Here is a 112,173-nt window from a genome sequence, read left to right on the forward strand (position 1 = left end):
TCTCGACCCCGCCAAAAGGCCGATCTTCCCGTTAGGAGATGCCTTCGGAGAGCGATAATGCGGAGGGTCTTGATTTCGGCGGGAGCCGCGGGAATCGGCAAGGAAATCGCCGCGGCTTTTCTGTTGGCGGGCGATAGCGTCTACACGTGCGACATCGACCGTGCCGCGCTCGATGCGACGGCGCGTGAACTGCCGGGACTGAAGACCGGCGTATGCGACGTCGGCGATCGAAAGCAGATCGAAGCGATGATGAAGGACGCGGCATCTCAGCTCGGGGGCGGCGTCGACATCCTGGTCAACAATGCAGGCATCTCGGGCCCGACCGCTCCCGTCCAGGACGTCGATCCCGATCAGTGGGAAGCCGTCCTCAAGATCGATCTCACGGGCACGTTCCTCATCACCAAGGCCGCTATACCGCACCTCATCGAATCGGGCTGTGGCGTCATCATCAACATGTCCTCGGCGGCGGGGCGCTTCGGCAACCCGAACCGCAGCCCTTATTCCACCGTGAAGTGGGGGTTGATCGGTTTCACGAAGACGCTTTCGATGGAGCTCGGCGCCCACAACATCAGGGCCAACGCGATCCTGCCGGGCGCCGTCGACGGTGACCGGATCCATAGGGTCTTCGAGGGACGGGCAAAGGCGAGCGGGAAGTCCGTCGAGGAGATCAAGGCCGAATCGATGTCCGATCAATCGCTGCCATATCTGGTCGATCCGAAGGATATCGCTGCGCTCGCCGTGTTTCTCGCTTCGGACGCCGCCAAGTCGATCTCAGGCCAGATCGTGCCGATCGACGGCGATATGCAGAGAAACTGAAAGGGTGCCGCACGGCGAGGACAGCGATCATGACCGAGAAGAGTCTGCGCGACCGGCTCATGGCCCTGGTGCCTGGTCTCCTACGAAAAACGGCCAGTCGACGGTTCGCCGTCCTTTTACCCCATGGGCACCAATCCAAAGGAGATTATCATGTGCACGCCCGACGGCTTCATGTCGGCGCGACTCTCCAAGCCGGGCCGCAAGCCGTTCGCCTCCGGCCACTGGATTGTCGCGACCGATGCCGAGTTCAAGGGCGAAGCCACCAGCTAAATCGCCTACACCGGCCCGTTCGACGTCGACGAGGCGAAGCAGCATCTTACGCACTCGATGTTCATCTCCCTGCTCCCGAACTGGATCGGTCCGACCCAGGCGCGCGACGTCCGGATCGACGGCGACCGCCTCTTCCTGGGCAGCGCCAGCCCGATCTCGTCGGCAGGCAAGACCGTCATGTCCTATCTGGAGTGGCGGCGAGCTGACGCATCCGCCATGACGCCAGGCAAATAATCCGCCGCTTAGTGGAGTTTCGAGGCAATGGGGCGTTCGACATGAAGATCCGGACGATCCTGCCGCCGAAAGGGCGCGACTATCGGCTCGACGTTCTGCGAGGTTTCGCGAACTGGGCGATCTATCTGGACCACATCCCGAACAACGCGGTCAATTGGCTCACGCAACGCAACTACGGCTTCAGCGATGCCGCCGACCTGTTCGTCTTCATCTCCGGATATACCGCCTCGTTCGTCTACGGGCGGATGATGCTCGATCGAGGCTTTACGATAGCGGGCACTCGTCTGATCAGGCGCGCATGGCAGATCTACGTGGCGCACATCATCCTTTTCGTGATGTACATCGCCGAGATCGGATATCTGGCGAAGCGCTATGCCGACCCCAATCTGCAGAACGAATTCAACGTCGCCGGCTTCATGGCGAACCCAGCGGAGACACTCTACCAGGGGCTGATACTGGCGTTCAAGCCCGTCAACATGGACGTACTTCCGCTGTACATCCTGCTGATGGTCGTGTTTCCGCCCGTCCTCTGGACCATGCTTCGACTGCCGAACCTGACGCTCGCGGCGTCCTTCCTACTGTATCTGGCTGCGCGGCATTTCGAGTGGAATCTAGCGGCCTTTCCGACGGGTTACTGGTATTTCAATCCCTTCTGCTGGCAATTCCTCTTCCTTTTCGGCGGATGGTTTGCGCTCGGAGGATCGATCGTAGCGAGGCCATTGATCCGGTCGCGCGCCATGTTGTGGCTTGGGCTCGCCTACCTGCTGTTCGCCTTCGTCATGACGATGGCGGAAAGGTTTCCGGAGATCGGTCGCGCGATGCCCGTCTGGCTGTTCGATGCGTTCAATCCGAACGACAAGACCAACCTGGCACCGTATCGCCTTCTGCACTTCATCGTCCTCGCCTTCTTCATCAACCGCTTCCTGCCACGTGACTGGCCCCCGCTCGAACGGCCGCTGTTTCAGCCGCTCGTCAAATGCGGCCAGCAATCGCTCGAGGTATTCTGTACCGGCGTGTTCCTAGCCGTCGGGGCGCACGTGGTTCTCGTCGAAGTATCCGACTCGATCTGGATGCAGATCGTGGTCAGCGTCGTCGGAATCGCGTTGATGACGGCCGTCGCGTACTACCGCTCCTGGTCGAAGGCCGCGGACAAGAAAAAAACGCCGCCCCCGGCTATGGCAAGGACGAACGGGTGAAATCGAACTTCAAGACTATCGCAAGCTACTGTTCAACATCGAAGGAGACGCCCATGAATACGACCAAACAGACTTCCTCCGATCCGGCGCTGCGCAATCTCGACGCTCTGCTTCCCGACCTGGCCGACCTCTACAAGGACGTTCATTCCCATCCGGAACTATCGATGCAGGAAACGCGCACGGCCGGAATCGCTGCGAAGCGGCTCACGGCGGCAGGCTTTGAAGTGACGTCGGGCGTCGGTAAGACCGGCGTGGTGGGCCTGCTTCGCAACGGCGACGGCCCGACCGTCATGCTCCGCGCTGACATGGACGCGCTGCCGGTTCAGGAGGCGACCGGTCTCCCGTACGCCAGCACGGCGACCGCTACCGACAGGGACGGCAACACGGTCCCCGTGTCCCACATGTGCGGCCACGACATGCATGTTACCTGGCTCGCCGGTGCAACGAAGCTGCTGGCGGAAGCGCGATCGTCCTGGCGCGGCACGCTGATGGCCGTGTTTCAGCCGGCGGAAGAGACCGGGGAAGGCGCGAAGGCGATGATCGACGACGGCCTGTTCAAGCGCTTCCCGAAACCGGACGTGATCCTCGGACAACACGTGATGGTGGGGCCGGCCGGCACGGTCGCCGGGCGCGCCGGTGCGATCACCTCGGCCGCGGACAGCCTGCAGATCAAGCTGTTCGGGCGGGGAGCCCACGGCTCGATGCCGCAGGCCAGCATCGACCCCGTCGTCATGGCGGCCTCGACCGTGCTGCGTCTGCAGACGATCGTCTCTCGTGAGGTGGCCGCGACCGAATCGGCCGTGCTGACCGTCGGCGTCCTCCAGGCCGGCACGAAGGAGAACGTCATCCCTGACGATGCCATCATCAAGCTCAACGTACGGACCTTCGATGCCGGAGTGCGCACGCGCGTGCTGGCGGCGATCGAACGGATCGTCAACGCCGAAGCGGCCGCATCGGGTGCGCCTCGGAAGCCAGAGATCACGACGATCGACCACTATCCGCTTAACGTGAACAATCAGGAGGCCACCCAACGCGTGGTGGAGGCGTTCCGCGGACACTTCGGCGCCGCGCGCGTCCGGCCTACCGGGCCCGCGCCCGCAAGCGAGGATTTCGGGTCTTTTGGTACGGAGTGGCACGTCCCGTCGGTCTTCTGGTTCGTCGGGGGCACCGATCCGGCCGTCTATGCGAAGGCGAGGGACGCGAACAAGCTCAACGAGCTCCCGGTGAACCATAGCCCGAAATTCGCGCCCGTACTCCATCCTACCCTGGAGACGGGCGTGGAATCCCTGGTCGTCGCGGCGCGAGCGTGGATGCCGGCGTAGGTCGGTTTAGGGGCCGTGGGGCGCGTCCTCGGCCCCTCGCGATAAGGAAGGTTGGAAAGTATGGAGAAGCTCTCGCTGGTGCTCGACCTGACGGGCACATTCGTCTTCGCTCTGAGCGGCGCGTTGGCGGGCGTCAAACGACGATTGGACATCTTCGGCGTCCTCGTCCTGTCCTTCGCGGCCGCGAATTCCGGAGGCATCACGCGCGATATCCTGATCGGGGCGGTCCCGCCGGCCGCGCTCGTCGACCTGCGGTATCTCGGCGTATCGCTGTTCGCCGGCCTCATCACGTTCTACTCCTCATCGCTCATCGCGCGGTTGTCGACCGCGATCTTGGTGTTCGATGCTGCGGGATTGGCGTTCTTCGCCGTCGCAGGCTCTTCAAAGGCGCTGGCCCACGGCCTGAACCCGGTGATGTCGGTCGTGCTCGGCATGGTGACCGGGATCGGTGGAGGTATGGTGCGGGACGTGCTTCTGGCCGAAATACCGACCGTTCTGCGCGCCGAGCTTTACGCCGTCGCTGCACTCGCCGCCGCCGGCGTAGTGGTGATCGGTCACCTGCTGCAGTTGCCGGTCACGCCGGTCGTCGTCGTGGCGTTGATGCTGTGCTTCGGACTTCGTGTGCTGGCGATCCGCTACAAGTGGCAGCTTCCCGTCGCGAAGTCGGAGATCGCGGAGGAGCCGCCGAAATTCCGGAAGTGACGCGTCGCAACCTCTTTGCCGAAAATCTGCGTTGAACCTCGACGGCCGATCACTTTCACAGATCGAAACGCAGCAGTGCGTCAGGTACGTCGTAGCCCCAAATCTGATACATGCGGGCGATGACGTCCGCCATCACTCCAAGTTCCGGCATCTTGTCGCCCTGGCGGTGGCTCATGATGATGGGAGACGTCGCAGGCTCGGCGAGCCGCTTATAGCGCACGCCTTCGACCCGCGATTTCTGCACCGAGACCGGCACGATGCAGGCGCCTTCCTCGGCGGCGACGAGGCCGACCGCAATCTGAAGTTCGCGCGCTTCATGTGCAACCCGAGGTTCGAGTCCTCGATCATGGAAGAGAGCGATGACCTGGTCGGCGTAGCCCGGGCGGGGCGCGCGAGGGTAGAGAATGAGGCGCTCTTCGGCGAGTTGCTCAAGGGACACGGGACCGCTCTGCTTTTCCAATGGGTGATCCATCGGCAAAGCGACCACCAGTTGCTCCTCGCGCAAGATGATGCGGCGAACCTCGTCGTCATCGAAGCGCACGCGTCCAAATCCAATATCGATCCGGCCTTCCTTGAGGGCGGCGATCTGCTCAAGAGTGACGAGCTCGACCAGATGGAGCTCGACCTCCGGTGCCGCGCGGCGGAACTCCCGGATGAGCTCGGGCAGGTGCCCGTACAGCACCGAACCCACGAACCCGATGACGAACCGTCTCTTCTCGATCTTGAGCGTGCGCTTCATCATCGTGCGCATCTCCTCGACACGCGCGAGCACCTGGATCGACTGTTCGTAGAAGAGCCGGCCCGGCTCGGTCAGCCGCAGCGGCCGCGACGAGCGGTCTATCAGCTCGGCACCGACTTCGGCTTCGAGCTGCTGGATCTGCCGGCTCAGCGGCGGCTGGGCGATGTGCAGCCGGTCCGCGGCGCGCGAGAAATTTCGCTCGTTCGCGACCGTCACGAAATAACGCAGCTGCCGGAGGTCCATGCCCTAATTATACCGTTTAGGTATAATATGTAAACCCAAACGATCTTTGCCGAACGCGCCGTCTACCCGTAGTTCTCAGGCAAGAACTGAGAAATCGAGGAAACGACGGTGATAGTGAAGCCCGCCCATATTGATACCTTTATCGTCGACGTGCCCACCATTCGGCCGCACGTCCTGGCGATGGCGACGATGCGTAGCCAGGCGGTGCTCCTGGTCCGGATCGATTGTTCGGACGGTGTCGTGGGGATCGGCGAGGGCACCACGATCGGTGGCCTCAGCTACGGTGATGAAAGCCCCGAAGGCATCAAGCTCGCAATCGACACCTACATCACGCCGGTCCTGAAGACCTGCGACGTCTCCCGCGTCGCCGAGACGATGGCGAAAATCGGCAAAAGCGTCGTCGGCAACCACATCGCGAAATGCGCGGTGGAGACGGCCTTGCTCGATGCTGCAGGCAAGCGGCTCGGCGTGCCCGTCTCCGAATTGATCGGCGGCGGCCGCGTCCGCGATCGTTTAGCCGTAGCCTGGACGCTCGCGAGCGGAGATACCGCGCGCGACATCGAGGAAGCCGAGGCGATGATCGAGACCAGGCGGCACTCGATCTTCAAGCTGAAGATCGGCAAGCGCAGCGTGGCCGACGACGTGGCGCACGTGGCGGCGATCAAGAAGGCCGTGGGACGCCGCGGCAGCGTCCGCGTGGATGTCAATCAGGGATGGGACGAGGCGCAGGCCGATCTCGGCATGAAGATGCTGGAGGACGCCGGTTGCGACCTAGTCGAGCAGCCGGTCGCGCGTGACGCGCTCGCGGCCATGGCGCGTCTCTCCGCACGCCACGGCATTCCGCTGATGGCAGACGAGGCGCTGCACGGTCCGCGCGATGCCTTCCGCGTCGCCGCAAGCGCGGGAGCCCGCGTCTTCGCAGTGAAAATCGCCCAGTCGGGCGGTCTTCATGCCGGGCGCGACGTCGCCGCCATCGCCGACGCTTCGGGCGTCGGGCTCTACGGCGGCACCATGCTTGAGGCCGGCGTCGGCACGGCAGCCTCCGCCCACCTCTTCTCGACCTTTCCGAAACTCGCGTGGGGCACCGAACTGTTCGGCCCGCTGCTGCTCACCGAGGAGATCCTCGCCGAGCCCCTCGACTACGCGGATTTCACCCTGGGCGTCCCGACCGGACCCGGCCTCGGCATCACGCTCGACGAGGACAAGATCGCTCGCTTCCGCCGCGACCGTACCGCGCCGACCCTGCACGTCGTCGCGAAGGGAGCTTGAGCCATGCTGACGATGGTCCAGATGAACGTGCGGATCCCGTTGGATTTCGACAAGCAGGAAGCCGAGCGCCTCAAGGCGCGCGAGAAGGAGCGCTTCCAGGAACTGCAACGCGCCGGCAAGTGGCGGCACATCTGGCGCGTCGTTGGCTGCTACGCGAACGTCAGCATCTTCGATGTCGAAAGCAATTCCGAGCTCCACGATATTCTGACGAGCCTGCCGCTCTATCCCTTCATGGAGATGGAGGTGACGCCGCTCTGCCGGCACCCGTCCTCGCTGCATGAGGACGACCGCTAACGTTTCGAAACACGAACGTCCGCGCCGCGGACACAAAACCAAGGGAGAGACGACATGGATGCGAGCTTCGTGAAGACCCCGGAAGTCCAGGCCTTGTTCGACAAGGCTGCCGGTCTCAATCAACCGAACGGCGATGCCCGTCTGAAAGCGATCGTGCGCGACATCGTCGAGGCCGGCGCCGAGATCATCGCCCGCCACGACGTCAGCGAGGATGAATTTTGGGGCGCGGTGAATTTCCTGCAGAAGGGTGCGCCGGAATACGGCTTGCTGGTGCCGGGCACTGGCCTGGAACATTTCCTCGATCTCTTCATGGACGCGAAGGACGCCGAAGCCGGATTGACTGGTGGCACACCGCGCACGATCGAGGGACCGCTCTATGTGGCGGGCGCGCCGCTGCAGGAAGGTGACGTCAATCTGACCAAGGATGCCGACGATACCGGCAGTCTCTACATGAGGGGTCGTGTGACTGGTCCCGACGGCGAACCGGTCAAGGATGCCGTGCTGCACGTCTGGCACGCCAATTCGCAAGGCTGGTACTCGCACTTCGACCCGACGCGTGAGCAGACTCCCTTCAACAATCGCGCACGTATCAAGCTCGGCCCGGACGGCAGGTACGCGTTCCATTCCAAGATGCCGAACGGCTACTCCGTACCGCCGGGCGGCGCCACGGACACGCTGATGAAGGCGATCGGGCGCCACGGCCATCGCCCTGCACACGTCCATTTCTTCATCGAGGCGCCCGGTTATCGCAAGCTGACCACGCAAATCAACTTCGGCGACGATCCGCATTCTGCCGACGACTTCGCCTTCGCCACCCGCGACGGCCTGCTGCCGGTCCCGCAGCGCCAGGGCGATAGTGCCTACATCAACTTCGACTTCCAGCTCCAACGTGCCTCCGACGGCGCCGACGAGCACTTCTCGTCACGACCGCGCGCCGAGGCTGCGTAGCCTTCGGCATACCGGCGCAAAAAGGAAATCATAGAGGAGAGGAACGATGACGACGGTACTGGAGCGCATTGACGGTGCGGTGGTCGAAGACAAGGAGCGCGGACTGTTCAGGTGCCGTCGCGACATCTTCACCGACGCCGAGATGTACGAGCTCGAAATGCAGCACATCTTCGAGGGCAACTGGGTGTTTCTGGCGCACGAAAGCCAGATCCCTGACAACAATGACTACTTCAGTGCCTGGATCGGCCGCAAGCCGATCATGATCACCCGCGACAAGGCCGGCGAGCTCCACGCCATGATCAACGCTTGCGCTCACCGTGGAGCTATGCTGTGCCGGCGCAAGCACGGCAACAAGGGCAGCTTCACCTGTCCCTTCCACGGTTGGACCTTCAGCAACACGGGCAGACTGTTGAAGGTGAAGGACGGCAAGGCTGGCGATTATCCGGCCTCGTTCAATACGCAGGGCTCGCACGACCTGGCGAGGGTGCCGAGGTTCGAGAGCTATCGGGGCTTTCTTTTCGGCAGCCTGAACGCGGACGTCCCGTCTCTCGAAGATCACCTCGGCGGCGCCAAGGCCGTGATTGATCAGATCGTCGACGGAGCTCCTGACGGCATCGAGGTGCTGCGCGGCAATTCCTCCTACGTCTACGACGGCAACTGGAAGCTCCAGATGGAGAACGGCGCCGATGGCTATCATGTGAGCTCGGTTCACTGGAACTACTCGGCGACGATGGGCCACCGCAATTACGAAAACGAGGGAACGAAGACGGTCGACGCCAACGGCTGGTCCAAGAGCGTGGGTGGTGTCTACAGCTTTGAGAATGGTCACATCCTGCTGTGGACCAACCTGCTCAATCCCGAGGTCCGTCCGGTGTTCAACCACAAGGAGGCGCTCGAAGCGCGCCTTGGCAAGGAACGCGCCGGCTTCATTGTCGGGCAGACGCGCAATCTCGGAATCTATCCGAACGTCTATCTGATGGACCAGTTCTCGACGCAGATCCGCGTCGTGCGCCCCATCGGCGTCGACAAGACCGAGGTCACGATCTACTGCTTCGCCCCGAAGGGTGAGGATGCCAAGGAGCGCGCAATCCGCATCCGGCAGTACGAAGACTTCTTCAACGTCTCTGGGATGGGCACGCCGGACGACCTGGAGGAGTTTCGCGCATGCCAGACGGCCTATGTCGGCGCCGGCGAGCTCTGGAACGATCTCAGCCGCGGTGCCGTGCACTGGATCGACGGTCCGGACGAGAACGCCAAGGCGATCGGTCTGAAGCCGCTCCTGAGCGGTGAGCGCAGCGAGGACGAAGGGCTATTCGTGCGCCAGCATGAATTCTGGGCGAAAGCGCTCCGCGAGGCGATCCTCCGGAATGGCGGCGAGACGGCTCGCTTCAAGCCGATGCAGGGAGAAGCAGCATGACCGTCGCAGCCAACGCCACTCTCTCGCCTTCAGTGAAGTTCGACCTCGAGCAGGTGAAGGCCTTCCTCTATCGCGAAGCGCGCCTCCTGGACGATCGGCAGTGGGACGAATGGATCAAGCTCTATTCACCAGACGTCAGTTTCTGGATGCCGTCCTGGGACGATGACGACCAATTGGTCGAGGATCCCCAGAAGGATATCTCGTTGATCTACTACCCCAACCGCGAGGGACTTGAGGACCGCGTCTTCCGGATCAAGACCGAGCGCTCCGGTGCGAGCACTCCGGAGCCGCGGACCAGCCACAACATCTCGAATATCGAGATTGTGAGGGAGCGCGACGGGGAGCTGGATCTGCGCTTCAACTGGCACACGTTGAGCCACCGCTACAAGAAAACGGACAGCTTCTTCGGCACTGCCTTCTACACGCTGGATACGAAAGGCGACGAGCCGCGCATCGTGGCGAAAAAGGTCGTCCTGAAGAGCGACTACATCCACCAGGTGATCGACGTCTATCACATCTGACGTAGCGCGTCCGGATGACTGGAGAAGGTGACATGACCTACCGCGTGGCACTCAATTTCGAAGACGGAGCGACCCGCTTCATCGACTGCAACGAGGGTGAGAAGGTCCTCGACGCGGCCTACCGCAACAAGATCAATCTGCCGATGGACTGCTCGGACGGTGTCTGCGGCACCTGCAAATGCCGTTGCGAGCAGGGCGAATACGATCTCGGCGACGAGTATCTCGAGGACGCGCTGAGCAAAGCGGAAGCCGAAGAAGGGATGGTGCTGACCTGCCAGATGGTGGCGTCCTCGGATTGCGTCATAGCCGTTCCGGTGCCGTCCGGAGCCTGCAAGGTGAAGCCAGCCGAGCATGGCGGGGAGGTGAGCTCGGTCGAACTCGTCTTGGATAGCACCATCATTCTCAAGCTCAAGCTCGACAAACCCGACGCGCTCGGATTCCTGCCGGGCCAGTATGTGAATCTCACGGTGCCGGGGACGAGCGAGCACCGCTCCTACTCCTTCAGTTCGAAGGTCGGAGCGACGGAAGCCAGCTTCCTCATCCGCAACGTGCCGGGCGGTCTGATGAGCGGCTGGCTCGCCAAAGATGCCAAGACCGGCGCCCGGATGACGTTTGTCGGTCCGCAAGGAAGCTTCTTCCTGCGGGCGGTAGAGCGCCCGGTCGTCATGCTCGCCGGCGGCACGGGACTGGCGCCGATACTGTCGATGCTGGAAGTCCTTGCGGATCGCGGCACCGATCAGCCGGTGCACCTGATCTACGGCGTCACAAACGACGGCGACCTGGTCGAGATCGAGAGGATAGAGGCACTTGCCAAGAAGCTTCCGACGCTGACCTGGGTGACCTGCGTCGCCAGCCAGGAGAGTTCGCATCCGTTGAAGGGCTACGTCACCGCACATCTCGCCGACGAGCATCTCAACGCCGGCGATTGCGACGTCTATCTGTGCGGTCCCCCGCCGATGGTCGAGGCGGTACGGGCATTCTTCACGGAGAAGGGCGTCAAGCCTTCGCACTTCTTCTACGAGAAGTTTTCTGCGACCGAAGCGGTGGCGGCATGATCTTCGCCGACCGCTTTGCCGGAAAGAGACTGGTTGTGACAGGCGCTGCGCAAGGTATCGGGCGGGCCGTGGCGCTGCGCGCCGCGGCCGAGGGCGGCGATGTCCTGTTCGTCGATCGGGCGGATTTCGTGAACGACGTCGCGACGGAAGCAGGCGCTCGAGGACACGGTTTCGTCTGCGATCTCGAGACTTACGATGGGGCTTCGGGCGCGATGGCCGAGGCGGTGAGCCGCTTCGGCGGCATAGATATCCTCATCAATAATGTCGGCGGCGCGATCCGGATGCGGCCATACGACCGTTTCGAGCCCGAGCAGATCGAGGCGGAGATCCAGCGTTCGCTGATGCCGACGCTGTGGTGTTGCCATGCCGTGCTGCCGCACTTCCTCAAGGGCGGCCGGGGCACCATCGTCAACGTGTCGTCGAATGCAACACGCGGAATTCACCGCGTGCCCTATTCCGCGGCGAAGGGTGGGATCAACGCCGTCACGCAAAGCTTGGCTATGGAATACGCTTCGCGCAACATCCGTGTCGTCGCGACCGCGCCGGGCGGTACCGAGGCCCCTCCGCGACGAGTGCCACGCAACGCTGAGGGCGACACTATCGAAGAGCAGGAGTGGATGGCCGAGACCGTCGAGCAGGTAAAGGATTCCAGTTTCCTCAAGCGCTACGCCGCGATTGACGAGCAGGTAGCGCCAATCTTGTTTCTCGCCTCGGACGAGGCGAGCTACATCACCGGCGACATTCTGCCCGTCGCGGGTGGCGACCTAGGGTGACTAATTAGGAGTGCACCGTGATCGTCTGTAGTTGCAATGTCCTTAGCGACAGTCAGGTAAAGTCGACGATTGCTGACGTAAAGCCTTCGAGTCCAAAGCATGTTTACGAATTCCTATGTTGTACGGCCAAGTGTGGCCGCTGCGCGCGTACGATCCAAGCGATACTGGAATCGAATATCGCGACAATGAGGACAGACAACACCGAGAATGGCGCCTTGGCTTTCTCGTCTTGATCTTGCCCGCGTCCGTTGGTCTTGAATCCGAGCCGCACTCAACCGGAGTTGGCGTACATTCGATCTCTTCCATCAGGGCGACGAGCACTCTGATCTCCGAACATAGGAAGCTCGGAGCGAGTCCCTAATTGAGGCGGCGAAGCTGCTTGATGATCTCGCGCAGATCGTTCGCATACCCCTCGATGACCCGGCGCGACTCGTCAACGCGAGATTGTTGCGGCTTTCGCGCATCCTCGCTGGGGCGTTCGTCCTGTGCACTCTTAGCACTCATAGGACTAATGCTCGGCCAAGAACCGGCGTGTCCCTTGAGGTAAATCAAGGAAATCGGCCCCTTTCGACACCAGCGGGGAACGGGGCGTTTGGCGTCCTAGGTGTGAATAGGCGTCCAACATTGACCCCTCCATGTCGAGATTAATCAACTACTTAGGACGCCGATCGGCGTTCGGACCCCATGCCGAACAACAGATACAGGGCCAACCTACCGGCCGTTTCGGTTGACGCTTCACTTTCCCATGACGAACGACAGGTTCATTGCCCTATTATATCTGTCGACTCCTTCCATCAAACGGCGCAGATTTTCTTTTGGAGGAGGGCGCCTTGCAAGAGGAGACGATCATGAAGACTGATCTGGAACTTCGCCAGGACGTCGAGAGACAACTCGCATGGAATCCGAAAGTCGATGCCACCAAGATCGCGGTGACTGCCAAGAATGGCGTGGTGACGCTCACGGGGGAGGTACGAAACTTTCTCGATAAGTGGGAAGCGGAGAAGGTTGTTAAAGGCGTTCTTGGCGTCACCGGTATCGCAGAAGATCTGAAGGTGAACTTGATCGGCGCAAAGCCGAGCGACACCGATCTGACTGAGAGGGTGGTCAACTCCCTCAGGTGGAACGTTTCCGTGCCGTCGGAAAAGGTCAAGCCGATGGTTCGCGACGGCTGGGTCACGCTTGAGGGTAAAGTGCAATGGTACTACCAGAAGACGGCGGCCGAAACCGCCGTTCGGCATTTGCACGGTGTGAAAGGTGTGACCAATTCCATCACCATCGACAACCCTGCTGAACCGCAGGACATCAGCAACAGGATCACCGAGGCGCTCACACGCAATGCCCGTCTCGATGCGCACCAGATCACGGTGCAAGCGCGTGGTCATACTGCGATCCTGAACGGGTCGGTCCGGTCCGTAGCGGAGCGCGACGAGGCCGAGATGGCCGCGTGGTCGGCACCGGGCGTGAACTCGGTCGAGGACCATATCTCGATCCACTATTGAGATCGAGAGGAGGCTGGCGCGGTGGGCACACCAGCCTCTATTGAAGATTGCCCTCGTGGGAAGTGGAGCGCCGAGATGGCTGCACTCACGCTCTTGGCAGGTCTCAAGCAGATCGGTGCTGCCAGCGTAGTGGTGGTGCTTTCCGTTGCGACGGGATCGTCGCCGGCATTCCCCGCGGGCGACGGCGTTTGGCGAGGCGGCGCTGATATTTACAGCAAGATTTGCACGTATTGTCATGATGTTGGTGTCGGGCCCGTCATCAAGGGGCGCCAGTTGCCGCCCGAGACTATTACGCAGGTCGTTCGTCGGGGTCTGATCGAAATGCCAGCGTTTCCGGTGTCTTTCATCGACGACAAATCCCTGCAGGATCTCGCCAAGTATATTTCCCAAAGTGCGGCGCCACGAAAATAGGAGGCTGAGATGGAGCTTGATCGTCGCCTCATATTGAATGGCATCGTAGCCACCGGCTTAGTCGGCTTACCAGCGAGCACATCGTTGGCGTCCCGAGCCTTGGCGTCTGATGATGGGGAAGCGGGGCTTCCGACGCAGCGCGCCATCGCGCTGGTTAATGATGCAGCCGAACAATCCACCTTCCTTCAAGGCATCGCCGCGACCCCGCAGGGCACGACTGTAGAAATCATTCGTGCCGATTTCAGCGTGGATTTCGTGCAGAAGCTGAATCGGCTGCTGCGTTCCCGCCCACCCGTCCACATCATCGGTCTGGTCGATGACGGCACCGGCGCGTTCGTCGTTCAGATGGCCAGGGCCACAGGAGCGCGTTTGCCGTGGCTCGCTCAGCATGCCGCGCGAGGCGGGAAACCAAGCCACTACGTCATGAACGCGGGGTCGCCCGACCTTGCCTCTCAAAGCTCTTTCGCTGACGCCCAATCGTGGCCGGCAGCGTTGGGATCGATGCTTGCCTTGTTTGGCGGCGGGCACGCCACGGCAGCCCTCTCAGGTGTACCGAGAACAGGAAGCCCACCTCTCACGGGGACTTTCGTTTCGTTCCTGATCGAGCCCTGAAGGAGTTCACGAAGATGGCAGAGCAGAACAGCGCCGTCCTTCCCCGCGGCGTGCCGCAACAGGCGTTTCAACAGGCGGTCGACAAGTTCCGAGCGTTGTTGGGGGAGGATAGCGTCCTGCTGAGGAACGAACAGCTGGTCTCCTACAGGAAAATCATGATGCCGAAACCGGAGGAGGAGTTTGCGCCGTCCGCGGCGTTGACCGCCACCACGGTCGAACAAATCCAAGGCATCGTGGCCATCTGCAACGAGTATAAGATTCCGATCTGGACGGTCTCGACGGGTCACAATTTCGGCTACGGTACAGCGGCACCGCACGACAGGGGACAAGTCATTCTCGACCTGAAGCGGATGAACAAGATCATCGAGGTCGATCCGGTGATGTGTACCGCACTGATCGAACCGGGCGTGACCTATCAGCAGCTCGTCGATTACATCGGGGAAAGGGCTATAAGCTATGGGTCGATCCGCCGGCGCCATCTGCGATCGTCGGACCCGTCGGCAACACGCTTGATCGGGGCGTCGGCTACACGCCCTACTCGGAGCATTTCCTGTTCTCCTGCGGCATGGAAGTCGTACTGGCCAACGGCGACGTACTTCGCACGGCGATGGGCGGCGTCAAGGGTGCCAATACCTGGCAGGTCTTCAAATGGGGTTACGGACCTTATCTCGAGGGCCTATTTACGCAGTCGAACTTCGGTGTCGTGACCAAGATGGGCTTGTGGCTGATGCCCGAGCCGCCCGTCTACAAGCCGTTTGCCATCAAGTACGAAAAGGACGAGGACATCGAGGCGTTGGTTGAGATGTTCCGGCCGCTCAGCATCAACGGAATCATCCCCAATGGGGTCGTGCTCGTCGGCACCCTCTACGAGGCCAGCGCCACGGTACGGCGTTCCGACTACACCACCGAGGCTGGCGCCACTCCCAAGGCAATTATCCAGCGCATTCGTGACGAGCATAAGATTGGCGCCTGGACGGCTTATGCGGCCCTGTACGGGACCAAGGAGCAGGTCGACGTCAACTGGAAGATCGTCACCGACCAGGTCAAGGCATCAGGCATCGGGGAAATCGTTACCGAAGAGCAGGCTGGTGAGGAGGTGGCGTTCAAATATCGCGCTGATCTCATGCGCGGCAACATGACCATGACCGAATTCGGCCTGTACAACTGGCGCGGCGGCGGTGGCTCGATGTGGTTCGCTCCGGTGGCCCAGGCGCGCGGCTCCGAAACCCTCAAGCAGGTCCAGCTTGCGACGGAGATCCTCAACCGATTTGGCCTCGACTATGTCGGGGAATTCATCGTTGGCCAACGCGCGATGCATCACATAATCGATGTGCTGTACGACCGGACCGATCTCGACGAGAGAAAGCGCGCCCATGATTGCTTCGCCACGTTGCTGGATGAGTTCGCGAAGCAGGGATACGCCGTGTACCGGGTCAATAACGTCTTTATGGACCGCGTGGCCGAGATCTACGGCCCGGAACAACGCAACATCAACCAGACGCTGAAACGCGCGCTGGATCCGAATGGCATCTTTGCTCCCGGCAAATCGGGAATCACTGTTTAGCACACGGAGAATTCTGAGTTTCTTCTCACTAAGTCCGTATACGCGGTCTTGAGGCTACCGGTTCAGGTGGACAGCCGTCCATGCAAATCGGATGCATAAACTGTTGCAGGCCTCAGTCGCTCTGAAACCGGGAGATTAGGCGATGACGAAGTACAAGGTCGGGTATCTGATCGGTAGCCTCGCGACCGGATCGATCAATCGCAAACTTGCGAGAGCCCTTACTCTTCTCGCCCCGGAGAGCCTCTCCTTCACGGAAATCGTTTTCAAGGACTTGCCGCTTTACAGTTATGATTACGATCCCGATTTTCCGCCCGTGGCACGAAAATTCAAGGATGCCATCAAGGCGGCCGATGCCGTGCTCTTCGTCACGCCCGAATACAACCGCTCGATCCCTGGCGGGCTGAAAAATGCAATCGATTGGGCGAGCCGCCCCTATGGCACCAATTCCTTTACGCACAAGCCCTCGGCGGTTATCGGGGCGTCTCCCGGCGCGATCGGCACCGCCGTAGCGCAGCAGAGCCTGCGAAGCGTCCTGAGCTTCTGCAATTCACCCCAGATGAATGCACCCGAGGCCTATATCCATTTCACTCCCGGTCTCATCACCGACGCCGGCGAAGTTACGGTGGAATCGACCGAACAGTTCCTGCGCCAGTACATGGTGGAGTTTCACGCCTTCATCGCCAGGGTGCTGTCGGTCTTGCCCCCGGAGGCTTAGCCGCGCGCTTGGCGAGCTTTATATGGTTCGATCAGCGGGAGTTCGCTCATGTCATCGCAGCCGGTTCCAACGAGAGAATGTCAAGCCGCTGTCGTCCGCAACAAGGGCGGCCCATTTGCGCTCGAGCAGGTCACCATAGGTCCGCTACGCCCCGACGAGATCTTGGTGCGCATCGTTGCGACCGGGATGTGCCATACCGATATGGTGGCGCGAGATCAGGTCTATCCGGTTCCGCAGCCGATCGTACTCGGCCACGAGGGCGCCGGGATCGTCGTGGTGGTCGGGCCCGGTGTCGAGAAAGTCGCGCCGGGCGATCATGTCGTTCTGACGTTTCTTTCGTGTGGTCATTGCCGGGCCTGTCTGGAGGGCGCACCGGCCAGTTGCGAGAATTTCAACGAGCTGAATTTCTCCGGCCACCGGCATGATGGCTCGCATGCGCTGTGCGATCATGAGGGGCACGAACTCCACGACCGCTTCTTCGGCCAATCATCGTTTGCCGGCTTCGCCATTTCGAATGTGCGCAATGCGGTGAAAGTCCGAACCGACGCGCCGCTGGAACTGCTCGGGCCGCTCGGTTGCGGCATCCAGACCGGCGCAGGCGCCGTCATCAATGCGCTCAAGGTGGGCGCGGGCGCGAGCTTTGCGGCGTTTGGCGGCGGCGCCGTCGGATTGAGCGCGGTCATGGCTGCGGCCGTCACCGGTGCGACGACGATCTTCGCCATCGATGTTGTGCCGTCGCGGCTCGAGCTTGCGAAAACGCTTGGCGCGACGCATGTCATCAATAGCCGGGAGCAGGACCCAGTCGAGGCGATCCGCAGGGTCACCGGAACAGGTGTCGATTTCTCGCTGGATTCCACCGGGCGCCCCGAGGTGACGCGCTCGGCGGTCGATGCGCTGCGCCCGCGCGGGCTGTGCGGCGTGATCGGCGCCTACAAGCCTGGCGCCAACCTCGCGATCGATGCCAACGATTTGATGCAGAGCTGCAAGCGTATCCGAGGCATCGTCGAAGGCGACAGCGTGCCGGACATCTTTATCCCGCATCTCGTCGATCTGTTCATGCAAGGCCGCTTTCCGTTCGATCGGCTCGTCAAATTTTACGACTTCGACGAAATCAACACTGCTGCGGCGGACAGCGAAAAGGGCGGCACGATCAAGCCGATCGTCCGCATCAACCCCAACCCGTGAACCCGAGAGAGCTGGAGGTTTGATATGCCGGCGTCGCAACCGATGGTGAACCTTCAGCCAACGCCTTATTCCAATCTAGACCGACTGGCTATTGCCGGAAAGTGGGTTCAGGGCCGCTCTGCACGGCGTAATATTGACCGCGATCCGTACACCGGCGATGCTCTCGTCGAAATCCCGCAGGCGAGCCGGGACGATGTCGACTCCGCCTATGAAGCGGCGGCAAACGCGCAGCGCGATTGGGCTGCCCAACTCCCGGACCAGCGCGCGCAAGTCATGTATCGCGCGGCGACCATCCTTGATACGCGGCACGAAGAAATCGCCTCATGGCTAATCCGGGAATCTGGCAGCACCCGGATCAAGGCCAACGTCGAGATCGCGAGCGCACGCGGGATCATCATCGAATCTGCCAGCTTTCCCGGCCGCGTCGAGGGGCGGATCCTTGCCGCCGCCACTGCCGGGCAGGAAAGCCGCGTGTACCGTGAGCCCCTGAGAGTGGTCACCGTCATCAGCCCCTGGAACTTTCCGCTTCATCTCAGCATGCGCTCGGTTGCGCCGGCGCTGGCGCTTGGAAACAGCGTCATACTGAAGCCCGCCAGCGACACGCCAGTGACGGGCGGATTGTTGCTCGCGAAGCTATTTGAGGAGGCTGGGCTTCCTCCAGGCGTCCTCAACGTCGTGATCGGGGCCGGCGGTGAGATCGGCGACTACATCGTTGAGCATCCAACGCCCCGGCTGATCTCCTTCACCGGATCGACCGCTGTTGGGCGCGGGATCGGGAGGATCGCGAGCAGCGGGACGCACATCAAGCGGGTGGCTCTCGAACTGGGCGGCAACTCGCCGCTCGTGGTGTTGGCCGACGCCGATATCGAGCAGGCGGCGCGTGCGGCGGTTGTGGGGCGCTTCCTCCATCAAGGCCAGATTTGCATGAGCACAAACCGGGTGATCGTCGATGCCGGGATCCATGACTCATTCGTCGACGCCGTGGCTGACAGGGTGCGCCGGCTCCGGGTTGGCAATCCCAACGATGCGGATACGGTGATTGGGCCGATCATCAACGAGCAGCAACTGAAAGGTCTGCTCGAGAAAATCGACCATGTGAAGCGTGATGGAGGGCGCGAGGTCATCGGCGCCAAACCAACCGGCAATCTCCTGCCGCCGCACCTTTTCACCGGGGTGGACCCCGATTGGTCAATCGCGCGCGACGAGAGTTTTGGGCCGCTTCTCCCTGTCATCAAGGCGCGGGACGAGAGCCATGCGCTCGAGCTCTCCAACGCCACAGAATATGGGCTATCGAGCGCGGTCTTCACCCGAGATTTCGAGCGCGGGGTCAGGTTCGCGCGGGGTATCATTGCGGGCATGACTCACATCAACAGCGTCACGGTGGATGATCAACCAAATGCTCCGTTCGGCGGTGAAAAGAATTCCGGGCTGGGCCGGTTCAATGGTGAGTGGGCAATGGATGAATTCACAACTGCTCACTGGATCACACTTCAGTACAAAGCTCCCTCCTATCCATTTTGACGTTTCGTAATTGCCTCTTTAAGGCGTCCCAAGGCTGGGACGACGATAAGGAGCTTAACGCGCAAATGAAGGCTGCGGCGTTGATGCATCAGGACGCCGAGTCCGAGGAGATGACCGGGATGGTATTGTTTCTCTGCTCGGAGGCTGCATCTTAGGCGACCAGTCAAGTCTATCTTGTTGACGGTGGCCAAACGGCGCGCGGTCTTTTGCCTATCGATTCCAATCTCATTTCAGCACATTTCAGCAAAGGCGTGAAAGCGGTGGGCAGACGCCTGATTGGCCGGCTCGCTCAAGGGGGGGATCGTGCCAACGGGCTACCCAGCGCAAAACTTGGTCACAGCGCCGCATCGTCCTTTCCATTGCGGTTTAGTGGAGTCGAACTCAAAAACGTTAACCCAAACCTGCGCTCGCCTACTTCTCCGGCAGCGGAATAAACTCGGTTTCGTCCGGCACCGGCTTAAACCGTCCAGTTTTCCAGTCCTCTTTCGCCTGCTCGATCCGCTCTCTGCGCGAGGAGACAAAATTCCACCAAATGTATCGCCGACCTTCCATGGCGTTGCCCCCAAGAAACATCAGACGTGCAGTCCGCGTTGCTCGTACCGTGATAGGGTCGTTCGGGCGAAAGATCAGGAGCCGGGGCCCCTCGAATGTCTCGCCTGCGATATCGATCTCGCCTTCGACCACGTAGATGTCGCGTTCTTCATGATCAGGATCGAGCGGCGCGCTCGCGCCTGGTTCGAGCATCACTTCAGCATAAAACCACTCCGAAAGCACTCCCACTGGAGATTTCTTGCCGAACGCTGATCCGGCAATGATCCTCGCGCGCGTGCCTCCCGCCTCAATGATCGGCAGGCTTGCGGCATCGAAGTGCTGAAATGACGGAGCGGTTTCTTCGTGCGCTTCGGGAAGCGCGATCCAGCTCTGAATCCCGAACATGCCCTCGTTGCCCCTGCGCGCGCTTTGTGGGGTGCGTTCGGAATGCGCAATTCCGCGTCCTGCCGTCATCAGGTTCAAGGCGCCAGGCTTGATTTCCATTATATTGCCTTCGCTATCCCGATGCATGACGCGGCCGTCGAACAAGTATGTCGCGGTGGCCAGTCCGATATGCGGATGCGGCCTCACGTCCATGCCCTGGCCAGCCATGAACTGAACCGGCCCCATTTGGTCGAAAAAGATGAAAGGACCAACCATCTGGCGCTTGCCGCTCGGCAATGCCCGGCGTACTTCAAAGCCGCCCAAGTCTCGCACGCGCGGAATAATGACCAGTTCGAGAGCATCGCAAGATCGTTTGTCGCCAGGCTCGGGATCATTCGATGGTAGCCAGCTCATGGAAGTAACTCCGTCTCTGACCTAAATAACGAGAGCAAACTCTTCACGCGTTGCCGCCTCCGGTTTATGAAAGCGTTTCATTTGTAGGTTTGCGTGGGAGCTCTGCAGCAATCAGATGCGTAACCTTTGGCTTGCAGTGAACATGACGATGCACCGTTTCCTGCAATATGCGATCGGCGTTTGTCACCCGCTTGTGCTGCCGCAGATGTTCGAGCCAGGATTCTACGAGAAAAGTTTCGAGGAAGCGGCCCTCCTCGGCGGTATCTTCGAAGATTCCCCACGCGTAGGCGCCGTCGCGACGGCGTTCATGCTCCAGTCTTTCCAGCGCGGCGAGGAACGCCTCGCGATCGTCGGGATTTATCCGGTACTCGACGGTGACGAGCACCGGACCCCGGTCATCTTCGACGTGCCGCGCGACGATAGGCATCGGCCAGTGCATGGATGGCGTGAGGTCGGGCCCGCGACCGGTGCGAAGCTTCCAACGCCACGTAGCCGGAATTGCGACGATGGCGCCGCCCGCCGCGATGAAATGAGCCAGGGGAAGTCCTACCATGCCGGCAACCTGCCCCCAGAGCACGCTTCCGATCGTCAACGTTCCAAAAAATACCGTGACATACATGGCAAGGCCGCGTCCGCGCACCCAATCAGGCAAGGCATACTGAGCCGAGATATTGAGGCTCGCCAGCACGGCGATCCACGAGACGCCTGCGATAAGACTTGCCGACAAGGCCAGGATCGGCTCCCGCGCGAACCCGAAAAACACGAGAGTCACAGCCGTCCCGACTTCCCCGGCAGCAACGAGCGCGTTGGCTCCGATTTTTGCTTTCAGCCATGGCAGTACAAAAGCACCGCCCACCGCACCGACGCCGATTGCACCTAGCAAGGCACCATAAAGTTCTGGTCCACCTACGAGCTGATTGCGGGCAAGCAGTGGAAGCAACGCCCAATACGCACTGGCAAACAGAAAGAACCCAACGGCTGGCGCCAACGTCGCGCGCAGAGACCGATTGTGACGCACGTAACGAAAACCCGTGCGAATAGCGCTGGTGAATCGTTCGGCTGGCATATTGTCCATATGCTTTTGCGGCGAGCGCCACCACAGCAGTACGCCGATAACTCCGAGATTGCTGATGGCGTTGAGCCAAAACGGCGCGGCGATGCCAAATCCAATAATGATCACGCCGCCGATCGCTGGACCGATCGCGCGGCTGATATTGATGCCGACACTGTTAGCCGCGATTGCGGGAGCCAGGTCCTGCTTGGACACTAGTTGCGGCACGATGGATTGCCAGGCTGGAGCCTCCAACGCCCCGAATAAGCTGATCAGAAATGTGAATAGCAACAGCGTAGCCGGACTCACGAGATCGGCCGAGACCAGTGCGGCGAAGATTGCGGAGACTACAGTGATCAAAATCTCGAGGACGATGATAAAGCGGCGCCTGTCGATGATGTCCGCCAGCGCCCCGGCCGGCACCGCCAACAGGAACATCGGGAGGGCGTTTGCAGCCTGGACCAGCGATACCATCAGGGGACTGGCGTCCAGATTCGTCATCAGCCAGCTAGAGGCAGCGCTGTACATCCAGCCGCCGACGTTGGAGACGACGGCCGCGACCCATAGCATGGCAAAGACACGATGCTGAAATGGCGCCCATGGCGATGCCTTGACGTTTGTCGACGCCCCCTGTTGTCCCGATAGCCTCTTATCCGCCGATGCCATGCAGGCTTTTCCCGATTAAACGTATAGCAGAATCTCCGAACGAAATTTCAACCGAGGCGCTGGGGCACGGCAAATTGTCTGGGCAGTGTTATATTGGTATCTCCTGCGGCTTCGACGATCCACGTCTTACGGGCCCAGTGAAAGTTGCTTGATTTAGATTAAGCGGTTGCCGGTGACCCCAATACCATAACGCGCCAATATGCTCGGCTCGTGTCTGAGTGGATCGGAAGTGTCGCGCTGGACCCGAGGCTATTTGGGACGCATTCACTGCAACGGACAAAAGCCACCTTGATCCATCGGCAGACTGGCAAGCTCAGGGCCGTCCAATTGTTGCTCGGGCATACCAAGATCGAAGCACTGTCCGATATCTCGACATAGAGGTCGATGACGCCCTCACAATAGCAGAGCGGACATGCGCTGCCCGCCTCCAACCGCCGTTTGTCACATCAGCGGACCCGCTCCACATTGATCGACCATTTGGCGGATGCCTTCGCCAATCTGATAGAATTGTGGTCCTACCAAAATCGCTCTCCGCGCTTCGCAGCCTTCTCCATGTTGAATTTGCTGTACCGTAAATCGCCCGTTATTTCCCTTCCAACCCAACCCGGCAATTCCAGCACGCGGTCCTCTCGATCCAATTCGACTTCGGCTATTACGACGCCGTTTAGAATGCCGTCATAAACGTCAATTTCCCAAGTCAGCCCTGCATACGGAACGTAATTTCGAACTTTCTCTATGACCCTATCATCGCACATTGTGCGCAAGATTTCTTCTGCATCGGAAGTGGGTATCGCATATTCGAACTCGGAGCGACCTACGCCCTCGCGCGCACCCTTGAGTGCAATTGTCGCTTGATCTTTTATAACTCGCACGCGCGCTTTACGACCATTGGTAAACGCGACGAGACCATCGCGTATTCGAGCGCATTTGACGACGGATGACTTCCATCCATCATGCGCTAGTAGAAATTTTCTTTCAATTTCTTGCGGCATGGTGTCTGTCCTGAGCCTTGCTGCCCCGGTAGGCGGATCACGGCTAATGGTGCCGCGATGTCGCCTACGGGGTCATTCTCGACCGTATTAGGTTATCCTCGGCATGTCAGGTGTGGCCCCGATAGCCGCCGGAGAGTGGCCACTCCGGTTCGGCAGCTACTGTCTTCCGCTCCTCACTACTGAAGTAGGTTCTCCGCGCGTAAGGGCTCTATGCCGTAACCATCGGCGCCGTGAAATTTGAGAGCCGGAAACCTCGCAGTAGTTTAGTGCAGCCCCAATAGTACAATTTTGCCGGTTACTTTGGCCGTAGGCCAAATCGGCGAAGTCATTCCGGCCGCGACGGCGATCTTCTGTCCAGCTCCGGTGTCATAGGTAATGACGCCGCCGGCAATGGCTCCTCCGAGGTTCTGGGACCAGAGCACCTTTCCCTGAGCGGCATCGAACACGTAGAAGTTTCCTCCCATGTCCCCCGCCAAGACAATGCGACCAGAGGTCGGCGTGACGCCGCTCATGATCGGATACGGAGACTTAAATTGCCACTTTTTTGTTCCAGTAGCTGCATCGGTTGCTATCAGCCAGCCGGCCCAATCCGATGTGTTATCCATCACGCCGAAGCCGTCTTTCGACCCGCTCCACGGCTGGGCTAGAGGCACGCTCCGGACCAAAGTCAGCGGGTCGGTGTGAATGGTGGTGCACCAATCGACTTCACCGGTGAGGATCAGGTCGGTAGTCGGATCGTAGGCGGGGCCATTCCATTCGGCACCACCTTGGCTACCCGGACAGAAACGTGTGCCGCTTGTCGTCAACGGAGCCTTGGCATTGGCGACCGTCGTAACCGGCCGCCGGTACAGGAGCCTGTCGGTCGCGATATCGAACGCGTATAGATGACCATCTTTAGGTGCAACCGCCATTAAATGCTTGCCGGATTTTGTAGTAAATAGGGCTGGCGCTGTCGAGGCATCCCAATCGTGGAAATCGTGCTTCACGATTTGGAAGTGGCGCTTGTACGTACCAGTCTTTGCATCGAGCACCACGATTGACGACGTCAACAGATTGGCGCCCTCCCTCTCTTCTCCGACAAAATCGGGTGCGGGGTTCCCCCCCGGAACATAGAGCAGTCCCTTGGTCGGATCGAGCGTGTACGACGTCCATACACCGCCCCCGGTGATTGGAGATCCCGATGCGTTTTTCCATGATGCGCGCATGTCCACCGGAGCGCCCTTCGCCTCAGGCCCGCGCAGGGTATCTTCCGGGCCACGTGGCACGAGATAAAACTCCCATACAATCTTCCCAGTGGCCGCATCGAGCGCGTAGATGCGCCCCTTTACACCCTTGTTGTCGCCGCCAGCGTTACCGATGAACACAAGGCCGTTCCAGGCGATCGGAGATGCCGGAATACTCTCGCCCTTTGCCGCATCGGCAATGGGGGTGGTCCACAAAATCTTTCCTGACTTGGCATCGAACGCCCGCACTTGTCCGTCGTTGAACCCGCGGAACACATGGCCATCCAGAACGGCGACGCCGCGGTTTACTTGGAGCATGCTGTGCGGAATCTCTTGGTGATCGCGCCACTTTTCTTGGCAGGTGTTGGGATCGATGGAAAATGTATCTTGCTCGGTACTCGCGAACAGAGCGCCGTCGACTTGTAAGAGACCAGTCTGAAAGCCCGTCATCTGCTTTGTGTCATAAGTGCAGAGGACCTTGAGCGACTGAGCATTCGTCGTGTCAATTTGATTTAGCGGAACGAATCGCTCCGACGTTAGCGTTCGGTTGTAACTTGGCCAGTCCACTTGAGCCGCTTGGGCATTCGACATCTCAGAGGCCAAGCCGGGTACAAGCATGAGCGCGATTCCGGCGCCGCGCACGTCTCTGATGCTTAATGCCATGGTATCCTCCTCTCGAGAATTAATGACCCGCATGTCACCCTTCTTGACGTCCGCTCCTTCGGTAAACAGACGCTCGTTCAGGAAGGCAGTAACGCGGGGCACAAGATCCACGCGCTGTATGGACTGGATGCGACTGTTGATCTCTGTGGTTTCCGCCGTCGGGGCGGGAGTCTGCCGCGACCACTCCAACGGCCGGCGGCCCCGCGGGATCAACTTGCGCAACTGCATTGACCGCAAATAGATCTGTTACCGCGAAAATCGTAACCGATAGCGAAGAACAAGCGCGCATGCATTCCCTCCTTGTCAACAAAGCAGACGAGGGCGGGCCTTGCGATCTAACCACGGAGTGTGCCGCAGCATCAATGAGCAGCGTGATCGGCCCCTCGATGCCCTTTAGCGCCTTGGGCGATCAAGCGCTGCCGCCCTGGCCTTCGTCTACGCAATGTTCCAGCCACATTGCACAAAGGGTCAATACACTTGACCTTCGGAGTGACATAGGAGTTGCGATTGAGGTATCGCCTTGATGAAGGCAACGAAGAGGTTGCAACGTTCCGGGGCGATTTTCGATCTCCCGCTTGTAGAGCAACCACTAGCCCTGCTTATCCATCTTCGTTCTCATCCGACGCAATATCTTTTTCGGGTACGTTGATTTTCGCTTGCGGCAAGTCATCATAGCCCCGCCGGCTACTATAGAATACGAGCGCCATAAGCCCACATCCAACCAGTAACGAAAAGAATACGCCAAGCCCCATCGCCATATAGCCGTGCGTGGAAATCTCAACATCGGAAGCGGCCGTCCAACCTTGATAGGCCAGCCAGCACGTCGCGGCCAAAATAGCCAACAAAATGGTGATGAGTGCAGCGGCTCCTTTCGTCATGACGTCCCTCCCTGACAGTGGCATGGATTCCGATAGCTTCAAGGATCTTATGTCATTTGCGCGTTCTTCGGCTATCAGGTGGGCGACCGCCGGTTTGGCACGCAGGAAACGGTGCGCTGCTCCTCAATCTACGATCCGCTTTCGTTCACAAGCCTATATCCATCGTGTATTGGGTGTCTGCGTCTACTTGATCGTGCGGATGTCAAATTCGGTGCTTCTTTTCGACGCGGCAGGTCTCGCGCTCTTCGCCGCTGCGGGCGCCGGAGGGGCTCAAGGCGCCGGTCACCATCGATTAGATCCTGGAGGCGCTTTGCGCGTTGGATGAAGGACCCCGGAATCCTCCGGGCTGAAAGCCCCGCGGCCGGTCGAACGAGCCGCGGCCTAGGAGACGGACGATGCAGACCATGGACCTATCGCAGGAGACCCCAAAAGCTTTGGTGATCCACAACACGCTGGCGACGAGCGATTACGGGCTCCTCGACCAGAAGACGTTCGAGCCCAGGCCCAATTACTGGGGCGCGCTGTTGTGGCGCAGGCTGATGGGAACGACGGTTCTGGATTCCGGCGTCGAGATCGCGGAGGAGCGGCATGTCTATGCCCATTGCCTGAGGGGCTCGTCCGGAGGCGTGACGCTCCTTGTCATCAATAACTCGCGGACCGAGACAGCGATCGAGGTGCCGCTGCGAAAGCAGGCGCTACACGTTGTCGGCTGTGCCGCTCCAGAACGGCGACGTCGAATTGAACGGGGCGGCGCTCAAGGTCGACGGCGGCGGCAATCTTCCGCCGATCGAGGGAGCGGCGACCGCTGCGGGATCCGTATCGTTTGCGCCAGGCACGATCACGTTTCTGACGGTCGAGCGGTCCGGAAATTCCGCTTGCGGAGGTTCGTAAACAGGCGTTGGATGATTTCGGGGACATCCGTAGGTCGGGCAGGCGCCGATTTCGTACCTCGGCCGACTGTAGATGGTACGGGGAATCGCTTCGCCAAGGTTAGCGATAGGGGTCGGATACGGGCTGGCTGCCTGAAGAACACGTCCACGGCATCGGAGGGCTGACCCATGACTTCCGAGAAGAGCAATGTTCGCGTCACTGTTTCCGAAAACGGTCCCTACATGGTCACGGGCGACATCCCTCTCGCCAAACAGACCATCACGACGAGTGCCGAGGGTGGGTCCGAGGCGTGGCAGGAAGGCTCGGCCGTCGCGCATCGAGAAACTTATGCGCTGTGCCGCTGCGGTGCGTCGCGCACCAAGCCGTTCTGCGACGGTTCACATCTCAAGATCGGTTTCGTCGGTACCGAGACGGCGAGTCGAGACACTTATCTCGATCAGGCGAAGCTGCTGGACGGCCCGATCCTTCAGCTCACAGACGCAGAAAGCCTCTGCGCGTTCGGGCGTTTCTGCGACCCGAATGGCAATGTTTGGAGTCAGGTCTCGCAGACCGACGATCGCGCAGTCCGGACCATGTTTATCCGGCAGGTGAACGAATGCCCCTCGGGGCGTCTGGTGGCCTGGGACAAAGCCTCCGGTAAACCCGTCGAACACGCGTTGCCGGTATCGATCGGCCTGATCGAGGACCCCGAGCAGCAGTGCAGCGGACCTCTGTGGCTGCGAGGTGGTATACCGGTCGTCGCTGCGGATGGGTTCGAATATGAGGTTCGCAATCGCGTCACTCTCTGCCGCTGCGGAGAATCGAAGAACAAGCCGTTCTGCGATGGGACGCACGCAGCAATCAAATTCTCGGATTCCTAACAGTGGAGTAGGCCATGGTTTCGAATCAGGCAAGTTCTCCCGATTCAGCATTGCGCGATCTCGAAAGACTCCTCCCAGACTTGGAAGCCCTTTACAAGGACGTGCACTCGCATCCCGAGTTGTCGATGCAGGAGACGCGCACGGCGGGACTGGCGGCGGATCGTCTTCGTGCGGCCGGCTACGAAGTCACGACAGGTGTCGGAAAAACTGGCGTGGTCGGCCTGCTACGGAACGGCGAGGGGCCGACCGTCATGCTGCGCGCCGACATGGACGCATTGCCCGTCGCCGAGGCGACGGGACTTTCCTATGCCAGCAAGATCACCGCGAGGGATCGTGACGGCAACACCGTCCCGGTCGGTCATATGTGCGGGCACGACATGCACGTGACCTGGCTCGTCGGCGCCACCAAATTGCTCGCCGAGGCCCGGACGACCTGGCGCGGGACCATAATGGCGGTCTTCCAGCCCGGCGAGGAGACGGCGGAAGGTGCCCAGGCCATGATCGACGACGGGTTGTTCAAGCGCTTCCCGAAACCGGATGTGGTCCTCGGCCAGCATGTCATGGTGGGGCCATCAGGCACCGTTGCAGGACGACCAGGCGCGATCACCTCGGCGGCGGACAGCTTGCAGATTCGCTTGTTCGGTCGTGGCGCGCACGGGTCCATGCCGCAGGCGAGCATCGATCCGGTGGTGATGGCGGCCGCGACGGTACTGAGGCTGCAAACCATCGTGTCGCGCGAGGTGGCCGCCGCGGAGGCAGCGGTCGTGACCGTCGGCGTGCTGCAGGCGGGGACGAAAGAAAACGTCATTCCGGACGAGGCCATCATCAAACTGAATGTGCGGACCTTCGACGTCGGCGTCCGGACGCGCGTACTGGCTGCGATCGAGCGGATCGTCAATGCCGAGGCGGCGGCCTCCGGAGCGCCTCGCAAACCGGAGATCACCTCGCTGGATCACTACCCTCTCAACGTGAACGACCGGGAGGCCAGCAAGCGTGTCGTCGAAGCGTTCCGAGGGCATTTCGGCGCCGAGCGCGTCAGGGAAACCGGGCCTGCCTCTGCGAGCGAAGACTTCGGATCGTTCGGGACCGAATGGCACGTACCCTCGGTTTTCTGGTTCGTCGGCGGCACCGATCCGGAAACTTACGCTAATGCGAAGGCGGCAAACAAGCTCACCGAGCTTCCGGTGAACCACAGCCCGAAATTCGCACCGGTTCTTCACCCCACCTTGCAAACCGGCGTGGAAACGCTGGTCGTCGCGACCCGCGCCTGGTTGCCGGCATGAGTATGATGACCGATCTCGCGGCGATCGCCTGATGCCGGAAAGGGTATCATGGATAGGCTTCCACTTGCGCTCGATCTGACGGGCACCTTCGTCTTCGCGCTCAGCGGCGCATTGGCCGGGGTCAAGCGAGAACTGGACTTGTTCGGCGTGCTGGTGCTGTCGTTCGCGGCGGCGAATTCGGGCGGCATTACCCGAGACCTGCTGATCGGTGTCGTTCCGCCCGGCGCGGTTGCCGACTGGCGCTATCTCGGCGTCTCGCTCTTCGCCGGCATTATCACTTTTTACTTCTCGTCCTTGATCGTGCGGATGTCGAACTCGGTCCTTCTTTTCGATGCGGCAGGTCTCGCGCTCTTCGCCGTCACCGGTGCATCGAAAGCGCTGGCCTACGGATTGAACCCGCTCATGGCGATAGTGCTCGGCATGGTCACCGGGATCGGCGGCGGGATGGTACGCGATGTCCTGCTCGCGGAAATTCCGACGGTACTCCGTGCTGAACTCTATGCCGTCGCGGCACTGGCGGCTGCGGCCATCGTGGTGGTCGGGCACATGCTGCAGTTGCCAGCGGCGCCGGTGACGGTGGTGGCGCTGATGTCATGCTTCTCGCTGCGCGTCATGGCGATGAAGCGCGGCTGGCGGCTTCCGGTTGCGAAGGTCGGGGATCGATACGATCCGAGCGCCGAAAAGATCAATTCCAAAGGCCCCGAGAAATCCTAGCGCCGGATGCATTCTGTGGAATGATGGCGGACGCCCAAAGGCCATCAGTCGGTACAGTTCCGGCAGAGGAAAATTCATATGGCGAAAACCGTCATCATCTGCGGAAAACTGTTCGACGGCCTGGGCGACAAGATGCTTGGCCCGACTGAAATCTTGATAGAAGGCGACAGCATTGTCGAGGTATCGGGCTCGGTCGGCCGGCCCGGCGGCGCGAATGTGCTTGATCTCAGCGACCGCACTGTTTCTCCCGGCTTTATCGACACCCATGTTCATCTCTGCATCGACGGGCTGAATCTGGCGCGGCAAACGCTGCAGTGCTCGCCTGCAAAAGCGCTGGCCGGACTGCATTACGCCCAGCAATACATGCGCTACGGCTTCACGACGCTTCGCGACATGGGGACGCTGGATCCCGAATGGCTCACCGTCAACCTGCGCGACGCCATTGATAGCGGCATGGCTCGCGGACCGCGTCTGATCGTTGCTCCACATATGATCAGCGCAACGGCGGGCCACGGCGACATGCAGGGCATGTTTCCGTGCCGGTGCAATATGGGGCTGTCCAGGGTTGCGGACTCGCCAGCGAAAATACGCGAGCTGGTCCGCATGGAGCATGCGTTCGGCGCCGACTGGATCAAGACTATGAACACCGGCGGCTATATGAGCGCCGGCGACGATCCGGCCAGAGTGGCATGGTTCGAAGACGAAATGCAGGCTCTCGGACAAACCGCGCACCAGCTTGGCCTGCCGTTGGCCGTCCATACCGGGGCAGCGGAGGGGTGCCAGCAGGCGCTGCGCGCGGGTGCCCGCAGTCTCGAGCACTGCTACCTCATCGAGGACGAGGGCGTCGCTATGGCGGAGAAGGCGGGAGCGTTTCTCGTTCCGACCATGCAAATGACGCGTGAAGACAAGAGGCTTCTGACGGCGGGTAGGCTTCCCGAGCACGCGGTCTGGAAATTCCGCCGCGACGTGGCGGCGATCGACGACGCAGAAGCGCATCGCACGAAGCAATGCGAAAATAGCCTTTGAGACGGATTGCGGCATGTTCCCGTTCAACGAAGGCGTTCTCGAGTTTCAGGCGATGGTGGCGGCTGGTATCACGCCCGGCCGCGCTCTGAAGGCTGGTACGAGCGCCGCAGCGGAATTGTTGCAGCGCGATGATCTCGGCGCGATTGCGCCGGAAGACCCCCTGGAGGATATTTCCGCGACGGCGAAGGTGGACTTTGTAATGAAGGGCGGCAGGGTCTACCGGCATGGAGCTCTAGATGTACTCCAGTGATGAGCCCTTCGGTGCGTGACGGCCCGGTTGCTCCCGATGTCAGTTCGCCTCTCGCCGTCTAGGAATTCACTTCGATAAAAGCGAAGGATGTCCAAATGACTAACGCGACCTTGAGCCTCGCCGCGGCACCCGCCTACGAAGGTACCAACCGGTTGATCCTGGGAATTGTCTTGGCGGTCGTTACCTTCTGGCTCTTTGCCCAGACCACGTTGAACGTTGCGCCGACCATGCGCGACGACCTGCACATCACCAACAGCGAGAGCAACATCGCGGTCAGCATCACCGCACTGTTTTCGGGGATTTTCATTGTCGTCGCCGGCGGACTGGCCGACCAATTCGGCCGGGTCAAGCTGACCAATATCGGCCTCGCCTTGAGCATCCTGGGCTCGCTTCTGATCGCGCTCTCGCCGCCCGGTACCGCGATGTTCCTGATGGCGGGGCGCATCATCCAGGGCATTTCCGCCGCCTGCATCATGCCCGCGACGTTGGCGTTGATCAAAGCCTATTTCACGGACAAGGAACGACAGCGGGCATTGAGTTTCTGGTCCATCGGTTCTTGGGGCGGCTCTGGTGTGTGCGCGCTTTTTGGCGGCCTCGTTGCGTCGACGATGGGTTGGCGCTGGATCTTCTGGATGTCGATCGCCGTGGCGGTCGCGAGCTTTCTCCTGATCAGGGGCACTCCAGAAAGTAAGGTCGAAACGGCGGAACGGAAGCCTTTCGACTGGTTCGGACTAATCACATTCATCGTCGCTATGGTTGCCGTCAACGTCGTGATCGGACAGGGCTCGGCGCTCGGTTGGGTGAGCGCGAAGGTACTCCTTCTGACGGTGCTCTTCATCGTCTCTGCGTTCTTGTTCCTCAGGACCGAAAGCCGCAGCGCTTCTGGCTTCGTGGACCTCACGCTTTTCGGAAACACGACCTATAGCGGCGCGACATTGTCGAACTTCCTGCTCAACGGCGCAGCCGGGACCTTGCTGGTGACATTGACCTTGGTTCAGCAAGAAGCGGGATTGTCCTCCCTGCAATCGGGTCTACTGACCGCTGGGTATCTGATCGCCATCCTGTCCACGATCCGGGTCGGCGAAAAACTCCTGCAGAAGATGGGGCCGCGAAAGCCGATGCTGATCGGCTGCTGGATCACCGCAATCGGAATTCTGCTGACGACCTGCACTTTCCTGCTGGCGCGCGAATATCTCGTCGCGGCCTCCGTCGGATTCACGCTGTTCGGGATCGGACTGGGTCTCTACGCCACGCCGTCCACCGACGCAGCTCTGTCCAACGTACCACAGGACAAGGCGGGATCAGCCTCCGGCATCTACAAGATGGCCTCATCGCTCGGCGCCGCCTTCGGGGTCGCGATTTCCGCTGCGATCTTTACGGGCTTGAGCCATTTGCAAGACCTCGGTCCCATTGCGGATATTGCGATGGGAAGAACCGACAATGTCAACGTCCGCTTCGCCGCCAGCATGGCGCTGATGTTCAACGTCGTGATGGTTGTCATCGCCATCGTCGCGATCGCGATGACCGTGCCGAAACGTCGTCAATCATCGGGATGAGATTCCACCCATAGCACGGGCTGGTCCAATCAACTGACGGAGTTTGCCGTGAAGGCTCGCTCACGCGGAGATCAACGGCGGCCGTCTTGGCGGGCGGCGCGCCTCTCTCGTCGCGACGGCGCGCGCGCAGTTTCCGAACCGTCCGGCAAAGCCGCTCTCGCCGTGCGCGCGCTGGTCGGAACGCTCGCGGGCGGATGGCTGCAACGGCTGGCGCTGGTTGCGCGGTGATGCACCGGCCTCCAATCCTGTTCATGGATGAACCGGAGTCCTGCGGCGACCATATCCCAATCGTCGCCATGAAGCGTGCGTAGGCGATCAAATTCAGCTTTTCACGCAGTATCAGGCCTCCACCCAACAGCACCCGACCTCGGTCGAAGCGGCGTTGAACGGCGTTCGCGCCGCCGTGGATGCGGTCTCGAAAGCCGTGGCCGAGGCGGGGACGGCTGCGGACGCGGAGATGTCGGCCAACTAGCACCGCAATCACCGAGTTTCTCGATCGGAGACTCTACGGTGTCCGACCGCGGCAACAGCCCAGCTCGCGGTCGACGGCCAGGCGCGCTCTCTATCTATCCTCCCCGATAGGCCTTGGGCACGGGCGACGCGACATCGCGATTGCCCGTGAACTGCGCAAGCTGCACCCCGACCTCGAGATCGACTTGCTGGCGCAAGACCCGGTAACCCGGCTCCTCACGGCAGTCGGTGAGCGCATTCATCCCCTGAGTTCTCGCCTTGCAAGCGAGTCCCGGCACATCGAGCTTGAGTCGGGAGAGCACGATCTGAACGCGTTCCAGGCGATTCGCCGAATGGATGAAGTGCTGGCCGCCAATTTCATGGTGTTCCAGGATGCGGTCGAGGATGGCGACTACGAGTTGGTCATTGCGAACGAAGCGTGGGACATAGACCATTTCTGGCACGAACATCCGGAATTGAAGAAGGCAAAGCTCGCATGGCTGACGGATTTTGTCGGCTTTCTTCCGATGGCCAGCGGTGGCGATCGCGAGGCGTTTCTAGCGCGCGACTATAATGCTGAGATGATCGAACATGTCGAGCGCAATCCGGGCGTTCGCGATCGGGCGATTTTCGTCGGCAATCCCGAAGACATTGTCCCCCGCCCCTTCGGCGACGACCTCCCGGATATGCGGGACTGGGTGCCGAAGCATTTCGATTTCTCCGGCTACATCATTGGCGAGCACCCCCAGGCCTTCGGGTCACGTGACGATCTGCGTCAAAGCCTCGGCTACCGGCAGGGCGAACGTGTGTGCATCGTCACCGTCGGAGGATCGGGTGTCGGCGCGCACCTGATCAAACGAATCCTGCAGAGCTATCCGCTGGCGCAGTCTCGAATACCGGAGCTGCGCATGATCGTGATCGGCGGTCCGCGTATCGAGCCGATGTCCATCAAGGCGCCAGTCGGCGTCGAAGTGCGCTCATTCGTGCCCGATCTCGACCGACATCTGGCGGTTTGCGACCTTGCCGTCGTCCAAGGTGGGCTCACCACGTGCATGGAACTGACGGCGGCCGGTACGCCGTTTCTGTATTTTCCGCTTCAAAACCATTTCGAGCAGAATTTTCATGTCGCGCATCGTCTCGATCGTTACCGCGCAGGCAGACGTATGGACTACGCGGCGTCAACACCGGACACGATTGCCGACGCAATGATCGGCGCTTTGACCGACCGCACATGCTTCGCGCCGGTCGAAAGCAACGGCGCAGCGCGCGCTGCGCGCATGTTGTCAGAACTGATCTAACGGGTTGAGAATGATTTGAAGAGGGGGCCATGGCCGCACTTGTCTACGGAGTATTTTGTTACGTTCTATTCTTGTTTGCTTTTCTCTATGCGATCGGGTTTGTTGGGAACATCGTCGTGCCAAAGTCGACCGACAGCGGCGGCCCCTCAGCGGTCACGATCGAAGCGCTGATTGTAGACGTCGTGCTGCTTGGCCTGTTCGCAGTCCAGCACAGTGTAATGGCACGACAGGACTTCAAGCGCTGGTGGACCGGCCTCGTCCCGAGATCGGTGGAGCGAAGCACATACGTGCTTCTTTCGGGCCTTGCGCTCATCCTCCTGTACTGGCAATGGCGGCCGCTGACGGATATCATTTGGTCAGTGAGCAGCCCAGCCGGCGCGACTATTCTCTATGCCTTCTTTTGGCTAGGATGGGGGATCGTCCTGCTCAGCACATTCATGATCAACCATTTCGACCTGTTCGGCCTTCAGCAGGTCTATGCGCATTGGCAAGGAAGGGTATCGGAATCACCGCGCTTCCGAACGCCATTGTTCTACAGGGTGGTTCGTCATCCGATCTATTTCGGTTTTCTGTTGGCCTTCTGGGCCACGCCGACCAAGACAGCAGGGCACCTGCTCTTTGCAATTTCGACGACCGGTTACATTTTGATCGGCTTCCTGCTGGAAGAGCGTGATCTCGTCAGCTTTCACGGCGAGGCTTACATTGAATACCGCAAACGGGTCTCGATGATCGCTCCGCTGCCGCGTAGAAAGGCCTGACGAGATCTCTCCAAGCAAGAGCGTTGCTGCGAATGATATGTGAGCCGGTGGTAGAACTTGCTGCCATTTTTCGTAGGTCGTATGCGGATCGGCCTTTGGATGCCGCGTTGACGATTTCGTACCATTCTCAGAACGTTCGTTGATAGGATCGATCGTGCGACTTCCGCTTCTGGCGCAAGGCGGCCGTTGGTTGAAACAGGTCGTTTCGTCATGGGTGGGGCCGAAAATCTCTCGTGGTTCGATAAGGTGAGACGGCTAAGACGGCGGTATACAAAATGGCTTTTACAAAGATCGGATACGTACGGAAGACGCCGACCGCTTTTTCTGCGAGCCGGCCGGTTTGAACACACTGTTCGTAGGTCCCTTTGATGCCAGCAAGAGGCAAAGTTCTGCTTTCGATAGCGATATCAGCCTGTGAGACCTGCCTTGCGTAACCCACTGAGGAAATGTTCGCGGTCAGCGGCATTGCGATATCTTTCGCCGCGGGCCCGGGCGAGGTCCAGGGAGTTCGCGGGCGCGGGTTCGCCATTTGCATTCAGTTCACGATACCGTTCGCTGACGAACGCCTCCGCTTCGGATCGCGCGTCGCCAAGCGCCCCCATTTGCGCATAGCAGGCCGCCAGGAGGCCGTGCGACCACCTATCGAGGGATCGCGCCTCCATCAACGCTTTGACCGCCTGTTCGTACTCGTGCCCCGAATAAAGGGCGAGCGCGTGATACCAATGGTACAGGTTGGGCGGAAAGGGATGGAGCCGCTTGGCCATCCCGATCCATGCGAGCGCCTCCTGCCACCGCCCCCAATAGACCAGAATATTCGCGAAAATGGCCGCGACGTCGGCGTCGTTTGGATTGAGCGCGAGCGCCCGGCTGAAATGGATTTCCGCCTTGTCGTCCTGGTTCCGCAGGAACAGCAGCTGCGCGAAGACACCATGAGACCAGGCGTCGCCGTCGTCGATGTCGAGCGCGCTCTCGATCTCGCGATGCGCCTCATCCAGAGTAGCTGCGGCAGGCGACTCGAGAAACACGTCGCAGACGATGGTCCAAGCGATGTTGGCGCGGGCGCGGGCATATTGCGGGTCAAGCGCGACGGCGCGTCGGAAATACTCCCTGGCCTCAGCCATCCCCTTCACGGTCAACTGTCGCCAGCGCTCGTTTCCCAGCAGAACCAGATCGTAAGCCGTAAAGCTCAAGGTCGGCTTGCGTCTGGCGATGTCGCGGCCGGCGTCCTCCAGCCGGCCAGGCAGCGCTGCGACGATCGTTTGGACGATGTCGTCCTGCAGGGCGAAGATGTCTTCGAGTTCGCGATCGTAACGCTCGGTCCAGAGGTTGTACCCGCTCGCGGCGTCGAGAAGCTGGACCGTCACCCGCACCCCGCTGCCGATCTTGCGCACGCTCCCTTCGGCCACGTACCCGACGCCGAGTTCGCGGCCGACCCGTTTGATCTCGGCCGTCTTGCCCCTGTAGGTGAAGCTGGAATGACGGGCGACAACGAACAGCGACCTGAACCGCGACAATTCGGCGATGATGTCTTCCGTGATCCCGTCGGAAAAATAATCCTGCGCGGGATCGCCGCTCAGATTCGAAAACGGAAGAACCGCGAGCGACGGCTTGTCAGATCCCGCAGACACCGGCGACGCGGGCGGGCCGACTTCGGATCCGGTCGTAACCGGCGGCCCGATATAGCGGTAGCCGCGGCGCGGCAACGTTTCGATCCAGGCCGCACCCCCGTCGATGTCAGCAAATGTGCGCCGCAAGGCGGCGATCTGCACCGTGAGGTTGCTCTCCTCGATTGCAAGCCCCGGCCAGGCTGCCTCCATCAATGCGTCCTTGGAAACTGGCATTCCTGCGCGCTCGACCAGCAGGCGAAGTAGTGTCACCGCGCGGCGGCCAAGCACGACCGGCTCGGATTCCCGAAACAACATCTCGGCGTCCGCGTCGAGGCGGTAGGGACCGAATTTATGGATCGTCGCCATGGCCCTAGAGATTACATTTTCTGGGGAATTTGCAACTATTTCGGAACAGATTCAGGACCGCCGGGGAAACGGGCGGTGATGCTGCGACGGCGCTGACAGCTTGAGGAGCTGCGCCAGATACGCGATCCCAACAATGCGGTGGAGGCCGATGATTATGGCGCAGTCTGATCTGATCACCCATCCCGTGCCGTCTATGGTTGCCGGTGCCTCCGATCCGGTTTGCAGGGCGCTGGAGGCCGTTCGGGCACTGGCCCCGATGATCGCCGCGCAGCGCAACGGGTTCGATGGCGGCCGGCGATTGCCCAATGAGGTTTTCGAGGCGCTGGCCGATGCAGGGTTGTTCCGCCTATGGCTACCCGAAGCGCTCGGCGGGCCCGAACTGTCTCCCGTCGAATTCATGCGCGTCGTCGAGGCTGCCTCGGCGCTAGACGGCTCGGTGGGCTGGCTCGTCGGCAACGGCGGCGGCATGAGCCGGATCGGCGGCTATCTTGGTGAAGCCGTCGCACGCGATTGGTTTGCCGACAGGCGTATCTTTGTCGCCAGCTCGACCGGTGCGGTCGGTACGGCGACCCCCGTCGACGGCGGCTATTGCGTTTCCGGGCGATGGCCATTTGGCAGCGGCGCGCATCACGCGATGCGCTTCATGGTGCTGGCCAGCCCCAAGCCCGAGGACCCCGATTCGCCTCTTATCTGCTGCTATCTCAGCCAGAGTGACGTGACGATCCTCGACAACTGGCATGTTTCCGGACTGCGCGGCACCGGAAGTTGCGATTTCGAGGCACGGGATATTTTCGTGCCAGCAGCTCATGCCCATCCCTTTCTTGGACTGCAGCCGACCCAACCCGGACTGCTTTATCGGATGCCCCCGTCATCAGTGTTCGCGTGGAGCATCTGCGGGGTTCCGCTTGGCATCGCGTCTGGCGCCATTGCCTCGTTCGCGGAGCTTGCCTGTCAGAAAAGCCGCCTCGGCACCCGGGCACTTCTGCGCGATCGCGAAATTGTTCAGGCGACGGTCGGTCGGACGCGAGCGATGCTTCGCGCCGCCCGCGCCTTCCTGATGGATACCATGTCGGAACTGATAGCCGCGACCGATACGGGCGGCGAACGACTCGTCGATGCGCGCGCGAACGTTCGGATCGCCAACGCCCATGCGGCGGAGGCTGCGATGACCGTCACCGACATGCTGGCCGCCAGCGCAGGCGCTGCGGCCATCTTCGAGACTTGCGCGCTCGAGCGCGCGGCTCGTGACGTGCGTGCCGCGGCGAAGCATATCGCGATGAGTCCGAACAACTACATTATTGCAGGCCGGTTGGCCCTCGGGCTCAATCCTGGTACGGCGAGGTTTTGAACCTTACTTCTGACGGAGTTGCCCGATGTCCGTGATTTGCCGACCGGCGCGCGCGCAGGATCTGGAACTCGCCGATGCCCTCGTCGTCTCCAGCATCAACGATCTTACGGAGCGGCATGGTTTCGGACCCATGGCCGTCTCCTCCTCACCGAAGTTTCAGTTGTTTTCCCTGAAGGACGACCCCGACGGCTTATGGGTGGCCGAAGACGACGACCGGATCCTTGCCTTCGCGTGGAGTTGGGTCTGCGGCGACATGTGGTTTTTGGCGCAGTTGTTCGTGTCGCCCGATCACCAGGGGCAGAACGTCGGCAGCGAGCTCATCAAGCGGACTCTGGAACATGCCGAGAAATCGGGCGCCTCCAACAGGGTGCTCATCACCTTCAGCTTCAATACCGTCTCGCAAGGGCTCTATATTCGCCACGGCTTGCTTCCGCGATTTCCAATCTACAGCGTCAGTACGTCGCGAGAGCAGTTGATCGGCAGCTTGAGCGGCCCGCAATTCGATGTCACGCCGCTCGAGGACGATGCTTTGACGCTCGATCGCCTCGCGCAAGCGGACGAGCGGGTGCTTGGCGTGTCGCGCATAAAGCATCACCGCTACCTCATCAACGATAGTGGGGCGAGAGGGATTAATCTCTACGATGGAAGCGATTGGGTTGGCTACGCTTACCTGGACGCGGGCGGACACATCGGACCGCTCGCGGTCATGGAACCTCACGCCGTCGCTCCCGCCTTCAGGACGGCGCTGCACTTGGCAACAGAGAGCGGCTCGCCGCGGGTATCGGCGTTCCTACCTGGCGCAAGCGCGGCGGCTCTCAACACCGCGTTGGAGCACGGAATGCGGATTAAGTTTCCGATGTTGCTGATGTCGTCGCGCGAATTCGGCAATTGGGCCCAGTATCTTCCGCGCAACCCGGGCTTCATGTAGGCGGTGCCGACCAACATCCTCATGCCGAGGCCGTGGTTAGCTCGCCGCAAGCTCACGTCTGCATGCTTGCGTCGTGCAACCTGGACGTCTCAGAACCTCGCAATAGCAAGGCCAACTCCCGGGTCCCACGACGCCAATTTTCTTGTGTCGACATGGCGGTAAGGCCACTTGGCGCGAAGCGGCCGCTCGTGGTCTGGGCCGCGCCCGAATGATTGCCATGGTCCCTCGATGCAACACATTTGCAACACGATGGACTTAAGCTATTGACATTATTGATCTGAAAAAGGTTTCCTAAACCGTAGGTCGCATGTTCGAGTCATGCCGGGATCGCCATTACGGCTTCAGGACGCTTGTGAGAAAGCGTGATGTCGCCTCGCGCACGTCAGGTCGATTGAGGATGGTGTGCACCTCCGCATCCACGACGAAGACCACCGCCTGAGGATTGCCCTTCAGCGCGCCGGCGCACGTGCCGGTGACCGAATAGTCCTTGTTCCAGGGATTGCTCGGCGAGAAATAGGGGTCACGCGCCGAAATCGCATTGAAAACCGGCTGCTCGGGGCCGAAGCCCGGGCGTGGACCATCGACGAAGTAGTTGGCCTCGCAGGACCATGAATAGATCAGGCGCGCCACGCTCTCCGAACCGGCATAACGGCTGACCGCGACCGCCCCCTCGCTGGTGCCGGCGATGACGATGCGGGCGCGATCCACCCAGGCCCATGTCTTCGAAGCCTCCAGTGCATGTGCAAGCTCGGCAAGGCGCAGCGCGTGGACGCGTTCATAAATCTCGACCGGAACCGGCGAGACGTAGGTCAGCCGGTCCGGAATCGCGAGGCTGTCAGGCGCGACCGAGGCGAGCCCCAGCGTGTCGGCGAGCCAGACCTGAAAATCCTTGATGGCCGGGGCGATCCCGCTCGATCCATGCAGCAGCACGACCAGCGGCGCCTTGCCGGTTACTTCGGGCACGGCAGAGGGAACGCCCTGCCAGCGTTCGCGGCCGGTGAGCGAGGCCGGCAGCACGAGATTGACCTTGCTCCAGGTCGCGGCGACGTTGTCCGCGGTCGGATCGAGCGTCGTGCCCTTGATGTCGCCGGGCTTGTCCTCGGCCAGAACCGGTGTCGCGACCGCTGCAAGCACACAGGCAAGGCCCGCGAGCCATGCCAGCCTTGCGGGTCGTTTCCAAATCCGGTTCATGGTGAGGTCTCCAAAATCTGCGGCAGTGCTGCCATTCGGCGGGACTGTCCGCGCAATTTGCCTGCCCGGCTCAAAAATTGCTACAGGCGGTCATTGCTACAGGCGGTGAGGAGCCTTCCTGGCTGACATTCACAAGCCTCACCGCGCAATCCGGAGATGACGATGCCGTTCGACTTGATCCTGCGCGGCGGACGGGTCGTTGACCCCTCCCAGAAGCTCGATGCCGTGACCGATGTCGCCTTTGCGGGCGGCAAGGTCGCCGCAATTGGCTCAGGGCTCAAGGCCGATCCGGGCACGGATGTGCGCGACGTCTCGCAGTTCATCGTGACGCCGGGGCTGATCGATCTGCACACCCACGTCTATTGGGGCGGTACTTCGCTCGGCATCGATGCCGAGGAATTCTGCCGGCTCTCCGGCGTCACCACCGCGGTCGATACCGGCAGCGCCGGTCCCGGCAATTTCGCCGGCTTCCGCAAGCACGTGATCGAGCCGAGCCAGGTCCGCATCCTCGCTTACCTGCACGGCTCGCATGCCGGCATCTTCGGCTTCTCGCACCGGATCATGGTCGGCGAGAGCGAGGAGCTGCGGCTGATGAATCCCGTTGAGGCGGCCAAGGTGGCCGACGCCAACCGCGATCTCATCGTCGGCATCAAGGTGCGCGTGGGCCTGCACTCCTCGGGCACCTCGGGGGCGGTGCCGCTCGACATCGCGCTCGAAGTCGCGAACGAGGTCGGCATGCCCCTGATGGCGCATATCGACCATCCGCCGCCGAGCTATGAAGAGGTGCTGGCGCGCCTGCGGCCCGGCGACGTGCTGACCCATGCGTTCCGCCCCTTCCCGAACACGCCGGCGACCGCGCAAGGCACGGTGAAGAGAGCAGTGCTGGACGCGCGCGAACGCGGCGTGCTGTTCGACATCGGCCACGGCAAGGGCTCGTTCGCCTTCAAGACCGCGCGCGCGATGCTCGCCAACGGCTTCTATCCGGACACCATCTCGTCCGACATCCACCAGCTCTGCATCGACGGTCCGGCCTTCGACCAGGTCACGACACTGTCGAAATTCCTGTGCATGGGCATGGAGCTGTCGGATGTGATCGCAACCTCGACGGTGAACGCCGCAATGGCGTTGCGGCGTCCCGAGCTCGGCAGCCTCAAGCCCGGCAGCGTCGGCGACGCCACGCTTGTTACGGTCAGGCAGGGCCAGTTCGACTATGTCGACGTCGTCGGCGAGCACCTGACCGGCGACCGCAAGATCGTCTCGGAAGGCGTCGTCATCGGCGGTCGCTGGTGGCATCCGAATTGAGCGGCGTCGTCCACGGCCACAGCGACTGATTCACAAGGATCTCGCGATCAGCAGCTTCATGATCTCGTTGGTGCCGCCGTAGATCTTCTGGATGCGGGAATCGATGAAGATGCGCGAGATCGGGTATTCCTGCATGTAGCCGTAGCCGCCGAACAGCTGGAGGCATTCGTCGGCGGTCTGCACCTGCTTGTCCGAGCACCAGTATTTCGCCATCGACGCGGTGACGGTGTCGAGATCCCCGGCGATCAGGCGCTCGATGCACCAGTCGACAAAGACGCGCGCGATCGTCGCTTCGGTCTTGCGTTCGGCGAGCGTGAAGGCGGTGTTCTGGAAGTCCATCAGCGGCTTGCCGAACGCCTTCCGTTCCTTGGTGTACTCGGTGGTGAGCCTGACCGCGCGCTCCATCGCGGCGACGGCGCCGACCGCGAGCGCGAGGCGCTCCTGCGGCAATTGCTGCATCAACTGGACGAAGCCCTTGCCTTCCTCATTGCCGAGCAGGTTTTCCGGCGGCACGGTGACGTTGTCGAAGAACAGCTCCGACGTGTCGGAGGCGTGCAGGCCGATCTTGTCGAGGTTGCGCCCGCGCTTGTAACCGTCCGCGCCCGCGGTCTCGACCACGATCAGGGAAATACCTTTTGCGCCGACATCGCCAGTGCGGGCGACGACGACGATGAGATCGGCGGCCTGGCCGTTGGTGATGAACGTCTTCTGACCGTTGATGACGTAGGAATTGGCCTGTTTCTTCGCGGTGGTCTTGACGGCCTGGAGGTCCGAGCCGGTGCCGGGTTCGGTCATGGCGATGGCGCCGACCATCTCGCCGGAGGCCATCTTCGGCAGCCAGCGCTTCTTCTGCTCCTCCGAGCCGTAGTTGAGGATGTAGTGTGCGACGATGGCGCTGTGCACGGAGACGCCGGTCGTCAGCTCCGGCACCGTGCTTTCGAGGTCCTCCAGCACCGCCGCGTCATAGGCGAAGGTCGCGCCCAGGCCGCCATATTCCTCCGGTACGCTGGCCAGCAGCGCGCCCATCTCGCCGAGCCCGCGCCAGGCGAAACGGTCGACCATCTTCTGCGCGCGCCATTTCTCGGCATGCGGCGCCAGGTCCTTGGCAAGATATTTCCGGAACTGGTCGCGGAAGACATCGAGCTCTTCGGTCATCCAGGAGGAGCGGTAGGACATGGTCACCTCGATTGGTTCGGATTGCCGGCTTGGTAGGCCAGTCGGCCGCGGCAATTATTGTGTTTTCAAGCTGCGCCGGTGACGCTACCAAGGCCGCCGGAAACGCGTCTGTCAGGATGGTTGATTGTGGCTGTCAAAACCCAAGCCGTCAAAACCAACGAGCTCAAGCTCGACGTCGAACGGATCGGCGCGGTCTCGGCGATCCTGACGCAGCCGGACGCAGCGCGCGCCTGTTACGCGCTGGCGCATGGTGCGGGCGCGGGGATGCGGCATGTGTCCATGGACAGGATTGCGGCGGGCCTTGCCGATCGCGGCATCGCCACGTTGCGCTTCAATTTTCCCTATATGGAGAACAAGCAGGGCCGTCCCGACCAGCCGGCCGTTGCGCAGGCCACCATCCGCGCGGCGGTCGCGGAGGCGGCGCGGCTGTGCCCGGGATTGAAGCTCGTCGCGGGTGGAAAATCGTTTGGCGGGCGCATGACCTCGCAGGCGCAGTCCAAGGCGCCGCTGCCTGGCGTCAAAGGGCTCGCCTTCCTCGGCTTTCCCCTGCATGCCGCCAAGAAGCCGTCGACGGAGCGCGCCGCGCATCTCGCCGACGTCGAGATCCCCATGCTGTTCCTGCAGGGCACGCGCGACGGACTTGCCGATCTCGGCCTCCTCAGGCCGGTGATCGCGGCGCTTGGTGCGAAGGCGACGCTGCATGAAGTCGAAGGCGGCGATCATTCCTTCGCGGTGCTGAAGAAGTCGGGCCGCAGCAATGACGAGGCGCTCACCGAGGTGCTCGACACGCTCACCGCCTGGATCGACCGACTCGGCTGAGCTTCACGCGGAATAAAGCCCCTTGTCGCGCGCCTTCTGGATCGCCAGCGCAGCGATCAGATCGAGCGTTGGCGTCGACAGGCCGGCGGCGCGGGCGAAGGCGGCGGGTGCCTTCACCAGAACGTCGATTTCCATGGCGCGGCCGAGCTCGTAATCCTGCAGCAGCGACGGCTTGTGGTTGGGGGCGGGGCCGCTGCGGGTGACGCGCTTGACCTCGGGGATGAAGTGCTGGGCGATGTCATTGGCCTCGTTCAGCATGCGCGGGATGACCTCGGTGAAGGCCGGGTCGTCGCGGACGCCCCGCGAGGTCTGGCCGGTGAGCAGGCACAGCACCGAGAGCGACATGTTGATCAGCAGTTTCGACCAGATCGCCTCGCGGATCTCGGCCACCGGCGGCGATTCCAGCCGCGCGTCGTTGAAGACGCCGCGTAGCCTGGTGATGCGCTCGCAATTGCGGTCGTCGCATTCGCCGATCAGGAGCCGGTTGCGGTCCGGCGAGAGGTTCTGCACCACGCCGGGCGCGACCACCTCGTTGGAGGAGAAAATGACGCCGCCGATGATCCGCTCCTTCGGAATGCAGGCGCGCAGGCGTCCGCCGGGGTCGAGGAACGAAATGTCAGGCGGGGTCGGGTGCCGCGGCGGCAGGCCGATCCCGTACCACCAGGGAATGCCGTTCTGCGCGAACACGATCGCGGTGTCGTCCTGCAGCAGCGGCTTGATGCTGGAAACCAGCCCCGGAAGCGCGGTCGCCTTCAACGTGCTGATCACCACGTCCTGCGGACCGAGCTGGGCCGGATCGCCGGAGGCGTTCACCTTGGCGGTGACCTCGGAATCGCCGACGCGCAGCTTGAGGCCGTTGGCACGGGCCGCCTCCAGATGCGCCCCGCGCATCACGCAGGAGACGTCATGACCGGCGCGTGCCAGCCGAACCGCGATGTGGCTGCCGACGGCGCCCGCGCCGAAAATGCAGATGCGCATAGATATGTCCCGTCCCTGATCCCATAGTGCAGCCCGGCGCCAGCATGACACAAGCTGCCATGCGATGGGCGCGGCCGCGCTACGCCGCAAAGATATGGATCAGGGCGCGCGGTCTCGGCCATAGTGCGGGCCAAACATACGACCGGAGGATCGCCGATGACTGCCAGCCCTGTCCTGTGGAGCCTCGACGCGCGCGGCGTCGCGACCGTCACGTTGAACCGGCCGGAGGTCAACAACGCCTATGACGGCGGGCTGATCGCCGGCGTGCTCGCGGCCATGGACGATCTCGGCCGGAAACCGGGCCTCCGGGTCGTCGTGCTCCGGGGCAACGGCAAGCATTTCCAGGCCGGCGCCGACCTCAAATGGATCAACGGCGTGCGGCCGCAATCGATCGAGGCCAACGAAGCGGCCTCGCGGGCGACCTTCGAGGCAGTGCAGCGGCTCAACACCTTGCCGATCCCGACCGTCGCGCTGGTGCAAGGCGGCTGTTTCGGCGGCGGCACCGGCGTGATCGCGGCCTGCGACGTCGTGATCGCGGCTGACAACGCGCTGTTCTCCATTACCGAGGTACGCTGGGGCCTGACGGCCGCGATCATCATCCCGCAGCTCTGTGACGCCATTGGCGTGCGGCAAGTCCGTCGCTATGCGCTGACCGGCGAACGCTTCGGCGCTGAAGACGCGCGCCGCATTGGCCTCGTGCATGACGTCGTGCCGCTCGCCGAGCTGGAGGCCGCCGGAGCCAAGGTGGTCGAGCAGCTGCTCGCCAACGGACCCGAGGCGATGGCCGAGACCAAGCGGCTCGCGCTGGAGAGCTCGTTCGGCGGAATGGCGGTTGACGATGCCGCCTACAAGCGGCTCGTGCACCTGCATTCGGTCAAGCGCCAGAGCGCGGAGGCGGCGGAGGGCCTGGCGTCGTTTGCGGAGAAGCGGGCGGCGAATTGGGGCGGTGGCCAGACTTGATTGCCAACTGATCATCAGGGAATCTCGATTTGTCCTCCAAAACCATCCACGAGCCCGCTCGCCAGATTCCGCTCTATGGCGAATATGAAGTCGTCGTGCTCGGCGGCGGCCCGGCCGGCATCGTCGCGGCGGCCTCGGCCGCGCGCGCCGGGCGCAAGACTCTGTTGATCGAGCGCTATGGCTTTCTCGGCGGCATGGGCACCGCGGCCGGCGTCACCAATTTTTGCGGCCTGCATGGCAATGTCTATGGTCAGGCGCATCGGCTGGTGCAGGGCATGGCGTCCGATCTGCTGGCGCGGATCGATCGTCTCAACGGCCTCAATGCGCCGCACCTGATCCTCGGCAAGGTCTTCGCGCAGGCCTATGACACCGCGGCCTACAAGATCGCGGCCGACGAACTGCTGGCCAGCCACAAGGTTCACATTCTCTTCCATGCGCTCGGTGCCGGCGTTGTGATGGGCGATAACAGCCGCATCGATGCGCTGCTGGTCGAGACCAAGGCCGGCCGGCAGGCGGTGCGATCGGAGATCTTCATCGATTGCTCCGGTGACGGCGATCTCGCCGTCTGGGCCGGCGCGCCGTTCGAGCTCGGCGATGAGCACGGCCATCCGATGTATCCGTCGATGATGCTGCGTCTCAACGGCATCGATCCCGACAAGGCGGGCGAGGCTTGGCGGACCATCCCGCAATTGATGGAAAAGGCGCTCGCCGCCGGCACCCACAGATTCCCGCGCAAGAGCGCCATCGTGCGGCCGCAAAAATCCGGCATCGAATGGCGGGTGAATTTTACCCAGGTGGCGCGCGAGGATGGCCACGCCATCAACGGCATCGAGCCTGACGATCTCACCCGCGGCGAGATCGAGGGCCGCAAGCAGGCGCTCGCCGCGTTCGAATTCCTCCGCACCGTGCCGGGCTTTGAAAAATCCTACATCGTCGACCTGCCGCCGCAGCTCGGCATTCGCGAGACCCGCCGCATCAAGGGCGGCTACCAGCTCAGCGGCGAGGACGTGCTTGGCTGTGCCTCGTTCGAGGACTCCATCGGCGTCAACGGCTGGCCGATCGAGGCCCATGTTCCCGGCGACGTCGTGTTCACCTTCCCGCCGATCCCGGAATCGCGCGGCTATAACGAGCTGCCTTATCGGATGCTGGTGCCCGAAGGCGTCGACAATCTCCTCGTCGCCGGCCGCTGTGCCTCGATGACCCATGAGGGCCAGTCGGCAGCGCGGGTGTCCGGTGCCTGTTTCGTGATGGGAGAGGCGGCCGGCTCCGCCGCCGCGCTCGCGCTCGCCGGAAACCGGATTCCACGCGAAATCCCGGTTGAAAAGTTGCAGGAAACGTTGAAACAACAGGGCGCCTTCATCGGGCGGGATCAGCCCGTGCCCGAAGGGCTCTAACGGGCCGACAAGACCACGAGAGGAAACGGGATGATCGGGATTGCGCGGCTCGCTTTTGCGGGTCTGTTGGCGATCATGGCGATGGGCACGGCCCGGGCCGAGGACGCGCTGAAGGCCAGGGTTGGCGTGCTTCGCCTGTCGTCGTCCGCGCCGGTCTTCATCGCGCAGGACAAGGGCTATTTCCGTGAGGCCGGCCTCGACGTCGAGCTGAAATTCTTCGATGCGGCCCAGCCGATCGCGGTTGCCGCCACCTCGGGCGACATCGATTTCGGCGTCACCGCTTTCACCGCCGGTCTCTACAATCTCGCCGGCAAGGGTGTGCTGAAGGTGATCGGCGGCATGAGCCGCGAGAAGGCCGGCTATCCCCTGATCGGCTATTTCGCCAGCAACAATGCCTTTGCGGCCGGGCTGAAGACCCCGAAGGATCTCGCGGGCAAGCGCGTCGCGGTCACGCAGGTCGGCTCGTCGTTCCACTATTCGCTCGGCCTGCTCGCCGACAAGTATGGCTTCAAGCTCGCCGAGGTGAAGATCATCCCGCTGCAATCGCTCTCGAACGCAGCCGCGGCGCTGAAGGGCGAGACCGTCGATGCGGCGCTGCTCCCGGTTTCGACGGCGCGCAAGCTGATGGACGAAGGCGGCGCGAAATTCTTGGGGTGGGTCGGGGACGAGACGCCCTGGCAATTGGGCGCGGTGTTCGCCGCGCCGAAGACGCTGACCAACAAGGTGCTGGTGACGAAGTTTCTCGGCGCGCTCGCAAGAGCCGACCGCGAATATTACGACGTCATCCTCGCCGCGATGAAGGACGGTGTCGCGCCGATCGACGAGCAGACCAAGCCGCTGCTCGAGATCATCGCCAAGTATACCAACCTTCCGGTCGAGCAGGTGGTCGGCAATTGCGCCTATATCGATCCGGACGGCAAGCTCGACGTGAAGAACGTCGACAACCAGATCAAATGGCTGCAGGAGCAAGGATTCGCGGACAAGGGCTTTGACGCGAATGCGATCATCGCCAGGGATTATGTGAAGGCGGATTGATGCTGCGTTCCCCCAAACATCCCCGTCATCCTGAGGTGCGAGCATTGCGATGCATAAGCATCGCGATGGGAGCCTCGAAGGATGAGCGGCCGAGCTGCATCTGGGCCGTGCATCCTTCGAGGCTCGCTTCGCGAGCGCCTCAGGATGACGGACCGACAGGAGGCGCTTCATGGACCTGATCGCCAACCACATCTCCCATCGCTTCGGCGACCTCGCCGTGCTCGATGACGTCTCCTTTACGGTCGGCGCTGGCGAGGTCGTGGCTGTCGTCGGCCCCAGCGGCTGCGGCAAGAGCACGCTGCTGTCGATCCTCGGCGGATTGCTGCAGCCGACCTCAGGCGCGGCCGAGCTGCGAGGTACGCCGCCGGCGGACAGCCTCAATCCGCTCACCTTCGTGTTCCAGGATTTTGCGTTGCTGCCTTGGGCGAGCGTCGAGGAGAACGTCGAATTCCCGCTTCTGCATGCCCAGCTCTCGGCCGCGCAGCGGCGTGCGCAGGTCGAGGACGCGCTGCGCCGCACGGGCCTCACCGGTTTTCGCAAGACCTATCCAAAGCAGCTGTCCGGCGGCATGCGCCAGCGTGTCGGCATTTCGCGGGCGCTGGCGGTGCGGCCCGCGATCCTGCTGATGGACGAACCGCTGTCGGCGCTGGACTCGCAGACCCGCGAGCTCTTGATGGAGGATTTCGTCCGCCTGCTCGCCGATGGCGGCATGGGCGCGGTCTATGTCACGCATAATCTCGAAGAAGCCGCGCGGCTGGCCGACCGTATCGTTGTGCTGTCGCGCCGGCCGGGCCGGATTCGCGAGGTCGTGACGGTGCCGATGACCCGCACTGAGCGCGGCGAGACGATGGCGCGTGAAAAGCTGCTCGCGCTGCAGGACCAGATCTGGTCGCTGATCCGCAACGAGGCGATCGACGCCGAGCGTGAGGTTCTGGATGCTTGAGCGCGCGGGCGCGCCTGCAAAGAACGACACGACGCGACGCGTTCGCTTCCGCGGCGCCGGCTTCGTGCCGGCGAGCAGCCGCTTCGGCGGCTGGATCGCGCTCGCGCTCGTGATCGCGCTCTGGCAGGTGGCCGGCAGCGCCGGTCTCGTCAATCCGCTGTTCCTGCCGGCGCCCTTGGCCATTGCGCGCGCGATCTACCAGCTCGCGATCTCAGGCGCGCTCTGGCAGCATCTGTCGGCCTCGCTGCTGCGCATCGGCGTCGGCTGGGTGCTCGGCACCGCGGCGGGCATTGCGGTCGGCTTCGCCATCGGCCTGTCGCGGCTCGCGCGCGGCGTCGGCATCACTTTCATCTCGGCGCTGTTTCCGATCCCGAAGATCGCGCTGCTGCCGCTCCTGATCCTCTGGCTCGGCATCGGCGAAGAGCCGAAGATCGCGACCATTGCGCTCGGCGTGTTCTTCTCGACCGCGATCTCGGTCTATAGCGGCGTCGACGCCGTGCCGCGCAATCTCATTCGCATGGCGCAGAGCTTCAACGTTCCATTCGCCACCATCGTGCGGAAGGTGATCTGGCCTGGCGCGCTGTCCGCGATCCTCGCCGGCTTCCGCATCACGGCCTCGGTCGCGCTGCTGCTCGTCGTCAGCGCCGAGATGATCGGCGCGCAATACGGCATCGGCGCCTTCGTGCTCCAGGCCGGCAACCTGATGCAGACCGATCAGCTGCTCGCGGGCGTGGTGATCCTGTCGGTGTTTGGGCTGGCGGTGGGGAAGGTGATCGGCTGGCTGGAGGTCAAATTATTGCACTGGCGGTAGCTTTCTGTCGTCCCTGCGAAAGCAGGGACCCATACCGCGTGATCTATCGAGGACGAACGGTCTTCATACCGGCGAAAGATAACTTCGAATCTTCGCCAAACATCTCCCCGGGGTTATGGGTCCCTGCTTTCGCAGGGACGACACCGAGGGTGAAGCTGATATCAGGGCTTCACGCATTCCCCCGGTCCTCGCGAAACAAATCCAGCTTCTGCTGCACCGGCCGATCCGAGAAGCTGAACAGCACCGCATCGTCGTCGGCCTCGTGCGTGACCCACTGCCAGCTCGGCACCACGAACAAATCACGCGGGCCCCATTCGAAGACGGCATCGCCAATGCGGCTGCGGCCGCGGCCCTCGATCGGGCAGAACACCGTCGCATCGGTCGAACGGTAGCGGGCGGTCTTGAAGCCCTTCGGCAGCAGCTGGATGAAGGTGCCGATGGTCGGCATCGCGAAATCGCCGGTCTCGGGATTGCTGAACTTCAGCTTCAGCCCGTGGCAGGCGTCCCATTCCTGGCTCGTCCTTGCCTTCTCCAGCGCCTCGCGGGTGTAGGCATAGGGATAGCTGAAGATCGGTGACGTCTTCGAGTTTCGCTTCACATCCACCGGCAGCAGATTGTGGCCGTAGCGCGCAAAGCTGTCGCCGGCGGGCTTCGTGATCTTCTGCTGGTCTTCTTTCGATCCCTCCGCAAAGGAACAGTCGAAGAACTGCACCAGCGGGATGTCGAGGCCGTCGAGCCAGAACATCGGCTGATCGGTCTCGTTGGAATGATCGTGCCAGGTCATCGACGGCGTGATGATGAAGTCGCCGGGCTCCATCGCGGTGCGCTCGCCGTCCACCGCCGTGTGGGCACCCTTGCCCTCGAGCACGAAGCGCAGCGCGGACTGGCTGTGGCGATGGGCAGGCGCGACATCGCCGGGCACCACCATCTGCACGCCGGCATAGAGCGAGGTCGTGATCCTTGATTGTCCGCGCAGGCCGGGGTTCTCCAGCACCAGCACACGCCGCTCGGCTTCCTTCGCGGTGATCAGCTTGCCGGCTTCCGTCATGTAGTCGCGGATGACGTCGAATTTCCATAGGTGAGGCCGGCACGCGCTCTTCGGCTCCGGCGTGATCAGGTCGCTCATGACAGTCCAGAGCGCGGTGAGATTCTCGCCGTCGATCTTCTTGTAGAACGCCTCGCGTTCCGGCGTCTTGGTCACGGCTTCCATGGCGCGGCTCCCGTCTGTTTTGTTGATTGACAGTATACTGACGGTCTAGGTAGCGTCAACGTCACAAGACCAAGAGGGAGGGTTCCGATGAAGCTGCACGGCTATTTCCGCTCCAGCGCCGCCTATCGCGTGCGGATTGCGCTCAACCTGAAGGGCCTCGGCGCCGAGCACCTGCCGCATCATCTGCGCAAGGGCGAACAATGCGCGCCAGCCTATCTCGCCATCAATCCGCAAGGCTTGGTGCCGGCACTGGAGGATGATGCGGGTGCGGTGCTGACCCAATCGGTTGCGATCATCGAATGGCTCGACGAGACCCATCCCAATCCGCCGCTGCTGCCCAAGGATCCGTTGCAGCGTGCCAAGGTACGCGCCTTCGCGCTGGCGATCGCCTGCGACACCCATCCGGTGCAGAATCTGAAGGTGCTGGCGCGGCTGCGCGAGCTGGGGCTTGCCGAGGAGAAAGTCCAGGAATGGGCGGCGTGGGTCAATCGCGAAGGGCTGTCGGCCTGCGAGACGCTGATCAGGGACGAACCGGGTCCGTTCTGCTTCGGCGATGCGCCGACGCTCGCCGACCTTTGCCTCGTGCCGCAACTCGCCAATGCGCGCCGCTTCGGCGTCGACGTCGCAGCCTATCCGCGCCTGCTGAAGGCGGAAGCCGCCGCCAAGGCGTTGACGGCGTTCGCCAGCGCCGCGCCGGAGAAGCAGCCCGATGCCGAGTAAGCCCGCCGCTCCGATCACGATCGACGCGGTTTATGCCGCGCCGGGCTATCTGTTCCGGCGGATGCAGCAGATCGCGGTCGCGATCTTCATGGAGGAGTGCAAGGCATTCGACCTCACGCCGGTGCAATACGCGGCGCTGATCGCGATCCACACCCATCCCGGCATCGACGCGACGCGGCTGTCGGCGGTGATCGCCTTCGACCGCTCCACGCTCGGCAGCGTGATCGAGCGGCTGCAAGCCAAGGACTATATCGAGCGCAAGCCGGCACCGGAGGACAAGCGCATCAAGCTGCTCTATCTGACGAAGCCGGGCGCCGCGGTCCTGCGCGAGATCATCCCCGCCGTCGAGCGCGCCCAGGCGCGCATGCTGGAGCCGCTGAAGCCCGCTGAACGCAAAGCGCTGACGGGGCTGCTGGTGCAGCTCGTCGATCTCAACAACGAGGCGTCACGGGTGCCGCTGCGCGCGGAGGATGCGCTTGAGCATCTAGGGAAGGCGGGGTGAGGGGGATGTGAGGCGATGCTCGTGCCTCATTCTCAACTGTCGTCCCGGACAAGCGAAGCGCAGATGCTGTCGCCTTTATCTCCGCCGTCATTCCCCGCGAAAGCGGGGAATCCAGTACGCCGCGGCCCCCCGGTTCTAGCCGCGCCGTCTCTGGAATGCTGGATCGCCCGCCTTCGCGGGCGATGACACCGAGAAATAGGCGGCCTCACATCCGCAACAACGCCTGCCGGTCGATCTTCCCCGTCCCCGTCTTCGGCAACTCGTCGATGAAGATCACCTCGCGCGGATATTTGTACGGCAGCAGCTTGCCTTTCACATAGTCCTGCAGCCGCCGCGTCGCCTGGCTCTCGTCGGCGGCGCGGTTGTTCATCACCACCACAGCCTTCAGCGTCATGCGCCGGTCCGGCAGCTCGGCCGCGAACACCGCGCATTCGCGGATGTCGGGATGGTCGGCGAGGCACAGTTCGACTTCGAGCGGATAGACCCACTGGCCGGAGATCTTGATGAGATCGTCGGCGCGGCCGCGGAAAAAGTGGAAGCCGTCGGCATCGCGGACGAAGCGGTCGCCGGTGTAGATCCAGCCGCCCTCGCGGATGGTCTCGGCGGATTTGTCCGGCCTGTTCCAGTACAGCGGCGTGTTGGAATCGCCGCGCACCCACAAGATGCCTTCCTCATCGTCGGCGACGTCGTTTCCGTCCTTGTCGCGCAGCGCGATCTCGTAGCCGGGTACGCGCAGGCCGGCGGCGCCCAGCTTCTTCTGCTCGGGACGATTTGAGAGGTAGATGTGCAGCACCTCGGTCGAGCCGAGGCCTTCGACGATCTCCAGGCCTGTGAGCGTCTTCCAGCCATTGAAGACGTCGGCCGAGAGCACTTCGGCGGCGGAGAGGGACATGCGCAGTGAGGAGAAGTTGGTCTTGTCGGCACCCTCGGCCTTGGTCAGCGAGATATAGAGCGTCGGCAGCCCGAAGAAGACCGTCGGCCTGTACTGCTCGATCGCCGCAAAGATCGACGCCGGCTTCGGTTGCCCCGGCAGCAGCAGCGTCGCCGCGCCCGCGGAGAACGGGAAGGTGACGGAGTTGCCGAAACCGTAGGCGAAGAAGATCTTCGGCACAGAGAAGCAGATGTCATCCGGCGTCAGCTTCAGCACGTTCTGTGCAAAGGCAGCGTCGCTATAGGCCATGTCGTGCTGGAGATGCACGATGCCCTTGGGCCGGCCGGTCGAGCCGGACGAATACATCCAGAACGCCATCTCGTTGCGATGTGTCGGGGCTTCCGCCAGCTCGTCAGGGAATTGCGCGAGCCAGCCTGCTGCGGCGATCGCCTGCGGCGCGGCGTGGTCGCCTATCGCGCCATTGACGACGATCAGCGTGCGCAGGCCCGTGTCCTTGCAGGCCTCGACGTTGAAGCGCACGCAGAACTCGGCGTCCGCCACGGCAACGCTCGCGCCGGAATCGGCGAGATAGAATTGCAGCAGGTCCGGCGGCGTCAGCGTGTTGATCAGCAGCGGCACGAATCCGGCGCGCACCGCGCCGAAGAAGGCGGCGGGATAGGCCGGCGTGTCGTCGAGGAACAGCAGCACGCGGTCGCCGCGCTTCAGGCCGAGCGAGACAAGGCCGTTGCCCCAGCGGCACGCGTCAGCGCAGAGCTCCCCGTAGGTGCGAGTGCCGGAAGGACCAATGAGGGCGAGCCTGTCGCCGCGGCCCTTGCCGATATTGTCGAACAGCACGCGGCTGGCGTTGTAGATATCAGGAACGGCAAAGCCGATCTCGCGGGCGCCCGCGCAGTCCGCGGGCACTTGGTCGCGAATCTCGTTGCTCATGCCGTCGCCTCGCCGTCCGCATCTCCGCCATCGCTCTTGGCGGCCTCGTAGCGCGCCATGAAGCCGGGCGACATATGGCGCAGGCGGGAATCATCGATGCGCCCGGAGCGGGTGATGTAGCTGTAGGCGAAATCCATCAGGCCGAGTTGCATGTGCTGGGCAAAGTGCTCGTACCAGAAGGCGCTGGTTCGCGCGGCGTTGACGAGTTTCTGCACCACCGGCTTTCGCGCGGCCTGATAGCGATGCAGCGCGGTCGACAGATGCGCATCCGATTCCAGCGCCTTGACCAGCGCGATCGCGTCCTCGATCGCGAGGCGTGTGCCCGAGCCGATCGAGAAATGCGCCGAATGCAGGGCGTCTCCGATCAGCACCATGTTCTTGAACGACCAGTGCTCGTTCCAGACCCAGGGAAAGTTGCGCCAGACCGATTTGTTGGAGACCAGGCAATGGCCGCCGAGCGTGTCGGCAAACACCTCCTCGCAGACGCCCTTGGATTGCTCGGCGTCCTTGTAGGCAAAGCCGTAGGCCTGCCACGTCGCGTGGTCGCATTCGACCAGGAAGGTGCTCATGGTCGGCGAGTAGCGGTAGTGATGGGCGTTGAAGGCGCCGCGATCGGTCTTCACGAAGGTCTGCGACAGCGTGTCGAAGCGCTTCGAGGTGCCGTACCAGACGAACTTGTTGGAGGAGTAGGACAGCGAGGTGCCGAAATCGCCCTCATAGGCGCGGCGCACCAGCGAGTTCAGCCCGTCGGCGGCGACGATCAGATCGTGGCCGCCCAGCTGGTCGATCGTCTGGATCTGCGTGTCGAACCGCGGCGTGACGCCGACATCGAGGGCGCGCTGCTGCAGGAACTGCAACAGCTCGAGCCGGCCGATCGAGGAGAAGCCGACGCCGTCGATGGCGACGTGGTCGCCATGCAGGTTCAGCGTGATGTTCTCCCAGCTCTCCATGTGCGGCGCGATCGCGTCGACCGTCTCGGGGTCGTCGGCGCGCAGGAATTCCAGCGCCTGGTCGGAGAACACCACGCCAAAGCCCCAGGTCGCGTCGGCCGGGTTCTGTTCGAACAGGTCGACTTGATCCTCGGGGTGACGCTTCTTCCAGAGATAGGCGAAGTAGAGCCCACCGGGCCCCCCGCCAATCACGGCGATCCGCAACGTCTGCCTCCCTAATTGACAGTATACTTACTATCTAGGGGTAGACTAATGGGCTCCGGCTTCCCGCGCCAGCGGAAATATGGGCAAGGCAAGGCGCGCCGAAACTCACCTCCGGACGCGCGTTGGGCGCGAGCCCGAAGCATTGACGTTGCGAAGCATAGCCAAACCGCGACGGCTTGGCTATCGGCGCATCAGACGCAGCGCTTCACGTAGACCCCGTTCACCAGCACCTTGGTGCAGCGGACCGCTGGAACCGGCTTGCGGACCACGACGGCCGCGTTCGGCCCGGCGCAGCCGGCACGATAGACGCCGCGGGCGCACACCACCGCATTGGCGTCGGTGGCCTCGAACGTCATGGTCGCCCCGAAGGCAAGGAGCGCGGAAGCGATGAGCAGCAATGCACGCATGTCTTTCTCCCGGTCTTGTCGCGATTGAAATCGGATATCGGCAAAAGGTTTGTCGCAGCCGGCGCGCGAAAATTCATTCACACGCGCCGCTTATCGCGCCGCGAAGGGCGCCAGCACGTCCTTGCAGGCAGGCGACAGCGAGGCCGCATTGCTGGCAACGCATTGGATGATCCGGCCGCCACCTGGCGGCACGCTGCCGCACAGCGTGCGGATATCCTCGCGACATGCGGACTGGACGATGAACAGCTCTTCGCGTGGCCGCAGCGGCCGTAACACGATCACGGCTGGTGCTGCCGGAGGGGCTGACGCCGCAGCGGGCGTGGCAGCCGCCGGCGCCGCCGGGGATGCACCACCCCCGGACGCAGCGGCCACGGCCTTCTCGCATGCCGGCGAAACCCTGGACTTGTTCTTCTCCAGGCATTCGAGCGCGGGGGCCCCGCCCGTCGGCACGCCGGCGCACACCTTGGGATAATCGGGACGGCATGCGCTCTTGATCGCAGCAACCTGCGCGCTGCTCGGCTGCTTGGCCGCTGCGGCCTTCGGCGCCGGTGCGGTTGCCGGCTTTGCCGCGGGAGCGGGTTCTGCCTTCGACGCTGCAGGCGTGGGCTCCGCCTTGGGAGCGGTTTCGGCTTTCGGCGCGACGGGAGCGGCTTCGGTCTTGGGTGTGGCTTCGGCCTTCGGGGCCGCGGCGGGCTCGACCGCGCGAACCGCGGTCTGGCATCCCGGTGACAGGCTGGACATGTTCTTCTGCAGACATTGATACGCTTCCACCCCGCCGGGCGTCACGCTCGAGCAGTGCGCCATGAAGTCCGAGCGGCATGCGGACCGGATCGCGCTCTTCTGAGCGTCGGTCGGCGCTTGCGCGAATGCGCTTGTTGCAGTTGCGAAGAATGCCGCCGCCAGCAACGCGTTGCGCGTCGAAACATGTTTCAACGTGTTGAACATCCGAGTAAATCCTGCCCTGCCGGTAAAGCCCGGCGCATTATCAATGTGATGCAATCGAAATCGTCGCGAGTGATGCCTCGCGAACGGTATCTTTGGCCGCTTTGGTCTCTACCGCAAGTAGATATTACCTCTGCGGTTGAGACGCTGACATCGTCAGAGCTTGACCATGCGCTTGCCGCGGTTCTCGCCCGCGAGCAATCCGATCAGCGCCTTCGGCGTGTTCTCCAGGCCGTCGATGATGTCCTCCTGCACCTTCAGCCTGCCGGATTTCACCCAGGCCTGGAGATCATCGAGCGCGCGCTGGCTTTCCTTCATGTAGTCCATCACGATGAAGCCCTGCATGATAAGACGCTTCACCACGATCAGGCCCGGCACGCCGCGCGGGCCGTGCGCGGAGGGCGCGCCGTCATATTGCGAGATCGCGCCGCAGCAGGCGATGCGGCCGTAATTGTTCATCTGCGGCAGGCAGGCTTCGAGAATGTCGCCGCCGACATTGTCGAAATAGACGTCGATGCCCTTGGGCGCCGCTGCGCGCAGCGCCTTGAACACGGCGCCGTCCTTGTAATCGACCGCGGCATCGAAGCCGAGTTCGGAGGTCAGCCAGTTGCATTTGTCGGCGCCGCCGGCGATGCCGACCACGCGGCATCCCTTGATCCTGGCGATCTGTCCGACGATCGAGCCGACCGAGCCCGCGGCAGCGGAAACCACGACCGTCTCACCCTCTTTGGGCTTGCCGATCTCGATCAAGCCGAAATAGGCGGTGAGGCCGGCGATGCCGAACACGCTAAGCAGATGCGTCATCGGTTCGAGTTTCGGCATTTTGGTGAGATGCTTGGCCGGCACCGCCGCATATTCCTGCCAGCCGGTGTCGCCGAACACGATGTCGCCGACGGCGAGCTCGGGCGCCTTCGAGCTGATGACCTCGGCGATGGCGCCGCCGGCCATCACGCTGTTGGCTTCGACCGCGGACCGATAAGTCGCGCCGTGCATCCAGGCACGGTTGGCCGCATCGAGCGAGATATAACGCACGCGGAGCAAAGCTTCGCCGTCCTTCGGCTCCGGCATCACGCCCTCGACCATCTTGAAATGTTCAGGGCCGAGCTTGCCGCTGGGCTTTTCCACCAGAAGAATCTGGCGATTGATGCTGCCGCTCATGGCGTTTCCTCTTCTCTTGTTTGGCGATTATTGATGCAGCCGCCGCAAACAAAACGTGCAAGCCGCATTCCTTGTGCGCTGCATGAAGGCTAGATCGGCGCCTCCAGTTTCACAATGGGAACATCAGGACGAAGCGACTGCACGCCAAGCGTGTTGCGCAGCTGTCATATCTGCGACACTATGAAGCGCCGGCGTATGTGGGGGTCATCGATGTCGAACAGGTTTACGCAATACATTCTGGCGGCGATGGTGCTCGGCATCATCATGGGCTCGGCGATCTACAACTTCCTGCCCGATACGCGCGCCGAATGGGCCTCCGCCATCAACCTGATCGCCATGATGTTCTTGCGCCTGATCAAGATGATCATCGCGCCGCTGGTATTCGCCACACTGGTTGGCGGCATCGCGCATATGGGCAGCGGTGCGAGGCTCGGACGCATCTTTGCGAAGACCATGGGCTGGTTCGTCTGCGCCTCCTTCATCTCGCTGATGCTGGGCCTCGTGATGGTCAATCTTCTGCAGCCGGGCGCCAACTTCCCCGGTACGCTGCCGGACAAGGCGCAGTCGACCGGCCTGCCGGTCTCCGCCTTCTCGATCGAGAAATTCCTGACCCATCTGATCCCGACCTCGATCGCGGATGCGATGGCGCAGAACGAGATCCTCCAGATCGTGATCTTCGCCGTGTTCTTCTCGGTGGCGATGGGGGCGATGCCCGAGGAAGGTATCGATGCCCATGATCATCAACAGTCCGGCCTCGGGGATGTTGAACTGCGACAGCGTCGAGGCGATCACGACCAGGGAGGCGCGCGGTACGCCGGCGACACCCTTCGACGTGATCATCAGCGTCGCGAGCATCGCGAGCTGGGTGCCGAGCGACATCTCGATGTGATAGGTCTGCGCGATGAAGATGCTCATTGGCAAGGTCAGTGATCGGCGGCTGCCTGTGGCTCGCGGCATCGTTGCTCGCGACCGCGGCTTCCGCCCAAACCGGCGGCGAAGGGCTCAGCCCGACGCTGGCGGCCATCAAGAAGGCGCATGTCGTGCGGCTCGGCTATCGCGAGAGCTCGCCGCCGTTCTCGTTCCTCGACCAATCAGGCCGCCCGATCGGCTACAGCCTCGAACTCTGCGAGGCCATCGTCGAGGAGATCGGCGTCGAGGTCGACGACCCCAATCTGAAGATTGACTATGTCAAGGTCACCTCGGACGACCGCATCGACGCGGTGCTCCAGAACAAGATCGACCTGGAGTGCGGCTCGACCACGGCCAATGCGGAGCGCGGCAAGCGTGTCGCCTTCTCGCCGCTGATGTTCGTCGCCGGCACCAAGCTGATGGTGCCGAAGGCGTCGAGCGTTCAGTCGCTGTCCGATCTGAAGGGCAAGACCATCGTGGTGACGAAGGGCACCACCAACGAGCAGGCGATCCAGGCGGCCGACAAGAAGTCGTCACTGGGGCTTATCATCGCCGTCGGTGCCGATCACGAGCAATCGTTCCAGATGCTTGCGGACGGAAAGGCGGATGCGTTCGCAACCGACGACATTCTGCTTTCCGGCCTGATCGCGCGCCACAAGTCGCAGGACAAGTTCCGCGTCACCGGCGATTATCTGTCCTACGACCCCTACGGCATCATGTTCCGCAAGGGTGAGCCGCAACTCTCGGCCGTGGTCGAGCGCAGTTTCCGCAAGCTCGGCTCCAACCGCGACCTCGTCCCGCTCTACAACAAATGGTTCACCGCGCGGCTTCCGACCGGCGAACGCCTGAACGTGCCGATCTCGCTGCAACTGGAGGAGGCGTTCAAGGCGATGGACGATTCAGCGGGCGCGAATAATTGAGGTCGCGAGCGGGTCCCTGAAGATGTGACCGGTGGGTTTTCGTCATCCTGAGGTGCGAGCCGCGCAGTGCATTTGCGCTGCGCGGCGAGCCTCGAAGGATGAGCGGCCTGGATGCAGCTGCAGCCGGGCCGTCGCCCTTCGAGGGCCGCTGAAGAAGCGGCCACCTCAGGGTGACGGTGATAAGTCGGCGCTAGCGGTGATCCCCAAACACCCGATCCAGCGCCGCGTCATACGTCGCCTGCACCAGCTCCGGATGCAGCTTGCCCAGCGCTTCCATCATCACGCCAGAATTGATTTCCAGCACCTGCCACGCGCCATGGACGCGAACGACGTCGATCGACGCGAAGGTGATGCCGATGGCGCGCGCGGCGTCGATCGCGAGCTTCACGCAGGCAGCGCGAACATCGCCGTCCTCCATCAGCACCGGCTGTGCCCCGGCATCGAGATTGTGCCGCCAGTCCGCGCCACGCTGCTTGCTGTAGACGACGAGGGGCTCCTCATCGAGCAGGATCACTCGGACCTCCTCCTCGATCGCGACATAGGGCGAGATCACGAGCCCCGCGCTCATCGAAAAGACCTCGCCAGACGCGTGGTCGAGTTCGGCCTCCGTCGTCGCCCTGAAGACGGATCGTCCCGACGTCCCCTCGTTCGGCTTGACCACCACGCCCTCCGGATGATCGTGAAGCAGCCCGAGCATGGCCTCTCGCCAGCCGGCGCCAACAATAGTCTCGCCCAGCTTCGGGTTGAGGAAGAGCTGATGCGGAATGCAGGGCACGCCTTCCAGCGTCAGCGCCTCGGCCGTCGCCGATTTGTCGTTGGCGAGGCGATGGGCGATGGCGCTGTTGAGGCCGATGTCATAGCCGAAGGCGAAATGGCGCCTTGCGCCCCGGTGCATCGCGATCAGCCAGCCACCGGCGCGAACATCGACCGCGATGCCGTGGTTCGCACAATAGTGCCTGATCGCCTGGAGGAAGATCCGCTCGCCGCTCGCCGCCATCTGCTTCAATCGTGTGCCTGATCATTCCTGTCGCCAAAGGCCGCAAAAATGCGGGAAACGGCGCCGGGCCGGGGTGAAAACCAGAGCTATTCTTAATGAAATTCTCGCGAGCGCGACGGAAATTAAGTGCTGCGATCGAGCCTTTCAGGGAAAAGAAATTACCCTTGATGCGGGCCCGACAGCAGATCCGTTAATGATCCGGCTAATTCCGTCGCAGATGCCGGTTTGATCGGCATCAATTGCACCCGAAACGAGGTTGATTATTGGTCTCAATGGCGTAGATCACGCCTGAGAAATCCTCCGCCATGGCAAGTGGTGCCCGCCTCGCTCGAAGAGGCCGCGCAACGCTGTTGTTCTAAAACCGCAAATATTCGGAATATCGAAAATCATGAGCGCGTTTTACCGAGAGAAGGTTCTTTCCGTCCAGCACTGGACCGACACGTTGTTCAGCTTCCGCGCCACGCGCGACACCGGCTTCCGCTTCCAGAACGGCCAGTTCGCGATGATCGGCCTCGAGATCGACGGCCGTCCGCTGCTGCGCGCCTACAGCATGGCAAGCGCCAACCACGAGGAAGAGCTCGAGTTCTTCTCGATCAAGGTTCAGGACGGCCCGCTCACCTCGCGCCTCCAGAAGATCAAGGAAGGCGACACCATCCTGGTCGGCCGCAAGGCGACCGGCACGCTGATCACCGACAATCTCATTCCCGGCAAGCGGCTGATGCTGCTCTCGACCGGCACGGGCCTCGCGCCGTTCGCCAGCCTGATCAAGGACCCCGATGTCTACGACCAGTTTGAGAGCATCGTGCTGGTGCATGGCTGCCGTCAGGTCTCCGAGCTCGCCTATGGCGAAAAGCTCGTTGCGACTTTGCGTGAGGACGAACTGTTCGGTGAACTGCTGGCGGACAAGCTCATCTATTATCCGACCGTGACCCGCGAGCCGTTCAAGAACCGCGGCCGCATCACCGACCTCATCAACTCCGAGCAGATCTTCAACGATATCGGCCAGGGCCCGCTCGACATCGCGACCGACCGCGTGATGATGTGCGGCAGTCCGGCGATGCTCGAAGAGTTGAAGGTGATGTTCGAAGGCCGCGATTTCATCGAGGGCTCGGGCAACAAGCCCGGCCACTTCGTGATCGAGAAGGCGTTCGTCGAGCGCTGATCGCCGTTCTCCAGGCTTGCATGTCCCGGGTCTGCATTCGTCGGCCCGGGAATGCCTGAAGTCCGCTCCCTTATTCCCTTGCCTCTGCTGCACTGCAAAAATCCGCCCATCGGGTTGATTGATTTGCTACGGCCGAATTCGCTAGCCTGAAACAAGGGCCGCGTCATATCCGTATGACTGGCGCAGGCGTATCGTACCGCCTCATGCTGGCGAGAGGATGGGAATCGTGGTCGAAGACAACAAACCGCAGGAAGCTCCCGAACCCTCATCTCCCAAGCGCCTGGCGCTCGCGGACGAGGGGATCATGGAAACCCTGCTTCTGCCATTCTCGCCGCGTTTCATCGTTCTGACGATCTGCGCGGTCGTTACCGCGCTCCTGATCGGCATCGGCATCGCCGACCGCAAGATCTTCGACATCCTGCTGGTCCCGATCCTGATCTTTGCTGCGCTCACCTTGCTCGGTGTGCGCGATCTCCTGCAAAAGAGCCACGCGGTGCTGCGCAACTATCCGATCTCGGCGCATATCCGCTTCCTGCTCGAAGAGATCCGGCCCGAGATGCGGCAGTATTTCTTCGAGAGCGAAAAGGACGGCATGCCGTTCTCGCGCGACACCCGCGCGGTGGTCTATCAGCGCGCCAAGATGGAGCTCGACAAGCGCCCCTTCGGCACCCAGGAGGACGTCTATCGCGAGGGTTACGAGTGGATGCATCACTCGGTCTCGCCGAAGACGCATGCCGAGGAGAAATTCCGTATCACCATCGGCGGGCCCGACTGCAAGCAGCCCTATTGGGCCTCGGTGTTCAACATCTCCGCCATGAGTTTCGGCGCGCTCAGCCCGAATGCCGTGCGTGCGCTGAATGCCGGCGCGAAAAAGGGCGGCTTCGCGCACGATACCGGGGAGGGCGGCTTCAGCCCCTATCATCGCGAGATGGGCGGCGACATCATCTGGGAGATCGGCTCGGGCTATTTCGGCTGCCGTCACCTCGACGGCTCTTTCGATCCGGAAGCGTTCGCGCGCGTCGCCGCCCAGGACCAGATCAAGATGGTCGAGCTCAAGATCAGCCAGGGCGCCAAGCCCGGTCATGGCGGCGTGCTGCCGGCCGCGAAAGTCTCGGAGGAGATTTCGAAGATCCGCGGCGTCGCGATGGGCGAGGACTGCATCTCGCCGGCTTCGCACCGCGCCTTCTCGACGCCCGTTGGCATGATGCAGTTCGTCGCCGAGATGCGAAAGCTCTCCGGTGGCAAGCCGGCCGGCTTCAAGCTGTGCATCGGCCATCCCTGGGAATTCCTGGCGATCTGCAAGGCGATGCTGCAGACCGGCATCTATCCGGACTTCATCGTCGTCGACGGCAATGAGGGCGGCACCGGCGCCGCGCCGCTGGAGTTCATGGACCATCTGGGCACGCCGATGCGCGAGGGCGTCAGCTTCGTGCACAACGCGCTGATCGGCATCAACGCACGCGACCGCATCAAGATCGGTGCCTCCGGCAAGATCGCCACCGCCTTCGACATGGCGCGCGCGATGGCGATCGGCGCCGACTATTGCAATTCGGCGCGCGGCTTCATGTTCTCGCTCGGCTGCATCCAGTCGCTGAGCTGCCACACCGACCGCTGCCCGACCGGGGTCGCGACGCAGGACCCGACCCGCGCCCGTGCGCTCTACGTGCCGCTCAAGATCGACCGCGTGCACAATTATCACCACGCCACGCTGCATTCGCTGACCGAGCTGATCGCCGCGGCCGGCCTCGAACATCCACAGCAGCTGCGCCCGATTCATTTCAGCCAGCGGACGTCGACGACCGACGTGAAGTCTTTCGCGCAGCTCTATCCGGCGTTGCGCCCGGGGGAATTGCTCGAGGGCACCGAGGATCCCAGGTTCCGCGACGCCTGGAGGATGGCGCAGGCGGAGACGTTCCAGCCGGCGCTCTGAGGCACCGATCTGCCGCATGATACCGCGCATTTTGCGGTGGCGAAAATTCGTCGGGGATCGGAGTTGTGTTTTAACGTCTATGTCAGCTTCGGGTGTAAATTGGCGTCATGGACGAGCGACGCGATAGAGCCAGGCATCGTGTGCTGAAAGCCGGAACCATCGAGTTCGGCGGCGGCGCGATCGACTGCACCGTCCGCAATTTTTCCGACACCGGCGCCGCCCTCGACGTCTCCAGCCCCGTCGGCATCCCCGAACACTTCACGCTCATCATCCAGGCGGATGGAACGCATCTCGCCTGCACCGTGGTCTGGCGCAAGGAAAGACGCATCGGGGTGAGGTTCGGGTGAAGGTCCGCGGCTGACGCGAGGCTGGAGCTCACCCCGTCTCGACTTCACCCGTCCGGCTCGCCAGAATCTTGTCGATCCGCCGCCCGTCGAGATCGATCACCTCGATGTGCCAGCCGCCGAAGTCGAAGGCATCGCCGATGTCAGGCAGCGCGTTGAACTGTTGCAGCACGAGGCCGGCGACCGTGTTGTAGCGGTGCGGCGGCAGCTCGATGCCGAGCAGCTCGCCGAACTCGTCGACCGGCATCCAGCCGGAGACCAGCAACGAGTCGTCGCTGCGCCTGACATAGGCCGGCTCCGGCGGTCCTTGCTCCGAATGGAAGGCGCCGACGATCGATTCGAGGATGTCGGCGGCGGTCACCATGCCCTCGAAGGCACCGTATTCGTCGTACACGAAACCGATGTGAACCGGCGCAGATCTCAGGATGGCCAGCACGTCGCGAGCGTCGGCCGACGCCGGAATGCCGGGCGCCTCGCGCACCAGTGCGCGCAGATCCGGCGCGCGTTCGTTCATATAGGCGATCAGCAGGTCCTTGGCCTGCAGCACGCCGATCGGCTTGTCGCGGTCGCCGTCGGAGACGGGAAAACGCGAATGCGGGCTCTTTGCGATGATCTCCTGGATGGCTTCCGGCGCATCATTCAGGTCAATCTCGTGGACCTCCGTGCGCGGCGTCATGACGGCGCCGACCGGCCTGTCGCCGAGCCGCATCACGCCGGCGATCATCTCCTTCTCGCCGGGCTCGAGCACGCCTGCATTCTCGGCCTCGGTGACGAGATGATGGATCTCATACTCCGACACCTTCTCCTCGGCCTTGCCGCCGCGGCCGAGCAGCGTGAGGATCAGCTTGCCGGAGAGATCGAGCAGGAAGACGAGCGGCAGCGATACCTTCGCAAGCACGTGCATCGCCGGCGCAACCTTCACCGCGACGCTTTCGGGATCGCGCAGCGCCACCTGTTTCGGCACCAGCTCGCCCACGATCAGCGTGGCGTAGGTGATGAGAGTGACCACGATGCCGACGCCGACGATGTCGGCAACGCCGGCGGAGAGACCAGCCTCGACCAGCCATTGCGTCAGCCGCTGGCCCAGCGTCGCGCCGGAGAACGCGCCCGAGAGCACGCCGACCAGGGTGATGCCGATCTGCACCGTCGAGAGGAACTTTCCGGGATCGGCCGCCAGCTTCAGAGCCCGTTCGGCGCCGCGCACACCCTTGGCGGCAAGCAGCGACAACCGGGCCGGGCGGGACGAGACCACGGCCAGCTCGGACATGGATAACAGGCCGTTGATGACGATCAGAACGACGACGATGATGAGTTCGACGGACAACATTGTGTGCAGGAAAGAGGGATGTCAGGCCCGGCGGACGCCGGACCGAGCCCCTTATATAAGAACTCCAGGCGGGATATGCCCGGTTCCAACCTAAATAGTCGGAGGTCAGGCGCGCGCTTTCGCTCGATTTTCGAGGCGCTGACCCCGTAGGGGAATTCTCGGCGAACCTGTTTAAGCGGCGTTAATGATGCTTTCTCAATGTGACACATCCCGCCCCGTCCGGGTCCGTGTTTATGGAACGCGCGTAAGCGTTGATTAAGGCGCGATATCCATATTTGCCCTCGTAAAGAGCGAGCGATCGGCTGCGAAAACCTGTGGTCTCCTCCGGTCGCAAGGCGCCAGGAAATGGTCTCGGCCGCAGCGACGGCAATCAGGGTGAAGGTCAAATGCTCCGCCGCGTAGTTCTTCGGTTCCAGCGAGACCGGAAGGCCAACGTCGCCATCATCTTCGCGCTGATGATGGTGCCCACCATATTTCTGCTCGGCATGGCGCTCGATTACACGCTGGCCCTGCGCAAGCGGGAGCAGTTGAACGCGGCCGCCGACGCAGCCGCGATCGCGGCCGTGAGACCGGCGATGTTGACGCAGACCGACAGCACCGTCGTCCAGGCCACCGCGACAGCCGTCTTTGCAGCGAAGGCCAACCTGGCGGGCCTCAAGACCACGCCGACACCGACGGTCAATGTCGTCGATTCCGGGCTGCAGCGGACCATCACGGTCTCCTATGCCGCGGAGTCCATCAACAATTTCCCGGGGGTTCTCGGCAAGCAGACCTGGCAGATCGCCGGTTCGGCGACCGCGCGCGCGTCGAGCGCGCCCAACATGAATTTCTATCTGCTGATGGACGACTCGCCGTCCATGGGGATTGGTGCGACCGCCACCGACATCGCCGCTCTCATCACATACACTGCCCCCGCGTACCAGTCGGCAGGGGCCTCGCAGAATTGCGGCTTCGCGTGCCATCAAACCAATATCGCTCACGACGGCGGCACCAAGGACAACCTCGCGATCGCACGGCAAAGAAACATCACCTTGCGGATCGATCTCGTAACGAGTGCCGTCAACCAGTTGCTGAATAGCTGGTCGAACTGCCCGCAGTCGGGCGTTTCGGGCGGCGTCATGCAGTGCATGGCGGCGCTGAACAACACCACCTACAAGGCGGCGCTCTATACGTTCGATTTGGCTTTGAACACACTGGCGACGCTGACAACCCCGAGCAGCGCCGGAACCCAAGTTTCCAATATCTCGCTGATGCCGGTCGCCTACCAGAACTGCGTCGTCGTGACGACCAACTGCAAGACCGACAATGGCACGAATATCGCCGGTGCGCTTACCAGCATCAACGCCATCATGCCTACCCCCGGGCTTGGGACCAACGCGACGGGAGACACGCCGCAGGAAGTGGTGTTCCTGGTCACCGACGGCGTCGAAGACAAGATCTCCGCGACCTGTCCAAACGCGAGCTTCGCCTCCAACAGTCGATGCCAGCAGCCGCTCGACACGGCGATGTGCACGACCATCAAGAACCGGGGTATCAAGATCGCCGTTCTGTACACGGAGTATCTGCAGCTCATCGCCAATCCCAGCACCGGTATCCAGAAGACGGACAGCTGGTACATGAGCTGGATAGACAAATACGATCAGCCTACTTCCTCAACCGGCCAGATCGCGCAAAACCTCCAGGCGTGCGCCTCGCCCGGCTTCTACAAGAGCGTTCAAAGCGGCGGCGACATATCCAAGGCGTTGACGGACCTGTTCATCAAGGTCGCGTCAAGCACAGCCAGCCTCATGCAATAGGGACGCGCCATGGTCCGACCGGACATCGTAACAAAAAGGAGATGCCGCGATCGCTGCGCCGCTTTTGCCGGGGACAGCAATGGAGCCACGGCGGTCGAGTTCGCGCTGGTTGGCGCGCCGTTCCTCGCGCTCATCATCGCAGTCATTCAAACGTTTCTTGTCTTCTTTGCCCAGCAGACGCTCGAAACCGTGACGCGTCAGGCGGCCCGCCTGGTTCTGACCGGGCAGGTGCAATCCCAGCAGATGACGCAGTCCGTGTTCAAGCAGGCGGTCTGCGATCAGGTCGTGATATTCTTCACCTGCAGCGGCTTGATGGTCGACATGCAGGTCGCCAATGCGTGGTCTTCGGCGAATACGGCCACGCCCACATTGACGTTCGACGCCAAGGGCGCCGTCTCGAATGTCTGGCAATACAATCCCGGAACTGCCGGCGATATCGTCGTGCTCCGCGTGATGTACGTATGGCCGGTCGTGCTGGGGCCGCTTGGTTTCAATCTCTCAAATCTTTCGAACGGTAACCGGCTCATCATGTCGTCGGCCGCTTTCCAGAATGAACCGGGTTCTTAAGAGGAGCTTGCCATGATCGCCCGCATGAGGTTTCGCGCGCGGCACCTGTGGACCGATGCCAGGGGCGTTGCCGCGACGGAATTCGCCATCATCAGCCCGTTCCTGCTGTTGCTCTATGTCGGCGGCGTCGAGCTCGGCAACGGCCTGTCCATGAACGTCAAGGTCAGCGCAACCGCGCACAGTGTTGCCGACATGGTGTCGCAGAACACGCAGGTTACGTCGTCCCAGATGGACAGCATTCTTGCAGCTTCGTCGGCCATCATGGCTCCGTATGCCACCACCAGCGGCGGCGCCTCCCTGATGACGATCACGGTGTCCGAGGTCTCGACCGACAGCACCGGCAAGGCGACGGTGCAATGGAGCAAGTCGACCAGCTCGTCGGGAGCCAGAGCAATCGGTCAGCAGATGACGTTGTCGGCGTATACGGCGCCGGACCCGAAGAATCCGAACAATGCCAACATCTCGCTGATCCTGAGCGAGGTGTCCTACGACTACACGCCCAATCTGGGCTTCGCGATCAGCGGCACCGTCAAGCTGACCGACAGCTATTACCTGTTTCCGCGCTGCTCGACCAACAGCCCGGCCTCGTCGAGTTTCCCGTATTACGACGTGAAGTACCCGGCAACGACGACGTGCACATGCGTCCAGCATCTGCAGCAGAAGTCCTGCTAGCCTCGTGAGGCGTCAGCGACCCGCTCGTTGGATCGTCCAATGGCGGGCTGCGGTCAGAATTCACCGTGCAGGCGCCCCGAGAACACCGAGACCGGTCCGCGGTCGGCGTTGTAGGCGGGATTGACGATGAGCTGATAGTCGGCCGTGAAGGTCAGCGCCTTGTTCAGCGCGTAGGCATAGTAGGTCTCCAGCACGCGTTCGCGGCGGTAGTTGAGCCGGCCGTCGCCGATCAACGGCCCGAGTCCGCCGGCGGCAAGGAAGTCGCGATGGTCCTGCGAGAGGCCGTTGACGGCGCCGGCGATGGCGACGACGTCGTCGGGTCGGCCCCATTTCGTTCCCTTCGCCGAGACGCCGCCGGACAGGCTGCGGTCGATGTCGGTGAAGGCCATGATCTCGTTGTGGCCGTCGTTCCAGCTCCAGCGTCCGAACACGCCGATGTCGTCGGTGACGGCCTGTTCGAGGTTGAGCGCGTAGCCGTATTTGAGGCGGCCGCGGCGGGTCTGGGTGATGTCCACGCCAAACGCGGGATTATCCAGCGTCTCGCGATAACTGCCCGCAAAGGCGCTGTTGACGAAGCCGAGCGTGCGCAGCTTGCCGGGTTGGCCGAACAGCGAATAGCGCATCTCGAGTTCTGCGACATACTCGCCGCGGCGCCCGACATTCATGTCGAAATTGTTCGAGTTGGATGTGGCGTCCATCAGGAAGTAGCCGGCCCGCAATGCCCATTGCTTCTGGTTCAATTCGGCGGTCGCGCCATAGCCCAGGCCGAGCTTGTCAGCCGCATAGTCGAACGCGCCGGAGGCCCAGATCGACCAGTTCATGAAATCCTTGCGCGGGTCGTGCGCATAGGAATTGCCGTCGAACACGTCGACCACGGCGAATTTGCCGACCTGCAGGGTCAAGCGCGAGACATCGACCTTGCTGGCAAGCTGAAGCTGCCCGCTGGCAAGCTCCTCCTGCTCGCCGCCGAAGCCGAAGGTGTGGCGCACGAACAGCCGCGAGGCGTCGAAGTGCGGATAGGGGAAACCGGATTTTTGCGCTTCGCCATTGGGGAAGCCGGCAGCGCCCGTCGTGTTGTTGAAGCCAAAGCCCTGCAGCAGCTCGGGATTGAAATAGACCTCGCCGCCGTCCCACAGCCGCGCATTCAGATAGAGCGAGTTGCTCCAGGTCTGCTGGAAATCCGGCGATGGGATCAGACTGTTCGGTCCAGTATAGGGCGCGCGGAACGCGGGGTAGCCCTGACCCAGCACGGTCGATTGGCCGTGGATCTCCCAGCGGCTGGACTCGGCGTCGGTGATGTCGGATTTCGGATTGGTGGTCGGCCCCCCCGGCCAGTCGATCTTGCGGTTGAGGCCGATGCGCAGGCTCTGGAAATCCATCGACGACGAATATTGCGCGCCCGAGGGGAAGGTGACGTTGGCGTTCTCGAACTTGCTGTAGAGATATTCGAGCCGCGCGCTCCAGTGCGGCGCGAAGGCGTATTCGACGCCGCCGCCGGCGGTCCAGCCGAACCGCGTGTTCAACACCTTCTCTTCACTGCCGCCTGTCGGCGTCGCGAGGAAGCGCTCGCCGGCAAACGCGGCGCCGCCGGTGGCGTAGACCAGCCAGTTGCCGGTGGTGTAACCGAGCCGCGCGCGCAGGCTCGCGACATAATCCCAGCGCTCCTCCGCGCTCGACAGCGCGGTCGCCGCCGACGACACGACGTGATTGGAGGGCAGATAGTTCGGAAACGAGATGTCGCCTTCGACGCCGAGCAGCAGCCCCGAATTCAGGCGCCAATTGTAGCCGGCCTGGACGCCGCCGGTCGCGCCGGTGAAGACATGGTTGTCGGTTGCGAGTGTGGGATCGGTCAGCGTCGCGGAGGATGTGCCGCGGGTGAAACCGGTGTGCGCGCCGATATAGAGGCCGGTCCAGTCATAGACCGCTTTCAGCGCGGGCGCCTTCAGCGGCAGATCGGCCGCGCGGCCGGCGGCGGGAAAAGCCAGCACGCCCGAGGCGATTGCAGCGGCCGTCCGCAAATACCGGTGTCGATGCCCTCTCAACGTCAAAACGCACGCCCCCAAAACACGAATATGCCCACGCCGCGCTATCCCTGCCGATTCGCCGCGGCCCTGTCACCATGTCTTGGGCGCTCACGTGGTCGGGCGAGACGATCCCGATTCGACGTGATTTCTTCCCAAGTACCTAGGCTCGCTACCAACTTTATTGCGATTAATTCGCAATAGCAACTGGTGCGGATTGCCGCAGTGGATGGTTGGCACTCCTGTGTGACGGGACGGCAACAAAATCCCGGTACCCAAATGAATGACCCCGCCCGGGGGACAGCCGGGCGGGGTCGGGGGCGCGACACGGGGTGGATGAGGCGCCCGTGTCGGACGCGGGATCCACGTGAGATCGGCCTCAGGTACTCAGATCAGTAGCAGGTGCGAACGCGGCCAACGTACTGGCCGAAGGCGTTGTACTGGGCGGCCCAGCCGCAGCGGCGGTAGCCGTAGTAATAGGGGTCGTTGCTGGCGGCGATCGCGGAGCCGACCACTGCGGCGGTGGCGATGCCGGCGCCGACACCCCAGACCCAGCCGGGCGGCTTGGCTTGAGCCTGCGAGGTGGTGGACACCATGGTGCCCGTGACGGCGAGGGCGGCGAGAGCGACGGCGGCAATCCTGGTCTTGATCGACATTTGAAACTCCATCCGGGTTGAGGCGGTCCGTTGTGGCCCGCGTGCCCAGTTGGACGGAGGCTCCCCGCGTCCGGTTCGAAGGCGCGCTTCGAGACCGCGGTGCGGAGCTCTTTCCTGAATAATTTCAGGAGGATGTGGCTTAGCCCAGGGGGCCTTTTGCGAGCCTGTTCACGTCGAAGTTATCGACCTCGGCCAGCAACTCGCAGAAGGTCGTCGCGCCCTGATCGATGAGCTGCTCGCCCTTCTCGGCCACGGCCAGCGTCGCGTTGCCGACCGCACCGCTGGCGTTGAGATCCTGCGTCTGCCAGGCGAACGGCGCCGGCCGCTGCGTCGACAGCCAGCGATACTGCTTCTCCAGCGCGATGCTGCTTGCGGGAAAATCCGCAATGGCATCGCTGCGCACCTGGTCGGGATAACGCGCCAGCATGATCGAGGTCTCGACCGCGCCGCCGTGAATGCCATGGCGGACTTCATCGGCCGGGAACAATGTGTCCGCCCCCGATAGTCGCGACCACGAGGTCGTGACCACGAACAGCTTCTGATGCGCGCGCAGGTCCTGCGCGATCAGCATCATTGCCGCGCTGTTGCCGCCATGGCTGGTGATGATGACGAGCTTCTTCACCCCGCGCCGCGCGATGTCCTCGCCGATCCCGGTCCATCGCTTCAGCGCGACGTCGGTCGGCAGCGTCTGCGTGCCTGGATAGTCGATATGCTCGGTGGAAATCCCGATGGGTTCAACGGGCAGGAAAATCGCCGGAACGCCCGCGGGCAAAAGCTCGCGCACGCGCGCCAGATAGGCGTCAGCGATCAGCACGTCGGTGGTCACAGGCAGATGCGGGCCGTGCTGCTCGGTCGCCGCCAGCGGCAGCACCGCGATCCAGCGCGAAACCTCGGCGGGCGGAGCGTCGGCCCAGCGAATCTCGGTCCAGTCGCGAGGAGGCGTCATCAAGGTTTCTTTGCCCGAATTTGTCGCGTAATTTGTGGTATCAGGGGACGCGGGCCAGGCCGGCTCGCGTCCCCTGATATCTTGCGGTTTTATCGCGTTGGCTTGGTGTCGGCTAGAAGCGATCGACGGAGTGCCTTTATGAGCCCCTCTCATCTGCGGCGAGCGTTAACGGCGGGCTTGATGGCCGCTTTGGTCTCGATGGTCCCGGCGCGTGCCGAGACGCTGGACAAGATCACCTTCGGCACCAACTGGGTCGCCGAGGCCGAGCATGGCGGTTTCTTCCAGGCGGTCGCCGACGGCACCTACAAGAAATACGGGCTCGACGTCACCATCATCCCCGGCGGTCCCAACGAAAACAACCGGATGCTCCTGGTCGCCGGCAAGATCGATTTCTTCATGGCCGCGAACACGCTGATGTCGTTCGACGCGGTCGCCAACAACGTTCCCGTCGTGACGATCGCCGCGATCTTCCAGAAAGACCCGCAGGTGATGCTGACGCAGCCGGACGCCAAGGTCGCCAGGATCGAGGACCTCAAGCCGCTGACGCTGTTCGTCTCCAAGGAGGGCATGACCAGCTACTTCCAGTGGCTGAAATCGGAATACGGCTTCAGCGAGAAGAACGTGCGGCCCTACAATTTCAACCCGCAGCCCTTCATCGCCAATCCCAAGAGCGCGATGCAGGGCTACGTCACCTCCGAGCCCTTCGCGGTCGAGAAGGCCGCCGGCTTCAAGCCCAACGTGCTGCTGCTCGCCGATTTCGGCTTCAATACCTATTCGACCCTGGTCGAGGCCCGCCGCGACACGGTCGAGAAGAAGCCGGATCTGGTGCAGCGTTTCGTCGATGCCTCCATGGTCGGCTGGTACAATTACATCTACGGCGACAATTCGGCCGGCAATGCCATGATCAAGAAGCTCAATCCGGAAATGACCGACGAGCTGCTGGCCTATTCGGTCGCCAAGATGAAGGAGTACGGCATTGTCGATTCCGGCGACAGCGTCAAAGACGGCATCGGCGCGATGAGCGACGATCGCTACACCTCCTTCTTCAACAAGATGGTGAAGGCCGGCGTCGTGAAGCCCGATCTCGACTTCCGCAAGTCCTACACGCTGCGCTTCGTCAACAAGGGCGTCGGCGTCGAGCTGCGCCCGAGCAAGCCGTAGTCGATGCTAAAGTTAGACCGATATGTCGCGGCGCGGTTCACCTCTCCCGAAGGGAGAGGTCGCATCGCATCGCCCGATGCGATGCGGGTGAGGGGTTACGCTCCCTCGTGGAACCTGAGCCCCCTCACCCGCGCCTTCGGCGCGACCGCTCCCCGTTGGGGAGAGGTGTGGAGCGCGGCTCGGTCCCTCCACATCACAATCAGCGACCAATGGTAGAGAGCAAAACTTCGTCCGGGGTCGAAGCCAGCCTGACGGCCCTCGCCGTCAGTCTGCGCGGCGTGACGAAGGCTTATGACAATGGCGTCATGGCGCTTGGGCCGCTCGATCTCAGCGTCCGCAAGGGCGAGTTCATCTCGCTGCTGGGGCCCTCCGGCTGTGGCAAGTCGACGGCACTGCGGCTGATTGCCGGGCTCGGCGCGCCGTCATCCGGCATCGTGCGTGTGTCGCGCCATGAGGGCGACGCGCAGCCGGGGCATGGCATCGGCTTCGTGTTCCAGGAGCCGACCCTGATGCCCTGGACCAGCGTGCGCGAGAACGTCAGGCTGCCCTTGAGGCTCGCGCGTGTGCCGAAGGCCGAAGCTGTCGCGCGCGCCGATGCGGCGCTGGAGCGCGTCGGGCTCGCCGATTTCGCCGAGGCCTTTCCGCGCGAACTCTCCGGCGGCATGAAGATGCGGGTGTCGCTGGCGCGCGCGCTCGTCACCGACCCCGATATCCTCCTGATGGACGAGCCTTTCGCCGCGCTCGACGAGATCACGCGCTTTCGCCTCAACAACGATTTGCTCGCGCTGTGGCGCAGCCTTGGCAAGACCATCGTCTTCGTCACCCATTCGGTGTTCGAATCCGTCTACCTGTCGCAGCGCGTGGTGGTCATGACGGCGCGGCCCGGCCGCATCCAGGCCGACATCCGCATCGAGACGATCGAGCCGCGCGGAGAGGAGTTTCGCACCTCGACTGCCTATTCCGACTATTGCCGCCGCGTGTCGGCCGCGCTGGCGCCGTCCTATGCGGGGCAGTCGACGCTATGAACGCGCAAGCCTCCGTCACCGCAAGATCCTCCGGCGCGCAGCGCGCGGCGCGCGTCGTGTTGCCCGTCATCGTGTTCGCGGCCGGCCTTCTCGCCTGGGAATTCGTGGTCCGCATCAGGGAGATTCCGCCCTACGTGCTGCCGGCGCCCTCCGTCATTGTCCTGACGCTGATCAAGGACTGGGCGGTGCTGTCACAATCGCTCGTCGCCACGCTGCTGACGACGCTCGAAGGTTTTGCGGCCGCCAGCATCGGCGGGATCGCACTGGCGCTGTTGTTCAACCAGTCGAAATGGGTGGAATATTCGCTGTTCCCCTATGCCGTGGTGCTGCAGGTGACGCCGGTGATCGCGATCGCGCCGCTGCTCCTGATCTATCTGGAGCAGCAGACCGCGGTGGTCGTCTGCGCTTTCATCGTCGCCTTTTTCCCGGTGCTGTCGAACACCACGCTCGGGCTGAACTCCGTCGATCGCAACCTTGCCGGGCTGTTCCAGCTCTATGGCGCCTCGCCACAGCAGACCCTGCGGTTCCTGAAGCTGCCGGCGGCGCTGCCCTATATCCTCGGCGGCTTGCGCATCGCCGGCGGCCTGTCGCTGATCGGCGCGGTCGTGGCCGAAATCGCGGCCGGCACCGCCGGCGCGGGCTCCGGGCTCGCCTACAGGATCGCCGAATCCGGCTATCGATTGAACATACCCCGCATGTTCGCGGCGCTGTTGTTGTTGTCGCTCGCCGGGATTGTCATCTATGGGGTGCTGGCGGTAGTTTCCCACCTCGTTTTACGGCGCTGGCATGAAAGCGCGCTTGGAAAGGACAACTGATGGCTGCCGGTTCGATTTCGTCCGAAAAGATCGACCTTCTGATCTATGGGCCGGCGCGGCCGATCCTCGAAAACGGGTTTTCCGATCATTTCGTCGTGCACACGGCCGAGACGCGAGGTGACCTCGAGAGGCTGACGCCCGCGATCCGCGAAAAGATCCGCGGCGTGGCGGTGACCGATCACACCGCCCGCGTCGACAAGGATTCGTTGTCGCAATTGCCCAAGCTCGAACTCGTGTCGAGCTTCGGTGTCGGCTACGACCACGTCGATGCCAAATACGCGGCCGAGCGCAACATCATCGTCACCAACACGCCTGATGTGCTGACCGAAGAGGTCGCCGACGTCGCGATGGGCCTTCTCATCTGCACGCTGCGCGAATTCATCAAGGCTGACCGTTATGTGCGTTCCGGTCTCTGGCAGACCCAGAACTATCCGCTCAGCGTCGGCTCGCTGCGCGACCGCAAGGTCGGCATCGTCGGCATGGGCCGGATCGGCCAGGCCATCGCGCGCCGGCTCGATGCCTCACTGGTGCCTGTTGTCTACCACACGCGCAATCCGTCCAAGAACGTCTCCTACAAGCACTATCCTGACTTGATCGAGATGGCGAAGGCGGTGGACACGCTGATGGTGATCGTGCCGGGCGGCGCCTCGACCAACAAGATGGTCAATGCCGAAGTGCTCAAGGCGCTCGGCCCGCGCGGCGTGCTGGTCAACGTCGCGCGCGGCTCCGTGGTCGACGAGGCTGCGCTGGTGCAGGCGCTGAAATCCGGCACCATCCTCGCCGCTGGTCTCGACGTGTTCGCGGCCGAGCCGAACGTGCCGGACGAGCTCAAGACCATGCAGAACGTCGTGCTGCTGCCGCATATCGGCTCGGCCTCGGTGGTGACGCGCAACGCGATGAACCAGCTCGTGATCGACAACCTCAAGGCCTGGTTCGCCGGCAAGGCGCCGTTGACGCCGGTTGCGGAAACGCCGGTGAAGGGCCGCTGATGCGCGTTCTTCGGGTCGTAGCATCGGTCATCGCGGCGTGTGTCGCCGCGATCGGCATGGCGCATGCGCAGGATGTATCGACCCTGAAGAAGGACATGCCCGGGCAGTGGGAGCTCTCCACCACCGAGCGCAGCAAGACCTGTGTCGTCACCCTCAAGGCCGACCCCGCGGGGCAGGGCTTCAAGCTGGAGCTGGAGCCGGCCTGCAAGACCGCGCTGCCCTTCACCAAAGACATCGTGGCCTGGAGCGTCAGGGGTCTCGACATCGTTCGTCTGCAGGATGCGACCGGTGAAGCCGTGATCGACTTCACCGAGGTCGAGGCCGGCATCTTCGAAGGCCTGCGGCAGGGCGAGGGCGTCTACATCCTGCAGGACCTCGCCGCCGCCCGTTCGATGGCCAAGTCGATGGACCAGATGATCGGCGACTGGTCGATGGTGCGTGGCAACGGCCAGCCCGTGTGCGGATTGACGCTGACCAACACGGAAGCCGGCCCAGACAATTTCCAGGTCTTCCTCAAGCCGAAATGCGATGCGGCCATTGCGCAGTTCAACCCGACGCAATGGCGTCTCGAGCGCGGCCAGATCATCCTGATGTCGAAATCCGGCGATGCCTGGCAGTTCGAGGCCGACGACAACGCGCAGTGGCGGCGCGTTCCCGACACCGCCGATCCCCTGATCATGCTGCGTCAGTAGCGGCATCGCGGACGGACCAGGCCTGCATGGTTCGAGACGCCCGCTTGCGCGGGCTCCTCACCATGAGGATCTGAGATCTCGCCGCGAAACGCGCCCTCATCCTTGTAACTCGCCAAAGACCGGTCGGCGATCTAGGCTTGGCCGTTCGGCTGCAGATGGGAGACCGTCTCATTCTAGGGCCGCAAAGCCCGTCCCTCAGCTCGGCTCCCCATCTGCAAGTCCGTTGAACCCGAACAGTCGCGTGGGCCGCCTGGCGAGCCCGGTTGCGCAAGGAGGGGTGCCGATGGAATTGTCATTCGTGGGAATCGATGTCTCCAAGGACCGCCTGGACGTTCACGTACGTCCGAGCGGAGAAATGTTCGCTGTCACGCGAGACGGCAAAGGGCTCGAGAGCCTCGTCGAACGGCTGTTAGAGCTGAAACCCACTTTGGTCGCGGTGGAGGCGACCGGAGGTTTCGAAACCATTGTGGCTGCGGCCGTTGCCGGCGCTTCAATCCCGCTGGCGGTGGTCAATCCTGCCCAAATCCGCAACTTCGCCCAGGCGGCCGGCAAACGGGCGAAGACCGATCCGATCGACGCTGCCGTGATTGCTCACTTCGCGGATGCGCTCCGGCCGGAGCCGCGCGAGCTGCCTGACCAGGAAGCGCGCCTGCTGGCCGAAATGGTCAGTCGCCGCCGGCAGATCATCGAGATGAAGACCGCGGAAGGCCAGCGTGAGAAACGGGCAAGCAATGTCCGGATCCGCAAAGGTCTGCAGCGTCACATCGCCATGCTGCAGAAGGAGCTCGATGCCATCGACCGAGACATCGAGACCATGGTTCGTGGCTCGCCGGTCTGGCGCGCCAAGGAGGATCTTCTCGCCTCGGTGCCTGGGATAGGAAACATCGTCGCCAGAACTCTGCTCGCCGAGCTGCCTGAACTTGGCCGGTTGAGCCGTCGGGAAATCGCCAGCCTCGCCGGCCTTGCGCCTTACACCCGGCAATCAGGCCGCTGGCGAGGCAAGAGCATGATCGGCGGCGGCCGAGCCAGCGTTCGCACAGTCCTCCACATGGCCGCCTTGGTGGCGAGCCGCTGCAACCTCGCCCTCAAGACTTTCTACCAGCGCCTCCTCAGCGCCGGAAAGCCGAAGATGGTTGCTCTGGTGGCAGTCGCCCGGAAGCTTCTCATCACCCTCAACGCCATCATCAGAGACAATAGACCATGGCAAAACGCTTGACTTCGAACACAGTCGCTGAGGGCCCGCCGTAGGCGGGCGTCTCGAAGGATGGCCGCAGATTACGTCGTCGGCTTGGGCGGCGGCGCGGTGCCTTGTGCCCACTTCTCCAGCTTGCCGAGCATGCCCCAGGCGGTGAGCGCCAGCGAGATCGGCATCGCGAACTGGCCGAGGCCCGGCACCGCCGACACGACCGTGCCGAGCAGCCCGGCGATGCCGCCTGCGTTGGGGCTCGCCGTGACCGACGAGAGCAGCGCGGTGAGCACCGAGCCGCCGAGGCCGAGCGCGGTCTTCTTGCCGTCGAGGAGCTTGCCGATGGTCTCGCCCAGCGCCCCGTTGACCTGGCCGAGCATGGGCTTGCTGTCCTTGTTGAGCAGGGTGCTGAGCAGGTCGACGACCTGCTTCAACTGATCGACGGGAGCAGGGTTGGTCGGGGTCACTGGTCCGGGCATGGGCGCTGTCTTGTTGATGAGGGAGAACAGCCGTTCGAACAGGTTGATCGGATCGCTGGTTGCCGGCGGCGTGGTCGCTGGCGGCGTGCCTGCCTGTGGCGTGCCGCCCCGCAGCAATTGCGCGACGTCCTCCAGCCGCTTCAGGACCTGGGACAGATCGCCGGTCTGCACGGCGCCACCGGCCTGCGCCGCACGCGTGATGGCGGCGACCGTGGCCGCGTCGAGAAGTCCGGTGTCCCGCAGGCCGTTCTGCTGTTGAAACTGCGAGACGGCGGCCTTGGTCTTCGGTCCGCTGATGCCGTCCTCCACCAGTGGTGGATTGGCGCCGAGCTTGTTGAGCGCCTGCTGCATGAGCGCAATCGTCGATGCCGCGTCATCCTCGGGTTCTGCGCGATTAGCAAATGCAATCTGCGGGCTGCCGTCCAGAGTGATCGAGGAATCGAGCGACATCATCGCACGCAGGATCACCGCCGTGCCGAGCTGGGAATCGACGTGGTTCGCGTCGAACACATGGTCGCGGACGAATTTTCCGGCCCGTGCCTCGGGCGGGCCATACAGCGTCGAACCGCCATAGAGATAGGGCGAATTGCAGCCCTTGGCGTGATAGCCAAAGCCGTTGAACGCCTCGAGCCGGAACAGAATCCGCGCAATGCTCCAGTCCTGCGCGCCGATGAAGTTCTCGATTCTGAATGCGTCCACGGCGCCGTCCACGAACGTCGCAAACGGGCCGCGTCCCTTCGGAACGATGGTCGTCACGCGATGAAGCGACTCGCCGTTGCCGAGATAGGTGTCGAAGTCGAAATTGGATTCGCGGTAGTGGCAGAGGGCGGTAAAATACCAGGGCACGCCGGTGAGCCGCTCGATCTGCTGATAGGTGGCCTTGCCGTTGATCGCCTTGCGCGCGACCCCGTTCGCGTCCGCGAGGCGTGAAGGCCGGATCTCGAGGTTTGCCCAATTCCGCTCGTATTCGGTCTTGAAACTTTCGAATGACACCATTTTCCGCTCCCGCAAATGATTGATGAACGATCGAAACCTCGTGCGTGACAGAGTGAACCGGGCGCCGTGATTGAGGCGTGACCCCAGCGTGATCCGCGCAAATGTCGCAGGTTGCCGGCCCGGCGCATGTGAAATGCCTTACAGCGGCAGCAGGAAAATGCGCGGCGGGCCCCGAAGGCCGAGACCTCCGCGCATGCAGCGCGGGATTGGTCGCCGGGATGAGATCGGCCGGCTTGTGCATCGCACGCGCTACGGCCTGCGGTGGCCGCGCCTGCAATTTGTCTGGCTCGGTTCCATCCCCGGCGCTATGACTGACTTCATCACAGGGGAGGGCGAACATGCTTCGAGGTCTTCGCATTGGGGGTTTTGGAATTATGGCGTGCCTGATGGTGGCGGCGGTGATGCCGGTGCATGAGGCTCTCGCGCAGGATGCCATCGGCGGCGCGATCATCGGTGGTGTCGGCGGGGCGATCGTCGGCGGCGCGATCGGCGGCGGCCGCGGAGCTGCAATCGGCGCCGTCGTCGGTGCCGGTACGGGCGCCGCGATCGCCTCCGAAGGCGAGCGACGCCGCTCCGGCTACTATGCCTATCAGCGCGGCTGCTACATGCAGCGCCCGGACGGATACTACGTGCGGGTCGATCCCAGGTACTGCTATTGAGCGATCGGCGTCACCGGGTCTGATGTTGGCATCATCGGTCGTGCGTTGACGGCGATGCGGTTCAGATCAACCGCATCCCGCGCAGGCTCGCGTGTCCGCTCTTGCCGACGATGATGTGGTCGTGCACGGCAATCCCCAGCGGTTTTGCGATATCGATGATCGCTTTCGTCATCTGGATGTCGGCCTGCGAGGGCGAGGGATCGCCCGAAGGGTGGTTATGGAGGAGTCTGCTATGATCGACTAACCTGCTGTAGTTGCGCTAGAAATTGGTGATGCGTAAGTTGGGTGAGGTCGGCAACTGAGATCGGCAAATCGTGCACCTGGGTGATCATCACACCTGATCCTGACCCCTCATGCCGAGGCGCGTTGATGCACGGCAGGTCACGCGGTTCTTCTCGTCCCAGGCATCGAGTTCGTCAACGGGATACAGCACGGCTTTGCCGATCTTGATGAAAGTCGGCCCGATTCTCATAGCCCGCCAGTTGCGTAGAGTGCCTATCGAGATGCTGCCACGGTAGCGCTCCGCGACTTCTTCGGCAGTGAGATATCTCCTAGGGTCCATGCTTAGCTCCACATCTCGCATTCGCGGCGCCCGCCGACGCACTTTTAGCCAAGGATCACACAAGGCGGTGCGAACACGTTCCGGCAGGTTTCCGCACGCTGGCGCATGCGGTTGCCCGCTACGAATGGGACTTTCACCTTCGGACGGGAAGGGCGGACAAGCGGTGGTAGTGGCCGCGGACACCCACGGATAAGAATCGGACGGGCCGCGCTCGTTCGGTCGGGTGGTCGACGATCGTCGCCCACGGTCCGCTTTTCAAGCAACTCCAGCACAGCGTGCAACGCGGCGCAGAAATGAGCCGAATGACCGCGCGGATCCAGTGATGAGATTGCCGATCAAGCGTGGTCAGGCCGTAAGGCCGATCTGATCTTTGCGTTTGAAGCATCTTCCCTTGTGGCTAGTCTGGGCGCTTCCTATATGACCGTCGCGGGCCGGGCCCCTCTGGCGACCATGATGGTCGTGATGTCGGACCGCATCGAGTGCGCTCGATGCCCGGGTCCGATCCTACGCTCCCGATCGAGCCGCACTCCATGACAGGGAGGCGGCATTTGGAATTCCTACTGCTCGATTGGCTCGGCAACCCCGCTTGGATGTGGCTGGGCTTTGTGTCGATCGTCGGTGTGCTGCTCGCGCTGGACCTCGGTGTCCTGCATCGCAAGCAGAAAGAGATTGGCGTGCGCGAAAGCCTCGTGCTCTCGGCAGGCTACATCGTGCTTGGAGTCTCCTTCGCCGGCCTCGTTTGGTTGCAGCTGGGCGAAACCGCGGGCATCCAGTATCTCACCGGCTTCGTCGTCGAAAAGAGCCTGGCGCTCGACAACGTCTTTGTGATCGCGTTGATCTTCGGCTACTTCGCGGTACCACGTCAGTATCAGCATCGCGTGCTGTTCTGGGGCATTCTCGGCGTCATCGTTCTACGCGCGATCATGATCGGCATCGGCGCCACGCTGGTCGCCGAGTTTGCGTGGGTTCTCTACGTCTTTGCGGCCTTCCTTATCCTGACCGGGATCAAGATGCTGGCGCTGGGTGACAAGGAGACCGATCTCTCAAAGAACCCGGTCCTCAAGCTGATCCGCCGCCGCTTCCGCGTGACCGAGGAGTTGCACGGTGAGCGCTTCCTGGTGAAGCTGCCGGACCCGAGGACGGGGCGGCCGGTGCGCTATATGACGCCGCTCTTCCTCGCGCTGATCCTGATCGAGATCGCGGACGTGATTTTCGCGGTGGACTCAGTGCCCGCGATCTTCGCGATCACCACCGATCCCTACATTGTGTACACGTCGAATATCTTCGCGATCCTGGGGCTTCGCGCGCTCTATTTTGCACTTGCTGCCGTTCTGCACCGCTTCGCTTACCTCAAGCAGGCGCTTGCCGTGCTGCTGATCTTCATCGGCTCGAAGATCTTCGTCGCCGATTTCCTCGGGCTCGACAAATTTCCCGCCATCTGGTCGCTCGGCGCCACTTTCGCGATCCTCGCCGCCGGCATCGTCTATTCGCTGTGGCGGACCCGCAATCCCGCCCCTGCCGTGAAAGGCAAGTTCTGATGCCGTGCCGCGGCGTCTGGCTCGACCGCGGCCAGCTCGCAGAGCTGCTGGGGGTCGCACGGAAGGATGATGCCGCTGATCCGGCCCGCAAACGGGAGCGGACGTCGGAAGCGGCCACGCCAACCGAGAGCCCGCTCGTCTCGAAGGTCGGCGCGTTTGGGACGATGGTCACGACAACTATCGGCGCAACGAGCGGCGATCGCGCATCTTCGACTGATCGGCCGGTTGGCGGCGCTTCATGCAACATCGAGGAAAAGGAGATTACATGCCGTATCGACACGCGCTTGGAGGTTTTGCGAAACGCTCCTGGGAAGACTTCGGCGACGAGGTTCATCGGGCGCAGAACGAACATCTGATGGAAGGCATCGTCGCGGGGTGTGCGCTGATCGCCTTCGCCGATGGCTGGGTAACGACGGAGGAGCATGACCGGATGCTCGGGTTGATCCGTGGATTTGAGCCGATCGCTGCGTTCGGGCTAGACGATGTCACCGCGACGTTCGAAACTCTGACCGAGCGGTTCGCCAAGGACCAGAAGGGTGGCGAGGCGGCCGCGTTCGAGGCGGTCGCACGCGTCAAGGGCGCGCAGCGGTATCCGGCACTGCTCGTCGAGGCCTGCTGCGCGATCGCCGCTGCCGATGGCGGGTTCGACTCCGAAGAACGGGCGACCGCTAGGCTCAGGACTCATTGATCAGAGCCAGAAGATCACGGTGGCGGCGAGGGCGATAGCGGAGAAGAAGACCGTAGGGCACCGATCGTAGCGGGTGGCGACGCGGCGCCAGTCCTTGAGGCGGCCGAACATGATCTCGATGCGGTTGCGGCGTTTGTACCGACGCTTGTCGTATTTGATGGGGTCGAGACGGGATTTCCGCCCAGGAATGCAGGGCTTGATCCCCTTCTGCTGAAGGGCATCCCTGAACCAGTCGGCGTCGTAGCCGCGGTCACCCAGCAGCCATTGCGCCTTGGGAAGGTCGTCGAGAAGCGCCGCAGCGCCGGTGTAATCGCTGATTTGGCCTGCGGTCATGAAGAAACTGAGCGGGCGGCCGTTGGCGTCGGTGACAGCATGAAGCTTGGTGTTCATCCCGCCTTTGGTGCGGCCGATCAGCCGCCCGAGATCCCCTTTTTAACCCGCAGGCTCGATGCCGTGCGGTGCGCCTTCAAGTAGGTCGCGTCGATCATAACCGTCTTCGGATCGGCACCCTCGGCGGCCAGCCCTTCCATCATGCGGAGGAAGACGCCCATCTCGCCCCAACGCTTCCATCGGTTGTAGAGCGTCTTGTGCGGACCGTACTCCTTGGGCGCATCACACCAGCGCGAACCGTTGCGATTGACGAAGATAATCCCGCTCAGCACCCGCCGATCATCGACCCGGGGCCTGCCGTGGCTCTTGGGAAAATATGGCCGGAGCCGAGCCATCTGCTCGTCCGTCAGCCAGTACAGGTCGCTCATCTTCAGTCTCCTCGCGGAGCCTGAATCAGATCATGCCTCTCAAATCAATGGGTCCAGAGCCTAGCCGGATCTGCGAAGTTCTCGGGCTCGAACCGGCGGACTTTGGGTTGGCCGACGCGCCTTGAAACGAGGTGGTCGCAAACTGACTTCGATCGGGATCCACACCGACGTTTGGAAGTGAGCGGCCTGGGTTGACCGTCAGTGTTTGCCCTGAATCCGGATCCCGGCAAGGTGTTGCTGTTGCGACGAAGGAATCGCTTCCGTCGCAGTGCGAGGAACGCCGGGCGCGCGTTGGTTTGGCGGTGCGGACGTGCTTGCGTCGCGCCGTTTAAGCTCGGTGGCGGGTTGTTATATAAAACAGAACAAAACCGTGAGTTATTTGAAGTAACTAAAAGCTCTCACTACCGCTACCGTACAGGGAGGACGGTTTCGAAACGGCAGAGCGGAGCGGCTGGTCCCATGCAAATCGCAGGACAGAAGATCGGGTTGCACGTCGCGGAGGCGCTTCGTGGATGACCGTGACGAATCCGCGCCGACGCAGTCTCGGGCTGTCCAATCGGACCCGGGCAAGTCGGGGCTGCCGAGCCGGCATACGACAGTAGGCCCCGAGCGCGCACCCCATCGCTCGTTCCTGTACGCGATGGGCTTGTCGGCCCGCGAGATCGCGCAACCTTTCGTCGGCGTCGTCACGACCTGGAATGAAGCGGCGCCCTGCAACATCTCGCTGTCTCGGCAGGCGCAGGTGGTGAAGAAGGGGGTGGCGGCCGCCGGCGGCACGCCGCGCGAGTTCACCACCATTACGGTCACCGACGGCATTGCGATGGGGCACGCCGGCATGAAGGCCTCGCTCGTCAGCCGCGAGGTGATCGCCGACTCGGTTGAACTCTCCGTGCGCGGTCATTGCTACGACGCGCTGGTGGGGCTGGCCGGGTGCGACAAGACTCTGCCGGGGCTGATGATGGCGATGCTGCGCCTCAACGTGCCCTCGGTATTCCTCTACGGCGGCTCGATCCTGCCGGGACGGTTCCGCGGCAAAGACGTCACGGTGCTCGACGTGTTCGAGGCGGTCGGCGCCAACGCCGCCGGAACGATGAGCGATGCGGACCTCGCCGAACTCGAAACGGTGGCATGCCCATCGGCGGGGTCATGCGGCGGCCAATATACCGCCAACAGCATGGCCTATGTGTCGGAGGCGATCGGTCTCGCTCTGCCGGGTTCGGCCAGCACACCGGCGCCTTACGAGTCCCGGGACCGGTTTGCCGACGCGTCGGGTCGCGCGGTGATGGCGCTGCTCAAACGGGGCTTGCGCCCGCGTGACATCGTCACGCGCCAGGCGCTCGAGAATGCGGCCGCGGTCGTCGCCGCGACAGGCGGATCGACCAACGCCGCGCTCCATCTGCCGGCGATGGCCCATGAGGCAGGCATCGCCTTCGACATCTTCGATGTCGCCGCGGTGTTTCGGCGCACGCCGTTGATCGCCGATCTGAAGCCCGGTGGACGCTATCTCGCCAAGGACGTGCACGAGATCGGCGGCGTGCCGGTGGTCCTGAAGGCGCTGCTCGACGGTGGCTTCCTGCACGGCGAATGCCTGACGGTCACGGGCCGCACCCTGGCCGAGAATCTGGAATCCGTGCTTTTGCCCGACCACCAGGACGTCGTCCATCCGACGACGCGGCCGCTGTCACCGACCGGCGGCCTCGTCGGCCTTTCCGGAAATCTCGCGCCTGAAGGGGCAATCGTGAAGGTGGCGGGCCTGCGCAGGCTCGCCTTCAGCGGTCCGGCGCGCGTGTTCGACCGGGAGGAGGATGCCTTCGCAGCGGTGATGCAGCGGCGCTACCATGCGGGCGAGGTGCTCGTCATCCGCTACGAGGGGCCGCGTGGCGGACCCGGCATGCGCGAGATGCTGTCCACCACCTCGGCGATCTATGGCCAGGGCATGGGGGAGGACGTGGCCTTGATTACCGACGGCCGCTTCTCGGGCGCGACGCGCGGCCTGTGCGTCGGTCATGTCGGACCGGAAGCCGCGGTCGGCGGCCCGATCGCATTGATCGAGGACGGCGATGTGATTGAGATCGATGCGGAGCGAGGGACGCTCTCGCTCCGCATCGATCCCGCCGAGTTGGCGGCGCGCCGCGAGCGGTGGCAGCCGCGCCGGCATGCCTTCCAGTCCGGAGCGCTGTGGCGCTACGCGCAGACCGTCGGTTCCGCCGGCAAGGGCGCGGTGACCCATCCAGGCGCTGCCGCCGAAGAGCACGTCTATGCTGATATCTGACCCAGGCGCCGCAGCCGAGAGAGTGGAGTCATCCAGCGCGCACCGCTTAGTCCTTCGCCAGCCCGATGATTGGCATGTGCATCTCCGTGACGGCGGGATGCTCGCCGCCGTCGTCAACGAGACCGCCCGTCAGTTCGCCAGGGCGATCGTCATGCCCAACCTCGATCCGCCGGTGACCACCGTGGCCGCGGCGGAAGCCTATCGTGCGCGGATCCAGGGGGCGCTCGCGCCTGGCCTTGCCTTCACACCGCTGATGACGGCCTATCTGACCGACGACATCGCCCCGGCGGAAATCGAGCGCGGCTTCAGGTCCGGCGTGTTCACCGCAGCCAAGCTCTATCCTGCGCATGCGACCACCAACGCCGCGCAGGGCGTGACGGACGTGGCTCACATCTTCGGCGTCCTTGACGTCATGCAGCGCCTGGGGATGCCGTTGCTGCTGCACGGGGAAGTCACGGACCACGACGTCGATGTTTTCGACCGCGAAGCCGTCTTCATCGACCGTGTGCTTGCGAATGTCGTCGCAGGATTTCCCGCTCTCAAGATTGTCTTCGAGCATATCACCACCGCCGAAGCCGTGGCCTTCGTCGAGGCCGCCGGGCCGAACGTCGGCGCCACGATCACGCCACACCATCTGATGATCAATCGCAACGCGATGTTCGCCGGCGGCATCAGACCGCATCTCTACTGCCTGCCGGTCGCAAAACGCGAGCGGCATCGTCTGGCGTTGCGACGCGCGGCGACCTCGGGAAATCCGAAGTTCTTCCTCGGCACCGATTCAGCGCCACACGCGGTCCGTGACAAGGAGTCCGCCTGCGGCTGCGCCGGCATCTTCAACGCGCCGGTCGCCCTGCAGAGTTACGCCACGGTGTTTGACGAGGAAGGTGCGCTGGACCGGTTCGAAGCCTTCGCGTCTGAGCATGGAGCGCGCTTCTACGACCTCCCGCTCAACGCCGGCTCGATCGTCCTTGAACGGACACCATGGCGGGCGCCATCGGTCTTCGCCGCTGCTGGCGACCAAGTCGTTCCGTTCCAGGCCGGTGCGTCCATGGCCTGGACGTATCGAGGACCGATCGATGCGCCGTCATGAGCGAACCGCGATCTATGAACCACGTCCTTACGCAGGTCGCAGCGCCGTGCTCGCCACCATGCATCGCAAGGAAGAAGCGATCGCGCCGGCCCTTAGCGCGACCCTTGGTCTTGTCGTCGTACCCGCGGCGGGTCTCGATACCGATCAGCTCGGGACGTTCTCGGGCGAAATCGCGCGGCAGGGGACGATGCTCGAGGTCGCGGTGCGCAAGGCGAGGCTGGGCATGCAGGGCGCCGGATTACCGCTCGGCCTCGCCAGCGAGGGCTCGTTCGGGCCCCATCCAGCGATCCCGTTCTTCGCGGCCGGCATGGAGCTCCTGGTGTTCGTCGATGACGAGAGGGGGATCGTCGTCAGTGAAAGCCTGATCGCCGACGCGACCAACTTCGGCCATCTCGTCGTTTCTCCAGGCGATGCGCTGGAGGCATTCCTCGAACGGGTGGGATTCCCGAGCCACGCCCTGATCGTGCGGGCGAATGAGGGTTCGGTGACAGCGGCTCTCGTTAAAGGCCTCACCGACCGGAAAGGCCTTGCGCTCGCGATCGCGGCCGCCGCTGCCGCATCCTCGGATGGCCGGGCGCGTCTCGAGACCGACATGCGCGCGCACCTCAATCCGACGCGGATGAAAAGCCTCGCCGCGCTCGCGGATCGCCTCGCTCGACGGCTCGCGACACCGTGCCCTGCGTGCGGCGCGCCCGGCTTCGGACGTACGGGATCGCGGATCGGGCTGAAATGCGAGGACTGCGGCGCGCCCACCGAAATGGTCCTCGCCGAGGAATATGGTTGCTCGGTGTGTGGGTGTCGTGAGGAACGGCCTCGGTCTGATGGGTTGCTCCGTGCGCCGGCGCAATATTGCCCGGAGTGCAATCCATGAGGAAGCGGGGCGCTCGCCCGGATTCGAGATCGTCGTCGCGGGGTGCTGCTGCTCGGAGGCGTGCGCGGCGCGAAGGGCGGACCCCGCCGGCTTCGGTGGGGCCCGCCGAATCGCCAATCGCACCGCCGCTCCCGGTGGACCGCCCCTCGTGATCCACGGTGTGCGAGCTCACGACGCCGCGCTGGAGCGGCTGCGCGCGCTGCATCCGCAGCTGATCGACTTCTCGCTCGTTCGCATGAAGCGTCTCTGCGCGAAACTGGGGCGCCCTGAGCGTCGGCTGCCGCCCGTAATCCATGTGGCGGGGACCAACGGCAAAGGGTCGACGATCGCCTTCCTGCGCGGCATCGCCGAGGCCGCCGGCTTACGCACGCATGTCTATACCTCACCGCACCTCGTACGTTTTGCGGAGCGCATCCGGCTGGCGGGCGAACTGATTTCCGAGGACGATCTGGCCGAGGTGGTGGCGCGGATTGAAACGGCGAACGAGGGTGAGCCGATCACATTCTTCGAGATCACGACGGCGGCGGCGTTGCTGGCGTTCGCGGAGACGCCCGCCGATCTCTGCCTTGTCGAGGTGGGTCTGGGCGGGCGTTATGACGCAACGAACGTCATAGAGCGTCCGGCGATCACGGCCATCGCGCCCGTCGCCCTTGACCACTGTGAGTTTCTTGGCGAAACGATCGCCGAGATCGCGGGGGAGAAGGCCGGCATCATAAAACCCGGCGTTCCCTGCGTTTCCACTCGCCAGGTCGAAAGCGCCTTGGTCGTGATCAGGAAAGCGGCCGAGCGCGCACGAGCGCCGCTGATGCTCGCTGGCCGCGACTTTAATGCATGGACGGAACAGGACCGCGTCCGCTACCAGGACTCTGCCGGCAATATGGACTTGCCCCACGGTCGTTTGATGGGCGCGCATCAGGTCGCCAACGCGGGGCTCGCGGTAGCCGTGGCCCGCAAGTTCGGCTTGTCGGATGCAGCCGTGAACGAGGGACTGAGACGCGCCTCGTGGCCTGCCCGGATGCAGCGCTTGACGGCGGGTCCGCTGGCCGCACGAGCGTCAGCGCGAGGCGCCGATCTCTGGCTCGACGGCGCCCACAATCCGCACGCGTTCGAATCGCTGGCGCGATCGTTGCGCGACCTCAGAGCGAGGGACGGGCGGCCATTGGCAGTCATCCTCGGCGTCCTCGCCAACAAGGACCTTGAAGGCATCTTCGCGGCGTTGTGTCCGATCCGTCCCCTAAAGCTGTTGCTCGTGGACTTTGATGCAAGCGGGGCGGCCGATCCCGCGGTCCTTTTGGACGTGGCTCGGCGTACAGGGCTTGGCGCGGAGGTTCGGCCGGATGTCTCATCGGCTCTCGATGCGGCGCTTTCTGGCGATGGGCCGCCGCCGCATGTGGTCATTTGCGGTTCGCTGTATCTCGCTGGCGAGGTCTTGGCGCTGGACTTAGAAACCTGGCCAAAATGAAAGGCTGACGTTGCCGCAGGGTGCATTCGAGCGGAAGCCACGGCATCCTTTCCGTTCGCCGCCCGGATGGGCAACTCCAAGCCAATAATTCGAAACGCGACGCTTCTCGGTGCCCGCGTAGAAGGTCTCGCTGAGGTTCGGGACCGGAAGAGGCCTTTGCGAGGGGGTCGGCGGGAGAGCTCGCGGTTGGCTGCGCAAGGCCGAAGGTCCAGCTCCGACCAGCGGGCTAGGGATTCACAACCGGGTTCAGTGGGACGGACACCGTCGATCTTACCCGACATCAATGGCAGCCGAGCCTGAGGTCTCCATAAACGGGGGGTAAGTCGTCGCGTAACGACCCCAATCCCCCTGCGCTCCCCTGCGCGAGAAGGAGAAACCCGGATGGCCAGTGTTTCAAATCCCATGACTCGTGATCTGTCAGCGGGAGTATCGGATCAACCCCAAGCGCCACCCTACCTCCCGGCAGCTGTGCTCCTGCTCGCCCAATTCATCTTGATGTGGGCCGCCTTCTTCATATTGATGCCGTCAATCAACTGGCCCGCGTCGCTCGGGGAGCCGCCATCGATCATCCTGCCGTTGATCCTTCAACAGGCCGGTCCGGTCTTTGCGGGCTATCTGAGCTACCTCCTGCACGCACTGATTCTGATTCCCTTGGCGATCTTACTCGGCCGCACATTGGCGATGGGGCGGGCGCTCGGAAACTTTGCGGTTGCGCTCGGAATTCTGGCCGGGGTCGCGAAAGCGTTTGGTATCGTCCGCTGGCTGTTCCTGATGCCGGGTCTCGCCGTTGCCTATGTCGATCCGGGCGCGAGCGGCGCCACCAAAGCCGCGATTGAGGTTGTTTACGTTTCCTTCAACGCCTTCGCTGGCGGGGTTGGTGAACTTTTAGGTGTCGGCCTTTTCGCCGGCGTCTGGACCATCCTGGTTTCGATCGCCCTGCTGAGGCTAGGCGGCGGCGCCCGCATCATCGGCTGTGCCGGTTTTATTGCGGCGGCAGGTCTGCTCTCCACGCTACCCTCGGTGATCGGGGTGGAATCATCGATCCTGCTGACGCTTTCGGGGATCTTCTGGCAGCTCTGGACGGCGGCGCTTGCGATTTGGCACCTGCGCGCACGCTCAGTGGAAAACATTGGGATCTCATCCGACGCGAGAGCGGCCGTCCGATCAAGCCGAGCCTGATCACGGCACAGGTGAACCCCCATCGCGCGGACCGGGAGCTACTTTGATGAACAGCCATGATCTGCATGTCGTGATCGGCCAGGGTCCGGTCGGCAAGGCCGTCGTCAGCTCGCTGTTGCTGCAGGGCGCGCGGGTTCGGACCGTCACCCGCTCCTCTCGTTCTGCCCGCCATGCAGGCGTCGAGGTTCACGTCGGCGACGTCTCGCGGCGTGAGGACGCCATATCGGCCTGCGCAGGGGCCACCGTGGTCTATCAATGCGCCGCGCCGCCCTATCAGAGCTGGTCCATGATGTTTCCGAAGCTGCAGGCGAGCGTTCTGGAAGGGTCTGCGCGTGCCGGCGCGGTCCTCGTGGCCGCCGAGAACCTCTACGGATACGGCGTTGCCGGGACTCTGGATGAGAACCTTCCGCTCATCGCGACAACGCGGAAGGGCAAGGTTCGTGCAGATCTCAGCCGGCAACTGATCGAGGCCCACCAACGCGGCGATGTGCGTACAGTGACTGGGCGTGCAGCCGACTTCCTCGGCCCCGGCGTGCGCCAATCGGCGTTTGGTGAGCGCGTGTGGCCGAACCTGTTAAAGGGCAAAGCGATTGGATGGTTCGGCAACGCCGACATGTTGCACAGCGTGACATATGTACCGGACTTCGCCCAAGCGCTGATCCGGCTCGGGCGGGAGGAGCGCGCCTGGGGCAGGGCATGGCACGTGCCGTCTCCACCGGCGCTAACGCCACGGGAGATCCTGACGCGGGCGGCGGAGATCGCTAACGCACCAGCGCCCAAGATCTGTCGGGTTCCCAGGTTCGTTCTCCGAACGATCGGCCTCTTCGCGCCTGCGGCGAGCGAGGTTATTGAAATGGCCTACTCCTATGAGGCGCCGTTCATCATCTCCGACAAGGCTTACACCGAAACGTTCGGCGTCCGCGCCACGGACTGGGACGACGCGCTCACGGCGACGCTGGAAAGCTGGCAGAACGCATCTTGACGCTCCGATCACCGCTTAACGGGTAGCTTTTTGACGAGCCGCCCGCGGATGCGCGACAGGCTTTCCGGCGTGATTCCGAGATAGCTCGCAATGAGATATTGTGGCACACGCCGTGCCACCTCCGGCCTGGCGTTGACAAACGTGCGGTAGCGCTCGTCAGGCGCAAGGGTGAGGAGACTGGTAGAGCGTCGCTGTGAGCCAACCAGTGCCGCCTCCACCATCAGCCGACCGAATCGCTCCATCGCATGGTCGGCGGCGTAGGCGGCGTAAAGTGCCCGGCGAGACAGACAGATCACCTCGGACGGTTCCAGCGCCTGCATCGACTGAGATGCGGGCGCTTGGGACAGGAAGCTCGATGCATCGGTGAAGACCTGGTCCTTGTCGAAAAACTGTCCGGTGCGCTCTTCACCGCTATCGCCGTCGAGAAAATAGTAGCGAACAAGCCCGGCTGACATGAAGTAGATGTGCTCAGCGATGTCCCCGACCCGGAGCAGATGGTCGCCTTTGGCAAGCACACGGAGTTCGCAGGCGTCCGCGATATCGTTCAGCGTCAGCTCGGACGGCGTCAAGGGTGCCACTGATCTGATGATCAGGTCGGAAAAGGCTGCAAATGCTGGATCCTTGGAACGCATCCAGCGACTATACGCGATGCGGTGAATGCTGAAGTTCGCTTTGTGTTCGGTCGACCGTCAGCCCTTGAGACGATGTGACAGGCCTCATGATGCGCATGTGAGCAACAAAGTCATTTATCCTTTACCGCCCGCGTGAGCAGCTCCCCGAGCAAGGGATTCGGAAAGCGGCGCTTCTGGGTGATCGCGTAGAATGTTTCGCTGAGGTTCGGGACCGGACAGACCTCCACGAGCAGGCCGGCGGCGAGTTCGTCGCGCACGACGATCGGCGGTACGAGAGCCAGACCGTCGCTGTCACGGGCGAGGAGCCGCAACATGGCCATGTCATCCACTTCGGCAAAAATGATCGGGCGCACGCCGGCGAGTTCGAGGATCCGATCGAACCCAACGCGAATTTCACTGTCGAGACTCGGTAACAAGATGGGCTGCGACCGCAGGTCGTCCGGGAAGCGGAACGCGGTCGGTTCGGCGCGCGGGCGCCTTACCAGTGCGACCGGCTGCTGAGCGAGCAAATGGCTGCGAAGGTCGGAGCGCGCGTCGTGCTGCGGAGCGCTGTTGGCGAGCACGACATCGATCATATGCGCCTCAAGCTGGGCGAGGAGATCGCGCATGGTGCCTGAGCGGATAATCAACTCGACGTCGGCCCGGCCCACGAGTGGGCTCAGGAACTCCAGCTGGAAGTTTCGGGATAGCGTCGTCAACGCGCCCACCCGGAACGCCTGCCGCCGATCCACCGGCCGCCCTTTCATCGTGCTCACCAGCTCGTCTCCGGCCTGAAAGACGGTGTCGGCATAGTCGAGGGCGATCCGACCGGCCTCGGTGAGGATGAGACGCTTGCCGGATCGGTCGAACAGCGGATGGCCCAGCTGCAGCTCGAGCTTGCCGAGCTGCACCGAGAGGGCCGATTGCGAGAGATTTAGCCGATCGGCGGCGCGGGTAAGGCTGCCCTCATGCGCGATGGCCCAGAAATAGCGCAAGTGGTGATAGTTGAGGGTTGCCATTGCATGATTTTACAGAAACGAACGAAGTGCCGCAATCTTTGTATTATTAAGAACCCGCATGTGGCGTTAATTGATAGGTCGCTTCTCGCTGGAGACGACCATGACGCCGAACCTGACCTGGTGCCTCGCTCTCGGACCATTCGCGCTCGCAGTCGCCGGATTGGCGACCGGAAGCGCCAAGTCGGGTCAGCGACAGGTCGGAGGGGGCGCCGCTTGGATCGCCGGCTTCGCCCTGGCGATGGCCGCAGCCGCGGGCCTCTGCGTCGCGGTCAACGGCCCCCTGGTGACAGGCACGGTGGGGTTCGCAGGTGTCGGCCTGGGATTCTACGTCGATACTCTGGCCGCGATCATGTTCGTGCTGGTCGCCTTCGTCGGCCTGATCGTCGTCCTGTATAGCCGCAACTATCTCGACGGCGACCGCGGGCAGGCCCGCTTCACCAAGTGGCTGTGTCTGACCCTCGCGGCGGTGCTGCTGCTGATCGTCTCGGGCAATCTGTTCCAGTTCGCGCTGGCGTGGATCGCGACCAGCCTCGGGCTCAACAAGCTGCTGCTGTTCTATCCCGAGCGGCAGGCGGCCGTGCTCGCCGCGCGCAAGAAATTCCTCGCCAGCCGGCTCGGCGATCTCTGCCTGATCGCGGCGATGGTGCTGCTCCATCAGGCTTTCGGCAGTCTCGACTATGCGGTCCTGTTCGCGGGGGCGGAGGCGATGCGCGTCGGCGGAGACATTCCCGCTGCCATCCATGCGGTCGCGGTACTGCTGGTGATCGCCGCGCTGCTCAAGTCGGCGCAGTTCCCGCTGCATGGCTGGCTCACCGAGGTGATGGAGACACCGACACCCGTGTCGGCGCTCCTCCACGCCGGCGTGATCAACGCCGGCGGCTTCCTCGTGCTGCGTTTCGCCGACGTCATTTCGCTCTCGTCGCCATCGATGGAGATCCTGGTCATCGTTGGCGGCGTTACCGCGCTGTTCGGATCGGTCGTCATGCTGACCCAGACCAGCGTCAAGGTTTCGCTGGCCTATTCGACCATCGCCCAGATGGGCTTCATGATGCTGCAATGCGGGCTCGGCGCGTTCGCCGCAGCGTTGCTGCACATCGTCGCTCACTCGCTCTACAAGGCCCACGCCTTCCTCTCGTCTGGCAGCGTCATCGACCTGGCGCGGGCGTCGTGGTCGCCGAGCCCCGGCGGTCAGCCGCACCCGGCCCGGATGGCGATGATCGTCGGCCTGGTCCTGGCCGCGGCTTTGGTCGTGGGGACGCTGTTCGGCGCGACGATCACCGCGCAACCCGGTGTGTTCGCCCTCGGCGCGGTGGTGATGCTGGGTCTCGCGCACCTCATAACCCAGGCCTTCGACGAGCGGCCAAGCCTCTATGTCGTCGGCCGGACGGCCGCGCTCGCACTGGTGGTGTCGCTCGCCTATTTCGGACTCCAATGGGCGGTGGAGCATGTGCTTGCCGGGTCCTTGCCCCCGGTGCAGGCGCTGCGCGGACCACTCGACCTCGTCATCGTCGCCCTGGTCGTCCTGGCGTTCGCGGCGGTGACCGTCTTCCAGAGCGTCTTGCCGGGCAAGGCGGACGCCCCGCGCTGGCAGGCGGCCTACGTCCACCTTGCCAACGGCCTCTACGTCAACACGCTCGCCAACCGGCTGGTGCTGCGGTTCTGGCCAAGCCCGCCGCCGCCGCCCGCGATCGTTCCTTCGACCCCTGTCAGCGGAGTTCCCTCATGAGCCATGCCGTCGCCGCCGCGATCGACCCGCCGAGGCGGGCGCAAGATGCGGAGCCAGTGGCCAACCCGCCACGCCCGGCGATCGACGCCGCCATCGACCGGGCGTGCAATAAGATCGCGCCGCTTTGGCCGCTCAAGCACTTCGTCGCGGTCAATCCGTTTCTCGGCTTCAGCGACCAGAGCTTTTCCTCGACGTGCGCGACGCTGCGCCGCGTCGCCGGCGTCGACATGCTGATGCCGCGTGCATTCTACCGAGAAGCGCTGGCGGCGGGACGGATCGAGGATCGCGACCTGAAGGCGGCGGTCGCCGCGACGTCCGGTCACGCAGCGCTGGCGAGCGACGACGCGGCGCTGCGCCGGTCGGCCGCAACAGACCCGGTGACGAAGAGGCCAAAAGCAGTGGTTGCGACCGTCGCCGAGGTTCTCGACAGCCTGTCGGCGGGCGACCGCCAAGCCTCGCGCACTGCCTTCATGATCGACGAGATCTCGAAGTGGTGCGCGGCCTATTTCGACGAGGGTCAAGCCGCGTGGAAGCTGCCGTCGCGGGCGCTGCCGCCTTACGCCGCCTGGCGCGCGGCTATGCAGTTCGACCGCAACCCCGAGACGATGGGAATCAAGGGCTTCCGCAAGGCCGTCGCCGCCATGCCGGACGACCCGCGCGAAGCGATCGCCGCAGTCGTGGGCGCGCTCGGCATCCCCGAGCGCGCGGTCGAGGATTACCTGCACCGCGCGCTGATCGATGTCGGCGGCTGGGCCGCCTATGCGCGATACCGCGTCTGGGACAACTCGCTCTACGGGCGCGATGACGACACGCTGGTGCAGCTGTTGGCGATCCGGGTGGTGTGGGGCTATGCGCTGTTCCTCGAACGCGCCGACCCGGATTTTAGGGCGGCATGGTCGAAGGCGATGGCAGAGGCCACCGCGCTGCCGGAGGACGAGCGCCTTGGCGACGATCCGGAGCTGGTCGTCGATCTGATGCTGCACGAAGCCTATGAGGCCGGGTATCAGCGCCAGTTACTGGCGCGGCTCGGGCAGCACCTCGCATCCCCCGTGCCCTCAAAGGCTGTGCGCAAGGCGTTCCAGGCGGCGTTCTGCATCGACGTGCGCTCCGAGGTCTATCGGCGCGCGCTCGAGACGGTCTGCCCCGACGCCGAGACGATCGGCTTCGCCGGCTTCTTCGGCTTCCCAATCGAATATGTGCCGATCGGCCGCGACACCGGCGGCGCGCAATGCCCGGTGCTGCTCAAACCCGCCTTCGTCGTCTGCGAGGCGGTCGCCGGTGCTTCCGAGCCCGAGGAGGCGGAGATCCTCAACCGGCGCCTGCTGCGCCGCCGCGCGGCGAAGGCGTGGAAGGCGTTCAAGCTCTCGGCGGTGTCTTCCTTCACCTATGTCGAGACGGCGGGGTTGCTGTTCGCCGGCAAGCTCGTCGGCGACAGCGCGCGCCTGACCCGGACGGTCAGCGACCCCAATACCGATGGCCTCGACGAGAGCGTCATCGATCGGGTGGGCCCGCGTCTAGATCCCCGCGCGGTGGCTGGCCGGCTCACCGGCTTCGACGACGCGCAGCGTGTCGCCATGGCCGAGGCCGTCCTGCGCGCGATGTCGATGACGCAAGACTTCGCGCGCCTGGTCCTGCTCACCGGGCACGGCAGCACGACCGTCAACAATCCCCATGCCTCGGGGCTCGATTGCGGCGCGTGCGGCGGCCACACCGGCGAGGCGAACGCACGGGTCGCCGCCGCCATCCTCAACGATCCGGGCGTGCGCAGAGGTCTCGCCGGCAAGGGAATCGATATCCCCGAGGACACCTGGTTCCTGGGCTGCCTGCACGATACGACCACCGACGAGGTCCACATCTTCGACGCGGACGATCTCCCCGCGTCCCACGCCGCCGATCTCGCCGCTCTGCGCAGGGCGCTGGCGAAGGCTTCGTCGCTGGCGCGCGCCGAACGCGCGCTGGGGCTCGGAATCGACAAGACCAGGGACGTTGATCGTGCGGTGAAGGCGCGTAGCCGCGACTGGGCGCAGGTCCGTCCCGAATGGGGGCTCGCGGGCAACGCCGCCTTCATCGCCGCGCCGCGGTCACGGACGCGCGGGCTCGATCTCGGCGGCCGCGCCTTCCTGCACGACTATGACTGGCGCAAGGACGACGGGTTCGGCGTGCTCGAACTGATCATGACCGCGCCGATGGTCGTCGCGAGCTGGATCAACCTGCAATATTACGGCTCGACCGTGAACAACCGCGCCTTCGGCAGCGGCAACAAGGTGCTGCACAACGTCGTCGGGCAGCTGGGGGTGCTGGAGGGCAACTCCGGTGACCTCAAGGTGGGATTGCCCTGGCAGTCGGTCCACGACGGCGAGCGCTTCGTGCATGAACCGCTGCGGCTCAACGTCTTCATCGCAGCCCCCGAAGACGCGCTGAATGGCGTCATCGAGAAGCACGCGGGCGTTCGTCATCTCGTCGACAACGGCTGGGTTCACCTCTTCCGGCTGGCCGATGAAGGCCGGGTGATCCGCCGCTACGTCGGTGGGCTTCAATGGGAAGCCGCCGCATGACCGCACGGCTGTCCCACCTCGCGCGACTGGAATCGGAGGCGATCCACATCCTGCGCGAAGCCGTCGCCGAAGCGCGCAAGCCGGTGATGCTGTTCTCGGCCGGCAAGGACTCGACCGTGCTCGCTTACCTCGCCTTGCGCGCCTTCTTCCCGGGAAGGCCTCCGTTCCCGCTGCTCCACATCGACTCGACCTGGGAGTTCCAGTCGCTGCTCGACTTCCGCGACGGCTTCGCGCGAGAGCATCGCTTCGAGTTGATCGTCCACGCCAATGAGGCGGCGCGCGCCGCCGGTCTCAACCCGTTCGATCATGGCGATCGCTATACGTTGGAGATGCGCACCGAGCCGCTCAAGGCCGCGCTGGACCAGGGCGGCTATGACTTCGTCTTCGGCGGGGCGCGCCGCGACGAAGAGAAGTCGCGGGCCAAAGAGCGGGTGTTTTCCGTTCGGAGCGCCGGCCATGTCTGGGATCCGCGCCAACAGCGGCCCGAACTCTGGAACCTATACAACACCCGGCTCGGCAAGGATCAGTCGGCGCGGGTGTTCCCGCTCTCGAACTGGACCGAAACCGACGTCTGGACCTACGCGCTGACACACGACATCGCGCTGGCGCCGCTCTATTTCGCCGCGCCCCGGCCGGTTGTCGAGAGGGGCGGCGGGCTGATCGTCGTCGATGATGAGCCCCGCATGCGACTGCGGGCCGGCGAAACCGTCCAAACCAAGACCGTGCGTTTTCGGACGCTCGGCTGCTGGCCGGTGACGGCGGCGGTCGAATCCGACGCGGCCGACCTCCGCTCAGTCGTTCAGGAGACGTTGGCTGCCACGGGATCGGAACGTCAGGGCCGGATCAGTGACGGCGAGGACGGCGGCTCGCTCGAACAGAAGAAGCGGGAGGGGTATTTCTAGTCATGCCGGCCGCTCCGCGCCCCTACGACGATGAACTGGCGATGCTCGCGACGATGCACGCCAAGGAGCGGGTGATCGCGCCGCTGCTGGAACGATCGCTCGGCGTGCGCGTCAGGGTAAGCAGCGGCATCGATACTGACCGGTTTGGGACCTTCAGCCGGGACGTCGAGCGGACCGGCTCGCAGCTCGATGCCGCGCGGGCCAAGATCGCGGCGGCGTTCGCGGAAGCGCCCGACGCTCAGTTCGCGTTGGCCAGCGAAGGCAGTTTCGGCCCTCATCCTTACATCCCGTTCGCGCCGCTCGCCCGCGAGATCGTCGTCCTGGCCGATCGCGCGCGCGGGATTGAGCTCATCGGTCGTCATGCGAGCCTGACCACCAACTTCAGTCACGCGGTTGTTTCAGACTTGCCCAGCGCGCGCGCATTTTGCGAGCGGGCCCAGTTCCCCGGTCATGGCGTGATCGTCATCGGCTGCATCGACGGTGAGCCGGCGCCTGGCCGCGCGCTCATCAAGGACATCGCCAGCGCGGCGGACCTCGACAACGCTGTGACTCAGACGATCGCGATGTGCGGCGCGGCCTTCGTCGAGACCGACATGCGAGCCCATCGCAACCCGACCCGCATGCGCGCCATCAAAGCCGCCACCCTCGATCTGGTCCGCCGGTTCCGCAGCAAGTGTCCCGTGTGCGCGGCGCCCGGATTCGCGGTAACCGAGCGGCTTTCCGGTCTGCCCTGTTCGTGGTGCGGCGGGCCAACTCTGGCGATCAAGGCGGACGTGCTTTCGTGCGAGGGCTGTGGTCATCGGATCGAGCGCCCCGTCGCAGCGACGACGGCGGACCCAGGTCAATGCGGCGATTGCAACCCCTGAGGTCAGTCGAGAGAGGAGGTCCACATGGCAGAAGTCGGAAAGCCCCGCGACGGCCCAGCAGACACCGACTCGATGATCGAATGGGTCCTGTCGCACCCTGGTATGAGCAAGTGGCTAAAGGACGCGCTGCGTAGCGCACTTGATCGGAACCCCTTTGATGTCCTCAACGACCTCGAAATATTGAAACACCTGTCGACAGCACGATGCCGATCAGCGCTGAGCTCCTATTACGCGGAACCCGACAGCGGCGCCGTCGAGTCCGTCGACAAGGATTGAGCCTGCGCCTCGAGAGATGACAGGAGGCGTTGAAAGGATGGAGCTTCGGCATCTTCGCTACATGGTTGCAGCCGCCGAGCGGGGGAGCTTCCGGCGCGCCGCTAAAGCAATGGGAGTCCACGAGTCCGCTATTAGCCGCCGCGTGCGCGACCTTGAGGATGAGATCGGCGCAGCACTGTTTGTCCGCCATCACGGGGGCGTTCAACTCACCCATGCAGGCAACCAGTTTCTCGTCCGGGCACGCAAGGCCCTGCGGCATATTGGTCATGCAGCGATGGATGCCGGCTCGCACGGGCGTGGAGAGGCTGGAGCTGTCCGGATCGGCATATTCTCTTCTCTTGCTTCCGGATTCCTCGCTGATCTGCTGCGCAGCTTCATTGCGGCACATCCGGCCATCCGACCCGACCTTGTCGAGGGCGGACCGTCTACGCACATCAACGCGATACAGCGGCTTGAACTTGACGTTGCGTTTCTCACTGGCGAACCGAGCGCGGAGGGCTGTGATGTGGCACAGCTTTGGACGGAACGCGTTTATGTGGCAGTCCCCCTGGGTGACGAGTTGTCGAAGATGGCGGTTATTTCGTGGGCGGCCCTATACGAGCGACACTTCATCATCAGCGATACCGACCCCGGGCCCGAAATCCACGACTATCTCATCAAGCACCTCGCTGACCTCGGTCGTCACCCGAGCATTGAGAGCCATCGCGTTGGGCGAGATAATCTGATGCACCTCGTGGCCCTTGGGCGAGGTCTGACTTTGACAAGCGAAGCGACCATAGCGACGCGCTTCCCCGGTGTTGTTTACCGGCCGCTCTCGGACGATCTCCTCACGTTCTGTGCCGTATGGTCTCCGCGAAACGACAATCCGGCCTTGAGACGATTGCTCAGCCTCGCCAAGTCGCTGTCAGCGCCCCAAGGGCTCGCAAGGTCACGCGTCGATTCCTAAGTCTTGAATCAATTACAATGTCGTCGAATGCGGTTCAGCTACCTGTTGTCCGACGCGCTTTTGCGAACGCTCGATCGGTCGCCATGAACCGCTCGATCATCGGTGAAATCAGCTTGATCGGATCACCGACAGGCCGACCCGTCTCGCGCGCGAGCACCTCGGCGTAGGCGATCAGGTTCCGATGGACGGTCGCCGGCAGTTCGACCGACGCCTTAACCGGCTTGTCGTCGTCGAGGGCGCCAAGTTTCAGCTTCGCCATGGTCAACCTCCATAGGGCTCGAGAACAAGGTCGCGCGTTACGATGACCCGTACGGGGAATCCCGGTCGGATCGTAAGCGTCGGCGCGACGTTGAGCTGACGGCGGACGATCTGCTGGCCGGCGTCATTGATGGTGTCCTGTCCGCCGTTGCGGATCGCCTGGATCAGGCGGTTCTCATCGTTGGTCGCGAGCTCGGCGCCGACGCTTAGCAACGTGGAGAGGCCAGCCGCCTTGGCGAGATCCCACCAATGATAATCGACGCCGTCCTGAAGACCGGCGTAGCCTTCCGCATCAGCACCGGGCTGACGCTCGAGCACAATTGACCGGCCGTTCGGGAAGATCAGCCGGTTCCAGACCAGCAGCACGCGGCTTTGACCGAACTGAACGTTGTTGTCGTATTGGCCGATGATGCGCGTGCCTTGTGGCACGAGCAGGGTACGTCCGGTTGGGCTGTCATAGATGTTTTCGGTCACCTGGGCTGCAATTTGGCCCGGAAGGTCGGAACGGATGCCGGTAATGAGCGCGGCGGAGATGACCGCGCCCGCCTGCAGGATGTTCGGCGACGCCGGCGCGGCGACGCGGTCGGGGGCGACCGTGCGCCGATCGGCGGCGGCATTGAGGAAGGCGAGCTGCCGATCCTGCGCTGTGGGTGTGGCGGGTTGCGGCGCCAGCCCGAGGCCTGTGAGATCGGGCGCCGGTGGGGGCGCGACAGAGGCAACGCCGGCTGCCGGCGATGACAGCGGACGGCCCTCCGTCCCGGCAAAGAGCTTGGCAGTGCGCGCGGTCTCGATCTCCTGGAGACGTCGTTGCTCCTCGGCGCTGAGGCCGGGGTTCGGCGTGGCGATGCCGGGCACCGGCACCGGTTGGCCGCGGTTCTGCGCGTCGAGGATTGGGCGACCGAGATCGCCTGGGAGCGGTGGTCCGAGCTGCGGAACCCGGCTGTAGTCGCGCGGGAGGCTCGCCAAGCCGTCCGCGGTCGAGCGGTTGTCGGTGGAATAGAGCTCCTCGGAGGCCTTGCCGCCGTCGCGGGTTTGAAGCGCGTAGATCAGGGCGCCGCCGAGGCCGACGCTCGCGACCAGCCCGATCCCGGCGAGCACCTTGCGTGACAGCCGCGTGACCCTTGGTGCTTCGGCGCGCAGCCGCATGGTCGAGGCAGCCTCCGGGGCGGCCCCCGTCAGCGGCGCCGTCTCGTCTTTCGGGGACTGCGGCTCGCTCACGATGTGGGCCTCCCGTCGGTGCGGGTAACGCGAACCCGCCTCTGGCGATCGCCGGCGCCCAACCGCAGCTCGGCGGCCGCGAACAGGCGATCGACGATCATGTAGTTGCCGCGAACGCGGTAGTTCACGAGCTCGGACGTGTTGCCCTCAGGGCCGACCACGAACAACGGCGGCATCTCGCCCTGGGCGATGCCCCGGGGGAACTCGATGAACACCTGCCGCCCATCGTCATAGGCGCGCAGCGGCCGCCAAGGCGCGCGGTCGCCCTCGATGGCGTAGCGGAAGTTGATGTTGGCGAGGTCGACGCCGGTAGCGACCGGCCGCGCCGCCTCGGCCTGCGCGTTCTGGCGGCGAAGCGCGATCAGCTGATCCTGCGGATACTGCCAGGAGACCGACGCCATATAGGTCCGCTCGGTGGAGCGCAGCTCCATATGGTAGGTGCGCAGGTTGGTGTTGATGACCAGGTTCGTCATCAGGTCCGCACGGGTCGGCTTCACCAGGATATGGACTTGGGTGGTCGCGCCGGAGCCGCTCTGGGTGTCGCCGATGATCCAGCGCACCGTGTCGCCGGCGGCCACCGGCCCCGAGCCGACGAGCTGTTCGCCGGGCTGGAGCGCAATGTCGGTGATCTGCCCGACGGCGGTATAGACTTGATAGAGCGCGCCCTGCGTCCACGGATAGACCTGCATGGCGTTGATGAAGCCGTCGCGAACCGGCTGCACCCGCGCGGCGGCATTGGCCTGGTTGACCCGCGCGGCAGGATCGGTCGGCTCGGGCGTCCGGCGACGTTCCTCTACCGGCTTCATCTGGCCGGGCAACGGCAGCGGGCGTGGCAGCTCCACGACCTGGACCGGCGCAGGCGGATCAACCGTCTGCACTGCGGGCGCGGCGTCGTCATACGAAATCTCGGGCGGCTTTTGCGTGGTGGCGCAGCCGGCGAGCGTGGTTGCTGAGAGCAGCAAAGCCGCGATTGTGGACGTGCGGAAAGCCGGGTTTCCGGCTCTACGGAAAGACGGCTTCATTGTCCAAGCTCCCGTGACCAGTTGATGGCGTTGACGTAGATGCCGAGCGGGTTCGCGCGCAGCCGGTCGGCATTGCTCGGGACCTGCACGACGATGGTGAGGATGGCGGTCCAGCGGCTCGTCTCGGCGAGCTGGCCGTTCTCGTAGCGGCGCTCGGTCCAGGCGACGCGGAACGAGTCCGGCGACGCCCGGATCACGCTCGAGACGTCGATCGCGACCTGGATCCGCCCGACCTTGGTGAAGGGGTCGTTCGAGCGTGCATAGTCGTTGAGCGCCGCGGCGCCGCGATCGGTGGTGAAATCGTAGGCGCGCAGCCAATTCTGGCGGACGATGATCGGGTCGGCGGGGATCGAGCGGACCTGCTCGATGAAGCGCGCGAGATGGAAGGCGATCTGGGGATCGGTGGGACGATAGTCCGCGACCGCGGGCGCGATCGCCTGCGCCTGGCCGAGCCGGTCGACCTGCACCACCCAGGGCACGACCGTGCCGCGCGCCGATTGCCAGACGAGCGCGGCCGCGAACCCGGCAGACAGGATCAGCGAGCCGAAGGCCATCAGCCGCCAGTTCCTGGCCTGGACGCGGGCGCCGCCGATCCGGTCATCCCAAACCTGGGCGGCGCGTTGGTAGGGCGTCTCGGGCTCGGGGGTCTTGCCGTAGTGTGTGGAAGGTCTTTTGAACATCAGCGGTCGCTTTCGGAGAGGTTGATGGAGGAGCCGCCGCCATGGCTGTCGCCGCTGCGCACCGCGTGCGCGGCGGCCGTCACGCCGTGGCTGAGGGCTTGGGAGCGTTTCATGCGGCGGGCCCAGGCGGGCGGCGCGTCACTGGCCGCCGACGAGGCTGCGTCCGTCGCGCCGCCGCCGATCGAGCCCATGGTCGACGAACCGCCCGTCGCCTCGAACGCGGTCTTGCCGCCCTCCGAGAAGCTCGACTTCATGCTGGCCGCGGCGCGGCGCAGCGGCGAAGTCGCCCCGCTGCCGGCGGCGCGGGCGACGCCGCCGAGGCCGGAAGCCACGCCAGCCGCGCCCGACTGACCCGCCGCACCGAGGCTGTAGGCGGTGGACGCGCCGCCCGCCATCGCGGCGCCGCCCCGTGCGGCGGCGGCCGCGCCGCCGGCCACGGCTCCGACACCACCGGCGGCCAGACCGGCCGCGGCGCCGCCGGCGGCGATCATGCCTCCGGCCGCGAGCCCGGTCCCGACCGCCGCGCCGGCGCCGAGCTGAGGGCCGCCGGACACCAGCCCGTTGGCGATGCCGGGCCCGAAGATGCCAAGTCCGAGCAGCGACAGTGCGGCGAGCACGATCGCCATGGCCTCATCGATAGTCGGATTGGCGCCGCCGAAACCGGCGGTGAACTCGGAGAACAGTGTCGAGCCGATACCGATGATGACGGCGAGCACCAGGACCTTGATGCCCGACGAGATGACGTTGCCGAGCACCCGCTCGGCCATGAAGGCGCTCTTTCCGAACAGGCCGAAGGGGATGAGCACGAAGCCGGCGAGAGTCGTCAGCTTGAATTCGATCAGGGTAACGAAGAGCTGGATGGCGAGGATGAAGAAGGCGAGCAGCACCAGCGCCCAAGCGAGGAACATGCAGGCGATCTGGATGAAGTTCTCGAAGAACGACCAGTAGCCCATCAGGCTGGAGATCGAATCGAGCAGCGGTCGGCCGGCATCGAGCCCGGTCTGCGCGACCTTGCCGGGGCGCAGCAGATCGGCGGTCGTGAAACCGGTGCCGGAGGCCTTCAGGCCGAGGCCGGCGAAGCTCTCGAAGACGATCCGCGCGAGGTTGTTCCAGTTGCCGATGATGTAGGCGAACACGCCGACGAACAGGGTCTTCTTGACCAGGCGCGCCATGATGTCGTCGTCGGCGCCCCAGCTCCAGAACAGGGCGGCGAGCGTTACGTCGATGACGATCAGCGTGGTCGCGATAAACGCGACCTCGCCACTCAAGAGGCCGAAGCCGCTGTCGATGTAGCGGGTGAAGATCTCGAGGAAATGATCGATGACGCCGGTGCCGCCCATGATGCTATCGGGCCTCGTCCAGCTGCGGCGCCATTTCCTTGCGGATCGGATCATCCGGCATGGAGCGAGTTCCGGCCGCGTCGGGCGGCGTCGGCGGAACCTCGGTGGCCGGGGTGGCGCGCACGCCCGGCCGCGCGCCGGGAGCAAGGAACCGCTCGCGGCTTTCCGCCCAGGCGGAGAGGCATGCCGGATCGCGGGGACCGGCTTCGCCGAGGCGCTGGCACCGGATCAGCTCCGCGCGCAGCGGGTCGGCCGCCACCGCGACGGCGGCGCGCGCGAACGCCGCCGCCGGTTCTTCCTCTTTCCGGGTCATCTCGATCGCCGTCGCAGTGACCGCGACAGCGACGAAGACGATGGCCCCGATCCGCGCGAAAAGCTTGCCGTCCATAAGCTCGCCCTCAGTTCCCGCTTGGGAACATCCGGGCGTTGCCGGGCTGATAGCCGACGCCGGGGGTCAGGAACCGTCGGCGCTGCTCGCGGCCCTGTTCGGCAGCCGCCGCGCGTTCGGCTTCCGAGAGCGATTGCGCGCGGCCGTTGGCGGCGACGACGGCGGTGAGATCGGCGAGCTGTTGGGCCTGGAGTGCGAGGAGCTGGTTGCCGGCCTGGGCCGCCTGCAACGCGCCGGTAGCGCCCTGGCTCTGGCCAACCAGCGCGGACAGCTGCGTGCGGTTGGTGTCGATGTTGCCGACGACGCCCGCCTGCACCCGCATCGCGTCCTGCAAACCGCCAACCGTGTTCTGCCAGCGCTCGCGGGCCTGGGCGACGAGCTGGGCGTCAGACGCGGAGAGTGAGGCGTTGCCGTAGGTCGACTGGAAGGCGCGGTCGACCTGCTGGACGTCGAAGGCGATGTTTTGCGCCTGATTCAGGAGCTGCTGGGTCCGCTGCACGGACTGTTGAAGCTGCTGCAACGAGGAGTAGGGGAGGCTGGCCAGATTGCGCGCTTGATTGATCAGCGATTGCGCTTCGTTCTGCAGCGAGGTGATCTGGTTGTTGATCTGCTGCAGCGCGCGCGCCGCCTGAAGGACGTTCTGGGCGTAGTTGGTCGGATCGTAGACCACCCACTGCGCAGCGGCCGGGGTGGTGAGGACCGGCGACAACGCGACGGGCACGGCGAAGATGCTGGCGGACAAAAGGGCCGCGCGCGAGCGACGAAGGATCATGGTCGGGTCTCCAGGTTGGTGAGGTCGGGGATCAGGTCGGCGGCCCAGCCGACGCCGCGCAGGCCCAGCCATTCGGCGAGGAAGGCGTCGCGGCCGTGCTCGGCGAGGACGCGCTCGATGGCGGCCTGGTCGGTCTTGGAGGATGCGGCGCATAGCGCCAGCGCGACCTCGCCGAGGCCGAGCTCGAACAGCCGGTTGCCGCGGCGGGACTGGCAGTAATAGTCGCGCTTGGGCATGGCCCGGGCGAGGATCTCGATCTGCCGGTCGTTGAGGCCGAAGCGCCGGTAGATCGCGGTGATCTGCGGCTCGATCGCCCGCTCGTTCGGCAGGAGCAGCCGGGTCTGGCAGCTCTCGATGATGGCGGGCGCGATGGCCGATCCATCGATGTCCGACAGCGACTGCGTGGCGAATACGACGGAGGCGTTCTTCTTCCTCAAGGTCTTCAGCCATTCCCGAAGCTGGCCGGCGAATCCCTCGTCATCGAGCGCCAGCCAGCCTTCGTCGACGATCAGCAAGGTCGGGCTGCCGTCGAGGCGGTCCTCGATGCGGTGGAACAGATAGGGGAGCACCGCTGGCGCCGCGCCGGTGCCGATCAGGCCCTCGGTCTCGAACGCCTGGACGGACGCTTGACCCAGATGCTCGCTCTCGGCGTCGAGCAGGCGACCGTAGGGGCCGCCGACGCAGTAGGGGCGGAGCGCCTGTTTGAGGTCGTTGGACTGCAGGAGGACTGCGAGCCCGGTGATCGTGCGCTCGCCCACCGGCGCGCTGGCCAGCGAGGTCAACGCCGTCCAGAGATGTTCCTTCACCTCGGGCGAGATGGTCACGCCCTCGCGCATGAGGATGGCGACGATCCAGTCGGCGGCCCAGGCGCGCTCGGGCACCTCCTGGATGCGGGCGAGCGGCTGCAGCGACACGCTGTCGGTGGCGCCTTCCGTCAAGCCGCCGCCGAGGTCGTGCCAGTCACCGCCACAAGCAAGCGCAGCCGCACGGATCGAGCCGCCGAAGTCGAAGGCGAAGACCTGCGAACCCGGGTATCGCCGGAACTGCAGCGCCATCAGCGCCAGCAGGACGGACTTGCCGGCGCCGGTCGGGCCAACCACCAGGGTGTGGCCGACGTCGCCGACGTGAAGGGAAAACCGGAACGGGGTGGAGCCTTCGGTCTTGCCGAACAGCAAGGGGGGCGCACCGAAATGCTCGTCCCGTTCCGGCCCCGCCCACACCGCTGACAGGGGAATCATGTGGGCGAGATTGAGGGTGGAGATCGGCGGTTGCCGAACATTGGCGTAGACATGACCCGGCAGGGAGCCGAGCCAGGCATCGACGGCGTTGACCGTCTCAGGCATCGCGGTGAAGTCGCGCCCCTGAATGACCTTCTCGACCAGGCGCAGCTTCTCGGCCGCGACGCGTGGATCAGCGTCCCAGACGGCGACGGTCGCCGTGACATAGGCCTGACCGGCATAATCGGCGCCGAGCTCCTGCAGCGCGAGATCGGCATCCGCCGCCTTGTTGGCTGCGTCGGTGTCAACCAGCACGGAGGCCTCGTTGGTCATCACCTCCTTCAGGATCGCGGCGATCGACTTGCGCTTGGAGAACCATTGCCGCCGGATCTTTGTCAGCAGCTTGGTGGCGTCGGTTTTGTCGAGCAGCACCGCGCGGGTCGACCAGCGATAGGGGAAGGCGAGGCGGTTGAGATCGTGGAGCAGGCCGGGCGTGGTCGCCGTTGGAAAGCCGACGATGGTGAGGACGCGCAGATGCGCCTCGCCGAGCCGCGGCTCGAGGCCGCCGGTCAGCGGCTGGTCCGCCAGCAGCGCGTCGAGATACATCGGCGTCTCGGGCACGCGCACGCGGTGGCGTTTGGTAGAGACGGTCGAATGAAGGTAGGTCAGCGTCTCGCCATCATCGAGCCAGGCGCATTCGGGCATGAAGCTCTCGACGAGCTGGAGCACGCGGTTGGTGCGATCGACGAAGCCGCGCAGCGCCTCCCAGGCGTCAACGCCCTTCTCGGCCTTGCCTTCGTAGAGCCAGCTTTCAGCGCGTGCGGCGTCCTCGGCCGGGGGCAGGAAGACGAAGGTGAGGAAATAGCTCGACTCGAAATGCGAGGCGTCTTCCTCGAAGTCGGCTTTGCGCTCGGCGTCGACCAGCGCGGATGCGGGCTCTGGAAAGCGGCTCGCCGGGTAGGCGCCGACGCTGTGACGCTGGGCCTCGACAAAGATCGCCCACCCGGAGCCCAGGCGGCGGAAGGCGTTGTTGAGCCGGCCGGCGACCGCGACGAGCTCAGCCGGCACCGCGGAATCGAGATCGGGCCCGCGGAAGCGTGCTGTGCGCTGGAAGCTGCCGTCCTTGTTGAGGACAACGCCTTCGCCAACCAGCGCCGCCCAAGGTAGGAAGTCGGCGAGGCGGGTCGAGGTCCGGCGATACTCGGCAAGGTTCATCATGCGGTCGGCCTCAGACGTTCAGGAAGCCGGGGATACGCAGGTGGCGGCGCACCACATCGACGAACTGCGGATCGCGCTTGGCCGCCCAGACGGCGGCAAGGTGCCCGACCGCCCAGAGTCCCAAGCCCACCAGCCAGAGGCGCAATCCGAGGCCAAGCGCCGCCGCCAGCGTGCCATTGAGGATGGCGATCGAGCGCGGCGCGCCGCCAAGCAGGATGTGCTCCGTCAAGGCGCGGTGCACCGGCACGCTGAAGCCAGGCACTTCGCCGGCGCTGTCGGCAAGGCCCGTCATCAAACGAGCGCCCCGCCGCCGAAGGAGAAAAACGACAGGAAGAAGCTCGATGCCGCGAAGGCGATCGAGAGGCCGAAGACGATCTGGATCAGCCGGCGGAAGCCGCCGCTCGTGTCGCCGAAGGCGAGCGTCAGGCCGGTGACGATGATGATGATCACCGCGATGATCTTGGCGACCGGTCCTTCGATGGACTGCAGGATCTGATTGAGCGGTTGCTCCCACGGCATGGACGAGCCGGAGGCGTGGGCGGCCGGCGCGAACGCAACGCTGAAAAGCGCGAGACTGACCGCCGTTGTGAGGCGGCGACGTAGGGCCAAGGACCGGCGGATCATGCGGGATCTCCTGAGGGGGGCTGGGTTGCGGGGGTTACGTGGTAGTCGCCGTCGGGACGGAGGCCCTCGATCCGGGCGAGTTCGGCCAGGCGGCGATTGGACCCGCGGCCGCTCAGCACCGCGACCAGATCGATCGTCTCGGCGATCAGGGCGCGCGGGACGGTGACGACGGCTTCCTGGATGAGCTGCTCGAGGCGGCGTAGCGCGCCTAGCGCGGTGCCGGCGTGGATTGTGCCGACGCCGCCAGGGTGGCCGGTGCCCCAGGCCTTCAAGAGGTCGAGCGCCTCGGACCCGCGCACCTCACCGATGGGGATACGGTCTGGTCGCAGGCGCAGCGACGAGCGGACCAGCTCAGAGAGGGTGGCGACGCCATCCTTGGTGCGCATCGCGACCAGGTTTGGGGCCGCGCATTGCAGCTCGCGCGTGTCCTCGATCAGGACGACGCGGTCGGCGGTCTTTGAGATCTCGGCGAGCAAGGCGTTGGTGAGCGTGGTCTTGCCGGTCGAGGTGCCGCCGGCCACGAGGATGTTGCGCCGATCGGCCACGGCGCGACGAAGGACGTCGGCCTGATCCGCCGACATGATCGCGGACGCGACGTAGTCCTGCAGCGTAAAGACCGCGACGGCGGGCTTGCGGATCGCGAAGGCCGGCGCCGCCACGACGGGGGGCAACAGCCCCTCGAACCGCTCTCCGGTTTCGGGCAGCTCGGCTGAGACGCGTGGTGCGCCGGCATGAACCTCGGCGCCGACGTGATGCGCCACCAGGCGCACGATACGCTCGCCGTCGGCGGCGGACAGGCACTCTCCCGTATCAGACAGCCCCTCGGACAGGCGGTCGATCCAGAGCCGCCCGTCGGGGTTGAGCATCACCTCGACGACTGTGGGGTCTTCCAGGAATCCGGCGATGGCGGGGCCGAGCGCGGTGCGCAACATGCGCGCGCCGCGTAAGCTCGCCTCGGATCGCTGGTGAGAAGCCGCCATGTCGTCCCCGTTCGTGAAGGGACCGCGGACGAGCGGCCCTGGATCGGGGATGAGTAGAAGAGGCAGAAATGTGGGCGCGGCAACAAGGGAATGCGTTCGTAGAACCGTAGCGTAGAAATACAGGTAAAGGGCGGACCTGCGGAATAGCTTGCGATCCTTCGCCGGTCAGCGTGCCCAACTTTGGAGATCGTCCAATGGCGCTAAAGAGATATCTCGAATGTGCTGTAGCTCTCGAACCCCGTACTCAATCACTTCCGCGATCATATCGCAGAGAGCTTCTGGGCACTCGCATGGCCAGGATCGCTTGTAAGAAAGACCGTCTGCCATTGGGTGCGAATACGTCGGAATCGGATAGATCGCGCGCAGTACCAAGCGACCTTACGTCGCCCGCGGACGCGCGACTGACATCCTTCTCAATTTCGAAGTCGACGATGTTGACACCGTGCATGGCCAGGTTGTTGCCGACGGGATCCCTATGCTCCTGTCCTTGCGCGATGAGGACTTCGGCCAGCGCCACTTCATCACTAGCGACCCCAACGGGGGTGCTGATCGACATCATCAAGCCGATCCCGGCCAGCGCGGAGTTCGCAGCCAGCTATGTTACCGGGGATTCGCCGAGGTAGCGAAATCGACCGCAGACAAAGCCTTGCGGACCTCCAGGCTGCCGGGAACGCGACGGAAGCCAATCGAGGCGTTGAGCCGAAGCGCCGCAGTATTGGCGTCGAGGTTCGTTGTCCGCATCGTCGTGATGCCCGACATTTGCGCCGCAGCGATCAGGCGCAGCTTGAGCGCGAGGCCGACATGCCTGCCGCGCCAGTCGGGCAACACGCCAGTGAAGTAGGAATAGATCTCCTGGCCCAAAGCGTGGCCGATGGTGAGGCCGACGGGTCTGCCGTTAAACCCGGCAACAACGACCCATTCCGGTCGCGAGGCCGGAGTCTCGCGCAGTACCGAAAAACAGCGCGCCAACGTCCATGACGGGAGGTCTCGCATGTCGGGCGCATCGGCGATGAGGGTCTGCAACAGCATCGCCACCGCCTTCCACTGCGCCTCACTGGCTCCGGTCATGTCCGAGAGCGTCACCCCCGCGCGCACTGCCGACTGACCGTCGAAGGTCCGAAGGTCGAGCAGACTGTCGCAACGCAGCGCGTGGCGCTGAAACCCGCGTGCCTCGGCCCAGGCCTGCGGACCGGATGCTGCCTCAGGTATCGTGGCGACAAGCCCCCGAAAACCGCGCCCGATGGCTTCGCTCTCCACAAGGCCGAGCATGGTGCTGCCTCTCCCCCGGCCGCGATGATCGGGATCGACAGTGACCTGCACGGCAAGATGATCAGATAGCGCATAGGGCGAGTTGGCGATCTGCCCGAGGGCAACGGCCCGGTCATTGTCGTAACCAAGCCAGCGCAGACGCAGATCGCCCGCCGGCCATCGTGCCTCGCGGTCCAGGAACTCGGGCAGGCTGATCGGCGTGAGCCGAAGCAGGTTCATCAGGCGCAATGCGTCTTCGGCACGATCCATCGTGAAGGGCACGATCCTCACCTTGGCGTCTCCGCAGGTATCTCAACGCCATCGACGAAGATCCGTCCGCTTGGGGCAAGCGCCGCGCGAATTCGCGGCCAGGCGCGAGCGCCGGCCGCGGGATGACGGCCGTCGAGCGCGCCGACGCGGACCGCCACGACAAGATCGAACGGCGCCTCGCCGGGTCCCATCACGAAATCCTCGGCCGCCACCGTTCGGAATGACAGACGGCCGGCAGCGACCTGCTCCTTGGAGCCTGCGATCGCCTGCGCGATGGCCCGGTCTGACCGGTCGATCCCGAGCACATACCCGCTGCCGATCGCCGACGACATGGCGCGCGTCAGCGCTCCGGGACCGCATCCCACCTCGAGCACGCGTATACAGGGCGAGAGAGGCAGGGCTTCGAGGATTGCCTTCAGACG

General features: G+C 63.5%; 107 protein-coding genes, 1 tRNA gene and 6 pseudogenes (1 of these 114 only partly in view). 72 read left to right on the plus strand and 42 right to left on the minus strand.

The window, feature by feature from the left end; genetic code table 11:
- Window positions 1-57 precede the first annotated feature (57 nt).
- The 5 genes and pseudogenes from F8237_RS17695 (at window position 58) to F8237_RS17715 (ending at window position 4,540) form a co-directional block, all read left to right on the plus strand.
- Window positions 58-816 carry an SDR family oxidoreductase gene (locus F8237_RS17695; RefSeq protein WP_151646632.1) on the plus strand — a complete coding sequence of 253 codons (759 nt, stop codon included), beginning with the start codon at window positions 58-60 and terminating at the stop codon, window positions 814-816.
- Window positions 817-888: 72 nt separating this feature from the next.
- Window positions 889-1,320: pseudogene (locus F8237_RS36895) on the plus strand (lipocalin-like domain-containing protein).
- A gap of 41 nt (window positions 1,321-1,361) precedes the next feature.
- Window positions 1,362-2,516, plus strand: coding sequence for an OpgC domain-containing protein (locus tag F8237_RS17705; protein ID WP_151646634.1), 1,155 nt, complete (start codon window positions 1,362-1,364; stop codon window positions 2,514-2,516).
- Window positions 2,517-2,569: 53 nt separating this feature from the next.
- A complete protein-coding gene (locus F8237_RS17710; protein ID WP_151646636.1) occupies window positions 2,570-3,838 on the plus strand; it encodes a M20 family metallopeptidase in 1,269 nt (422 codons plus the stop codon).
- A gap of 60 nt (window positions 3,839-3,898) precedes the next feature.
- Window positions 3,899-4,540, plus strand: a complete 642-nt coding sequence (locus F8237_RS17715) for a trimeric intracellular cation channel family protein (RefSeq protein WP_151646637.1) — start codon at window positions 3,899-3,901, stop codon at window positions 4,538-4,540.
- Window positions 4,541-4,595: 55 nt separating this feature from the next.
- Here the strand turns inward: F8237_RS17715 and F8237_RS17720 are convergent, their stop codons facing one another.
- A complete protein-coding gene (locus tag F8237_RS17720; protein ID WP_151646638.1) occupies window positions 4,596-5,522 on the minus strand; it encodes a LysR family transcriptional regulator in 927 nt (308 codons plus the stop codon).
- 108 nt (window positions 5,523-5,630) lie between these two features.
- On the opposite strand from F8237_RS17720, the gene F8237_RS17725 reads away from it, so the two are divergent.
- The 16 genes from F8237_RS17725 to F8237_RS17800 all read left to right on the plus strand — a co-directional run bounded on the left by F8237_RS17725 (window position 5,631) and on the right by F8237_RS17800 (window position 19,306).
- Entirely contained in the window at window positions 5,631-6,791 is a 1,161-nt protein-coding gene (locus tag F8237_RS17725) for a muconate/chloromuconate family cycloisomerase (protein ID WP_244625923.1), read from the plus strand.
- Between the two features lie 3 nt (window positions 6,792-6,794).
- Window positions 6,795-7,085: a muconolactone Delta-isomerase gene (gene catC, locus F8237_RS17730; RefSeq protein ID WP_151646639.1), complete on the plus strand. Its 291-nt coding sequence runs from the start codon at window positions 6,795-6,797 to the stop codon at window positions 7,083-7,085.
- A gap of 54 nt (window positions 7,086-7,139) precedes the next feature.
- A complete protein-coding gene (locus F8237_RS17735) occupies window positions 7,140-8,033 on the plus strand; it encodes a dioxygenase family protein (RefSeq protein ID WP_151646640.1) in 894 nt (297 codons plus the stop codon).
- A 46-nt stretch (window positions 8,034-8,079) separates the two neighbouring features.
- Window positions 8,080-9,450, plus strand: a complete 1,371-nt coding sequence (locus F8237_RS17740) for a Rieske 2Fe-2S domain-containing protein (RefSeq protein WP_151646641.1) — start codon at window positions 8,080-8,082, stop codon at window positions 9,448-9,450.
- Between the two features lie 32 nt (window positions 9,451-9,482).
- Window positions 9,483-9,971 (plus strand): benzoate 1,2-dioxygenase small subunit, encoded by a 489-nt coding sequence (benB, locus tag F8237_RS17745; protein ID WP_374761634.1) that lies wholly within the window; start codon window positions 9,483-9,485, stop codon window positions 9,969-9,971.
- Between the two features lie 32 nt (window positions 9,972-10,003).
- Window positions 10,004-11,026 carry a benzoate 1,2-dioxygenase electron transfer component BenC gene (gene benC / locus F8237_RS17750; RefSeq protein ID WP_151646643.1) on the plus strand — a complete coding sequence of 341 codons (1,023 nt, stop codon included), beginning with the start codon at window positions 10,004-10,006 and terminating at the stop codon, window positions 11,024-11,026.
- A complete protein-coding gene (gene benD / locus F8237_RS17755; RefSeq protein ID WP_151646644.1) occupies window positions 11,023-11,799 on the plus strand; it encodes a benzoate diol dehydrogenase BenD in 777 nt (258 codons plus the stop codon). Before benC ends, benD begins: the two co-directional genes overlap by 4 nt.
- A 17-nt stretch (window positions 11,800-11,816) precedes the next feature.
- Window positions 11,817-12,032, plus strand: coding sequence for a (2Fe-2S)-binding protein (locus tag F8237_RS17760; protein WP_151646645.1), 216 nt, complete (start codon window positions 11,817-11,819; stop codon window positions 12,030-12,032).
- A gap of 615 nt (window positions 12,033-12,647) precedes the next feature.
- Window positions 12,648-13,298: a BON domain-containing protein gene (locus F8237_RS17770; RefSeq protein ID WP_151646647.1), complete on the plus strand. Its 651-nt coding sequence runs from the start codon at window positions 12,648-12,650 to the stop codon at window positions 13,296-13,298.
- A 75-nt stretch (window positions 13,299-13,373) separates the two neighbouring features.
- The gene (locus F8237_RS17775; RefSeq protein WP_151646649.1) at window positions 13,374-13,709 is read left to right on the plus strand and encodes a c-type cytochrome; all 336 of its coding nucleotides are present in this window, start codon (window positions 13,374-13,376) and stop codon (window positions 13,707-13,709) included.
- A 9-nt stretch (window positions 13,710-13,718) separates the two neighbouring features.
- A complete protein-coding gene (locus tag F8237_RS17780; protein WP_151646651.1) occupies window positions 13,719-14,321 on the plus strand; it encodes a hypothetical protein in 603 nt (200 codons plus the stop codon).
- A gap of 14 nt (window positions 14,322-14,335) precedes the next feature.
- A complete protein-coding gene (locus tag F8237_RS36900) occupies window positions 14,336-15,028 on the plus strand; it encodes an FAD-binding oxidoreductase (protein ID WP_244625924.1) in 693 nt (230 codons plus the stop codon).
- 95 nt (window positions 15,029-15,123) lie between these two features.
- Window positions 15,124-15,885 carry an FAD-linked oxidase C-terminal domain-containing protein gene (locus tag F8237_RS36650; protein ID WP_244626147.1) on the plus strand — a complete coding sequence of 254 codons (762 nt, stop codon included), beginning with the start codon at window positions 15,124-15,126 and terminating at the stop codon, window positions 15,883-15,885.
- Window positions 15,886-16,027: 142 nt separating this feature from the next.
- Entirely contained in the window at window positions 16,028-16,600 is a 573-nt protein-coding gene (locus tag F8237_RS17790) for an NADPH-dependent FMN reductase (protein ID WP_151646652.1), read from the plus strand.
- A 48-nt stretch (window positions 16,601-16,648) separates the two neighbouring features.
- Window positions 16,649-17,785, plus strand: coding sequence for an NAD(P)-dependent alcohol dehydrogenase (locus tag F8237_RS17795; RefSeq protein ID WP_151646654.1), 1,137 nt, complete (start codon window positions 16,649-16,651; stop codon window positions 17,783-17,785).
- A 24-nt stretch (window positions 17,786-17,809) separates the two neighbouring features.
- Entirely contained in the window at window positions 17,810-19,306 is a 1,497-nt protein-coding gene (locus F8237_RS17800; RefSeq protein WP_244625925.1) for an aldehyde dehydrogenase family protein, read from the plus strand.
- Between the two features lie 411 nt (window positions 19,307-19,717).
- Here F8237_RS17800 and F8237_RS17805 read toward each other — a convergent pair whose 3' ends face one another.
- Together F8237_RS17805 and F8237_RS17810 are read right to left on the minus strand one after the other, a co-directional pair.
- On the minus strand, window positions 19,718-20,635 hold the full coding sequence (locus tag F8237_RS17805) for a pirin family protein (protein WP_151646656.1): 918 nt from the start codon (window positions 20,633-20,635) through the stop codon (window positions 19,718-19,720).
- Window positions 20,636-20,699: 64 nt separating this feature from the next.
- Window positions 20,700-22,352, minus strand: a complete 1,653-nt coding sequence (locus F8237_RS17810) for an MFS transporter (protein ID WP_151646658.1) — start codon at window positions 22,350-22,352, stop codon at window positions 20,700-20,702.
- A gap of 189 nt (window positions 22,353-22,541) precedes the next feature.
- Between F8237_RS17810 and F8237_RS37460 the strand changes: the two are divergent.
- A pseudogene (locus tag F8237_RS37460) lies at window positions 22,542-22,762 on the plus strand (site-specific integrase); the annotation flags it as partial.
- A 105-nt stretch (window positions 22,763-22,867) separates the two neighbouring features.
- Here F8237_RS37460 and F8237_RS17820 read toward each other — a convergent pair.
- The 3 genes from F8237_RS17820 to F8237_RS36365 form a co-directional block, all read right to left on the minus strand.
- On the minus strand, window positions 22,868-23,344 hold the full coding sequence (locus tag F8237_RS17820; protein ID WP_151646660.1) for a CYTH domain-containing protein: 477 nt from the start codon (window positions 23,342-23,344) through the stop codon (window positions 22,868-22,870).
- A gap of 263 nt (window positions 23,345-23,607) precedes the next feature.
- Entirely contained in the window at window positions 23,608-25,230 is a 1,623-nt protein-coding gene (locus tag F8237_RS17825; protein WP_162006103.1) for a pyrroloquinoline quinone-dependent dehydrogenase, read from the minus strand.
- Window positions 25,231-25,829: 599 nt separating this feature from the next.
- Entirely contained in the window at window positions 25,830-26,108 is a 279-nt protein-coding gene (locus F8237_RS36365; protein WP_151646664.1) for an Asp23/Gls24 family envelope stress response protein, read from the minus strand.
- Between the two features lie 1,058 nt (window positions 26,109-27,166).
- Between F8237_RS36365 and F8237_RS17835 the strand changes: the two genes are divergently transcribed.
- The 6 genes from F8237_RS17835 (at window position 27,167) to F8237_RS17855 (ending at window position 32,688) form a co-directional block, all read left to right on the plus strand.
- Window positions 27,167-27,859, plus strand: coding sequence for a CDGSH iron-sulfur domain-containing protein (locus F8237_RS17835; protein WP_151646666.1), 693 nt, complete (start codon window positions 27,167-27,169; stop codon window positions 27,857-27,859).
- A gap of 14 nt (window positions 27,860-27,873) precedes the next feature.
- Window positions 27,874-29,142, plus strand: coding sequence for a M20 family metallopeptidase (locus F8237_RS17840; RefSeq protein WP_151646668.1), 1,269 nt, complete (start codon window positions 27,874-27,876; stop codon window positions 29,140-29,142).
- Between the two features lie 48 nt (window positions 29,143-29,190).
- Window positions 29,191-29,856 carry a trimeric intracellular cation channel family protein gene (locus tag F8237_RS17845; RefSeq protein ID WP_151646670.1) on the plus strand — a complete coding sequence of 222 codons (666 nt, stop codon included), beginning with the start codon at window positions 29,191-29,193 and terminating at the stop codon, window positions 29,854-29,856.
- A gap of 78 nt (window positions 29,857-29,934) precedes the next feature.
- Entirely contained in the window at window positions 29,935-30,882 is a 948-nt protein-coding gene (locus F8237_RS17850; protein WP_201280129.1) for an amidohydrolase family protein, read from the plus strand.
- A 13-nt stretch (window positions 30,883-30,895) separates the two neighbouring features.
- Entirely contained in the window at window positions 30,896-31,132 is a 237-nt protein-coding gene (locus tag F8237_RS36655; protein ID WP_201280130.1) for a hypothetical protein, read from the plus strand.
- Window positions 31,133-31,242: 110 nt separating this feature from the next.
- Window positions 31,243-32,688 (plus strand): MFS transporter, encoded by a 1,446-nt coding sequence (locus F8237_RS17855; RefSeq protein WP_244625926.1) that lies wholly within the window; start codon window positions 31,243-31,245, stop codon window positions 32,686-32,688.
- A gap of 566 nt (window positions 32,689-33,254) precedes the next feature.
- Here F8237_RS17855 and F8237_RS36660 read toward each other — a convergent pair.
- Window positions 33,255-33,401 (minus strand): hypothetical protein, encoded by a 147-nt coding sequence (locus tag F8237_RS36660; RefSeq protein WP_201280131.1) that lies wholly within the window; start codon window positions 33,399-33,401, stop codon window positions 33,255-33,257.
- Window positions 33,402-33,491: 90 nt separating this feature from the next.
- On the opposite strand from F8237_RS36660, the gene F8237_RS17865 reads away from it, so the two are divergent.
- Window positions 33,492-34,436, plus strand: coding sequence for a glycosyltransferase (locus tag F8237_RS17865; protein WP_201280132.1), 945 nt, complete (start codon window positions 33,492-33,494; stop codon window positions 34,434-34,436).
- A 29-nt stretch (window positions 34,437-34,465) separates the two neighbouring features.
- The gene (mddA, locus tag F8237_RS17870) at window positions 34,466-35,194 is read left to right on the plus strand and encodes a methanethiol S-methyltransferase (protein ID WP_151646676.1); all 729 of its coding nucleotides are present in this window, start codon (window positions 34,466-34,468) and stop codon (window positions 35,192-35,194) included.
- Between the two features lie 407 nt (window positions 35,195-35,601).
- On the opposite strand, the gene F8237_RS17875 is transcribed toward mddA, so the two are convergent.
- Complete coding sequence (locus tag F8237_RS17875; protein ID WP_151646678.1) at window positions 35,602-37,167, minus strand: winged helix-turn-helix domain-containing tetratricopeptide repeat protein; 1,566 nt, start codon at window positions 37,165-37,167, stop codon at window positions 35,602-35,604.
- A 154-nt stretch (window positions 37,168-37,321) separates the two neighbouring features.
- On the opposite strand from F8237_RS17875, the gene F8237_RS17880 reads away from it, so the two are divergent.
- The 3 genes from F8237_RS17880 to F8237_RS17890 all read left to right on the plus strand — a co-directional run bounded on the left by F8237_RS17880 (window position 37,322) and on the right by F8237_RS17890 (window position 39,776).
- Entirely contained in the window at window positions 37,322-38,515 is a 1,194-nt protein-coding gene (locus F8237_RS17880; RefSeq protein ID WP_162006104.1) for an acyl-CoA dehydrogenase family protein, read from the plus strand.
- A gap of 25 nt (window positions 38,516-38,540) precedes the next feature.
- On the plus strand, window positions 38,541-39,443 hold the full coding sequence (locus F8237_RS17885) for a GNAT family N-acetyltransferase (RefSeq protein ID WP_151646682.1): 903 nt from the start codon (window positions 38,541-38,543) through the stop codon (window positions 39,441-39,443).
- 248 nt (window positions 39,444-39,691) lie between these two features.
- Window positions 39,692-39,776, plus strand: a tRNA-Arg gene (locus F8237_RS17890).
- Here the strand turns inward: F8237_RS17890 and F8237_RS17895 are convergent.
- The gene (locus tag F8237_RS17895) at window positions 39,777-40,634 is read right to left on the minus strand and encodes a dienelactone hydrolase family protein (RefSeq protein WP_244625927.1); all 858 of its coding nucleotides are present in this window, start codon (window positions 40,632-40,634) and stop codon (window positions 39,777-39,779) included.
- A 162-nt stretch (window positions 40,635-40,796) separates the two neighbouring features.
- Here F8237_RS17895 and F8237_RS17900 point away from each other — a divergent pair, with 162 nt between their 5' ends.
- Window positions 40,797-41,936 carry an amidohydrolase/deacetylase family metallohydrolase gene (locus F8237_RS17900; RefSeq protein ID WP_151646683.1) on the plus strand — a complete coding sequence of 380 codons (1,140 nt, stop codon included), beginning with the start codon at window positions 40,797-40,799 and terminating at the stop codon, window positions 41,934-41,936.
- A 30-nt stretch (window positions 41,937-41,966) separates the two neighbouring features.
- On the opposite strand, the gene F8237_RS17905 is transcribed toward F8237_RS17900, so the two are convergent.
- Window positions 41,967-43,112, minus strand: a complete 1,146-nt coding sequence (locus F8237_RS17905; protein ID WP_151646685.1) for an acyl-CoA dehydrogenase family protein — start codon at window positions 43,110-43,112, stop codon at window positions 41,967-41,969.
- Window positions 43,113-43,232: 120 nt separating this feature from the next.
- Here F8237_RS17905 and F8237_RS17910 point away from each other — a divergent pair, with 120 nt between their 5' ends.
- Window positions 43,233-43,931, plus strand: a complete 699-nt coding sequence (locus tag F8237_RS17910) for an alpha/beta hydrolase family protein (RefSeq protein ID WP_162006105.1) — start codon at window positions 43,233-43,235, stop codon at window positions 43,929-43,931.
- A gap of 3 nt (window positions 43,932-43,934) precedes the next feature.
- Here F8237_RS17910 and F8237_RS17915 read toward each other — a convergent pair whose 3' ends face one another.
- Window positions 43,935-44,909: a ketopantoate reductase family protein gene (locus F8237_RS17915; RefSeq protein WP_151646689.1), complete on the minus strand. Its 975-nt coding sequence runs from the start codon at window positions 44,907-44,909 to the stop codon at window positions 43,935-43,937.
- Between the two features lie 156 nt (window positions 44,910-45,065).
- On the opposite strand from F8237_RS17915, the gene F8237_RS17920 reads away from it, so the two are divergent.
- From F8237_RS17920 to F8237_RS17940, 5 genes are all read left to right on the plus strand, one after another.
- Window positions 45,066-45,869 (plus strand): enoyl-CoA hydratase-related protein, encoded by an 804-nt coding sequence (locus tag F8237_RS17920; RefSeq protein WP_151646691.1) that lies wholly within the window; start codon window positions 45,066-45,068, stop codon window positions 45,867-45,869.
- Between the two features lie 29 nt (window positions 45,870-45,898).
- Window positions 45,899-47,263: an FAD-dependent oxidoreductase gene (locus tag F8237_RS17925; protein WP_151646693.1), complete on the plus strand. Its 1,365-nt coding sequence runs from the start codon at window positions 45,899-45,901 to the stop codon at window positions 47,261-47,263.
- Between the two features lie 30 nt (window positions 47,264-47,293).
- Entirely contained in the window at window positions 47,294-48,298 is a 1,005-nt protein-coding gene (locus F8237_RS17930; protein ID WP_151646695.1) for an ABC transporter substrate-binding protein, read from the plus strand.
- 169 nt (window positions 48,299-48,467) lie between these two features.
- Complete coding sequence (locus tag F8237_RS17935) at window positions 48,468-49,241, plus strand: ABC transporter ATP-binding protein (protein ID WP_151646697.1); 774 nt, start codon at window positions 48,468-48,470, stop codon at window positions 49,239-49,241.
- Window positions 49,234-50,052 (plus strand): ABC transporter permease, encoded by an 819-nt coding sequence (locus F8237_RS17940; RefSeq protein WP_151646699.1) that lies wholly within the window; start codon window positions 49,234-49,236, stop codon window positions 50,050-50,052. The genes F8237_RS17935 and F8237_RS17940 overlap by 8 nt, the downstream gene beginning before the upstream one ends.
- A 169-nt stretch (window positions 50,053-50,221) precedes the next feature.
- Here the strand turns inward: F8237_RS17940 and gtdA are convergent, their stop codons facing one another.
- Window positions 50,222-51,262, minus strand: a complete 1,041-nt coding sequence (gtdA, locus tag F8237_RS17945) for a gentisate 1,2-dioxygenase (protein ID WP_151646701.1) — start codon at window positions 51,260-51,262, stop codon at window positions 50,222-50,224.
- Between the two features lie 87 nt (window positions 51,263-51,349).
- Here gtdA and maiA point away from each other — a divergent pair, with 87 nt between their 5' ends.
- On the plus strand, window positions 51,350-51,982 hold the full coding sequence (gene maiA, locus F8237_RS17950; RefSeq protein ID WP_151646703.1) for a maleylacetoacetate isomerase: 633 nt from the start codon (window positions 51,350-51,352) through the stop codon (window positions 51,980-51,982).
- Entirely contained in the window at window positions 51,972-52,484 is a 513-nt protein-coding gene (locus F8237_RS17955) for a MarR family winged helix-turn-helix transcriptional regulator (protein ID WP_151646705.1), read from the plus strand. The genes maiA and F8237_RS17955 overlap by 11 nt, the downstream gene beginning before the upstream one ends.
- A 205-nt stretch (window positions 52,485-52,689) precedes the next feature.
- Here F8237_RS17955 and F8237_RS17960 read toward each other — a convergent pair whose 3' ends face one another.
- From F8237_RS17960 to F8237_RS17980, 5 genes are all read right to left on the minus strand, one after another.
- A complete protein-coding gene (locus F8237_RS17960) occupies window positions 52,690-54,303 on the minus strand; it encodes a benzoate-CoA ligase family protein (protein ID WP_151646707.1) in 1,614 nt (537 codons plus the stop codon).
- Window positions 54,300-55,457: an FAD-dependent monooxygenase gene (locus F8237_RS17965; protein WP_162006106.1), complete on the minus strand. Its 1,158-nt coding sequence runs from the start codon at window positions 55,455-55,457 to the stop codon at window positions 54,300-54,302. Before F8237_RS17965 ends, F8237_RS17960 begins: the two co-directional genes overlap by 4 nt.
- 191 nt (window positions 55,458-55,648) lie before the next feature.
- Window positions 55,649-55,864, minus strand: a complete 216-nt coding sequence (locus F8237_RS17970; RefSeq protein WP_151646709.1) for a hypothetical protein — start codon at window positions 55,862-55,864, stop codon at window positions 55,649-55,651.
- Between the two features lie 90 nt (window positions 55,865-55,954).
- Entirely contained in the window at window positions 55,955-56,809 is an 855-nt protein-coding gene (locus tag F8237_RS17975; protein WP_151646711.1) for a cysteine rich repeat-containing protein, read from the minus strand.
- A 153-nt stretch (window positions 56,810-56,962) separates the two neighbouring features.
- Complete coding sequence (locus F8237_RS17980) at window positions 56,963-57,964, minus strand: NADP-dependent oxidoreductase (RefSeq protein ID WP_151646713.1); 1,002 nt, start codon at window positions 57,962-57,964, stop codon at window positions 56,963-56,965.
- 210 nt (window positions 57,965-58,174) lie between these two features.
- Between F8237_RS17980 and F8237_RS17985 the strand changes: the two are divergent.
- Window positions 58,175-58,681: pseudogene (locus F8237_RS17985) on the plus strand (dicarboxylate/amino acid:cation symporter); the annotation flags it as partial.
- Here F8237_RS17985 and F8237_RS17990 read toward each other — a convergent pair.
- Window positions 58,679-58,876 (minus strand): annotated as a pseudogene (locus tag F8237_RS17990) (cation:dicarboxylate symporter family transporter); the annotation flags it as partial. The pseudogenes F8237_RS17985 and F8237_RS17990 overlap by 3 nt on opposite strands.
- Before the next feature lie 2 nt (window positions 58,877-58,878).
- Here F8237_RS17990 and F8237_RS17995 point away from each other — a divergent pair.
- Complete coding sequence (locus tag F8237_RS17995) at window positions 58,879-59,793, plus strand: amino acid ABC transporter substrate-binding protein (protein ID WP_151646715.1); 915 nt, start codon at window positions 58,879-58,881, stop codon at window positions 59,791-59,793.
- A 190-nt stretch (window positions 59,794-59,983) separates the two neighbouring features.
- Here F8237_RS17995 and F8237_RS18000 read toward each other — a convergent pair whose 3' ends face one another.
- Window positions 59,984-60,790, minus strand: a complete 807-nt coding sequence (locus tag F8237_RS18000; protein WP_151646717.1) for an ATP-grasp domain-containing protein — start codon at window positions 60,788-60,790, stop codon at window positions 59,984-59,986.
- 388 nt (window positions 60,791-61,178) lie between these two features.
- On the opposite strand from F8237_RS18000, the gene F8237_RS18005 reads away from it, so the two are divergent.
- The 3 genes from F8237_RS18005 (at window position 61,179) to F8237_RS18015 (ending at window position 64,229) form a co-directional block, all read left to right on the plus strand.
- Complete coding sequence (locus F8237_RS18005) at window positions 61,179-61,952, plus strand: ferredoxin--NADP reductase (protein WP_151646719.1); 774 nt, start codon at window positions 61,179-61,181, stop codon at window positions 61,950-61,952.
- Between the two features lie 217 nt (window positions 61,953-62,169).
- Window positions 62,170-63,882, plus strand: a complete 1,713-nt coding sequence (locus F8237_RS18010) for an FMN-binding glutamate synthase family protein (RefSeq protein ID WP_201280133.1) — start codon at window positions 62,170-62,172, stop codon at window positions 63,880-63,882.
- Window positions 63,883-63,989: 107 nt separating this feature from the next.
- Window positions 63,990-64,229, plus strand: a complete 240-nt coding sequence (locus F8237_RS18015; RefSeq protein WP_151646720.1) for a PilZ domain-containing protein — start codon at window positions 63,990-63,992, stop codon at window positions 64,227-64,229.
- A gap of 28 nt (window positions 64,230-64,257) precedes the next feature.
- Here the strand turns inward: F8237_RS18015 and F8237_RS18020 are convergent, their stop codons facing one another.
- Window positions 64,258-65,553 (minus strand): hemolysin family protein, encoded by a 1,296-nt coding sequence (locus tag F8237_RS18020; protein WP_151646722.1) that lies wholly within the window; start codon window positions 65,551-65,553, stop codon window positions 64,258-64,260.
- Window positions 65,554-65,939: 386 nt separating this feature from the next.
- On the opposite strand from F8237_RS18020, the gene F8237_RS18025 reads away from it, so the two are divergent.
- From F8237_RS18025 to F8237_RS18035, 3 genes are read left to right on the plus strand one after another with little or no spacing between them, the layout of a single operon-like run.
- Entirely contained in the window at window positions 65,940-67,349 is a 1,410-nt protein-coding gene (locus F8237_RS18025) for a TadE/TadG family type IV pilus assembly protein (RefSeq protein WP_151650598.1), read from the plus strand.
- Between the two features lie 9 nt (window positions 67,350-67,358).
- Window positions 67,359-67,916: a TadE/TadG family type IV pilus assembly protein gene (locus F8237_RS18030; protein WP_151646724.1), complete on the plus strand. Its 558-nt coding sequence runs from the start codon at window positions 67,359-67,361 to the stop codon at window positions 67,914-67,916.
- Between the two features lie 12 nt (window positions 67,917-67,928).
- On the plus strand, window positions 67,929-68,588 hold the full coding sequence (locus F8237_RS18035; protein ID WP_151646726.1) for a TadE/TadG family type IV pilus assembly protein: 660 nt from the start codon (window positions 67,929-67,931) through the stop codon (window positions 68,586-68,588).
- 53 nt (window positions 68,589-68,641) lie between these two features.
- On the opposite strand, the gene F8237_RS18040 is transcribed toward F8237_RS18035, so the two are convergent.
- The 3 genes from F8237_RS18040 to F8237_RS18050 all read right to left on the minus strand — a co-directional run bounded on the left by F8237_RS18040 (window position 68,642) and on the right by F8237_RS18050 (window position 72,211).
- Window positions 68,642-70,606, minus strand: a complete 1,965-nt coding sequence (locus F8237_RS18040) for a carbohydrate porin (protein ID WP_162006107.1) — start codon at window positions 70,604-70,606, stop codon at window positions 68,642-68,644.
- Window positions 70,607-71,001: 395 nt separating this feature from the next.
- Window positions 71,002-71,265, minus strand: a complete 264-nt coding sequence (locus tag F8237_RS18045; RefSeq protein ID WP_162006108.1) for a hypothetical protein — start codon at window positions 71,263-71,265, stop codon at window positions 71,002-71,004.
- A 139-nt stretch (window positions 71,266-71,404) separates the two neighbouring features.
- Window positions 71,405-72,211: a creatininase family protein gene (locus tag F8237_RS18050; RefSeq protein ID WP_151646732.1), complete on the minus strand. Its 807-nt coding sequence runs from the start codon at window positions 72,209-72,211 to the stop codon at window positions 71,405-71,407.
- Between the two features lie 138 nt (window positions 72,212-72,349).
- Between F8237_RS18050 and F8237_RS18055 the strand changes: the two genes are divergently transcribed.
- From F8237_RS18055 to F8237_RS18080, 6 genes are all read left to right on the plus strand, one after another.
- Complete coding sequence (locus F8237_RS18055) at window positions 72,350-73,372, plus strand: ABC transporter substrate-binding protein (RefSeq protein WP_151646734.1); 1,023 nt, start codon at window positions 72,350-72,352, stop codon at window positions 73,370-73,372.
- A 209-nt stretch (window positions 73,373-73,581) separates the two neighbouring features.
- Window positions 73,582-74,397 (plus strand): ABC transporter ATP-binding protein, encoded by an 816-nt coding sequence (locus F8237_RS18060; RefSeq protein WP_151646736.1) that lies wholly within the window; start codon window positions 73,582-73,584, stop codon window positions 74,395-74,397.
- Window positions 74,394-75,212, plus strand: coding sequence for an ABC transporter permease (locus tag F8237_RS18065; protein ID WP_151646738.1), 819 nt, complete (start codon window positions 74,394-74,396; stop codon window positions 75,210-75,212). Before F8237_RS18060 ends, F8237_RS18065 begins: the two co-directional genes overlap by 4 nt.
- Complete coding sequence (locus tag F8237_RS18070) at window positions 75,212-76,201, plus strand: 2-hydroxyacid dehydrogenase (RefSeq protein WP_151646740.1); 990 nt, start codon at window positions 75,212-75,214, stop codon at window positions 76,199-76,201. The genes F8237_RS18065 and F8237_RS18070 overlap by 1 nt, the downstream gene beginning before the upstream one ends.
- The gene (locus tag F8237_RS18075; RefSeq protein ID WP_151646742.1) at window positions 76,201-76,893 is read left to right on the plus strand and encodes a protease inhibitor Inh/omp19 family protein; all 693 of its coding nucleotides are present in this window, start codon (window positions 76,201-76,203) and stop codon (window positions 76,891-76,893) included. Before F8237_RS18070 ends, F8237_RS18075 begins: the two co-directional genes overlap by 1 nt.
- 283 nt (window positions 76,894-77,176) lie before the next feature.
- Window positions 77,177-78,109: an IS110 family RNA-guided transposase gene (locus F8237_RS18080; protein WP_151642564.1), complete on the plus strand. Its 933-nt coding sequence runs from the start codon at window positions 77,177-77,179 to the stop codon at window positions 78,107-78,109.
- Between the two features lie 59 nt (window positions 78,110-78,168).
- On the opposite strand, the gene F8237_RS18085 is transcribed toward F8237_RS18080, so the two are convergent.
- On the minus strand, window positions 78,169-79,554 hold the full coding sequence (locus F8237_RS18085) for a peptidoglycan-binding protein (protein WP_151646744.1): 1,386 nt from the start codon (window positions 79,552-79,554) through the stop codon (window positions 78,169-78,171).
- A 338-nt stretch (window positions 79,555-79,892) separates the two neighbouring features.
- On the opposite strand from F8237_RS18085, the gene F8237_RS18090 reads away from it, so the two are divergent.
- Complete coding sequence (locus F8237_RS18090) at window positions 79,893-80,213, plus strand: glycine zipper domain-containing protein (RefSeq protein ID WP_151646746.1); 321 nt, start codon at window positions 79,893-79,895, stop codon at window positions 80,211-80,213.
- 61 nt (window positions 80,214-80,274) lie between these two features.
- Here F8237_RS18090 and F8237_RS18095 read toward each other — a convergent pair.
- Both F8237_RS18095 and F8237_RS18100 read right to left on the minus strand, forming a co-directional pair.
- A pseudogene (locus F8237_RS18095) lies at window positions 80,275-80,439 on the minus strand (JAB domain-containing protein); the annotation flags it as partial.
- Window positions 80,440-80,544: 105 nt separating this feature from the next.
- Complete coding sequence (locus F8237_RS18100) at window positions 80,545-80,775, minus strand: helix-turn-helix transcriptional regulator (RefSeq protein ID WP_137900589.1); 231 nt, start codon at window positions 80,773-80,775, stop codon at window positions 80,545-80,547.
- A 530-nt stretch (window positions 80,776-81,305) separates the two neighbouring features.
- Here F8237_RS18100 and F8237_RS18105 point away from each other — a divergent pair.
- Both F8237_RS18105 and F8237_RS18110 read left to right on the plus strand, forming a co-directional pair.
- Entirely contained in the window at window positions 81,306-82,313 is a 1,008-nt protein-coding gene (locus F8237_RS18105; RefSeq protein WP_137900590.1) for a TerC family protein, read from the plus strand.
- 265 nt (window positions 82,314-82,578) lie between these two features.
- The gene (locus F8237_RS18110; RefSeq protein ID WP_157973351.1) at window positions 82,579-83,001 is read left to right on the plus strand and encodes a tellurite resistance TerB family protein; all 423 of its coding nucleotides are present in this window, start codon (window positions 82,579-82,581) and stop codon (window positions 82,999-83,001) included.
- Here the strand turns inward: F8237_RS18110 and F8237_RS18115 are convergent.
- Window positions 83,002-83,759 (minus strand): IS5 family transposase gene (locus F8237_RS18115; RefSeq protein ID WP_116970707.1). Its coding sequence is split into 2 segments (ribosomal slippage): window positions 83,002-83,426 and window positions 83,426-83,759, totalling 759 coding nucleotides; the frame shifts between segments, so codons are not numbered across the junction.
- Window positions 83,760-84,267: 508 nt separating this feature from the next.
- Between F8237_RS18115 and ilvD the strand changes: the two genes are divergently transcribed.
- From ilvD to F8237_RS18145, 6 genes are all read left to right on the plus strand, one after another.
- Window positions 84,268-86,031, plus strand: coding sequence for a dihydroxy-acid dehydratase (ilvD, locus tag F8237_RS18120; protein ID WP_116970708.1), 1,764 nt, complete (start codon window positions 84,268-84,270; stop codon window positions 86,029-86,031).
- On the plus strand, window positions 86,018-87,121 hold the full coding sequence (pyrC, locus tag F8237_RS18125) for a dihydroorotase (protein WP_116970713.1): 1,104 nt from the start codon (window positions 86,018-86,020) through the stop codon (window positions 87,119-87,121). The genes ilvD and pyrC overlap by 14 nt, the downstream gene beginning before the upstream one ends.
- On the plus strand, window positions 87,108-87,992 hold the full coding sequence (locus F8237_RS18130; RefSeq protein ID WP_116970709.1) for a DUF6671 family protein: 885 nt from the start codon (window positions 87,108-87,110) through the stop codon (window positions 87,990-87,992). The genes pyrC and F8237_RS18130 overlap by 14 nt, the downstream gene beginning before the upstream one ends.
- Window positions 87,993-88,140: 148 nt before the next feature.
- Window positions 88,141-89,454, plus strand: a complete 1,314-nt coding sequence (locus F8237_RS18135; RefSeq protein WP_116970710.1) for a bifunctional folylpolyglutamate synthase/dihydrofolate synthase — start codon at window positions 88,141-88,143, stop codon at window positions 89,452-89,454.
- 381 nt (window positions 89,455-89,835) lie between these two features.
- Entirely contained in the window at window positions 89,836-90,633 is a 798-nt protein-coding gene (locus tag F8237_RS18140; RefSeq protein WP_116970711.1) for a DUF4386 family protein, read from the plus strand.
- Between the two features lie 46 nt (window positions 90,634-90,679).
- On the plus strand, window positions 90,680-91,615 hold the full coding sequence (locus F8237_RS18145) for an NAD-dependent epimerase/dehydratase family protein (protein ID WP_137900591.1): 936 nt from the start codon (window positions 90,680-90,682) through the stop codon (window positions 91,613-91,615).
- Window positions 91,616-91,623: 8 nt separating this feature from the next.
- Here the strand turns inward: F8237_RS18145 and F8237_RS18150 are convergent, their stop codons facing one another.
- Window positions 91,624-92,247, minus strand: a complete 624-nt coding sequence (locus F8237_RS18150) for a Crp/Fnr family transcriptional regulator (protein WP_116970728.1) — start codon at window positions 92,245-92,247, stop codon at window positions 91,624-91,626.
- A gap of 110 nt (window positions 92,248-92,357) precedes the next feature.
- Window positions 92,358-93,245, minus strand: coding sequence for a LysR family transcriptional regulator (locus tag F8237_RS18155; protein ID WP_116970729.1), 888 nt, complete (start codon window positions 93,243-93,245; stop codon window positions 92,358-92,360).
- Window positions 93,246-93,345: 100 nt separating this feature from the next.
- Between F8237_RS18155 and F8237_RS18160 the strand changes: the two genes are divergently transcribed.
- The 6 genes from F8237_RS18160 to F8237_RS18185 are packed head-to-tail and all read left to right on the plus strand — an operon-like array spanning window position 93,346 to window position 100,516.
- The gene (locus F8237_RS18160; protein WP_116970730.1) at window positions 93,346-94,971 is read left to right on the plus strand and encodes an NADH-quinone oxidoreductase subunit L; all 1,626 of its coding nucleotides are present in this window, start codon (window positions 93,346-93,348) and stop codon (window positions 94,969-94,971) included.
- A complete protein-coding gene (locus F8237_RS18165) occupies window positions 94,968-97,526 on the plus strand; it encodes a YbcC family protein (protein ID WP_116970731.1) in 2,559 nt (852 codons plus the stop codon). Before F8237_RS18160 ends, F8237_RS18165 begins: the two co-directional genes overlap by 4 nt.
- Window positions 97,523-98,428 carry a sulfate adenylyltransferase subunit CysD gene (gene cysD, locus F8237_RS18170; protein WP_116970737.1) on the plus strand — a complete coding sequence of 302 codons (906 nt, stop codon included), beginning with the start codon at window positions 97,523-97,525 and terminating at the stop codon, window positions 98,426-98,428. The genes F8237_RS18165 and cysD overlap by 4 nt, the downstream gene beginning before the upstream one ends.
- A 2-nt stretch (window positions 98,429-98,430) precedes the next feature.
- Window positions 98,431-99,294: a DUF6671 family protein gene (locus F8237_RS18175; protein ID WP_116970732.1), complete on the plus strand. Its 864-nt coding sequence runs from the start codon at window positions 98,431-98,433 to the stop codon at window positions 99,292-99,294.
- Between the two features lie 24 nt (window positions 99,295-99,318).
- Window positions 99,319-99,570, plus strand: a complete 252-nt coding sequence (locus F8237_RS36370; protein WP_116970733.1) for a hypothetical protein — start codon at window positions 99,319-99,321, stop codon at window positions 99,568-99,570.
- 37 nt (window positions 99,571-99,607) lie between these two features.
- Window positions 99,608-100,516: a LysR family transcriptional regulator gene (locus F8237_RS18185; protein ID WP_116970738.1), complete on the plus strand. Its 909-nt coding sequence runs from the start codon at window positions 99,608-99,610 to the stop codon at window positions 100,514-100,516.
- Window positions 100,517-100,550: 34 nt separating this feature from the next.
- Here F8237_RS18185 and F8237_RS18190 read toward each other — a convergent pair whose 3' ends face one another.
- Genes F8237_RS18190 through trbB form a run of 11 tightly spaced genes read right to left on the minus strand, consistent with a single transcriptional unit; the run spans window position 100,551 to window position 110,233 of the window.
- Window positions 100,551-100,775: a DUF2274 domain-containing protein gene (locus F8237_RS18190; RefSeq protein WP_116970734.1), complete on the minus strand. Its 225-nt coding sequence runs from the start codon at window positions 100,773-100,775 to the stop codon at window positions 100,551-100,553.
- Between the two features lie 2 nt (window positions 100,776-100,777).
- Entirely contained in the window at window positions 100,778-101,992 is a 1,215-nt protein-coding gene (locus F8237_RS18195) for a TraB/TrbI/VirB10 family type IV secretion system protein (protein ID WP_201280134.1), read from the minus strand.
- Window positions 101,989-103,014, minus strand: a complete 1,026-nt coding sequence (gene trbG / locus F8237_RS18200) for a P-type conjugative transfer protein TrbG (protein ID WP_116970735.1) — start codon at window positions 103,012-103,014, stop codon at window positions 101,989-101,991. Before trbG ends, F8237_RS18195 begins: the two co-directional genes overlap by 4 nt.
- Entirely contained in the window at window positions 103,011-103,694 is a 684-nt protein-coding gene (gene trbF / locus F8237_RS18205) for a conjugal transfer protein TrbF (protein WP_116970736.1), read from the minus strand. Before trbF ends, trbG begins: the two co-directional genes overlap by 4 nt.
- Entirely contained in the window at window positions 103,694-105,034 is a 1,341-nt protein-coding gene (gene trbL, locus F8237_RS18210) for a P-type conjugative transfer protein TrbL (protein WP_137900593.1), read from the minus strand. Before trbL ends, trbF begins: the two co-directional genes overlap by 1 nt.
- Window positions 105,035-105,038: 4 nt before the next feature.
- On the minus strand, window positions 105,039-105,422 hold the full coding sequence (gene trbK-alt, locus F8237_RS18215) for a putative entry exclusion protein TrbK-alt (RefSeq protein ID WP_137900594.1): 384 nt from the start codon (window positions 105,420-105,422) through the stop codon (window positions 105,039-105,041).
- A gap of 10 nt (window positions 105,423-105,432) precedes the next feature.
- Window positions 105,433-106,194 carry a P-type conjugative transfer protein TrbJ gene (gene trbJ / locus F8237_RS18220; protein WP_137900595.1) on the minus strand — a complete coding sequence of 254 codons (762 nt, stop codon included), beginning with the start codon at window positions 106,192-106,194 and terminating at the stop codon, window positions 105,433-105,435.
- On the minus strand, window positions 106,191-108,629 hold the full coding sequence (gene trbE, locus F8237_RS18225; protein ID WP_137900596.1) for a conjugal transfer protein TrbE: 2,439 nt from the start codon (window positions 108,627-108,629) through the stop codon (window positions 106,191-106,193). The genes trbJ and trbE overlap by 4 nt, the downstream gene beginning before the upstream one ends.
- 10 nt (window positions 108,630-108,639) lie before the next feature.
- Window positions 108,640-108,921, minus strand: coding sequence for a VirB3 family type IV secretion system protein (locus F8237_RS18230; RefSeq protein WP_065998026.1), 282 nt, complete (start codon window positions 108,919-108,921; stop codon window positions 108,640-108,642).
- On the minus strand, window positions 108,921-109,253 hold the full coding sequence (locus F8237_RS18235; protein WP_033965391.1) for a TrbC/VirB2 family type IV secretion system protein: 333 nt from the start codon (window positions 109,251-109,253) through the stop codon (window positions 108,921-108,923). Before F8237_RS18235 ends, F8237_RS18230 begins: the two co-directional genes overlap by 1 nt.
- Window positions 109,250-110,233: a P-type conjugative transfer ATPase TrbB gene (gene trbB / locus F8237_RS18240; protein ID WP_137900597.1), complete on the minus strand. Its 984-nt coding sequence runs from the start codon at window positions 110,231-110,233 to the stop codon at window positions 109,250-109,252. The genes F8237_RS18235 and trbB overlap by 4 nt, the downstream gene beginning before the upstream one ends.
- 376 nt (window positions 110,234-110,609) lie before the next feature.
- Between trbB and F8237_RS36910 the strand changes: the two are divergent.
- A pseudogene (locus tag F8237_RS36910) lies at window positions 110,610-110,856 on the plus strand (VOC family protein); the annotation flags it as partial.
- Here F8237_RS36910 and F8237_RS18250 read toward each other — a convergent pair.
- Entirely contained in the window at window positions 110,834-111,772 is a 939-nt protein-coding gene (locus F8237_RS18250; RefSeq protein WP_137900598.1) for a GNAT family N-acetyltransferase, read from the minus strand. The pseudogene F8237_RS36910 and the gene F8237_RS18250 sit on opposite strands and share 23 nt — an antisense overlap.
- Window positions 111,769-112,173, minus strand: partial view of an SAM-dependent methyltransferase gene (locus F8237_RS18255; protein WP_137900599.1) — the 3' portion only. 21 nt of this gene lie beyond the right edge of the window; the window shows 405 of its 426 coding nt (coding positions 22-426); its start codon lies beyond the right edge, outside the window — the gene reads right to left on this strand; it ends in the stop codon at window positions 111,769-111,771. The genes F8237_RS18250 and F8237_RS18255 overlap by 4 nt, the downstream gene beginning before the upstream one ends.

It is taken from the genome of Bradyrhizobium betae (assembly GCF_008932115.1).
In the GTDB taxonomy this organism is placed as follows: domain Bacteria; phylum Pseudomonadota; class Alphaproteobacteria; order Rhizobiales; family Xanthobacteraceae; genus Bradyrhizobium; species Bradyrhizobium betae.

Excerpts from the sequence above, each read along its gene's own strand:
- F8237_RS17695 (WP_151646632.1), top strand. The coding sequence starts at position 58 with ATGCGGAGGGTCTTGATTTCGGCGGGAGCCGCGGGAATCGGCAAGGAA.
- F8237_RS17705 (WP_151646634.1), top strand. The coding sequence starts at position 1,362 with ATGAAGATCCGGACGATCCTGCCGCCGAAAGGGCGCGACTATCGGCTC.
- F8237_RS17710 (WP_151646636.1), top strand. The coding sequence starts at position 2,570 with ATGAATACGACCAAACAGACTTCCTCCGATCCGGCGCTGCGCAATCTC.
- F8237_RS17715 (WP_151646637.1), top strand. The coding sequence starts at position 3,899 with ATGGAGAAGCTCTCGCTGGTGCTCGACCTGACGGGCACATTCGTCTTC.
- F8237_RS17720 (WP_151646638.1), bottom strand. The coding sequence starts at position 5,522 with ATGGACCTCCGGCAGCTGCGTTATTTCGTGACGGTCGCGAACGAGCGA.
- catC (WP_151646639.1), top strand. The coding sequence starts at position 6,795 with ATGCTGACGATGGTCCAGATGAACGTGCGGATCCCGTTGGATTTCGAC.
- F8237_RS17735 (WP_151646640.1), top strand. The coding sequence starts at position 7,140 with ATGGATGCGAGCTTCGTGAAGACCCCGGAAGTCCAGGCCTTGTTCGAC.
- F8237_RS17740 (WP_151646641.1), top strand. The coding sequence starts at position 8,080 with ATGACGACGGTACTGGAGCGCATTGACGGTGCGGTGGTCGAAGACAAG.
- benC (WP_151646643.1), top strand. The coding sequence starts at position 10,004 with ATGACCTACCGCGTGGCACTCAATTTCGAAGACGGAGCGACCCGCTTC.
- benD (WP_151646644.1), top strand. The coding sequence starts at position 11,023 with ATGATCTTCGCCGACCGCTTTGCCGGAAAGAGACTGGTTGTGACAGGC.
- F8237_RS17770 (WP_151646647.1), top strand. The coding sequence starts at position 12,648 with ATGAAGACTGATCTGGAACTTCGCCAGGACGTCGAGAGACAACTCGCA.
- F8237_RS17775 (WP_151646649.1), top strand. The coding sequence starts at position 13,374 with ATGGCTGCACTCACGCTCTTGGCAGGTCTCAAGCAGATCGGTGCTGCC.
- F8237_RS17780 (WP_151646651.1), top strand. The coding sequence starts at position 13,719 with ATGGAGCTTGATCGTCGCCTCATATTGAATGGCATCGTAGCCACCGGC.
- F8237_RS36900 (WP_244625924.1), top strand. The coding sequence starts at position 14,336 with ATGGCAGAGCAGAACAGCGCCGTCCTTCCCCGCGGCGTGCCGCAACAG.
- F8237_RS36650 (WP_244626147.1), top strand. The coding sequence starts at position 15,124 with ATGTTCCGGCCGCTCAGCATCAACGGAATCATCCCCAATGGGGTCGTG.
- F8237_RS17790 (WP_151646652.1), top strand. The coding sequence starts at position 16,028 with ATGACGAAGTACAAGGTCGGGTATCTGATCGGTAGCCTCGCGACCGGA.
- F8237_RS17795 (WP_151646654.1), top strand. The coding sequence starts at position 16,649 with ATGTCATCGCAGCCGGTTCCAACGAGAGAATGTCAAGCCGCTGTCGTC.
- F8237_RS17800 (WP_244625925.1), top strand. The coding sequence starts at position 17,810 with ATGCCGGCGTCGCAACCGATGGTGAACCTTCAGCCAACGCCTTATTCC.
- F8237_RS17805 (WP_151646656.1), bottom strand. The coding sequence starts at position 20,635 with ATGAGCTGGCTACCATCGAATGATCCCGAGCCTGGCGACAAACGATCT.
- F8237_RS17810 (WP_151646658.1), bottom strand. The coding sequence starts at position 22,352 with ATGGCATCGGCGGATAAGAGGCTATCGGGACAACAGGGGGCGTCGACA.
- F8237_RS17820 (WP_151646660.1), bottom strand. The coding sequence starts at position 23,344 with ATGCCGCAAGAAATTGAAAGAAAATTTCTACTAGCGCATGATGGATGG.
- F8237_RS17825 (WP_162006103.1), bottom strand. The coding sequence starts at position 25,230 with ATGGCATTAAGCATCAGAGACGTGCGCGGCGCCGGAATCGCGCTCATG.
- F8237_RS36365 (WP_151646664.1), bottom strand. The coding sequence starts at position 26,108 with ATGACGAAAGGAGCCGCTGCACTCATCACCATTTTGTTGGCTATTTTG.
- F8237_RS17835 (WP_151646666.1), top strand. The coding sequence starts at position 27,167 with ATGACTTCCGAGAAGAGCAATGTTCGCGTCACTGTTTCCGAAAACGGT.
- F8237_RS17840 (WP_151646668.1), top strand. The coding sequence starts at position 27,874 with ATGGTTTCGAATCAGGCAAGTTCTCCCGATTCAGCATTGCGCGATCTC.
- F8237_RS17845 (WP_151646670.1), top strand. The coding sequence starts at position 29,191 with ATGGATAGGCTTCCACTTGCGCTCGATCTGACGGGCACCTTCGTCTTC.
- F8237_RS17850 (WP_201280129.1), top strand. The coding sequence starts at position 29,935 with ATGGCGAAAACCGTCATCATCTGCGGAAAACTGTTCGACGGCCTGGGC.
- F8237_RS36655 (WP_201280130.1), top strand. The coding sequence starts at position 30,896 with ATGTTCCCGTTCAACGAAGGCGTTCTCGAGTTTCAGGCGATGGTGGCG.
- F8237_RS36660 (WP_201280131.1), bottom strand. The coding sequence starts at position 33,401 with ATGAATGCGCTCACCGACTGCCGTGAGGAGCCGGGTTACCGGGTCTTG.
- F8237_RS17865 (WP_201280132.1), top strand. The coding sequence starts at position 33,492 with ATGGATGAAGTGCTGGCCGCCAATTTCATGGTGTTCCAGGATGCGGTC.
- mddA (WP_151646676.1), top strand. The coding sequence starts at position 34,466 with ATGGCCGCACTTGTCTACGGAGTATTTTGTTACGTTCTATTCTTGTTT.
- F8237_RS17875 (WP_151646678.1), bottom strand. The coding sequence starts at position 37,167 with ATGGCGACGATCCATAAATTCGGTCCCTACCGCCTCGACGCGGACGCC.
- F8237_RS17880 (WP_162006104.1), top strand. The coding sequence starts at position 37,322 with ATGGCGCAGTCTGATCTGATCACCCATCCCGTGCCGTCTATGGTTGCC.
- F8237_RS17885 (WP_151646682.1), top strand. The coding sequence starts at position 38,541 with ATGTCCGTGATTTGCCGACCGGCGCGCGCGCAGGATCTGGAACTCGCC.
- F8237_RS17895 (WP_244625927.1), bottom strand. The coding sequence starts at position 40,634 with ATGAACCGGATTTGGAAACGACCCGCAAGGCTGGCATGGCTCGCGGGC.
- F8237_RS17900 (WP_151646683.1), top strand. The coding sequence starts at position 40,797 with ATGCCGTTCGACTTGATCCTGCGCGGCGGACGGGTCGTTGACCCCTCC.
- F8237_RS17905 (WP_151646685.1), bottom strand. The coding sequence starts at position 43,112 with ATGTCCTACCGCTCCTCCTGGATGACCGAAGAGCTCGATGTCTTCCGC.
- F8237_RS17915 (WP_151646689.1), bottom strand. The coding sequence starts at position 44,909 with ATGCGCATCTGCATTTTCGGCGCGGGCGCCGTCGGCAGCCACATCGCG.
- F8237_RS17920 (WP_151646691.1), top strand. The coding sequence starts at position 45,066 with ATGACTGCCAGCCCTGTCCTGTGGAGCCTCGACGCGCGCGGCGTCGCG.
- F8237_RS17930 (WP_151646695.1), top strand. The coding sequence starts at position 47,294 with ATGATCGGGATTGCGCGGCTCGCTTTTGCGGGTCTGTTGGCGATCATG.
- F8237_RS17935 (WP_151646697.1), top strand. The coding sequence starts at position 48,468 with ATGGACCTGATCGCCAACCACATCTCCCATCGCTTCGGCGACCTCGCC.
- F8237_RS17940 (WP_151646699.1), top strand. The coding sequence starts at position 49,234 with ATGCTTGAGCGCGCGGGCGCGCCTGCAAAGAACGACACGACGCGACGC.
- gtdA (WP_151646701.1), bottom strand. The coding sequence starts at position 51,262 with ATGGAAGCCGTGACCAAGACGCCGGAACGCGAGGCGTTCTACAAGAAG.
- maiA (WP_151646703.1), top strand. The coding sequence starts at position 51,350 with ATGAAGCTGCACGGCTATTTCCGCTCCAGCGCCGCCTATCGCGTGCGG.
- F8237_RS17955 (WP_151646705.1), top strand. The coding sequence starts at position 51,972 with ATGCCGAGTAAGCCCGCCGCTCCGATCACGATCGACGCGGTTTATGCC.
- F8237_RS17960 (WP_151646707.1), bottom strand. The coding sequence starts at position 54,303 with ATGAGCAACGAGATTCGCGACCAAGTGCCCGCGGACTGCGCGGGCGCC.
- F8237_RS17970 (WP_151646709.1), bottom strand. The coding sequence starts at position 55,864 with ATGCGTGCATTGCTGCTCATCGCTTCCGCGCTCCTTGCCTTCGGGGCG.
- F8237_RS17975 (WP_151646711.1), bottom strand. The coding sequence starts at position 56,809 with ATGTTCAACACGTTGAAACATGTTTCGACGCGCAACGCGTTGCTGGCG.
- F8237_RS17980 (WP_151646713.1), bottom strand. The coding sequence starts at position 57,964 with ATGAGCGGCAGCATCAATCGCCAGATTCTTCTGGTGGAAAAGCCCAGC.
- F8237_RS18000 (WP_151646717.1), bottom strand. The coding sequence starts at position 60,790 with ATGGCGGCGAGCGGCGAGCGGATCTTCCTCCAGGCGATCAGGCACTAT.
- F8237_RS18005 (WP_151646719.1), top strand. The coding sequence starts at position 61,179 with ATGAGCGCGTTTTACCGAGAGAAGGTTCTTTCCGTCCAGCACTGGACC.
- F8237_RS18010 (WP_201280133.1), top strand. The coding sequence starts at position 62,170 with ATGGGAATCGTGGTCGAAGACAACAAACCGCAGGAAGCTCCCGAACCC.
- F8237_RS18015 (WP_151646720.1), top strand. The coding sequence starts at position 63,990 with ATGGACGAGCGACGCGATAGAGCCAGGCATCGTGTGCTGAAAGCCGGA.
- F8237_RS18020 (WP_151646722.1), bottom strand. The coding sequence starts at position 65,553 with ATGTTGTCCGTCGAACTCATCATCGTCGTCGTTCTGATCGTCATCAAC.
- F8237_RS18025 (WP_151650598.1), top strand. The coding sequence starts at position 65,940 with ATGCTCCGCCGCGTAGTTCTTCGGTTCCAGCGAGACCGGAAGGCCAAC.
- F8237_RS18030 (WP_151646724.1), top strand. The coding sequence starts at position 67,359 with ATGGTCCGACCGGACATCGTAACAAAAAGGAGATGCCGCGATCGCTGC.
- F8237_RS18035 (WP_151646726.1), top strand. The coding sequence starts at position 67,929 with ATGATCGCCCGCATGAGGTTTCGCGCGCGGCACCTGTGGACCGATGCC.
- F8237_RS18045 (WP_162006108.1), bottom strand. The coding sequence starts at position 71,265 with ATGTCGATCAAGACCAGGATTGCCGCCGTCGCTCTCGCCGCCCTCGCC.
- F8237_RS18050 (WP_151646732.1), bottom strand. The coding sequence starts at position 72,211 with ATGACGCCTCCTCGCGACTGGACCGAGATTCGCTGGGCCGACGCTCCG.
- F8237_RS18055 (WP_151646734.1), top strand. The coding sequence starts at position 72,350 with ATGAGCCCCTCTCATCTGCGGCGAGCGTTAACGGCGGGCTTGATGGCC.
- F8237_RS18060 (WP_151646736.1), top strand. The coding sequence starts at position 73,582 with ATGGTAGAGAGCAAAACTTCGTCCGGGGTCGAAGCCAGCCTGACGGCC.
- F8237_RS18065 (WP_151646738.1), top strand. The coding sequence starts at position 74,394 with ATGAACGCGCAAGCCTCCGTCACCGCAAGATCCTCCGGCGCGCAGCGC.
- F8237_RS18070 (WP_151646740.1), top strand. The coding sequence starts at position 75,212 with ATGGCTGCCGGTTCGATTTCGTCCGAAAAGATCGACCTTCTGATCTAT.
- F8237_RS18075 (WP_151646742.1), top strand. The coding sequence starts at position 76,201 with ATGCGCGTTCTTCGGGTCGTAGCATCGGTCATCGCGGCGTGTGTCGCC.
- F8237_RS18080 (WP_151642564.1), top strand. The coding sequence starts at position 77,177 with ATGGAATTGTCATTCGTGGGAATCGATGTCTCCAAGGACCGCCTGGAC.
- F8237_RS18085 (WP_151646744.1), bottom strand. The coding sequence starts at position 79,554 with ATGGTGTCATTCGAAAGTTTCAAGACCGAATACGAGCGGAATTGGGCA.
- F8237_RS18090 (WP_151646746.1), top strand. The coding sequence starts at position 79,893 with ATGCTTCGAGGTCTTCGCATTGGGGGTTTTGGAATTATGGCGTGCCTG.
- F8237_RS18100 (WP_137900589.1), bottom strand. The coding sequence starts at position 80,775 with ATGGACCCTAGGAGATATCTCACTGCCGAAGAAGTCGCGGAGCGCTAC.
- F8237_RS18105 (WP_137900590.1), top strand. The coding sequence starts at position 81,306 with ATGACAGGGAGGCGGCATTTGGAATTCCTACTGCTCGATTGGCTCGGC.
- F8237_RS18110 (WP_157973351.1), top strand. The coding sequence starts at position 82,579 with ATGCCGTATCGACACGCGCTTGGAGGTTTTGCGAAACGCTCCTGGGAA.
- pyrC (WP_116970713.1), top strand. The coding sequence starts at position 86,018 with ATGCTGATATCTGACCCAGGCGCCGCAGCCGAGAGAGTGGAGTCATCC.
- F8237_RS18130 (WP_116970709.1), top strand. The coding sequence starts at position 87,108 with ATGCGCCGTCATGAGCGAACCGCGATCTATGAACCACGTCCTTACGCA.
- F8237_RS18140 (WP_116970711.1), top strand. The coding sequence starts at position 89,836 with ATGGCCAGTGTTTCAAATCCCATGACTCGTGATCTGTCAGCGGGAGTA.
- F8237_RS18145 (WP_137900591.1), top strand. The coding sequence starts at position 90,680 with ATGAACAGCCATGATCTGCATGTCGTGATCGGCCAGGGTCCGGTCGGC.
- F8237_RS18150 (WP_116970728.1), bottom strand. The coding sequence starts at position 92,247 with ATGCGTTCCAAGGATCCAGCATTTGCAGCCTTTTCCGACCTGATCATC.
- F8237_RS18155 (WP_116970729.1), bottom strand. The coding sequence starts at position 93,245 with ATGGCAACCCTCAACTATCACCACTTGCGCTATTTCTGGGCCATCGCG.
- F8237_RS18160 (WP_116970730.1), top strand. The coding sequence starts at position 93,346 with ATGACGCCGAACCTGACCTGGTGCCTCGCTCTCGGACCATTCGCGCTC.
- F8237_RS18165 (WP_116970731.1), top strand. The coding sequence starts at position 94,968 with ATGAGCCATGCCGTCGCCGCCGCGATCGACCCGCCGAGGCGGGCGCAA.
- cysD (WP_116970737.1), top strand. The coding sequence starts at position 97,523 with ATGACCGCACGGCTGTCCCACCTCGCGCGACTGGAATCGGAGGCGATC.
- F8237_RS18175 (WP_116970732.1), top strand. The coding sequence starts at position 98,431 with ATGCCGGCCGCTCCGCGCCCCTACGACGATGAACTGGCGATGCTCGCG.
- F8237_RS36370 (WP_116970733.1), top strand. The coding sequence starts at position 99,319 with ATGGCAGAAGTCGGAAAGCCCCGCGACGGCCCAGCAGACACCGACTCG.
- F8237_RS18185 (WP_116970738.1), top strand. The coding sequence starts at position 99,608 with ATGGAGCTTCGGCATCTTCGCTACATGGTTGCAGCCGCCGAGCGGGGG.
- F8237_RS18190 (WP_116970734.1), bottom strand. The coding sequence starts at position 100,775 with ATGGCGAAGCTGAAACTTGGCGCCCTCGACGACGACAAGCCGGTTAAG.
- trbG (WP_116970735.1), bottom strand. The coding sequence starts at position 103,014 with ATGAAGCCGTCTTTCCGTAGAGCCGGAAACCCGGCTTTCCGCACGTCC.
- trbF (WP_116970736.1), bottom strand. The coding sequence starts at position 103,694 with ATGTTCAAAAGACCTTCCACACACTACGGCAAGACCCCCGAGCCCGAG.
- trbL (WP_137900593.1), bottom strand. The coding sequence starts at position 105,034 with ATGGGCGGCACCGGCGTCATCGATCATTTCCTCGAGATCTTCACCCGC.
- trbK-alt (WP_137900594.1), bottom strand. The coding sequence starts at position 105,422 with ATGGACGGCAAGCTTTTCGCGCGGATCGGGGCCATCGTCTTCGTCGCT.
- trbJ (WP_137900595.1), bottom strand. The coding sequence starts at position 106,194 with ATGATCCTTCGTCGCTCGCGCGCGGCCCTTTTGTCCGCCAGCATCTTC.
- trbE (WP_137900596.1), bottom strand. The coding sequence starts at position 108,629 with ATGATGAACCTTGCCGAGTATCGCCGGACCTCGACCCGCCTCGCCGAC.
- F8237_RS18230 (WP_065998026.1), bottom strand. The coding sequence starts at position 108,921 with ATGACGGGCCTTGCCGACAGCGCCGGCGAAGTGCCTGGCTTCAGCGTG.
- F8237_RS18235 (WP_033965391.1), bottom strand. The coding sequence starts at position 109,253 with ATGATCCGCCGGTCCTTGGCCCTACGTCGCCGCCTCACAACGGCGGTC.
- trbB (WP_137900597.1), bottom strand. The coding sequence starts at position 110,233 with ATGGCGGCTTCTCACCAGCGATCCGAGGCGAGCTTACGCGGCGCGCGC.